Source organism: Capnocytophaga sp. (genome assembly GCF_030532915.1).
Lineage (GTDB): Bacteria > Bacteroidota > Bacteroidia > Flavobacteriales > Flavobacteriaceae > Capnocytophaga.
Genome location: NZ_JAUNKD010000006.1, coordinates 1 through 101180, shown reverse-complemented (window position 1 = coordinate 101180; position 101180 = coordinate 1). Strand labels below are relative to the sequence as shown.

The following is a 101180-nucleotide window of genomic DNA, read 5'->3' as shown; positions in this document are numbered from 1 at the left end:
ACCTGTACATCAACCGGATACTGCTGAGATTTAAGTGAAAAACTCACCAAAAAAAACAAGAAAACGTACAGGGTTTTGATGAGTTTCATAAAATTATTTTTGTTTAAAATCCGTGTGACAAAAATACGGTTTTTTTGGGGGATGACGTGTCCCTCATCAATTTAAAAGCATTTACTTTTGTCTTATAAAAGCCAAATCTGCTTAAACTTTTTTCTAAAAAAAATAAAAGTTTAAGCAGATTTGGTGTTATTTAAACTATTCGGTAACAGTTTCTTTTTCTTTAATTTCTTTGTCAAGAGCTTCAAAGATAGAGTTGTTACTTTTAAATTCGCGTACGATTTCTTTTAGGATACGCACCACACCTACTTTGTCTTTTAACTTGGCGGCAGCACTTATCTTGGCTGAAAGGGCGTCGATTTCGTTAAAAGGCATTGTTGGGTCTTTTGAAACCATTATCTTTTCGTGATGTGTGGGTAGGGTTTTGGTGTCGTCACTCAAAAGTTCTTCATAGAGTTTTTCACCCGGACGAAGCCCCGTGTACACGATTTTGATGTCTACATCGGGTTCGTAGCCCGAAAGTTTTATCATTCGTGTTGCCAAATTTAAAATTTTAACGGGTTCGCCCATATCAAAAACGAAAATCTCGCCCCCTTTGCCCATTGTTCCTGCTTGGAGTACCAATTCACAGGCTTCGGGTATGGTCATAAAATAACGAACAATATCCGGATGTGTGATGGTTACGGGACCTCCTTTGGCAATTTGTTTTCTGAAATGCGGAATTACCGAGCCGTTTGACCCCAATACGTTACCGAAACGCGTGGTAATGAACTTGGTGGTGTTTCCTTTTTCGTTTTGAAGCGCTTGTACAAAAAGCTCGGCTGCCCTTTTTGAAGCTCCCATAACGTTGGTCGGGTTCACGGCTTTGTCGGTAGAGACCATCACAAATCGATTGATTTTGAATTTGCTTGCCAATAGCGCCAGATTTTTGCTTCCTTGGATGTTTACCAAAATGGCTTCGTGCGGATTTTCTTCAATTAACGGTACGTGTTTGTAGGCAGCGGCGTGGTACACCATCGAGAAATTGTATTCTTCAAAAACGCTTTCCATACGCTCATAATTTGAAATGTCGGCTAAAACAAATTTAAAAGCAACGTGCGGAAATTTCTCTTTCATTTCAAGTTCAATGTCATAAAGCGGTGTTTCGGCTTGGTCTAAAACCACGACTAATGAAGGGCTGAAAGTAGCCACCTGCCGTACGATTTCACTTCCGATGGAACCGGCACCACCTGTTACCAGTACATTTTTTTGATAATGACGTTTTTTAACCTCTTCATTTCCAATGACAATGGGCTTTCTGTTAAGCAAATCTTCAATTTGCACTTTACGGATTTTGATATTATCATCCGGGCGCATTTTTTGTAATGAAGGTGTTTTTAATACCAATAATCGCTTTTCCAAGAAGATGTTTGTCCACTGGTTCAGTTCCTCTTTGGTTAAATTTTTCTTATTTACCAGCACTCCGTGTATGCCTAATTCTTCTTTTCGGTGTTTTAGAAGTTTTTCTTTGGTGTAAATTCGTTTTCCGAGCAGAACGGCATTGTTTGAATCTTCGCGTTGGGTTAAAAATCCAACCACGTCATAGGGCAAGTTCGGATTTCCCATAATGGCATTTGCTATTGAAACGGACTCTTCTTCCACGCCCAAAATCAAGATGCGCTTTTTTGATGAGCTTCGGCGTAATTCTTTGATTTTCTGGAATATTTCCTTTACGAATAATCGGAAAAACGAGAGCAGTACAAATGAAATTGTAAAGTACAGAAAAGCGGTGGTGTTCAAAATCAATTGATGTGCCGATGCAATGATGCTCCCGATGTTAATAAACCACAACATAAGCACCGTGCTTGTGTTTGCCAGCAATATTTTGAACAGGTCAAAAAAGGTGGAGTGCCGTATAATCCCCGAATAGGTTTTGAAAATAAGCATAAAACACAGATTTACACCGATTACCAACAAATATTTTTGATAAACCGGAATAATGTTATTTTCAATACCCAATCCGCTTAGCAAGAAAAAGGTTACGAACAGAGAAATTACACAGATGAGAAGGTCAATAGACAAGACAATCCATCGGGGTAGGTACCGAAAGTTTGAAAGTTCGATAATTCGTTGTTCGCTGTTAGTTTTTTTTACGTTCATTATTCAGTGTGATTAAACTATTCAAAAAGTGTATGTTAAAACCAATTTTTTATCGATTGAAAATTTTTGCGATTCGCTCTCGGTCGGCATCACTTAAATTAGAACCTGATGGTAAGCATAATCCCTCGTTAAACAGAGTTTCAGAAATAGTTCCGCCGTAGTAAGGTGCTTTTTCAAAAACAGGTTGCAGGTGCATTGGTTTCCAAAGCGGACGTGTTTCAATGTTGTCATCCAAGAATTTCAAGCGCAACGCTTCGCGGTCAAATCCTGTTTTTTTCTCATCGATGGTAATTGCTGAAAGCCAGTGATTTGAAAAATAATCGGCATTGGGTTCGGTAAATAGTGTTATTCCGTCAGCATTTTTGAATAATTCTTGATAGAAAAAGTGATTTTGACGGCGTTGTGTGATGCGTTCATCAAGCACTTCCATTTGTCCGCGCCCGATACCGGCAGCAATGTTGCTCATTCGGTAGTTGTATCCGATGTGTGAATGCTGATAATGAGGCGCATTGTCGCGAGCCTGTGTGGAAAGGAACACGATTTGTTCTTTCTGTTTTTCAGTTTTGCAAACCAAAGCACCTCCGCCTGAGGTGGTTATGATTTTATTTCCGTTAAAGCTAAGGATTGCCATTTCACCGAACGTTCCGCATTTTTGTCCTTTGAAAGCGCTTCCCAGAGCCTCTGCGGCGTCTTCCACAACGGGGATTTCATACTTGTTGGCAATTTGAAGGATTTCGTCCATTTTGGCGGGCATTCCGTAAAGGTGAACCACGATGATGGCTTTTGGTTTTTTTCCGCTGGCGATGCGGCTCTTTATGGCATCTTCCAATGCTTGCGGACAGATGTTCCAAGTTTCGGGTTCGCTATCCACGAAAATGGGCGTAGCCCCTTGATAAACAATTGGGTTTGCCGAAGCTGAAAACGTGAAACTTTGACAAATAACCTCGTCGCCGGCTTTGATGCCCAGTGCCACCAATGCCAAATGCAATGCGGCAGTTCCGGCAGAAAGAGCAGCTACTTTAACGTTTTGGTTTAAGTATCTCTCCAAATCCGCTTCAAAACCGTTTACGTTAGGTCCCAGCGGGGCAACCCAATTTTGGTCAAAGGCTTCGTGAATGTATTTCAACTCGTTGCCCCCCATATGAGGTGATGATAACCATACTTTTGAATTCATATTTTTCATTCTTTTATTTTTATAACTTTTCCGGGATTCCCTACCACCGTTGCAAAGTCAGGAATGTCTCTGATTATTACTGCGCCGGCTCCGATGGTAGCCCATTTTCCTATTTTTACTCCTTGAATAACGCAAGCTCCGATGCCTATGTGCGTTCCTTCGCCAATTTCAACATTTCCGGCTAAGGAAGCGTTGGGTGAAATATGTGCAAAGTTCGCGATTTTGCACTCGTGCTCCACAATGGCACCTGTGTTTATGATGCAGTGTTCACCTATTTCTGCTTCCGGATTTACCACGGCATTAGCCATTACAACGGTTCCTTTTCCTATTTTTGAGAACTTTGAAATTACCGCTGTTGGGTGAATGGCTGTTTGATAATCAAAGCGATGTCTTTCTGATATTTTTTTCCTTGCATCATTATTTCCGATTGAAATAATCACTTTTTCGTGTCGATTTTCTTTTTCAGAAAAAGTGGATTTCTCAATGGGGATGTTAAAAATTTTTGCGTTTTTTGGGGCGTCATCAACAATCTTACTGACTTCAATGTTATTTTTTTGTAGAATGTCAATAATTACCTTCGCGTGCCCGCTCGCACCATATAAAATCATCTCTGTTTAGTTTTTTTACGGTTTAATTTTTTGATTTGGTTATTTTATTAATTCGTAACTGTTTTTAACGTGTTATATTTACTTTTCCGGTAACGTTTAAAAGCCTATCACATTTTGAAAAGGCGATTCCGTCTTTGTAATTTGAAAATTTAGCAATGTCAGTCCCGCCTTTGAGCCATTCAACATAGGTTGCCACGGTATTGCTGCCGGCTTCGTGTGAAAAGGGATAACCGCCACCAAAACGCGGATTGAGTTCCAAAACATACAACTCTCCATTGCTTTCAAAGATGTCACAATCCAGATTGCCAATGTGTTTTAGGTTTTTACCGATAGCCTCACCAATGGCATTAAAACGGTTGTCAATCACTGAAATGGCTTTGTCGGTTTCACCTGCCCGCATCAATATTTTTTCGCGAACGAACGAATTTACGTAATTCCCATCAAAGTCATTCAGAACGTCCATTCCGTATTCGGTTCCTTTTATTTTTTCTTGTATTAAAAAAGCTTTTTCAAGGCAACTTTTGTTGGCGATTTCAGACAAAAATGTGCGTTTGAGGCGAATCATTTGCAATTCGTAAACCATATCCAACTCTTTGAAAGAATCAACGTACTCAATGCCTACCGAAGCGCTTCCGCAACGGGGTTTGACTACCAGCGGAAATTGAAGTTCGCCGGTTTTGAGAGCAGCCTTGGCATCTTCCAATGTGATGAATGTTTTGGGCGATTTAAGTCCGATATTTTCCAAAAATTTTACGGTTTCCCATTTGTCAAATGTTGTTTTTATTACATTTTCATCTGAAACGATAACTTTTGCCCCGAATTGTTCAATGTCTTTTTTCCAAACCGAAAGAATGGGTAGTTCCAAGTCATTGAGCGAAATAATCGCTTTGATGTTGTTTTTCTTGACAATGTCAATTATGGAAGGAATATAGTTTTTGTCGTATATGTTTGGCACTTGAATCGCCACATCGGCATCAGCCAGTGCGGGGGCACAAAGTTGTTTGTCAACGGCAAAAACTTTTCCCTGACCAGCTAAGGTCTCTTTGAAATAGTTAATGAGATAGTTTCTTCTTCCTGCACAGGTGAAAAGGATATTCATAATGATTATTCTTTAAGTATTGTCTTCTGTTTGCTTCTCACAACATCAAGGTCGTTGCTTTCACAACTTGCTACGACTATATCTTTTTGAGAAACAACATTTTGAATAGTTTTAAGTAGTATTTTTACGTCGTTGCTGAAAGAGAGTTCGTCCACATATTTTGCGTCCATTTCCAATTTGTCGTCCCAACTAACGTTGTTTCTGCCGTTGACTTGCGCAAGTCCGGTAATTCCGGGTCTTACGGTGTGTCGTAATTGCTCTCTTTTAGTGTAATACGGTAAATATTTCACCAGTAATGGTCTGGGACCTATTAGTGACATATCGCCTTTTAACACATTGATTAATTGCGGAATTTCATCAAGTGATGTTTTCCGCACAAATGCACCGATTTTGGTAAGCCGCTGGGCGTCGGGGAGTAGTTTCCCGCTTTTATCCCTTTTGTCATTCATCGTTTTGAATTTGATAATTTCAAAGATTTGGTTGTGCAAACCGGGTCTTTTCTGAAAGAAAAAAGGTTTTCCTTGATTGGCAAAAAACAAGCCAATCATTACCACGATGAAAATGGGCGATAGAAAAATCAGCCCAAAAAGTGCGGCAAAAAAATCGATTAACCGTTTTATGTAATTTTTGTACATTTTTTAGTTTATATTTTTGAAATAATAAATTTTCGTTTTCCTGTTTTTTCTGTCGGAATTTCTGAAACTTCCTCTATTTGTATGGTGGTTTGTTCACCAAAAACAGCCATTAATTTAGCTTCAATTTGCTTGAAAGTTTCGTTCTTGTTTTCAAACTGATGCATTAATTTCAGACGTACTAAATTTAGATTTTCTTGTGTTAATTGAAACTGTACGATGCCTTTAAAGTGCCACAAGGTGTAAATAATGAGGTATGGAGGCAATAGCTCGCCGTCATTATTTTTTAAAAGGTCGTTGGATCTGCCTTGCAGGGTTTTAATGTATTTTCGGTTGTTTTTAATTCCGAAGGTACATAAATCGCCTGTTTCATAACGAATAAGCGGCACTGCTCTGTTGAACAAGTCCGTAATTACGATGCGGGCGAGTTCGTCTTCCTGAGCCGGATCATCGCTGTCTAATTTCAGAAACTCAAAGTGATAGCTTGCTTCGTTGGTTAGGAAATAATCTTCGCCCGTGGCCGGTTGTTGGGCGAACATTCCCATTTCTTGGTTTGAATACCGCGAAACCACAGGGCATTTGAATATGTCAATGAGCTCCCGTTTGGTGTGCAGAAGCAGTTCTTCTGCCATTGAGATGATGGATTTTACGTTCCATTTTTTGCTTTCACTTCGGCTTTGTGTGTCCAAATGGCGCACTAACTCGGCAAAAGTAGAGGCATAGCCCGAGAGTACTTTTGTGTTACCGTCACGCTTTGCCATTTTTTCAAGTTGAAGCACACCTTCTTTGCTTAAACTTGAAGTGTCATACATTCTAAAATTTTCTTTTAGTTGCGTAAACCAACTTTTTCGGTTGATGTTCGTCCATATTCGTAGCGAATACATTCGGTCACCTATGTCGTAATTAGCAATATGATAAAAATACAGAATGTCCATTTTATTTCGCAACACTTTTTCAGGATTTTGATACACCCTGAATGTAGCACCTGTGGAACCGCTGGTTGTCATCATTCGCAATTTATTTTTCTTATTTACAAATTCTTTTGAGAAAAAATCGTCATAATTTTCATTAACCACCTTTTTGTTGATTATGGGGAAACTACTCAGATTATTGGGCTCAAAATTTTTATAAAAGGCAGTATTTTTGCAGGCATAGGTTAAAATATCATTAAGTCTTTTGGTTTTAATTGCTTTATAATCACCTTTTTGATGATAAATTTGTGCAATTTCATCATAGTGCTTTCTTTTTTTGCCACCAGTTAGTGTATCCAACGCCCAAAAGAGGTAATATCTGATATTTTTCATAGTGTTTATGCCTTGTTATAATGGTGTTTTGTGATATAACAAACGTTTTTCACTCAGCGGTTTGGCAAAGGTATAAAATTATTTAATACTGGGTAAATGAAACTGAAAAATTATGAAATTTTTCACACAATGAGATTTGATAACTCGTTAAGGTTGTGTATTTTATGGTTTGGAAGATTCTTTTTTTCGATGTCGAAGTTTTGTTTGTGAACGTTATTGCCTTTGTCGAGCAAACAAACGGTTTGCCAACCGAGTTCATTGGGTGCGGTAAAATCCTTTTTTGGGTTGTCGCCAATGTAGAAATAGCTGTTTATGTCGGGTTGGTGGAATACCAAAAAGTTTTGCTTGTTAGGTTTGGAGCTTCCGAATTCTTCCGAAATGATGATTTTGTCGAAAATTGACTCAATGCCAACGGCTTTTAGTTTGTTTCGTTGGGTGATTGAGCGCCCGTCGGTAATTAAACCTATTTTGTAATTATTTGATTTACAGAGATTGAATATGGGTTCTGCTCCGTCATTTAGCGTTAGGGTAGGGAAGTGGTTTCGGTAAATTGTCAGTAGTTCTTCTTTTGAAAAAACGGGAAATTCAGCTGTTAAAAAATCAAAAACATTTTCTCCTTGGGAGTATAAATCAAACATTTTTGCATACAGATTTGCATCGTTTCGGGAAACAAGCCGAGCAATTTCACGGTACGCCGATTTAAGAAAGTCAATTTCGTAAATCAGCGTATCATCCAAATCGAAAATAATGTATTTACGCTCCATAATTTCGTACTAAAATTTCATCGTCATAGCGGAGCATCAACAATTTATCTTCCCAATTGTCAAAGGGTTTAATTTCTTGATTTAGAATGTATTCGTCGATGAGGTATTTGGGGTAATTAGCTCCTGCCAAGTAACTCAACGGGTATCCGCCACCAAATCGGGGGTTGATTTCAATGCCGATAACTCGTTTTGTTTCAGGATGAAAGAAAAACTGCATTGTAAGGCATCCTACGGCACCGTCAATTTTTCCTAATCGGGATTTGATAAAGTCTACAAGTTCATTTTTTTGGGTGACACCCTTGTTAATTTCACCGGCGCGGACAAAAATTCGTTTGCGAGGCACGAGGCATTTTAAGGTGTTGTGTTTGTCATAGTAGGCATCAACGGTAAATTCTTCGTATGAATTATCAATGTATTCCATAAACATTAGTTTTGGGTTGTTGAGGTGATAATCAGTGATTTCAGAAGCGTCGTTGATTCGAAAAGAGCCTTTGCTTGCCGAGCCGTCATACGGTTTTATGAATAACGGAAATTCGAGATTGTCTTTTTGAAAAATGCGTGGAACATCAATGTTATTGTCTGTGAAAAATTGATTTGTTATTCGTTTGTTGCGACATTTTTTTATAAAATCGGGTGACGAAATCACAGGAATGATGCCGTTGTTGAAAAATAATTCTCTGTTTTGAGCAAGAATCAAAAGCTCGGTGTCAATGGTAGGAATAATGAGTTTGATGTTCCATATTTTACATATATTCAATAAGTTATGAATATAGTCAGGGTTTGTTACGTGACAAACTTTTTTGTAACCGTCAGCAATGATGCAAGCGGGAGCCAGTTCAGGGGAGGCATCGACGGTGTAAACCTTATTGTTTGAATTTAAGGATTTTATTTCTTTTTGAAAGTGTTTTACAAGTGAAACCCGCTGCCCTGCGGAAGTGATGAGTATGTTATTCATTAGTATTGTGTTATCTGCTAAAAGAAAATAAATGATTTAATTGAATGGTAATGTAAAGCAATGGTTTGTGATTAATTACTTTTTTGATTAGCCTGTCAATGAATCGGTTGGTTGTAAAATTTCGGATAGGGTAACTTGCATATTTTCCGTTTTTTAAAACGGAAAGCTGCTTGTTCACTTCGTTGAAATTTCTTTTTCCTCTGATGGCACGAATTATTGCAAAATATGCGTATGATTCTTGCCTTGCCCGTAATCGGTTGAAAGCCTTTGGGTAATCGTTTCTGTTTACACTGTCGATAATGCTGTTGAATCTGTCGGCTACGTAAAACATATCGTCATTTATTTTTCGTAGCCGTTTCGGGTTTTTGGTGCGTACGGTAGATTCATTATTGGTGAAATATGCATAAATTTGGTTGCTGTACACACGTCCTTTTTTGACTTTTAACAATAGTTGGGTTGTGAAAATGACATCTTCACACAGGCGTCCGTCTTCAAAGAACAAGTTTGGAGCGATGGAGCGCTCAAAAATAAACCAACACGAACCGTTGTAATAACTGTGTTCACTGATGATTTGCAGTCCGTTACCTTCAATTTCAATTTGCAGATTTTCTGTTTGGGTTGAAGGGGTGTATAGCTGCGAGGTGTGATAAAACCGAAAACCTAAAAAGTCAAGATTTTCATTTTCAATGATTTCTAATAATGTATTTAAATATCCTGATTTCAGATAATCATCAGAGTCGATAAAGTAAATATATTTTCCGCGTGCGTATTTTAACCCTACGTTTCGGGCAACGCTTTGCCCTTGATTTTCTTGGCTAAAAACTTTGATGTTTGTGTGTTTTTCAGCTAATTTACTGCAAATGAGCAAACTGTTATCGGTTGAGCCATCATTAACCAGTATAATTTCAAAATCAGCAGGCGAAAGCTGTTGCTCGAAAAGGCTTGACAGGCAACCGTCAAGATATTTTTCGGCATTGTATACGGGTATGATGATTGATAACTTCATAAGAATCAGGAAAACAAAGAAAAATTGTTATTTTTGGTTATAAGAAGCTATTTGCTTGTTGTATTCTTCCAAAAGAGCTTGCCAAACGACGGATTGTTCATAGCGTTCAGCAATCATTCTACGACAGTTTAGTTTCAATTTTTCAAAATAGGTAGCGTCATTGATGAATAGGTTCATTTTATTCTTCAATTCTTCTACATTTTTAACGGGAATAATAGTTCCGTTTTGCCCTTCTATAATAATTTCGTTGGAACCGTTAATGTTTGAAACGATGCTTGGTAAGCCCATCGCGCCGGCTTGCATCACCACGTTGGGGAAGCCTTCACGGTAACTTGGGAATGCTAAACAATGCGAAATTGCCAAATAGGGGCGTACATCTTTTTGAAAACCTACCGATATGATGTTTTTGTGGTTTTCGATGTTTTTGATGGTGTGGGGTTGCAGCGGGTCTAACTCCCGTTCTTGCGGACCTACAAGCAAAAGTTTGGTGTTAGGGTTATTAAGTTCAATAAATGCTTGAATAAGCTCGTTAATGCCCTTGTCGCCAACCAGCCTTCCTATGAAAATAAAAACAAAATCATCAGGTTGAATGTTGAGTTCTTGTTTTAGTTTAATTTGCTGTTCTGGGCTGATTTTGTTGGGATTGAAAAAGTCTAAATCAATTCCGTTTACATTGCCGTTTGCGATGATTTTTAGGGGTTTGGAAGTGATTTTGTGATTGACTAAATCGTTTTTTACACCTTGTCCTTCGGGGAAAATTTGTGTAGCTGCCCAACAAAGTAACCTATCCATTTGGATTAATATTTTTTGCATTATTCCGGTTTTTGTTGGAAAAATAAGTCCCGTAAAGGTGTGAATTCGGATGGGCACTCCGGCTAATTTTCCGGCCAACATAGTCAAAAGCCCTGCTTTGGGTGTTATGGAGTGAACGATTAGCGGTTTTTCTTTTTTGAAATATAGAAATAACTTTATTAGCGATACAAAATCTTTGATAGGAGAGATGTGTCGTTGCATCGTGATGGGATGGGTTTTTACGCCTTCACGATTTTTTACATTGTCTAAACCAATTCCGTTTCCTGAAATGGCTGTTACATTGAAATGTTGGTTTAAGAATTTCAATTGCCCTTTTAGGAGAACGTCAAGTGAAACAGGTACGGTAGATGTTCGGAAAAGTTTAATCATTGCTTATTTTTGTGGTAAAAGTATGAAAAAAAATAATTAAAAACACATTAAACTGATTTTAATCTGTCATATTGTAAATGTTGAGCAAAAATGTAGATGTTTTTTATCTTTCAACTATCTGAATAATTTCGATAATAACCTGATTCCATATTTAAACATTGAATAGGATGAAATGATAATTAACTTACAAACAGAAATACGATTCGTTTTTTTCAAGAAACAATAATTGTTCAATTCACCTTTTTCCATTTCCCATAATTTAGATGAGAGTCCACCACCTGAGAATGAGTATTTTCGATTTATTACGGGATGAGCATTGATACCGTTTATTGTGCAAGTCGGGTATTCATAACAAATTAGAAGCCATGTTCTGTAATCCTCTGAGTATTTTTGTTTTTCATTGAAAGGGTATTTTAATAAACATTCTTTTTTGACAATGGTACTTGAAGTTTGGAACGCATTTTTGAAAAGTAATTGATTGAAAGTTACTTCTGAAAAACTTTTTTGATTGCTTTTTTTTCCGATTAAGGAATAGCCTTTTTGGTCGTTTTCAATGAAGTTTTTCGCAATATTTAAATTATTATCTGTCCAAAAATCATCGGAATCAAGAAAGGCAATCCATTCAGAAGAAGCCTTTTTTACCCCGTTGTTTCTTGCTGTGGAAGGTCCTGAATTTTCTTGTGTAATTACCAAAAAGAGGACAGATTTTGGACACTCTTGTTGTAAATTTTTTAAAATTGATAGGGATTTATCGTGAGAGCCATCATCAATGACGATGATTTCTTTTGGTAGATAATGTTGTGAAAATACCGACCGAACGCAGGTTTCTATTGTTTTTTCACTGTTGTAACACGGAATAACCACTGAAAAGCTAATCATAATATTTTTAAAATTTGGTTTTTGTTATAAAAATTATTGTTAGTTTTTGACCAATGTTGTTTAATTAGGTCAACTTTGTATGGAGTTAAAATTATTTTTTGTATCTGAATTCAAGTAGTTTTTGATAACCAAATACAGAGTGGAATAGCACAATAAAGAGTGTTTTAAAAATATTCAACACTGTTTTTGTATATTTTTTATCTTTCAAAAGTCGCAAGGATTCGTAGGAATATTTTCGCAAAGTTGTTGATAGTTTTGCGTTTTGTTCATCCTGATTATATACGTAGCTATTTGTGTTCAACAACATTATTTTTCCATGATTATTGGAAGCGATGTGATTTAATAAGTACCTGTCTTCAGAATGTTTTAAGGATATGTCAAGTGAGATTTGGTTTAAAAAAAATGCTTTAATGATGGTAGAAGCAAAAGGGACTTCTTGGTAATCATTAGATTTGATATCAATGCATTTATCTTCATCAAAAGAAGAATAGTATACCTTGCCTTGATATACAATTTTCATTGTTTGGGTAACACCTATTAAATGCTTGTTTTTTAATAAAATGTTTACAGCATTTTCCAAAAAGTTTTTTTCATAGAAATCACCGGCATCCAAAAAAGCACAATATTCTCCTTGAATCATTTCGAGTGTTTTTTGACGAGCGATGGCTCGCCCTTGGTTCTTTTCAAATCTAAAAAAACGAATTCTGTTGTCGTTGATAGCATCAACAATGCTTTTATGATTTTCTAAGGAACCATCGTCCACAACAATTGCCTCCCAGTTTGGATATGTTTGTTCCACAACAGTTTGGAGAGAGTTTTTTAGTCCCTCTAAGTTATTATAAACGGGTATGGTAATTGATACTAACAAAAGATAGTTGTTTTATATGGGATAAATTTGTTTAATATTTTCGAATTGATTGGAATCAAGATAATTTTGTTGAATTAATAATCGCGCGTTTGAACTATGAGCTTTGTATAATTCTTGATGATCAGCATATCTCATAATGTAATCAACATATTGGTCAACAGCATTGAAATCCGTTACAAATCCAGTCAGGTTGTGTATGACCACGTCGGTAACCCCCCCCACTGGGTTTGCGATGACGGGTTTGCCAAAAGCCAAGGCTTCTAAACAAACTCGGGGCAACCCTTCGGTTGCTGAAGGGTGAATCAAAACATCATACTGTTTGAAATAGTCCATTATGTTTGGAGGGTTTAGAGCAATGTCAATACAATCTTTTAGGTCATTTTTAGCAATGAAATTTAAAATAGCTTGATGATATTTTTTTGAACCTTCACCCTTGTAAACAATTCCCGTTAAGCACATTTTGAAGGGGATTCCTATTTTTTTTAATTTTTTGGCAACTTCAACACACACGTGCTGCCCTTTTGTTTTTAAAAAACCTCCGGAGAATAATATTTTGATGGGATTTTCTTTATTGAAAGGCTTGTATATTGGTGTGTACTCATTAAAAACTTGGGTTTCGATGACACTTGTCAGAACTTTTATGTTTCTTAATTCAGCAAGTCCTCCCGTAAAGACGGCTTGGCGTGTAGCCTGTGATACGGTTAAAAAACGAATGTTGTGAAACCGTTTAAAAATTTGCTTGCTTAATCTGGGTAAGCTTCTGTAATCATTCCAACCTCGCGCAAAAAAGTCGATTTTATAATTTGCATTAGGGTCTGATAGGTTAAGTGCTTTTGTGTTGTGCGTGACCACTACATCGGGTTTAAACTCTCTGGTAACTTTTGCAAAAAGTGACCGGTATTTTTTTTCAAGAAAAAAATACGTAACAATATTCTTAAAATATTTTAATTTAGAACTATTAGCTATGATGAAAGGTTCTTTCCTTGGAGATAGTACAATCCATTGCAGATGAGCGGCATTTATAGCGTCAATAAAAGATTGAGAGCATCCCCAAAGATCCACAATTAAAACTTCGTGACCCAAAATTTTTAGGCGTTTGGCCAGCTCAAGGGTGCTTTTTTGCGCTCCACCAAGATTTTGAGTTACTTCTAAAAAAATGATTCTCATTAGTGATATACTACTTTTGTTTTGTTTAAAATTCTCATTACTGCAAAGGGCAAATATACAAAAATAAAGGTTCGGAAAATAGATGCCATCATTGAACCCAAATTTAGCATAAACACCATAGAGAGTGCAATAGCTAAACTATAGAAAGCATATTTGTACGGTAGATAAGCTTCACGCTTGGCTTTTTGTTCAAGTTGCATTGCTAAAAACAGACACAAAACGGCATAAAATCCCACGCCGTAAATGTTAAAATGAAACAGTCCGGAGATGTTTAATGGCACAATTTGGGTCTGCCATAATGAGTGTCCGAAAATTTCTTTATTAAATGCCATATTGGTTTTGTAGGTGTCATCGGTTATTTTTGACAACAACGGGATGTTCTGAAAAAGATCATTCACAAGAGACAGTACGTATGTTTTATTTTCTTGTTTTTCAAAGGTGTCAATGCCTACCGCTACGTTTCCTACACCCGCAAAGTAAGCATTTAAACTGCTGGTATTTAAAATACTATCTGTGGTAGCTACGGTATCTCCCCGTGTGAATTTAGCCAAAGAAGCAAATAATAATACTGGTATCATTAAACTGAGTAGTCCTATGCCAACAAACTTTCTTGATTGTTTGTCTAAAATTGTGTTAAGAGCCAAATAAAACGGCAATATAAACAAAAGAATACTCAGACGACTTGCTCCGATAATGAATGATGACATTGCACCCATCAAAATAATGAGCCCGATAAGTTTTTGAAAACGCCCTAATTTTTTAGCTCCTAAAATGAAACTGGCAAATATCAGTAAGATGATAATCCTAAAAGGACCGAAGAGAACTCCTCCAATACTATCAAATTCCACTTCTTCTCCGGTGCCTTCATATTTTTCAACATAGCTGGCAAAATTGCCTAAAAAATTTACTTTGTTAAGAAAACCCGAAGATGCTATTATCAAGAACATCGCTCCGGCAAACAAGTAAATCCAGTAGTTTTTTGAGATGAGAATTATGTTTGGAGATTCTTGACTTCCTTCCTTTGTGTTTTGGTATAGAAATAACATAAAAATTGCTAATAGTTCAATGCCCATTACAAAAATGGCAGTACTTCCGTTTAATGAATGCTGACCAACCCCTAACGGATTACCTAAAGCTATCCCTAACGGAATGAGGCAATATCTAATAATTGCCTGAAAATAAAAAGAGTAATACACAATACTTCTCTTTAATTTAGGAAAAGCCCAGTGTCCCAATATGTTGAAAATTAGTAAAAAAACAGGAAGAAACACAACATACGGATAGTTTCGATTTTCGTTAAACTCTAAACAAAAACCAATGGTAATTAAGCAAATAATTGATACAATAATTCTCATCGTGTTGATTTTATATTTTATGTCTTTTCACTTTCTGGATTATGAATTTTAATTCTTCAACGTTAAACAACAGGCATTGAACAATAACGATAACGAGTACTACACCAACATAGGTAAGTAGATTAATAAATTCGTGCTCAATATGTACCGTTTTTATCATTGTAAATGCTGCCACATTCGCCAACGAGGCAATGGTTAAAGGCTCTATGATGTCCTTAATTTGTTGTTTTGCATTATAGAGCGTTGTTTGATGTACATAGTATATTGCCATAAATGATGTTGTTAGGTTTGTAAAAATAATCCCGTATAATAATATCTCTATCGGGAAGGTTACGCTACACGCCAGCAGGGCAAGCCCGATAAGTGCTTTCGCTGTTCCTAAGTTTAGTAGTGTTTTTACTTGGCCAGATGACTTCAATACACTAAATGTAGCAACATTAATCAATAAGGCTATCACTCCGGCACTCAAAATGGTAAAAATATCACAGGCTTGGCTCCACTGCTTTCCCAATACAATATGAATAATTTTTTCCGAATTGAAAGGGATTGTTAATAACAAGGGGAATGCCAAAAAATAAACTCCCCGATTGATTCGTGAGCATATATTTTTGAATTCGGTTCGGTTTTTTGTCTTTGATAAAATAGGAAATGCCGCCGTATCAAACAATGAACGAAAAATATATGTTGGAAAACTTATCAATTTTTCAGACTGTGCATAAAATCCTGTTGTTTGTATGCTGTACACTTTGGCAATAACCGACGATATAATGTCATTGTGGGTTACCTGAATGGCAGATGATGCTATAACAGGCCCTCCAAAACTCAATAGTTCCTTAAACGCAGTCAATGAAAATTGCAGTTTGGGAATATATTTAATAACAAAAAAAATAATCACCGAAAACAAAACAGAGTACAACACCAATTGCACAACAATAGCCCAAACACCCCAACCATTGTAAGCCGCTAAAACAGCCAAAGAGGCAGAAATGCTAAGTGAGGCTATGGAAATGAACGATTGTTTTTTAAAAAGCAGTTTTTTAATTAATACAACCCTTTGAATGATGGTTAATGCATTAAAAAACAAAGTTATTGATAGCACACGAACTACATCTTTCAATATAGGTTTTCCAAAATAAGATGCGATGTATGGGGCTGCCAAGTATATAATTGCACACAATGATATACTCATAAGTAAATTAAAAGTGAACATTGTGTTATAATGCAATTGTGTTACATTTTTTTTGTTGATTAGAGCAGCTCCCATACCTGATTCCACAATCATATTGGCTATGGAAATGATGATGGTTACCGCACCGATTAAACCAAATTCATAGGGTGTTAAGAGTCTTGCCAAAACAAGAGTACAAAGCAGATTAATGCCGCTATACCCAAATTTTTCGACCAGTACCCATAAAAAACTTGAAAAAACCTTAGAACCTGAAATGTGTTGGCTGTCTTTCATTAAACTTCCTATCTCTTTGTGTTGCGGTGTGTTTCACCTGATATGAAAGCAGTTTGTGTGTTTTATTATTTGCTACAAACTGACTTTTTTGCGTCTTTCTACAAGAATGGTGTTTTTTCTTAGGTTGAAGAACGTAAATGTTCCTCAATGATATGCTCCATTACCAACTCGTGTATCCAGAACTTCCCCGGTTTAAATTCAAAATTATCCGTACTTGTGTCGTAATATCCTGCTGTTCCATTGATTACCAATTGTTCAGGCGTATCAACCTGATTAAACAATGAGGTTTCAATTATTTTGTACTGGTTGCTTTTATTGCAAAAAAGCAAGTCTACGCCCATTAATCTTGAATTGAGTTTGTTTTTAATTTCGAGAGCAATTTTCAAAGCCTCTTTTGGGATTTCTTTTTTCTCGTAAATGCCTGCGCCTGATGCCTTAAAATCATTCTTTTTTGGATATCGGTAATAACCGAAAGCCTTATTGCCAATCATCATAATTCGCAAGTCATATTGGGCGTCGGCAATAAACTCTTGAAAAAGTACCGTGTCTTTTTGTCTGAAATACGGATACACAGTTTCAAGTCCTTTGTGTGAGAAAATTTTACCAATAATTCTTTTTGATTGTGATAAACTATTTACTTTGGTAACTCCTTTTGAACTTGAACCGATATATGTTTTGTAAATCATTGGGTAGCTTGATTTTTCAGCAAGTGATAAAGCATCCGTCTTTGAGTTTGAAATAACGGTTGGGATTAAAGGCAAACCTAAGGCTTTGTACATATAGATAGCTCTGTTTTTATCCTCATATTGCCACACTTCGTGAAAAGAAGGGAAACAAGTTTTCTTCAAAATCTTCTCCAATACATAAATTTTTGATTCGGCAATGTACATATCAATGGGAGAAGAATAGGTATGCCACATAATGATATCAAGCTCAGTGGCTACTTCAAGCCAGTCGTGCTTGTATATGTCGTAAAATTGATAGTCAATCTGATTGTTTTTTAGGAATTTTTCATAAAAAATCCACGAACTATTACGATGTGCGTAGCCTTCAATATTCACGATACCATCTTTTACGATGCCTACTTTTATCTTTTTTGTTAAGGGGCTTTTCAAAAACAAGGCAGGAGCTTGATTTAGTCTTTCCTCTATTTTTTGGGCATCTAAAATAACTCCCCTTTTCAGATAGAAATTTTTGGCAAATTTCGATTGGAGGAATTTATGGTATAGTCCCGTTTGTTTAATTCGGTCAATAAGTTTCATTTATATTCTGTTTTGAAATTTGTTGATTCTTTGGTCTATAATCACTCCATTATCAACGATTAATGCTTCTTTTAATGTCTTGTTAGGTGTGTTTTCTATCAGTTGATCAATAGTTTTTGAAACCACTTCGCTCAAACTTTTTGAGATTGTTCTGTAGAAAATAGAAGGTGTATGATCTACGGCATAGTGTACAATACCGTCTACCTCGTAAGTAGGTTCGGTCATGGTTGTAGGTACGCAGGTTTCAATGCCTCCACTGCGATCGCAACTAACGTCGATTATTAAGGTTCCTTTTTTTAGTCGTTTTAAGTCTTCTTTGTATATAATATGGTCAGTACGAGAAGTGTCCCAAAGAATGCAGTTTACAATCACGTCATACTGATGAAGTTCTTTCTGAAAAAGTTTTTCGGTTTTTCGGTCGTAAACAGTTACGTCAGCTCCCATAAAGGTAAGGATTTTCAAGGCGCCTCTCCCGATATTTCCCTTTCCAATAAGCGCTACTTTGGTGTCATAGGGGAACAACCCGTGAAGTGTATATGCGTGAATTATAGCTGCTTCACCTGCAATTTCATTATTTCGCCAGAATGTATGACGCCCATCTTCAAACATATCTTCCCAAGCATAAGCTGTTAATTGATTGTTTATCAGTGTGTCTGTAACGTTTCTGTTTTGTACGGCGTGCACCCATCCGTATATGGTTTGCTCTCTTAATTGATTTAAATAAGCAGCATCACCTATTTTTCCGTCACATATAATATTTTTCAATAAAACCTCATTTTGAGGGACGATGTTTACGCCTTCATTTCTGTAATCATTGTCTGAATATCCCAAGACATCACCATATCCCTGTTCGATGAAAATTTGAGATTTGTGTTTTATATTTTTTATGTCAGAAGGGATTAAGCATCTTCGACGTTCATTCTTTTTTTGACTGATTGGGAAACCAACTGTTTTCATTCTGTTATGTTTTAAAGTTTAACTGTTTTTTAAAAAATGTCAAAACTGGGTTGTATTTAGTAAATGGCTATTTTAAAGCTCCCATAATTAGGTCTCTATGAGACTCACAGCGAATACAGTTGAGCAGAAAGTTTTTTTTACTCACGTTCCAGATGTTTGGTATTATTTTTCTTCTGTAGAGGGCATTTAAAATTCGATTGTTATATGGTTGTAGTGCAAAAAAATATTCACTTTTTCTTTCTGAAATTAGCTGGTCAAACTGTTTTTTTAATAAAGAATCGTCAAGGATTATTTTGTTAATCTCACTAATTTCATAAAAAAAGTTTTTCTTGTTTTCGTCATTTAATTTGTGTACACCCACGATATCATTGTTTTGCACGTAAGGTATGATTTCAAAGTTTTGATTTTGATTGTCAAAATTCAATCGAACGGCGTATCCATAATTCCATTTATTGTTTCTTAGGTTTTTCCAATCAAATACAAAATTACCTAAACCATAAAATATATGTTTGTTTTTATATGTTTCAAATCCGCTAAAACAATGAGTATGATGACTAATTACAACATCTACTCCTAAGTCAATGTAGTATCTGAATAATTCTTTCATTCTTGGAGTTGGATACTGAAATCCTTCACTCCCTCCGTGATATATTAGAATAATTTTATTGCAGTTTTCTTTGCATTTCTGAATGTCATAATAGTTTCTTACATTATCCAAAGGGTTTGCTCCTGGAAGTTCTCCTCTTGTTGTAGAAAATTCATTTTCGGCGATGTTTATAATCCCAATAGTGATGTTGTTTTTTGAAAAATAAAAGGGTTTTCTAGCTTCATAGAAATTATTACCTGCACCAACAAAATCTATTCCTCTATTTTTGATATGTTTTATTGTTGTATTTAGTCCAGATGCTCCATAATCCATAATATGATTATTAGCCAGAGTTAAAAGATTAAATCCTGCTTTTTTTAGAATCTCAATTGCCTTTGGGGTTGTAGAAAGAGAAGGGCCTATTTTTTTAATTTTTGTGTTGGAAATGTTATTATTGTCAATTACAGGGCACTCCAAGTTTGTAATGCTTAAATCAGAACTTCTTATATCATCAATGAAATCATTGAAAATAGAATGATGATCTAACGTTTCCACTAGATCTGTAACTCGTTCGTTTGGACAAAAGTCTGCTGTAATTAAGATGCTGACCATTTTATTCATTTTTATGTTTAATGTTCATTGTGTTTTTCTGTAGTTTGATTCTTCTAGCATAATAATATGTAATTATTCCTCTAATGCCCCATACAGAGGTGATAGATATTGCAGCTCCAATATGCTTATAGTTTACTACAAGGGCATAAGTTGCAAAAAAGCCAAAGAGTGAACATGCTGCAATAATGTTCCTAAGTATTCTTTCTTGTCCCTTGAGAACTAGATAATTGGTGCCATAAGCATTCATCATAAAGATAAATATTGGAGAAATAGCCATAATTTTTATAACTGTAGCCGCCTCTGAATATGCAGGACTATAAAAATTGTATACAATGAAATCTGCTCCAAAAAACAGAACTAATGATACCACTACACTGATAGAAAAACTCATTACTTCATAGAAGGAATGTTTGTCCATTCTTCTTGATAGAAAAGGGTAGAATGTCCTGGAAAGAACATTTGTTATCTGCTGACTTATGTTTATAAACCTATTCCCGGCGTCGAAAATACCAGTGCTAAACTTACCCCAAAATCTCTCCAAAAATATCGTTGACATATTGGTGTATAAGTTTGGTAGAATTAGAGAAATAAACATGTTCGTACTCCCCGAAATTGCATTAAAAATATCCTTGACGGAAACCCTGACAAATCTGTATTTGTACTTGATTATAATAAAATAAAAAGCTCCTATGCCAGCAACAAAAAAACCTAACCCATTGATTATAGGTATGTATATGTAATCCTCTCGTTCTCTGACAAAAATGAAAATAGAAGCGGTAAAAAGTATTTTTATAATGGTTGATATAACAGATGAGTACTTCATTTTTTCAATAGCTTGGAAAAACCACTCTGGGTATATGGCATATCCAGGTACTAGTAAAAAAGTACACAGTAACACTGTTGAATTTCTTTGAAATTGAGGAATAAATAAAATCATCAGTAGCAGTAGTAAGAAACTTGCTACTGTAAGAACCAACCGTGCAATCATAATCTTAGAAAATATGAATGAGGTTTGTTCTTTATTATCTTTTACTCTTGCAATATCTCGAACTCCTGTGTAATTAAATCCGTAATCAACAAGGGTTTGAAAAAAAACTATCACCGATGTGGCAAAAGCCAAAGTTCCAAAGTTTTCAACGCCAATGACTTTAGCTATGTACGGTAAAGTAAAAAAAGGCAGAACGTAACCTACTATTTGTAGTAGGCTTAATGATATAAAGTTTTCTAGTAAAACCTTGTGTTCTTTTGAATTGAAAATATTTTTGAATTTCTGTAACAATTCTATGTTTTATTAGTATAAGTTAGAGAATTACAACCTTCCGTCTGTGTTATCTAAAATTCCTTTTACGTCATATACAATGGCATTGTCTTTTTTCAAAGAATTTATGTCAAGGTTTTTAAATTCTTTGTGAGCCACACCAAGTACTACCGCGTCAAATTTGCAGGCAGGATTTTTCTGTGTACTTTCAACACCGTATTCGTGCTTCACTTCCTCCGGATTTGCCCAAGGGTCGAAGATGGTTACTTTCGTTCCGAAATCTTCCAAAGCGGCGATCACATCCACAATTTTTGTGTTGCGAACGTCAGGGCAGTTTTCTTTAAACGTAACTCCCAACATCAGCACTTCGGCTCCGTTTACGTTGATGTTTTTCTTAATCATCGCCTTTACAACTTGCTCGGCAACGTATTTACCCATTGAATCGTTAAGGCGACGTCCTGCCAGAATAATTTCAGGGTGATAGCCGTATTCTTGTGCTTTTTGAGCCAAATAGAACGGGTCTACCCCGATGCAGTGTCCGCCCACCAAGCCCGGTTTGAACGGCAAGAAGTTCCATTTTGTTCCGGCAGCAGCCAAAACTGCGTGGGTATCTATATCCATCAGGTTGAATATTTTAGCCAATTCGTTCACGAAAGCAATGTTGATGTCGCGTTGTGAATTTTCAATCACTTTGGCAGCTTCGGCAACTTTGATGGTTGGTGCCAAATGCGTTCCGGCAGTGATTACCGATTTATAAATTTCATCAACGATTTTCCCGATTTCAGGCGTAGAACCCGAAGTTACTTTCAAGATTTTCTCAACGGTATGCTCTTTATCTCCGGGGTTGATACGCTCGGGTGAATATCCCGCAAAGAAATCAACGTTGTACTTCATTCCTGATGTTTTTTCCACCACAGGAATACAGTCTTCTTCCGTAGCGCCTGGGTAAACGGTTGATTCATAAACTACTATATCGCCTTTTTTAAGGACTTTCCCTACGGTTTCGCTGGCTTTTACCAAAGGCGTCAGCACGGGACGATTATTTTTGTCCACCGGCGTAGGTACGGTAATTATGTAAATAGTAGCGTCTTCAATGTCTTTTAAATCGGCAGAACAAAGCAAGCCGTTAGTGTTGGTTTTGAATGGATTTCCTTTCACCAAAGCCGATTGAAGCAATTCGTCAGAAACCTCCAACGTGTCGTCGTGTCCGGCGTTTAGTTTTTCTACTCTTTCCTTGTTAATGTCAAATCCTACTACCGGATATTTCGTTGCGAAAAGTCGTGCCAAAGGAAGGCCTACATAGCCTAAACCGATGACTGCAATTTTGTGTTTCATCTTTAGCTTTTTTTATAATTATTTCAAATTTTTCCAATACCAAGCCACAGCTTCTTTTAAGCCTTCTGCAAATTTATGGGTAGGCTGATATCCCAGATTTTTTTGTGCTTTTTCAATAGATGCCAATGAATGCGGAACGTCTCCAAGTCGGTTAGGGCCATTTAATATTTCCACTTCGGCAATTTTCGGGTCATATTCCGCAAGGAATTTCCGTAGTAACTCAGCCATATCCTTAATGGTAGTTCGGTCACCCACTGCTGTGTTATACACTTGGTTTACGGCTTCTTCATTGGTTGAAGTAATCGCTAAGAGATTCATTTGCACTACGTTGTCAATGTAGGTGAAATCACGCGAGTACGTACCATCGCCATTGATTGTAGGTGATTGATGATTAACCAGTTGAATTACAAACTTCGGTATTACGGCGGCATAAGCTCCGTTGGGATCTTGTCTTCTTCCGAAAACGTTAAAATATCGCAATCCGATGGTGTCAAAGTTATAAGTTCGTTTGAAAACATCGGCGTAAAGTTCGTTCACGTACTTGGTAATGGCGTAAGGCGAAAGCGGTTTGCCGATAACGTCTTCCACTTTTGGAAGCGATTTTGAATCGCCATACGTTGATGAACTGGCGGCATACACCAAGCGTTTGACACCCGCATCGCGAGCGGCAACCAACATATTTAGGAATCCACCCACGTTTACATCGTTACTGGTGATGGGGTCGTTAATCGAACGCGGCACTGAACCCAAAGCAGCCTGATGCAATACAAAATCCTGTTTCTCACAGGCGTTACGACAGGTTTCCAAATCACGAATATCGCCTTCTATTAATGTGAAATTCTCATTGACAAGGAAAGGCGTTATGTTGTGTCTGTGCCCTGTTGCGAAATTGTCCAAAACTGTTACCACAGCACCCAATTCCAATAATTTCTCGGAAAGGTTAGAACCGATAAAGCCTGCTCCACCGGTAACCAAAACTTTTTTGTTTTTTAACTCGTTAAACGACATAATTGTAATACTTACAAAATTCCGTGCAAAAGTACGACGTTTTTTTGAACTGAAAAATATTTTTTGGATATTAACATTTTGTTCAGAAAAAAGAGCAGTAATGTTTCTCTTTTGTGTAGCAATTCTGTAAATGTACTTTTGATAGAAAGAAAAATGAGGTAAATTCAACTGTGAATTCACCTCATTGATGTGTGCTTATGAAGGGGTGTTAATGCCTTTTACATTGCTTGAAGCTTTGATAACTTCCCAATGTTGTATCCCGTCTTTGTCACGAAAGGTTTTCTTCATCTTGATGTAGCTTCCAAACGGAATTTCAATGCCGTTTATCCTTCGTGAGGGGTCAATTTTATTTATGTAGGCTTTTACGGGCTGTTTTTTTGTTCCGAAAAGAAGGGTCAACGCAGACTTGTCCTTTGCGTTATTTGCGTAAAAAAACTCGAAATTAGAGATGAGGATATCATCGCTAATATAGATTGTAGAATTTGTTTTGTCAGAAGTGTAGTTGAGTACACCTCCGTCAAAAGCCTTTGAAACCGTGTTTCCGTAAGCCAATGGTCGGCTTGGATATCCCCCTTTGTCACTAAAAGTCATAGAGAAACTATGGTGCAGGTTTGACATTGTTTTTGGGTCACCTGTATGATTATAGAAAGGAATCTTATATCCTTTTGTGGAGGCGTTGGAGATGGTTACATTCTTCAAATCTTCCTTGAAACTATTTGATGTGCTGTTTCGTATGGCAACAGCATTATATTTGGCGTTGTTGCTAGCTTCAACCGTTGGGTTTGTGATGGTAATGTTTCTGTTTCCAATGTTTTTATGGCTTAGGTGTTTGAAGCAAGTCATTACAATAGGTGCTAGATAGGCAGAGTGTTCATTGGCCGGAGTTGCAACACAATCAACAAATTTTGGATTAATAATTTCTGTTTTGAAAAAATCAGACTGATGATTGTTGATGTAAACAGCACTGTTTTTTGATCTGTAAAATACAGGGTTGTGAATTTTTATATAACCCTTTACGTAATCAGTCGGTGCCGAGATGAATAGAGCGTCTCCCTCAAAAATGGGGTCAAAAATTTCGATGTCATAATTAGCAGGAGCTAGTTTTTTATCGTCAGGGTGAAGAACATGTGACATATGTCCCCAAAAAGAAAGCCCTCCGGTGTAAGAAGAAATTCCTTTGCCGTTGTTTCTTAAAACGGGTTTGTAAATACGCAGTTTTGTGATATGGTCTCTATTCCAGTTAGGTTCTATGTCTATGCCATAGCCGGGGTCGTGACCACCTGTGTTTTCTGCGATTAAATTGTGGATTTCAATATCGTGCCCTGAGGTGATAGACATTCCTTGTCTTCGGTTGTCGGGTAAATGTGCGTTGTAAATCCGGATATTTTGGCAGTCTCTTAAGTAAATTCCATCTCCCCAAAATTTAGTCGCATACGCATTGTGGATGGTAATGTTCTTACAATCAACAATGTTTATGCCGTGTCCCCACTGCCCTGAGGTGCCAAGGTGGTTGTATTTGTCTCCCTCTAAGTTAGGGTTTTTGATAGTAATATCTTTCCGCCCCCTCAAATCTATTACCGAATAGAACGAAAGATTATTGGGTTTTACTTTTATTTTGGCATTTTTCTCAAAAGTGATAGTGCAACCATCTTTGGGTTTAACCCCCTCACTACTTGTTAGAACAATTTCATATGTGCCATCTTCAATCAAAACATTTGAATATCGATTCACAATGCCTTGAAAAAAAGTTTTAAAGTCACCCGTGACGTTTTGAGGCGTAATTATAAAGTCATATTTTCCTTTTTGAGGATCTTCTTTTGGGGTTTCATTTCCCTGTTCTTTATTGGGATCTTCGGTGGTGTGGTCAAGTACGTCTTCAAAGGTGCAAGCGCCAATTCCATATGTCAAAAATATAATTGCAAATAGTTCTTTCATTTTTCTACTTCATTTGTTAGTAATACTGAATTTCGGGCAAAAATATATAAAACTATTTAATATACAAAATAATAGCCTTTTTTATGATTTCTGTAACATTTTTTTATTACAACTCGTGATTGACCGATTTTTCTGTTTTTGTAAATCTGAAAAATCAAAAAAAACACCTCAAAAACATCCCAAATGTTAAAAAAAGGAATTGTGTTTGACGTGGTTAAAATATTTTTTACCTTTGTTGCAGCAAATTTTAACATTAAGCATTTATGAAGGCAAAAAAAACATTGTTTAGTATGTTGTTGCTGGTAGGATGTTTTCATTTTTTAACAGCACAAATTTCGGTAAAGGGAACTGTTACCGACGAAAGCAAAGCACCGCTGCTGGGAGTGGGTATTTCCATTAAGAATACGACTCGCGGGGTGAGTACTGATTTTGACGGAAAATACGAGATTAAAGCCCAAGAGGGTGATATTCTTGTATTTACTTCTCTTGGTTTTGTAACCCAAGAGAAAAAAGTGATGAGGGGGGGGTAAATCCCTTATAATCAATGTTTTACTAAAAGAAGATACGCAACAACTCGGTGAGGTGGTTGTTGTAGGCTTTGGTTCGCAGAAGAAAGAAAACTTAACGGGGTCGGTCGCGACTGTAAACGCCAAAGTGCTTGAAGCTCGTCCGGTTAACAGTGCCGTGCAAGCCTTGCAAGGAGCCGTTTCGGGTATGAACTTCAACCTTGGCAAAGGCGGTGGCGAATTAGATAACAACCTTTCGTTTGACATTCGCGGGGCAGGAACCATCGGGTCGGGCTCTACCGCCAAACCGCTGATTCTCATCGACGGAATGGAAGGCGACCTCAATACGCTCAATCCGCAAGATATTGAAAGTATTTCGGTTTTAAAAGATGCCGCCGCTGCTTCTATCTACGGGTCAAGAGCGCCGTTCGGGGTGGTGCTGGTAACAACCAAGTCCGGAAAAGAAGGCAGGGTAATTATCAATTACAACAACAACTTCCGGTTTAGTAACCCGACAAACATTCCGAAAATGCTTGATTCCGAAAACTTTACATATTACTGGAACGATGCAGACATCAACTCAGGGAGCGAGCCTACTTTTTCGCCCGACATCATTGAAAAGATAAAACTTTACAAAGCCGGGCAACTCACCGATGCCACCGATTGGAACAAAGACAACGCCGATTGGAACGTAGGCGCTAAAAGTTGGGCAAACGTAGATTGGTTTAAAGAAGCCTACCGCGAGTGGGCGCCGACAACCGAACACAATTTCAGTGTGCGGGGCGGAACCGAAAAGATTAATTACTACGTTTCAGCCGGTTTGCTTGACCAACAAGGTTTATTTCGCCATAATACCGATACGTTTGACCGCTATGCGTTTAACGCCAAAGTTTCGGCGCAAATCCTTCCGTACTTAAAACTTAATTACAATGGGCGCTTTACACGAACAGGTTATGAAAGGTCATCGTTTTTAATTGGTTACGACGGACTCTTTTTCCACAACATCGGGCGTAAATGGCCTACCATTCCGAAATATGACCCCAACGGGCATTATATCTACGGAAACGATTTGGCTAATTTTGAAAACGGGCGCGCCAAAGACCGAAACGATTTAATGGTACAGCAACTTGCCTTCGTTTTCACGCCTTTGAAAGATTGGACAACACATCTTGAACTGAATTACAGCCTGCAAAACGAACATAGTCATATCCCTTGGTTGCCCATTTATCGATATGACAAAGACGGCAATCCGGTTCCGGCGGCACTCATTGAAGGCGTGTTTAACAATCCGGGGGCTTCCAGAATTTACGAATCAACCAAAACAACTGATTTTTACAACGTTAATGCCTATACGTCGTATCAAAAGCAACTCGGCAATCACTTTGTGAAAGCAATGGCAGGATTCCAGTCCGAATTGCAAAAAACGCGTTTCCTTTCTGCTTCCCGCGAAGGCGTGTATACCCCCGATGTTTTAGTAATTGATGCTACGGGTGGTGAAAATGACAATGTTAGGGGCAATAACCAACACTGGGCAACTGCCGGGTTCTTCGGGCGGTTGAATTATGATTACAACGGAAAATATCTGTTTGAAGCCAATATCCGTTATGACGGAACAAGCCGCTTTTTAAAAGACCAACGCTGGAATGTTTTCACGTCAGCTTCTGTCGGTTGGAACATTGCCAAAGAAGGTTTTTGGGAGAAATTAGGCGGTTTCGGAAAGCAAGTGTCTGAATTTAAGCTAAAAGCATCATACGGTGAGTTAGGAAACCAAAACACTGATAATTGGTATCCGTTCTATGCAAAAATGAAATTAAAACCTTCAGGAGGCAGTTGGTTTTTGAACGGACAGAAGCCCAACGTGGCAGAAGCTCCCGACTTGATTTCAACCTTCCTGACGTGGGAAAAAGTAGCTTCGTGGAATGCGGGAATTGACGTTTCGGCATTTCAAAACCGATTGTCATTGTCGTTTGAAATCTTCAAAAGAATAACTTATAATATGGTAGGACCGGCTCCGCAATTGCCACCTACACTGGGCATAAAACCGCCACAAATCAACAATACCGATATGGAATCCGGCGGATTTGACGCACAAGTTTCGTGGCGAGACCGCATCGGCGATGATTTTTCGTACGGAATTGCCTTTAACCTCACCGATAGTCGCCAAAAAGTTACCAAATATCCCAACGAAATAGGAAGCCTTTCCGCTCCGTATTACACCGGAAAATACATCGGTGAAATTTGGGGATACACCACGCGTGGCATTGCCAAAACCGACCAAGAAATGAGCGAATGGATTGCCAAACACAACCAAAACCGATTGGGAACTGACTGGAAAGCAGGCGATGTTATGTGCGAAGACCTCAATGGCGACGGCGAAGTCAGCAACGGCGGAAATACCCTTTCCGACCACGGCGACCTGCGCATCATCGGTAACAGCACGCCCCGTTACAATTACGGATTGATGCTCGATATGAAGTATAAAAACATTGATTTCAGCCTGTTCTTGCAAGGTACGGCTAAGCGCGATTACTATATTAACACGCCGCATTTTAGAGGCGCTAACGGTTCTAACGGATATTACAGAGCGCAAGCCCACGCCTTTGAAGAACACTTGGATTATTTCCGCCCCGAAGGAACAGCCAGTCCGCTGGGGGCTAATACCGATGCGTATTACCCCAGACCTTCATTCACGCGAGGCTCCAAAAACTTCCACACGCAAACGCGCTGGTTGCAAGACGCCTCTTACTTGCGGGTGAAAAACATTCAGTTGGGATACACCTTCCCGCAAGAGATAATGAACACCATCGGGGTGGATAAATTACGCATTTTTGTATCGGTTGAAAACGCCTTTACGTTCACTAAATTGGCTACAATGTTTGACCCCGAAGCACTTGAAGCACGCTTGGGTGGCACGGGGAAAGTGTATCCGCTTTCACGAGTGTTTTCAACGGGGCTTAGTATAACTTTTTAAAAAATGAAATTATGAAACGCATATATAAATTAACATTTGCCGTGGCACTTTCAGCGGTGGTTTCGTGCAATGATTTTCTTGAAAGAGAACCGCTTTCCGATGTGTCGCCACAACAATTCTTTTCAACAGAAGCTGATTTGGCAGCCTATACCATCGGTTGCTACCATTTCCCGACACACGAAGGCTGGGGAGCAGGCACGTTTGTCAATGATAACGGAACGGACAACCAAGCCGGTGTAACCGCTTCCGAGCGCTGGAAGAAAGGCGAATGGCGCGTACCTGCCGCCAATACCAAAAACCGACAAGGACACGAAGAAGACAAGGAGGATGAGTTTTCATTCGTAAAAATCAGAAGCATTAACTATTTCCTTGCACAAGCCGAACCCAAAATAACAGCCGGAAAAGTGAAGGGAAATCCTGTTAATATTAATCACTATTTAGGGGAGGCTTACTTCCTGAGGGCTTACGAATACTTCAAAAAGCTCAAAAACTTCGGGGATTTCCCCATCATAACCGAAGTATTGTCCGACGACAAACAGGCACTTATTGCCGCCACCCGTCGCCGACCTCGTAATGAGGTAGCCCGTTTTATTCTCGGCGATTTGGATAAAGCTATCGAGCTGCTAAAACCAAGCCCCGTTGAAAATAAAAACCGAATTAGCAAGGAAGTGGCACAGCTGTTCCGTTCGCGGGTGGCTCTTTTTGAGGGTACGTGGCTCAAATACCACAAAGGAACGGCGAGAGTTCCCGGCGGCGCTAACTGGCCCGGCGCATCGGCTTCGTATCTTTCGGGCTTTACCATTGATATTGATGCCGAAATAAACTATTTCCTGACCGAAGCAATGGCTTCCGCTAAGGCAGTTGCCGAGGGAACGAGCCTAACGCCTAGCAATCACGTGGTGTCCGGAAAAGAAGTCTTCAATAATCCGTACTTTAAAATGTTTGGTGATGTGAATATGGCATCGTATTCCGATGTGCTTTTCTGGCGTGGCTACAATGCGGCACAAAACGGCGGACATCGGGTGATGAATTACATCAAATTGGGGGCTGGTTCGGGCTATACGCGTGGGTTTGTCGATTCGTTTCTGACTATAAACGGCTTACCGATTTATGCCGATGCAGGTTATCAGGGCGATGAAACGCTGGCAAAAGCCAAACAAAATCGTGATGAGCGTTTGCAACTCTTTATGCGTGCGCCGGGTGATTACATTGCGCTGTCGCCAACCGAAGTCGTTGCGGATTATCCCGATTTTTTGATTGTTTCAGAACAGAAATCCGTTACGGGCTACAACATCTCGAAGGGCTTGAACACCAATTCAAACTATCTTGAAACCACCAATTTAACCGAAACGGGCAGCATCGTTTTCCGCTTGTCGGAAGCCTATCTGAATTACATCGAAGCGTCGTACGAAAAGAACGGCTCGCTTGATGCAACGGCACTTGCCTACTGGGGGGCACTGCGCACAAGGGTCGGACTTCCGCAAGACCCCAACGTAACCATTGCCGCAACCGATTTAAGCAAAGAAAACGACTGGGCGAAATTCTCAGCCGGAGTCCTCATCAGCCCGACGCTCTACAACATCCGTCGCGAACGTCGTTGTGAGTTTATCGCCGAAGGAATGCGCTACGATGATTTAAGGCGTTGGCGTGCCTTAGACCAAGTGCAAGATTACCAAATTGAAGGAATGAACCTCTGGGCACAAATGCACAACGAACCTTTTTATAAAAACGCCGACGGAAGCAGCAAGCTCAAAACATTGCCCGACCCGCAACCTAATATGTCGGCTGCGGCGCTGAGTAATTATGTGCGTCCGTATCAGGTGGTAAAGGAAAGTAACGTGTATTACAACGGCTTTTCGTGGACACCAGCACACTATTTAGTACCGATTGCCTACGAGAATTTCCTGCTGACCTCATCAAACGGAAGTGCCGCATCGTCTGAAATTTACCAAAACCCGGGCTGGCCTATATCATCAAACGGAACGCCCGAATAAACCGATAAAAATTTAGGTTAGTATTTGTTTTTAAGAGGCAATGCGTGCCATTTTGCGCATTGCTTCTTTTCTTTTTGGGCATATTCAATCTTTATTCGTATTTTCGCACCGATTTTTCAAATACAAAACGATGAACATCCAATTCAACGCAAACGAAGATTTTAACAAATTACAACTAAGCGAATTGCGCAAACGCCTTGCCCGCGTGAAAATGGGCGGCGGAGACAAAGCCCTTGAAAAACTACGCAGTCAGGGGAAACTCTCGGCACGCGAACGCATTGCATATCTGCTGGATGCGGACAAAGATTTTGTGGAAATCGGAGCGTTTGCCGGTGAAGGAATGTACGCCGAACACGGCGGCTGTCCGTCAGGGGGCGTGGTCGTTGTGTTGGGCTATGTGTCGGGAAAACAATGCGTTGTGGTGGCAAACGACGCTACGGTAAAGGCCGGCGCTTGGTTTCCCATCACGGGGAAGAAAAACATCCGCGCCCAAGAAATCGCTCTTGAAAACCGCCTGCCCATCATCTACTTGGTGGACAGCGCCGGCGTGTACCTGCCGATGCAAGACGAGATTTTTCCCGATAAGGAACACTTCGGAAAGATATTTCGCAACAATGCGATGATGAGCAGTTTAAGCATTACGCAAATCGCCGTGGTGATGGGAAGTTGCGTTGCCGGAGGGGCGTATTTACCCATTATGAGCGACGAGGCGATGATAGTCGATAAAACCGGAAGTATCTTCTTGGCAGGGAGCTATTTAGTGAAAGCCGCCATCGGGGAAGATGTTGATAACGAAACACTTGGCGGGGCAACCACGCATTGCGAAATCAGCGGGGTTACCGATTACAAAGCCAAAGACGATAAGGATGCCCTTGACCGCGTCAAACGCACGATGGCAAAAATCGGGGCGTATGAAAAGGCGGGATTTAACCGCACCGAACCGAAAAATCCGCTAAAAAATCCGCAGGAAATCTACGGAATTCTGCCCCAATCACGAGCCGAACCCTTTGATATGATGGAAATCATCCTTCGGCTGGTGGACAATTCGGAGTTTGACGAGTACAAAGCCGGCTACGGGCAAACGCTCATTACCGGTTATGCCCGCATCGACGGTTGGGCGGTGGGTATCGTTGCCAATCAGCGTAAGGTGGTGAAAACCAAGAAGGGAGAAATGCAATTCGGCGGTGTGATTTATTCCGACAGTGCCGACAAAGCCACCCGATTTATCGCCAATTGCAACCAGAAGAAGATTCCGCTGGTGTTCCTGCAAGATGTTACGGGCTTTATGGTAGGTTCAAAATCCGAGCACGGGGGCATCATCAAAGACGGCGCGAAGATGGTCAATGCGGTGGCGAATTCCGTCGTTCCGAAATTTACCGTGGTGGTCGGCAACTCGTACGGAGCGGGCAATTACGCAATGTGCGGAAAGGCGTACGACCCGCGGTTGATTGTTTCGTGGCACAGCGGAAACATCGCCGTTATGGGCGGAGCGCAAGCCGCCAAGGTGTTGTTGCAAATCGAAACGGCTTCCTTAAAGAAGAAAGGCGAAACGATTTCGGCCGAGCAGGAGACCGAGCTTTTCAACCGCATCAAATCCAAGTACGACGAGCAGATTTCGCCCTATTACGCCGCCGCCCGCTTGTGGACAGATGCCATCATCGACCCGCTCGAAACCCGTAAATGGATATCCATCGGCATCGAAGCCGCCGACCACGCACCCATCGAAAAGCCTTTTAATTTAGGGGTGTTGCAGGTTTGATAAGTGTTGTGAATTAAGCTGTGAGATATTGAGTAGGTGAATCTGCCACAATAAGGATATTATAGCAGAAGAGACAGATTGTGTTGTTAATGGCACAATCTGTTTTTTTTTATGTTAAATTTCAAATTCAAAATTTAACATAAAAAAATATATTGTATGTTTTAAATTTTGTATTTTTGTGTCACATAATCCTAATTCGTAAAAAAATGGAAATAAAAATGTTTTTTACACTGCTGTTACTAGCGGTAATGGGGTGTAGTGGAAGTAGTCAGGTTGCTGATGTGTTGACTGTCAACGGAGAAATTATTTATGAAGGCACACCTGATTCAGGAGGTTGCGGATGGCTTGTTAAAACGACAAGGAATGAATTCTTTGCTATGGAGAATATACAAGAGAATTTTAAGGAGAAAGGTCTTCGGGTTAAGCTGACGTATACCAAAAAGAATGATTTTTTTGTTTGTTCATCGGATAAGAAGTATGAAATTATCATCATTATTAATGTTGAAAAGTTGTAAGGTGTCTACTTCACAAGCACAAATAAGTACAGGTGAAAAACCTTTTCGTTTTTTAAGAAGAAAATTAACTTAAAAATTTAGCAAAAAATTTTTCTTTTTGTTCGTGTTGTTTCGTGTCTTTATTATCTAATTTTAATTCGTGAAAAAAATGAAATCAAACATGTTTTTAGCATTGCTGTTACTGGTGGTAATGGGGTGTGGTAAAATGGAAAAAAAAGCAGAAAATTCGATGTTGTATGGAACTTGGAAGCTCGTTAAGGTTAAGTATAGTGATGGGAGGGTGAGAGAGATTGATACCTTTGTTAAAAAATGTTCTTCTTGTTATATTGTTACTTTTAAAAAAGACAACACTTTCAACGGTGTTACGTGTGCTAATTATATAGAAGGTAAATATTCTACCAATATAGCTCTAAATGAGGTAAAGGTTGAAAGTTTGGGTATAACCAAAATACACGAACCTTTTTGTCCGAATGAACCTTTTGTATTTGAAGGCAAATACACCAATAAAAGGGATACACTACTATTTGTAAATGATACAATAACTACTTATTATAAAAAAATCAAAGCTTTATGAAACGATATGCAATACTACCCGTACTCGTATTTTCTTGTATTGTGGGATATTCACAAATTTCTACAGAAGAGAACCCTGTGAGCTTTCAACGCTGAAAAAGGACTCGGATTGTCATATTCGCCTTATTTGAGTAATTTGGTGGGAGATATGTTTTTGGCGAATGTTTCGTTCTTTAAAAAATTAAAACAACGAAACAGCGCTTGGAGTGCGAGTTTTACATATTTCAATGCAGGAAATATTAATTTAAGTCGGTTTGATGATGAAATATACACCCCACAAGGAACGGAACGCCCACACGAATTTTTTGCTGATTTCGGTTATGCCTTGCGTCTTTCCGAACGCTTTTCGATGGCAGTAACAGCTCGTTATTTACGGTCGGAATTGAGTGTTTATACACAAAATCAACGTAATACGGCGTTTTCATTTGCTTCGGACATTGCCGGATTTTACACCTCTGACCTGATTCCATATATGCATTTTTATGGAAAATATCGTTTTGGTTTTCAAATTGCTAACATCGGGGCGAAAGTTAAATATGCCGATTTCAATAGAGAGTTTTTCTTACCTACAACATTGAAACTTGGTGGAAGTTATGATTTTGTTTTTGACTCCCAAAACACACTTACCCTTTCGGTGGAAGCTAAAAAGTTACTCGTTCCGACACCGCCCAAATACGGATTTACTGACAATAATAACAATGGTAAGCAAGATGCTAATGAACCGACTTTTATCATATCGGGATACGACCCAAACGTATCCTTTTTGAAAGGAATTTTTCAATCATTTTACGATGCTCCTGATGGATTTTTGGAAGAAATGGAAGAAGTCAGTTGGTCAGCCGGAATTACATATACATTTAACGATGTTTTGACCTTAAACTTGGGCTATTTTCGAGAAAATCCACGTAAAGGTTCTCGAAATTTTCTCGCGATAGGAACCGAATTTTTAGCTTTGCGATGTGATATTAGTCTTGCCTATCTGTTTTCGTTCGCAAAAGAAGCTCATCCGCTGGAAAAAGCCCTACGTATCTCAATTGGATTTTGATTCTGTTTTCAAAATTGATTTTTTTGTATTACTTTTGTCTTTTCGCAAGGGAAGTGTACGCACTTGTTTGTCGTGATGCCAACTCAAAAAATTAAACAGATGAAATCACATAAAAATAAAATCGTTACCATCACTACCGTTGGTTTTGCTTTGTTTGCAATGTTCTTTGGGGCAGGCAATCTTATTTTGCCGCCTTTTATCGGAGTAACTGCTGCCAATCAGTGGTTTGTTTCGTTGTTGGGTTTTTTTATCACGGCGATTATCGCTCCCTTTTTGGGTGTTTTGGTGGTAACCAAATCGGGGGTAACCTTTACCGACTTACGCCAGCGGGTACACCCTGTGGTGATTGACATTTTGGCGGTGCTTATCATTTTGTGTATCGGGCCTTTGGTGGCAATTCCGCGTACGGGAGCCACTACTTTTGAGGTGGGCGTTGTGCCTTTTTTTCCGAAACTTGACGGCGGTGTTTTTGCGGTTTTTTTCTTTGTTGCGGTTTTTTTACTGTCGTTTTCAAAAAATAAGACGGTTGAGATTATTGGCAAGTTTTTAACGCCGGTGCTGTTGGTGTCGCTTTTTGCGTTGATTTCTCTGGGAATTTTTTATCCGATAAAACCCGTTGATGCGTCTGAACTGTCGGCTGCTGAGGCTTTTACTTTTGGTTTTGTGGAAGGCTACCAAACGCTTGATGTATTGGCATCGGTGATTTTTGCCGGAATTATCATCTCGGCGGTTGTTAGCAGTGGTTACGTGTCGGTTAAAGAGCGTGTAAATGTAACTATTTCAGCCGGTTTGCTTTCAACCATAGCGTTATTGCTTATCTACGGCGGACTGATTTACTTGGGCGCTACTTCTGATTACGTAACGGCGAGCGGCAAAAGTGCTTCCGAGATTTCCCGAACCGATTTGTTGCTGCATATTTCAACTTCCATTTTGGGGAAATTCGGTACGTTTATAATGGCGGTGGCGATTGCTTTTGCGTGTTTAACCACGGCTATTGCGCTGACGTCGGCAACAGGCTCGATTTTCGAGAAAATGTCAAAAGGAAAGATTCCGTATTGGTTGGGGGTAAGTGTGTGTTCACTGATTTCGGCTTTTTTGTCCGTTCACGGGGTGGATAAAATAATCACCTATGCGGTGAATATTCTTCTGTTTATTTATCCGATTGTTTTTACGCTGATTCTGACCATTTTGCTTTTTGGGAAGTGGATAAAAACCCGATTGCCATTTGTGGGGGCTATTTTGGCAACTACTTTATTGTCAATTATTTCGGTTCTGGAAAATTTAAATGTCAGCGGTTTGAATTCCCTTTTCGAGCTTAAAAAATCGCTTCCGTTGGGCGGTTATCAGTTGGAGTGGCTTTTACCTTCACTCATCACATTTGTGGTTTTTGCTTTGTTTGAAAAGAAAAAACAATAGTCAAGTGCGCTTTTTTGTTATAACAGGCTGTGAAATAGCTGTTTTTTAGTATTTGCGTGCATTGTGACTGAAATTTGTTTTACGAAAAAAGTTTCGTTTCTGTTGGTAAAAATTATTTATTTGAAAGAACTTGTTTTTATTTGTTTTTTACGTAACTTTGCAAACAGAATAATCTTCCGCCGAATTCGGTTTGGCACATCACTTTGCATATAAAATCGGATTTTTTAACAACAACTAAATGACTGATGTTTCTCAAATATTGAATGCTTTAAACACTTCACCCAGTGTTGATTTGCTGCGCCTGCGCAGTAGGGAGCTGATAATCCGGTTTTTCATCACAACATTTGTGAATAAGCAAACGGCGGTGTCATCTGAAAATATTCACAATCAGTTAGTTGATTTTTTGGAAGAACACAACATAGAAACTGATGAAGAGCACGAGTCAAATTCCATTGAAACGTACGAACAAAAAGCCAAAAGAAACATTCTGTTTTGGACGAACAAAGGTTTTTTGACAAACTATTCCGATGAGCAGGGCGAAATTTTTTATGAGCTTTCCGTTCATTCAAGTAGGGTAATCGATTGGTTGTTAAGTTTAAAAAAAGAGGAGTTTGTCGGAACGGAATCTAAATTTAACACGATTCTCAACCAGCTTAAAGAACTGGTAGAGTTCACCAATGAAGATGTTGAAAAGCGGATTGAAATTCTGGAAGAGAGGAAGTTGGAGATTGAACAGCAAATTCAGCGTATAAAATCCGGAGATGACGTGAAGGTTTTCGAAGCGTTTGAAATTGTGCCCCGATTTAATCAACTCAATCAATCAGCAAAAGAATTATTGTCTGATTTTAAAGAAGTTGAAGATAATTTTAAAGAAATCACCAAGCATATTTACCAAAAACACGCCGATGAACAGTTGGCAAAGGGCGACATTCTTGAATTTACCTTTGATGCGCTTGATGCGCTGAAAGAGAGCCAACAGGGAAAAAGTTTTTATGCTTTTTGGTCGTTTTTGCTCAATCCGGAATTGCAAAACAAATGGGAAAGTTTAACCAAAGAGTTGTATAAAACGCTGGAAGATAGGGGGATTCCGGTGAATGATTCGTTCCTTAAAGGGATGAAAAGGCATTTGCATAATTCCGGACAAAAAGTGTACAGAGCCAATGATAAAATGGCTCAGAAGCTCAGCCGAATTATCCGTGAAAACGAAAATTCAAAATCGGAAGCCACCAAAAAAGTAATTCAAGACATCAAAAAACAGTTGGTTGAAATTGGGAAAACTAGCCAAAAACCGAATGTTTCACTTGAATTAGAGTCTGAAATTCAAATATATATCCCGTTTGACCGTAAGCTAACTACCCAACAAAATGAAGAAATCGTTTACACAAGCCAGCCCAAAATTGCCGATGCAAACATTGCCTCGTCCGCTCATTTGCAAAAATTGTTTTCAAGGGTAAGTGTCGATAGAGATGCACTGCGGAAAAATATTAAAAAAATATTGAAAGAAAAATCACAAGCCACTCTTTTAGAGGTGGTTGAAAGTAGTGGCGGACTTCAAAAAGGGCTTCCCGAATTGTTCGGATACATCGGAATTGTGAAAGAATTTAAGCATCTTATCCATTCCGAAAAAACACAAAATATCGTTTTTGACACCCAAAATAAAAAACACATAAAAATCCCCGAAATTATTTTAACCCGATGAATCATTTAGAAGAACATATCAAACCATACAGCAAGGCGATTGTGCGGTTGCTCAGGTCGCCCATTGAACGCAATTCAAACCTTTGGGACGATGTAATTAATTATCAGTCTGAAATTCAGAAATATATTAATCAAATAGGGCTGGAACTCATCGTTAAAAAAGAAGAAGGTTTTGCTTTTGTAAAACAACTTGAAGACAGTGAGGGCAATACGCTCGGTTTGGTGCAAAGGCGGCAAATCGGGTTTGAAACTTCAATTGTTTTGGTGGTTTTGCGCCAAAGTTTGGAAGATTTTGACAGCAATCCAACTCAACTTACCACCGAAAAATTTATAACCGATGTTGAAATTAAAGACGAGTTAATGCTCTTCTTGCAAGAAGGGTACAACAAACTGAAATTTCAGAAAGATTTGGATAAATACATTCGTAATGCGGTGGAACTGGGCTTTTTAAAAGAAGTCGGCAAAAAAGACGGCGAGACAAAATACCGCATTCATCGCATTATCAAAGAGAAGATAACACTGGATATATTACAGGATTTTAAAACAAAATTGCAAGCGTATGCTCAGTCTGTTTAGTACAAGTTCCGACACAGCCGGTTTTAGGCTGCAATATATGGAGGTTTTTAACTGGGGAACTTTTGATGAAAAAGTGTTCAGAATACAACCACAGGGCAATAATTCGCTTTTAACCGGTGCGAATGCCTCGGGCAAAAGTACGTTTATTGACGCACTGCTCACGCTGATGGTTCCGGCAAAGCGCGACCGTTTTTACAACCAATCGTCGGGTGTTGAAAAAAAAGGCGACCGTACCGAAGAAACCTATGTGTTAGGGCATTACGGAAATATTCAGGAAGAAGGAAAAACTTCAACTTCAACGCAAAAACTGCGCTCAACAAACACCTATTCCGTTATTTTGGCTTCGTTTGCAAACGCCAATCAAAAGCAAGTAACGCTCTTTCAGGTGCGCTGGTTTACGGGCAGTAACGAACTCCGCAGGCAATTTGGTATTGCTCATATTCCGTTGGAAATCAGCAATGATTTTAATAAGTTCGATTCCAAAGGAAATTGGAAAAAAATGCTCGACAAAAAATACAATTCCAATTCAAACAAAAAGAAAGTTGAATTTTTGGATGGTCCCAAGGCATACGCACAACGAATGGCAAACCTTTTCGGGATGCGTTCAGTGAAAGCGTTAAGTCTTTTCAATCAGGTAGTTGGTGTGAAAATGCTGGAAGATTTGGATGATTTTATCCGTATTAATATGCTGGAAGAATACACCGAAAACGGAAAAAATTCAGAAGAAGCCTTTATTGAACTTAAAGAGAGCTTTAACACGCTCATCGATGCCAAAACCAACATCGAGAAAGCCAAAGAGCAAATTAAACAACTCATTCCCATTGATGCAATTGCCACCAAACTTGCCCAAATTAATGCCGATTTGCAGCGTTTGGAAAAATCAAGGGAAACAGCCGTTTATTGGTTTGCACAAAAAGGCGTGGCATTGGCAGAAGCAGAGTTAGTGAAATCAAGTAATGAATTACAACGACTTAGAGATGAGTTGCAAGCACTTCGGCATAAAGAAGACGTTTTAAAACAGGAGGAACGAACCATATTCATCGCCATTGAAAAAGATGAGGTTGGCGGTAAGGTCAGAGAATTGGAAAAGGAAATTAAAAATCTTCAAATTTTAAAAAACGATAAAAGCCAAAAACTGGATCGTTACAACAAAATTGCACAACTTATCGGTTTGGATATCAATCCCGACCGGAAAAAATTTTATGCCAATCAGGAAAAAGCCCAAACATTAAAACAAAGCACGCAACAAAAAATGGACGCTGAAACCGAAGGGCTTCGAAGCCTGAAAAATAAAGGTGATGAGCTTGCGCAATTATCTGATAGTTTAGTAGATACCATTCAGACGCTTCGTAAAAATAAAAATAATATCACCGGACGTGAAGCCCAAATACGCGATGAAATTATTGCACACGTAGGGGCAACCCGTGATGAAATTCCGTTTATTGGTGAACTTATCAAAGTGAAGGAAACCGAGTTGGCGTGGGAAGCTTCCATTGAAAAAGTGCTGCACAATTTGGCGTTGCGGTTGGTGGTTCCTGAAAAGTATTATTTTGCAGTAAATCAGTATGTTAATTCAAATAACTTGAAGGGAAGGATTCGGTATGATAAACACGAAGCGCAGAATTATCTTAAAAATCTAAGAACCAGTGATGTAGGTGAGAAGTCGTTAGTCCGCAAAATTGAAATTAAAGCCCAAACAACTTATTACGATTGGATTGAAAATTATTTAGAAAACCAATTTGATTTTGTGTGTGTAGATGATTTACAGGAGTTTAACCGCTATCCTGAAATGGCAATTACGCAAAACGGATTGATAAAATTCAAAAAAGGACGACACGAAAAAGATGACCGCCCGCACATCAACCGAAAAGAAAATTATGTTTTGGGTTGGGACAACACCGAAAAATTAGCCGTTTTAAAAAAGGAATTAATCCATTTGCAAAATGAGCAAACCCAAAACCAAAAAGCAATTGCCCATAAAAATAGTCAATTGAAAGATTTAGAGGCGTTTAAAGATGAATGCCATAACTTATTTTCAATGTTTGATAAACACGAAGAAATTGATTGGCAAACGTATGCCTCTGAAATTCACGAAAAAACCGAAGCAAAAAAAGCGCTTGAAACAACCAATAATCGCTTGAAACAGTTGCAAGAGCAGTTGCTCAAAGTTCGAACGGATTTAAAACAACTTTCGGAAGTTGAACTTGAAAATAAAAATCGAGAAATTTTTCAAATTGAGGAAAATCAAAAAAATATTAAGGTTTCCATAGACCAAAATCAGCAAATTTGCCGGATGTTAGGCGTTGTTGATGTAACTGATTTTGAAGCGCAAAATGTTGATTTACACGAAATTTCATACACTGATTTTGAAGCGAAACGCAAAAGTTTTCAAGACGTGAACCAAAAAACCATTACAGAGCTTGAATATGAAAAGCGCAAAAATGAAGATGAAGTAAAAATTAAAATTAACGACTTTAAACAACCCTCAGAAACTATTTTAAATCAGTTTAAAGATTGGCGTTCCGATGTGCATTCGTTACCCAATTCCACAAATTTGGAACTGATTAGTGAGTACCAAGAAAAATTGCAAACCCTTCAAAAAGACGACCTTCCAAGGTTTGAAACACGATTTAATACCTATCTGCAAGAAACCATCACGCATAAAGTGGGTGATTTCAGAATGTTTTTTGAAAATTGGGCTGATTCCATCAAAGAAAATATCAGGCATTTGAATGATTCGCTCAAAGGAATTAACTTTAAGGAAGGGCAAAAAGGAACATACCTTCAACTCATTGTTCAAAATAAAATAGATGATGAGATAAAAGAATTTCGTAATTTGCTTGAAAAAGCCGTGCCCAATGAGCATCAGATGGATAAAACCCTTGAAGGGCGGGAGTATCACTTCACGTACCACATTTTGCCGTTTATTCAAAAATTGGATACGGAAGAGTGGCGTAAAAAAGTGATGGACGTGCGTTCGTGGTATAGTTATCAAGCCGAAGAATTCAATAAGGAAACGCATCAAAAAGAAAAAACGCATCAGGCAATGGGGCAACTTTCAGGAGGTGAAAAGGCACAACTCACTTACACGATTTTGGGTTCGGCAATTGCTTACCAGTTTGGGCTTACAAAAGAAGGCTTGCAAGCCAATTCATTCCGATTTATCGCCATAGACGAGGCGTTTAAATCACAAGACGAAGACAAAGCCCGTTACCTGATTAATCTTTGTAAACAACTTCATTTACAGTTACTTGTTGTTACGCCCAGTGACAATATCCACATTGTTGAAAACGATATTTCGTTTGTGCATTACGTAGAGCGCAAAGACGAAAAATATTCTTGGTTGTATGATATGCCTATTGAACAATTCAAAGAAGAAAAAAGCAAATATGTCGGTAAATGATTACACCTAAGGAGATTAGAGAAAAATCGGAACGGAAATATTACAACGGCTTTTTGCAGCTATTTATAATGGAAATCCCTTTCGAGCGGATTGTTATTCGCAGTAATAAAACCGCCACGAAGTGGTCATTGCCGGTCTTTGAAAAAGAAATTCAACAAATCGTCAGCCAATCCAAAGAGAAAAAAGGATTTGGTTATACGGTTGATTTTCAAGAACGAAAAGATAAATATTTGGGCAGGCAAGATTTTCCTACGGCAATTTATTTTGATAGCGAAAAAGATTTCCTGAAATTTTTGGGCAAAGAAAAAGAAGTGGCAGCATTTAAAGAAAATGTTACAAAAATTGCCAATGAATTTCCTGAATTGCAACAATGGATGCTTAAAAATCCTAAAAAAATTATTAAGTTTGAAACGAAGTGGAACGATATTTTGAAAGTCTGTCACTACTTTAAAGAAAATCCTCAGCCCAATCGTTACATTAGGGAATTGCCAATAAAAGTCCATACCAAGTTTGTTGAAGAACATAAAACGATAATTCAGGAATTGCTTGATATTCTGATTGAAAGGTACATAAACAAAGCAAGTAAAGATTTTGAAAAAAGGTTTCATCTCAAATGTAATGAGCCGCAAATTCGGTTTAAAATTCTTGATAAATCAATTGCACATACGCATTTTTCGGGTGTTGATGACCTTGCGTTGCTGCTTAATCAGTTTGAAATACTGTGCCTACCTGTTAAAAAAGTGCTGATAGTTGAGAATAAAACAACGCTTTACACCACCTTAACACTTCCTGAAATGAACGGCACGATTGCCATTTTTGGTTCCGGATACGGTGTTTTGAATCTCAAAAATGTGAAATGGTTTCACAATTCAGACTTGTGCTACTGGGGTGATATTGATGTGCAAGGATTTGATATTTTATCACAATTTCGGGCGTATTTTCCGCACACAAAAAGTGTTCTTATGGATAGCGAAACTTTCGATACATTCTTTGAAAATGATTTCGGAACGCCCGCCGATATGCCTGTTCAACTCAATTTAACATCCCAAGAACAGCTGCTTTACACCAAATTACGAAAAAATAATTGGTGTTTGGAACAGGAAAAAATCCCGTTTGATTATGTCAATGCCTATTTTGCCAAAATCGAATGATTTTTTTAGAGGGTTATGACGTTATCTGTTTCTATTTTTGAAATTAATTAATATTTTGATTTTCAGTATAATCAATAATTTTGGATAAAAAGTTTTTTTTTCAGAAAAATATACACTAATTTAGCCACCTTATAATTTATAGTTAAGATTTAATAAAATGGCGAAGAAAGATAGTAAAGAAACAAGTGCAGCCGAAGCAAAAGCAAATGCTCTGAAACTAACACTTGAAAAATTAGATAAAGCATACGGAAAAGGAACCGTGATGCAATTAGGAAATGCCACCGTTGAAGAAACCGAAACATTTTCAACAGGTTCCGTAGGGCTGGACGTAGCTTTGGGCGTTGGAGGATATCCAAAAGGGCGCATCATTGAAATATTCGGGCCCGAATCATCAGGGAAAACCACCCTCACCCTGCACGCCATCGCCGAAGTTCAAAAAGCAGGCGGAACAGCTGCGTTCATTGATGCCGAACACGCTTTTGACCGTATTTACGCTCAAAAACTGGGAGTAGACATCAACACGCTCTACGTTTCACAGCCCGACCACGGGGAGCAAGCCCTTGAAATTGCCGATGCGCTAATCCGTTCAAATGCAGTGGATTTGATTGTTATCGACTCGGTAGCGGCACTTACGCCCAAAAGTGAAATTGAAGGCGATATGGGTGACTCAAAAATGGGAGTACACGCCCGATTGATGTCGCAAGCATTGCGAAAAATAACCGGAAGCGTCAATAAAGCAAATTGTATTGTTATATTTATCAATCAATTGCGTGATAAAATCGGAATAACTTTTGGAAATCCGGAAACCACCACCGGTGGGAACGCTTTGAAATTTTACGCTTCCGTGCGTTTGGATATCCGCAAGGCAGGCGGCGGAACAATCAAAGATTCAGCTGGCGAAATCATCGGAAACCGAACCAAAGTAAAAGTGGTTAAAAATAAAGTAGCGCCTCCGTTTAAATCGGCTGAATTTGACATTATGTTTGGCGAAGGAATCTCTAAAATCGGTGAAATTATTGATATAGGTGTTGATGCCAATATCATTACCAAAAGTGGTTCGTGGTTCAGTTACCAAGACACTAAGCTCGGGCAAGGGCGCGACACCGTGAAAGCCTTGCTGAAAGACAATCCGGAATTAGCCGAAGAGCTTGAAAACAAAGTAAGGGAGTTTTTGAAAAATAACGACGGTGTGATAAAACCGGCTAAAAAAGGAAAGAAAACGGTTTCAAAAGTTGCCGAACAAGAGGCTGATGATGAATCGTATGACGATCATGAATATGATGATTCAGATGAATAAAACACAAAAATGGGCGATTGCATCGCTCATTTTTTTGTGATTTAATTGAATACCCATAGTTTTTTAGATTAGCGATTAATGTTCTGAAAATTAATAGTTTTTCGAATGGATGAAAAACCTCCTTTTAGTGTGCTTTCAAAAAATATTTCATTGTAAATTGATGCGTATTTGTAAAAAATTCGTACCTTTGCTCAAATATAAGTCAAAAAAGAAATCGACCGTATGGAATACTTGGATTTTGAATTACCTATCAAAGAGCTTGAAGAGCAGATGCAGAAATGTGCCTTGATTGGCGATGAGAGTGATGTGGATATGACCGATGCCTGCAAAAAAATTGAAAAAAAGCTCAACCAAACTAAAAAAGAGATTTACAGCAATTTAACGCCTTGGCAGCGCGTGCAAATATCACGGCACTTAGACCGCCCCTATACACTCGATTACATCAATGCCCTTTGTGGCGACACGTTTTTGGAACTGCACGGTGACCGCACTGTAAAAGACGACAAAGCGATGATTGGAGGCTTTGGAAAGATTGAAAATCAGAGTTTTCTGTTCATCGGGCAACAAAAAGGTGTGAATACCAAAATGCGCCAGTATCGCAACTTCGGTATGGCAAACCCCGAAGGATATCGCAAGGCGTTGCGATTGATGAAATCCGCTGAAAAATTCGGAATCCCGATTGTTTGTTTGGTAGATACACCCGGTGCATTCCCCGGCATTGAAGCCGAAGAACGCGGGCAAGGCGAGGCAATCGCCCGAAACATACTTGAAATGTCGCGACTGAAAGTGCCTGTTATTGTGTTTATTATTGGCGAAGGAGCTTCCGGAGGAGCTTTGGGAATCGGTATTGGTGACCGTGTTTATATGCTTGAAAATACGTGGTATTCCGTGATTTCGCCCGAGTCGTGTTCCTCTATCCTTTGGCGAAGCTGGGAATATAAAAAAGAAGCCGCCGAAGCACTAAAACTCACCGCCCCCGATATGAAAAAGTTAAAACTTGTTGATGAAATCATCAAAGAACCGCTCGGTGGGGCACATCGCGACCGAGAAACTACTTTCTTAACCGTTCGTAAAGTGATTTTAGATACCTATAATGAACTCAAAAAACTTCCTGCCGAAAAACTTATTCAAAAGCGAATGGATAAGTACCTAAATATGGGAGTTTTCAAAGAATAAATAGATTGTGTTTTTAAATTGGTTTTCAAAAAAAGAGGGCGGAAAAACTTCGTCCTCTTTTTTATCGACATACAATTTCGGTTTAAACTCATTCCGTATTGTATTTTCAAATGCAGCATTTCAAGGTTTTAACAAGGTGTGACGGGGTTATTAACAATTGTTCAACAGCTTATTAACAGCTTGTGTTTATAATCAATCTGTGAGTTTTATTTTTTTTTTCTAATTTCGCACTATGAAAGATACGCAAATTTATCCAGTGTTGCAAAGTAATGCCACTCCTGCAATGGTTAACTTGGAGCGAGGTAAAATACCTCCGCAAGATGTTAATATAGAACAAGTTGTGTTAGGGGCAATGATGATTGATAAGAAAGGTGTTGATGATGTGATTGATGTGTTGAGCCCTGAGGTATTTTACAAAAAACAGCATCAACTTATCTATCAGGCAATCGCCGAACTTTTTCAACAATCGCAACCCATTGATTTATTAACAGTAATGGAACAACTTCGCCGCAACGGAACGCTTGATGCGGTGGGGGGCGAGTTTTACCTGATTCAACTCACGCAACGGGTGTCGTCATCGGCGCATATTGAGTTTCACGCGCGTATCATTATGCAGAAGTTTATTCAACGCCGACTGATTCAGATTTCATCGGAAGTCATTGAAGAGGCATATGATGAAACCAAAGATGTTTTTGACCTTTTGGATTCAGCCGAATCGAAACTCTACGAGGTGGCACAAGGTAATTTGAAACGTTCCAGTGAGTCAGCCGGTGATTTGGTTATCAAGGCATTAAAGAAAATTCAAGACCTTTCAAACAAAACCGACGGGTTTAGCGGCATTCCTTCGGGTTTCACCAAGTTAGACCAGCTTACTTCGGGCTGGCAAGCCAGTGATTTAATCATCGTGGCGGCGCGTCCCGGTATGGGAAAAACGGCGCTGACCCTTTCAATGGCGCGAAATATTACAGTGGGACAAAATATTCCGGTAGCGTTTTTTTCGCTGGAAATGTCTTCCGTTCAGCTGATTACGCGTTTAATCTCGTCCGAAACGGGGCTTTCATCTGAAAAATTGCGTACCGGAAAATTAGAACCGCACGAATGGCACGTGCTTAGCACCAAGGTGAAAGACCTTGAAAAAGCGCCTCTGTACATTGACGATACACCTTCTATTTCCATTTTTGATTTAAGAGCGAAAGCGCGCAGACTTTCATCTCAATACGGAATAAAATTAATAATCATTGATTATCTGCAACTTATGACGGCAGGTGGAGCTAAAGGTGCCGGAAATCGGGAGCAGGAAATCTCGACCATTTCACGAAATTTAAAGGCTTTGGCAAAGGAATTGGACGTTCCGGTGATTGCCCTTTCACAGCTTTCGCGTAATGTGGAATCGCGCCCCGGACATAAACGCCCGCAACTATCTGATTTGAGGGAATCCGGTGCTATTGAGCAAGATGCTGATATTGTGTCGTTTATATATCGTCCTGAATATTACAAAATTATGGAGTGGGATGATGAAGCCGGCTCATCAACTGCCAATCAAGGGGAATTTATCGTTGCCAAACACCGAAACGGAGGGCTTGATAACATTCGTTTGAAGTTTTTGGGGCAATACGGAAAGTTTGATAATTTAGATGAATTTGATGGCTTTGGCGCAGCGTTTTCAGAGCCGCAAGAATTCGGCTCACGAATGAATGACGATTATGTAGCGCCTAAATTACCGTCACCCAATGATGCTTTCGGGGCTTCACCATTTCAAGCACCTAATACGGGGGCTGATGATGTACCTTATTGATTTTTAACAGATTAATAAGATTTTAAATTTTTTGTAAAAGAAAAATAATTTAGAATAGTTATAAAAAATCGGTTTTTGGTGAGAAATATGAAGTTTGTCATTTTTTTTACCGAACAAAATTATTAATTTAGCCAATTAAATTTACTAAAATATGATGACTCAAAACATTGCTCTTTATGATCACACGGCTGGTAGTATCATTATGTATTTTTTCGGGCTGGTTTGCCTGGGGTTTGTTGTGATGCTCGTGTTGTTTTTCCGTAGCGGAAAGAAGAAAAAATAGGTTAAAAAGCAGAAATTTACTCAAAAATTTCTGCTTTTTTTTTATGTGGATTATCCGAATAATTCTTGGATGGCATCTTCAATTTTAGCCACTTTGACGATGTTGATTTGCGTGTTTTTTAGCGCTATTTTGCTGTATTTTGAAATGAAAATAGTTTCAAAACCCAGTTTTTCGGCTTCGGTGATGCGCTGTTCCACGCGTTGTACGGGGCGTATTTCACCGCCCAGCCCCACTTCGCCTGCAAAACAGATGTTTTTTTCGATGGCGATATCTTCATTTGACGATAAAATCGCCATTGCCACGCCCAAATCGGTGGCGGGGTCGTCAATGGTGATTCCGCCGGTGATGTTTAAAAACACGTCTTTCGCCCCCAATCGGAAGCCGGCGCGTTTTTCCAATACGGCGAGCAACATATTGAGGCGTTTGGCGTTAAAACCCGTGGCGCTGCGTTGCGGTGTTCCGTAAACGGCAGTGCTTACAAGAGCTTGAATTTCAATCATTAATGGGCGCATTCCTTCCAAAGTAGCGGCTATGGTGGTGCCACTGATGGTTTCGTCGGTTTTTGAAATCAGAATTTCCGACGGGTTGTTCACTTCGCGTAATCCGTTGCTGAGCATTTCGTAAATGCCTAATTCAGCGGTAGAACCAAAACGATTTTTGAGCGAACGCAAGATGCGGTACACGTGGTTGCGGTCGCCTTCAAACTGCAAAACGGTATCCACCATATGTTCCAAAATTTTAGGTCCTGCAATTTGTCCGTCTTTGGTAATATGCCCGATGAGGATAACGGGTGTGTGGGTGGTTTTGGCAAATTTGATGAGTTCGGAGGTGCATTCCCGAATTTGCGAAATGCTTCCGGCTGATGCCTCGATATAATCAGATTGCAGAGTTTGAATGGAATCAATAATCACGATTTCGGGTTGTAACTCCTTGATTTGCTGGAATATGTTTTGTGTTTTTATTTCCGTTAAGATAAAACAATTGTTGAGTTTATGCTCAATGCGGTCGGCACGCATTTTGATTTGCTTTTCGCTTTCTTCTCCCGAAACGTATAGGGTTCGGTAGGGTAAATTTAAGGCGATTTGCAACAAAAGCGTACTTTTCCCAATACCGGGTTCACCACCCAACAAGGTTACCGAACCGGGAACGATACCGCCTCCTAAAACATTGTTAAGTTCTTGATTGTTAGTGTTTAGTCTGCTTTCGGATTGAGTGCTTATCTGTGAAATGGCAACGTATTTGGGCGCTTTTTTGCTTTTTGAGTCGGAGGTGTTTTGCCAAGCCTTTTTGTCTTCTTTTTGGAGGACTTCCTCGGCGATGGTGTTCCATTCCTTACAGGCATAGCACTGCCCCTGCCATTTGCTGTACTGCGTGCCGCAATTCTGACAGAAATAGGTTGTTTTTACCTTCATAAACGGGTGTTAATTTTGCGTTTCTTCGGTTGTTGGTGTTTGCTCGCTTTCTTCTTGTGCAGGTTCTTCCTCCTCCTCAGGTTTGCCCTTCGCTTTTTTCAAACTTTTCCGAAGTTTTGTAATACGCTCATTAATAAGGTCTTGTTTAATGAAATCAACAGCCGGCTCGCCATAAGCACGTTGATAGGCGCGAACGGCTCTTTTAAAGTCGTTGGTATTTTCGTAAAATTCACCCAAGAAGAAACTTGGCATAGCAGTTTCGTTGTATCCGTTAGCTCTCACGAAATCAGAAAGTTTCAAGAGTGAATTCCATTCTTCTTTTTCTTTAATAACGTCGTAAATTGCTAAAATGTCGTTTAACAGCGGTTTCTTTTTAACACCCAGTTCTTTGTGTATTCGGTTGTATTTGTTTTCGATATATTCAAAAATATTTTCTTGCAAAGGTTGAATTTTTTCTTTAAATTCTTTGGCAGAAATGGGTTTGTAGGCATCAAAAAGAATGTCGATTGCTTTTGAAACTCCCATTAAATCAGTTGTTTGTGGTGATGAACCTTCAAAAACATCGTGATGATAGCTTACATACTCGTTCGACTTCCCTTTGAGTTGGTTGTTTAAGGTTTTTATTTTTTCAAGCGAAGCCGCATTTTCCATATCGGTTGTGGCAGTGTAGAAAAAAGTAAACTTTTTGGCTTTTGTAAACTGCTCGGAAAGCGGCATATAAATGTAGGGTTGAACTTGCGGATTGAGGGCAATGACAGCATTGAATAACGGCTTGTCACTCAATAAGTAATGGCTTGCCAGATAGCCCGACTCGTCTGAGCCTATAACGGCTTTAAGGTTGCTGATAGGGTATTTTCCTTGAACGTAAGGGACTAACTCGGCAGCGACGAATTCAAAAAAACGTGCCGATTCATTCATCGGTCGCCCAACTTCGTGCGGAACGGTAACATCTTCTTCGGTGCTGAACACGCCCACAACGATGCACTTGGGCATATTGTGCGCATACTCGTAATAGCGGGTGGTTGCGATGACCGATTCCATCAATGAGGCAGCATCAAGCACGACCAACAGCGGGTATCCTTCTTTTTCTGAAAATTTTTCCGGAAGGTAAATGGCTATTTTGCGTTTTCCGTTTAGTCTGTTAGAATTAAATTCTTCGGAGATTACTTGTGTGAAGCCGTTTTGTAAAAATAACAGTGCAAAGAATAACAGTAGTTTTTTCATAAGAAAATTATTTAAAAGTTTGTAATTATTATTTAAGTATTTGAAATTCAGTGTTTGTTTTTTTGTTCTTTGATGCTTTCAAAAATGCGAACCACTTCGTTATGAGAGGGGGTTTTGTCTTTGAAATAATCTGTAATATATTGTTTTTGAGTGTCGTTTGCTCCTAATTGATTCAAAATGTTCATCAGGTGCATTTTCATATGTCCTTTTTGTATGCCGAGTGTAATGAGTGAACTCACGGCAGCAAAATTTTGTGCCAAGCCTACCGTAGCAGCGATTTGCATTAATTCTCTTGCCGAAGGTTTTTCCAGAATTTGCAAGGCGGTTTTCACTAGCGGATGCAGGTTTGTCAGTCCGCCAACGGTTCCTAATGCCAGCGGCACCTCAATGCCAAAGTGGAAAATCCCGTTTTCAATTTTTGCATTCGTCAAACTTTGGTACTTCCCGCTTCGGGCGGCGTAGGCGTGTACGCCGGCTTCAACGGCTCTGAAATCGTTTCCGGTTGCCAACACTACGGAGTCTATTCCGTTCATAATGCCTTTGTTATGCGTGGTGGCACGATGCACTTCGGCATTGGCGATGGTGATGGCTCTGACAAATTTCTCACAGAATTCAGTTCCGCTTAGGTTGGCAACTGCCATTTTTTCAACAGGGCACGACACTTTAGATTTCACCAAACATTCAGGGACATAGTTGGACAGAATCGACATCACAATTTCGTACTTTCCGTTAATTGCCGGAAAATTTTTGGCTTCATTGGCAAACGTTTCCGAAAACGATTCCAAGCACGAATTGATGAAGTTCGCCCCCATAGCGTCCAATGTTTCAAAAGTGGCGAAAAGTTGGTAGTAATGAGCAAGTTCGCTGCGTTTGTCAATGAGTTTCAGCGCTGTGATGCCTCCGCCACGTTTTTCCATATTGGTAGTGATGGCTTTTGCATTTTCAAACATTTTGGGTTTTATACTATTGAAAAAATGTTCTAAATCCGTTTTTTCGCCATAAAACATAAAGTGAACCTGTCCGTTTTTTTGGGTTGAAATCACTTCGGTGGTAAATCCGCCTCGTATTTCCCAAAATTTGGCGGCACGGCTAGCGGCTGCCACTACCGAACTCTCTTCAATGACCATCGGCACGGTGTAGGTACGTCCGTTAATGGTAAAGTTCGGTGCTATGGCAAAGGGTAAGTAGTAATTGGTGATGGCATTTTCAATAAACTCATCGTGAAGCTGTTGCAAAGCCTTGTCGCTGTTATGATATTTTTCAAAGTATGAAAATGCCTTGTTGTCGCCCGCAAAATAAGTTTGGCAAACCCAATCGATTTTTTGTTGTTTTGTCAGTTTTGAAAATCCGTCTATTTTTTTCATCAATGCAATGTGTTTTTATTTTTAGTCAAGTAAGTGCGTTGCAAATATACAACAGAAAATTAATAATTGCCTGATTGTTACCAAAAAAGATGTTTTTTAGTGCTGATTTTACCGAATTTTATTTTTTTTTGCCTACATTTGCCATCAAACTTGCGAAATTTATTTTTCTAATGAAACGATTATTTTTATGTGTCGGGCTGTTGGCTTTTATCGGTTGTCAAGACAAAAAAGAAAAGGAAATAGCCTCTATATCAGTGCCTTTTGAAACCGTTCGGTTCGATTCACTTTTCTTTGAAACGCCGGCTGATAAATTGCCCGAATTGCGAAAGGAATTTCCGTTTTTCTTTACATCAAACATTGATGATAAGGAATGGATTGATATACAGAAAGATACTCTGCGGCAAGAACTTTACCAAGAAGTGCGCAAGCACATTGGCAATTTTGCAAGCGAAAAAAAGGAAATTAAAAATTTGTTTCAACATATAAAGTACTATTTTCCGAATTTCAAAGCCCCGAAGGTAATTACGCTTACCTCAGAGGTGGATTATCAATCAAGGGTTATTTATGCTGATAGTCTGTTACTTATCGGGATTGACAACTATTTGGGCGAAAATCATTATTTTTATGAAAACATTCAAAAATACATTCGGTTTGAACTCAAAAAAGAATACATCGTCATTGACCTTGCTGAGGCTTTTGCCGAGAAATTAATTCCTCGTTATCAGTATCTTACTTTTTTGGATAATATTATTTATGAAGGAAAGAAATTGTATCTTATTGAGCGATTGTTACCCAAAAAATCACAAGCCGACATTTTAAAATATGAAACCCTAAAATGGAAATGGGCAACGGAAAACGAATCGCAAATTTGGCGGTATTTCATTGAAAATGACTTGCTGTACCAAACGGATAAACGCCTGCTGAATCGGTTTGTTTATCCGGCGCCGTTTTCAAAATTTTATTTGGAACTGGACAACGAATCACCCGGCGGCGTGGGGCGTTTTGTGGGCTTGCAAATTGTGCAATCATTTATGGAAAAAAATAGTCAAACGTCTCTTATTGAGATGCTTGCAATGAAGTCAGACGAGTTGTTTAAAAAATCATCTTATAAACCTAAAAAATAATGTCAAAAAAAACATCAAACATTCAGCTCTCCGTTACGTTGGATGAAAATCATATCCCCGAAAAATTATTTTGGAATGCCGAAGACGGTGGCGTTTACAACGAAGAAACCAAAGCTGTTTTGTTATCTGTCTGGGATTCAAAGAATAAAGAAGCCTTGCGCATCGACCTCTGGACCAAAGATATGCCCGTTGATGAAATGAAAATGTTTTTCTATCAAACCTTATCGGCAATGGCAGACACGTTTCACAGAGCCACCGATGATGAAAAAATGCGCGACACGATGCGCGATTTTTGTGAGTATTTTGCACAAAAAATGGAGTTGAAGCCGTAATGGCTGTTTTTCAAATTGTTAAATAATGAGTTATCTTATTAAACCCCAACACTATCGTCCGCTTTTGGATTTGCAACAAACCGAGTTGGGCATTCAAAAAATAAAAGATTTTTTTCAGGTAAATCTCTCTGCCGAGTTGCGTTTGCGGCGCGTTACGGCACCGCTTTTCGTTTTGCAAGGCACAGGGCTTAATGATGATTTGAGCGGTGTGGAACGGGCGGTGAATTTCCCCATTAAGGATATGAACGAAAAACGCGCCGAAGTGGTGCATTCGCTTGCCAAATGGAAGCGTGTGATGCTCGCTGATTATCACATTGAAAAAGGATACGGAATTTACACCGATATGAACGCCATTCGCGCTGATGAAGAACTCGGAAATTTGCATTCGCTTTACGTTGACCAGTGGGATTGGGAAATGGTAATTTCTGAAAATCAGCGTAATATTGATTTTCTGAAAAATATTGTACGTCGTATTTACGCTACACTTTTACGCACTGAATATTTGGTTTGCGAGAGTTTTTCAGCGATAAAACCCATATTGCCTCCCGAAATTTATTTTATCCATTCGGAAGAATTGTTGCAAAAATATCCGCACCTAACGCCCAAAGAGCGTGAAGCCGCCATTGCCAAAGAACATAAAGCGGTGTTTATCATCGGTATAGGCGGAAAACTTTCCAATGGCGAAAAACACGACACCAGAGCACCCGATTACGACGATTGGAGCGGCCGTTGTGATGAAAAATATGCAGGACTCAACGGCGACATCATTCTTTGGAATCCTATTTTGGAGCTTCCGTTCGAGATTTCCTCAATGGGAATTCGTGTGAATCAAGAAACGTTGTTGCGGCAATTGCAGTTGGAACAAAAAGAAGACAGGTTGCATCTCTACTTTCACAAACGCCTGATTGAGGGGGCGTTACCGCTTTCTATTGGAGGCGGTATCGGGCAGTCACGTTTGTGTATGTTTCTTTTGCATAAGGCTCATATTGGTGAAATTCAGGCAAGTATATGGCCTGATGAGATGCGCGCCACTTGCAACGAATGGCATATTCCGTTGATATAGTTCACATAAAATTTGCAGATAATCAAAAAAGTTGTATCTTAGCAACGTTAATTTAAAAAAAGATATATTATGAACGAATTTTTTCCGTTAATTCCCTTTATTTTTTTGGCGTTGGTTGTTTTCTTCGGAATGTTTTTTACCGTGAAACAACAAACCGCCGTGGCTATCGAGCGTTTTGGTAAATTTCAGAGCATTCGTCATTCGGGTTTGCAAATCAAAATTCCGATTATTGACAAAATTGCGGCACGCATCAGTTTGAAAATCCAGCAATTAGATGTAATTGTGGAGACCAAAACTCTTGATGATGTGTTCGTAAAAATCAAAGTTTCGGTGCAGTACGTCGTGATTAAAGACAAGGTGTACGATGCCATTTACCGATTGGAATATCCGCACGACCAAATTACCAGCTACGTGTTTGACGTGGTGCGTGCCGAAGTGCCGAAAATGCGTCTGGATGATGTTTTCGTAAAGAAAGACGATATCGCCATTGCCGTAAAACGCGAAGTGCAAGAAGCGATGGAAACTTACGGTTACGATATTATCAAAACTTTGGTTACTGACATCGACCCCGATTCGCAAGTGAAAGCCGCGATGAACCGTATCAACGCTGCTGAACGTGAGAAGGTTGCAGCTCAGTACGAAGGTGATGCACAGCGTATTTTAATCGTTGAAAAAGCCAAAGCTGAAGCCGAAAGCAAGCGTTTGCAAGGGCAGGGTATTGCCGACCAACGTCGTGAAATTGCCCGCGGATTGGTGGAAAGCGTTGATGTGCTTAACAAGGTGGGAATCAGCTCACAAGAAGCCTCCGCTTTGATTGTCGTAACCCAGCATTACGATACGTTGCAGGCAGTTGGACAACAAACCAGCAGTAATTTGATTTTGCTACCGAATTCACCCAATGCCGGAAGCGAAATGCTTAACAATATGATAACTTCATTTGCGGCATCGAATCAAATTGCTGAAAAAATGAAAGAAAATAACAAAGAAGCATAATGTTCAAGTTGTTAATACTCACGTAATTCGGTAGGAAACTTTGGTTTTTCTGCCGAATTATTTTTTGTCAGAATTTGCCAAAAACACATTTATTTACTACTTTTGTTTGCTTATCGAAACAGGTAATGGAACTATTTATTGAGTTCAATACTTAATCGCAATCTTTATTCAACGATTGGGGGCTGATTTTGGGTGCTTTTTTAGTACTTTTAACGGCATTCATTTGATTTTTAGCATAGTCTGCGAATACTTGGAGCAGGGTATGTCCAAATCCACAGCCTTGAATTTTTGGTACTTTTGTTTCAAGACAAAAGTACGAAGATAAAAATAAGTAATGAACTTAAATATTTATAAATTAATAAAATAAAAGATGAATCAATTTACCGCAGAAGATTTTGAAAGATTGCTAAAAGGTTGGATTACAGAGTTGGTTAATTTCGTTCCGATATTGATTGGGGCGATTATCGTTTTTGTCGTGGGGCGTTACGCCATACGCTTTTTGGTGAATTTGGTAAAAAAAATAATGGTGCGGCGTGAAGTTGATGTTACATTGCAAACTTTTCTTTTACAGCTAATTAAGTGGGTTTTACATATCGCTTTGTTTTTGATTATCATTCAGATGATTGGCATTCCGGCAACGCAATTTTTCGCCATTTTAGCCAGTGCGGGTATTGCGGTGGGTTTGGCATTGCAGGGGTCGCTTTCCAATTTTGCAGGCGGAATTATGATTCTGATTTTCAAGCCTTTCAAGGTTGGTGATGTTATCGAAGCAAAAGGCGAACGCGGTACGGTAAAACGCATCGGACTGGTTTCTACCACTTTGAATAAGTTTAATAATGAGGAAGTTATCATCCCTAACGGACCACTCTTTGGCGATAATATCATCAATTTCACTCGTGAAGACAAAAGACGCGTAAAAGTCTTGGTCGGCATCGGATACAGCTCTGACCTTCAAAAAGCAAAGGAAATTTTGTTGGACATTGCCCGAAACGAAAAACGAGCCTTTCAAGACCCCGCTCCCAATGTTTTTGTGGAAGAATTGGCGGATAATTCCGTAAATATTTCGGTGCGTTTCTGGTGTGATAATAATGATTATTGGGATTGTTATTTTGCTGCTATTGAGGAGATTAAATTACGATTTGATGCCGAAGGAATTGAAATTCCGTTCCCGCAACGTGTCGTTACGATGGCAGGGAACAACCCGAAATCTTAAAAAATAGAACAATAAACGTTTTTTGTAACCCATAAAAATATGAATGTAATACAAACTAACATATGTGAGGTGTTAATCATTGAACCTAAGGTGTTTGGCGACGAGCGTGGGTATTTTTTTGAGTCGTTTTCACATCAGCAGTTTGTCGAGGCAGTTTGCCAAACAACCTTTGTTCAAGATAATGAATCGAAATCCCGTTACGGTGTTTTACGGGGACTTCACTTTCAAAAACCGCCTTTTACGCAATCCAAACTGGTGCGTGTTGTGCAAGGGAAAGTGCTTGACGTGGCGGTTGATATCCGCAAGGGTTCGCCCACGTTTGGCAGGCACGTAGCGGCGGAACTTTCGGCGGAAAATAAACGCCAACTGTTTGTACCACGGGGTTTTGCACACGGGTTTGTGGTGTTGAGTGATGAGGCAATTTTTCAGTACAAATGCGATAATTACTATCATCCGCAAGAGGAAGGGAGCGTGCTTTGGAACGACCCCGTTTTGCAAATCGATTGGAAAATACCGCACAAAGATGTGATTTTGTCACAGAAAGATACCCAAAGTCCGCTTTTGCGTGATGCTTTTCTGTTTGATTATGCAACAAATTTGTATGAAAATCAATAAGATTCTGACGGCTTTGTTGCACATTATCAACCCCATAGCGCTTTTGATTATCATAAATCAAGTGCTGATGGTAACGCCCGATTATTGGGGAGCGACATCGGTAACGGTTGCTTTGCTTTTAGCAAGTGTGTCATTGGCAGTACTTTTCCTTTCAAAAAACTGGCTTATAATGAGTTATCATTTAGTGTATGCCGTTTTGTTTGCAGTGGGTTTTATCACGTTTCCGTTGGGGGTGGTTTTTGCTTTACCCGGAGGTGTCGGACTTACATTGATGGTGCTTTTTGGTGTGTATATGCCTTTGTTGCTGTTGGTTATATCTAATGCAGGCGTATTTTTGTCAATGCGTAAAAGCATCAAAACAACTATTTTTAAGCAGTAAGTAATAGAATGCTATGAAACTACTTTTAAGCTGGTTACTGGTTGTATTTGCCGTTCAATTCTCACAGGCACAATTCATTAAGCAGAAAGCCATTGAGGTGAAGGTGGGCAACGGGAGCAGTATGTCAACAGCAGGTAAGACCAATGTAGTGGTAAATGGTTTTGCCAGTGAAGGAACATTCGTTTTGAAAATAAAATCGTGGTTTGAATTACGCCCTTATATGGGTTTTATCACTGCAAAATCCATCGGAAAAGATTTTGACAACAACCCTACACCTGAAAAGACGCAAACAAAAGCTTTTTATTTGGGAGGAAAGGCACGAGTAAAAGCTCCAATTCGCTGGGTGGCGCCTTATCTTGAATTGGGTAGGGGGCTGTCGGTAGGGAGTTTCAAAAATGTTACCCTCAACCACAACGAAGAAGTGAAAGGACTGGCACCACACGCTATGTTTTCGTTGGGGCTTGCTTTGGGGCGAAATGGAAACGTAGATTTGTCATTTTCAACCTATTTGCTCCCGTCAGCGAACCAGATAATGGGCGGATTCTTCATCGGAATGGCATTTCCGATAAAATAAAACCTTGTTTTGTTGTGAAATTAGGCAATTTGGCGTACTTTTGTGGTGATTTAATCCGCTGAGAGCATTCTTTCTTTATGAATTAAAAAAATACTGAATATGAGTAAGATATATGTTTTTTGTTTGATGACATTGCTGGCATTTCCGGTTTTTTCACAATCGGTGGTGGAAGGTGTGGTGCTTGATAACCAAACCGGTAAAACCCTACCTAATGTCAAAGTAATGACAGAGGGGCTTTCGGACGAAATTTTCACCAATGCCGACGGGCGTTTTTCGCTTGAAATTCCGCAAGGAAAATATGTTTTGGTGTTTTCAAGAGCCGATTACATCGAAAAACGAGTGCCGTTGGAGGTTTTTCAACTGAAAACGGAATTGCCGGCGGTGGTGCTTGAACGCGATTTTGTGCGGGAGGCAGAGCAATTGGTAACCCTTTCGGAAAGCGAATTGGAAGATGATGAAAGCGGCGCCGATGTGGTTTCGGGCTTGTTGCACAGCTCGCAAGATGTGTTTATGCGCAGGGCGGCGTTTGATTTTAGTTCCGTGTTTTTCAAACCCCGCGGTTACGATTCAAAAGATGCTACCGTGCTTTTGAACGGAATCCCGATGAACCGCGTTGAAAACGGGCGTGCGCAATGGGCAAACTGGGGCGGGCTGAACGATGTTACCCGCAATCAGGAACTTAGCCACGGAATTGTAAAATCTGATTATACTTTTGGCGGTATATCGGGTTCAAATTACATCAATGTGCGTCCGTCGTTGAATCGTTCGGGGCTTCGCTTATCAACTTCGGCAGGCAATCGCAGTTATGTGGGGCGTGTGATGGCAACGTATAATTCGGGCATTGACAAAAACGGATTGGCATACACCTTGTCGGCATCACGTCGTTGGGCGGCTAACGGAAGCTGGGTTGATGGTACACTTTACAACGCTTACTCCTTTTTTGGGGCGTTGGAATATCAGCTCAATAAAAATCACAGTTTGAACCTCATCGGTATGTTTTCGCCCATTCGTCGCGGAAAAACATCGCCACTCACGCGTGAGGTACTTGATTTAGTTGGTTATCAGTATAATCCGTATTGGGGGAAACAAAATGGCGATGTGCGAAATTCACGCAACCGCATTGTTTCTGAGCCTATTTTTGTGCTTTCGTACAATTACAATCAAGATGACACACGTTTGAATATTGATTTCGGATACCAATTCGGGAAGATTGGAAACACGCGATTAAGTTATGCCAATGCGCAAAATCCCGAACCGAATTATTACAGAAATTTGCCGAGTTATTACATCAACCAAGAAGCCGGTCCTAATTGGGATTTGGCAAATCTGCAAAAAGAATACTTCTTGGCAAACCGGCAATTAAATTGGGCGTCACTCTATTACGCCAATAGCAATATTCCCGATAACCGAAGTGCGTTTATCATCAGTAATGACGTAAATGACGAGCGTACGCTCACGGCAAATATCAATTTCACTACGCCAATTCATTCCAATATCAAGTGGACATCGGGGGCGGTTTACCGCAATGTTTCTTCGGAAAATTATGCCGAAGTTGATGATTTGTTAGGCGGTGGTTTCTTTGCGAATTACGATTATTTTACAAACAAGCCTTATGACGAAAATGACACGAACTTGCAGAAGAAAGTAGGCGATAAATGGAATTATTTTTACGGACTTAAAAGCAACGTAGGCGAATTTTTTACTCAATTTGAGTTTACTTTCAAAAAGTTAGAGCTTTTTGTGGCAGGGCGCTACCATTACACGGATTATCAACGCAACGGAAAGTACAATTATTCGCTTTTTGCCGATTCGTATGGCGAAGGAAACAAACAGGTTTTCAGTGGGGTAAGTACAAAAGTAGGGCTTACGTATGCCATTACGGGGCGCCATATTTTGCAACTCAATTCCGGTTACTTCAACACGCCGCAATCGGTGCGCAATTCATTTGCTAACATCCGCTATTCCAACGGATTGCTCCCTAATTTGAAAAACGAAACCGTTTACACCGTTGATGGGAGTTACATCTTGCGAATGCCGTATTTTAAATCGCGCTTAACGGGATATTATTCGCATATTGAAAACACGTCCGAAACCAACTTTTTCTTTACGGAAATAGCACTAACGGACGAAATTTCGAGCGATTTTGTGTCGCAAACCGTCGATAACATTCAAAAAAGACACTTCGGACTTGAATTTGGTGCTGAGGCGCAAATCATTCCGACTGTGAAACTTACCGCCGCTGCCGCCATAGGGCAACACACCTACATAAACAACCCTAAAATGTACGTTTCATCGGGTGAAATCGGGGTGGTTGAAATTGATCAAGTGAACTTGAAAAACTACCACGTGCCAAGCGGTCCGCAACAGGCTTATTCATTGGGCATTGAGTACCGCGACCCTAAATATTGGTGGGTGGGGGCAACTGCTAATTTGCTTGCCAAGAATTACATTTCAATTTCGGCAATTAACCGTACGAAAAACTTTTTTATCGACCCCGATACGCGCAAAAACTTTACCAATATTGATAAAGACCTTGCCCGCGATTTGTTAAAACAAGAACGTTTAAACGAGGTTTTCTTGCTGAACCTTGTTGGCGGAAAGTCGTGGCGCGTTAAAAAAACATATATAAGCTTGATAGCCAGTGTTAGTAACGTGCTTAACACGAAGTTTGTTTCAGGTGGGTTTGAGCAGTCGCGCACGGCAAATTACGGCGATATGGTACGAGACAATGCTCATAATGTTCCGTCGTTTGGTCCGCGTTATTTTGTGGGTTACGGACGCACTTTTATGCTTAATTTAGCAGTAAGTTTATAAAAAAATGAAAGTTAAATTTTTAATTTACTAATTATGAAACTAAAACATCTAATTTCAATTTACAGTATTCTTTTATTTTGCGCTTTCGGGATTGCTTCGTGCGTGAAAGATACTGATTATGAGCTTCCTAATTTTGAGGAAAGCAAAAAGGACATTCCGCCGTTTGATGGAAAAATAATCACTTTTGCACAGGCTACGGCTTCATCAACTTCCGAAGTGACGAAATATACTGAAAATGATGCCATTGAGGGTTATGTGATTTCAAGTGATGAAGGGGGGAATTTCTACAAGAAGATTTATATCCAAAATGCCGAAAAAACAGCCGGAGTTTCCGTATCTATCAATAAAAGCGGACTTTACACCGAGTTTCCCGTTGGGTCAAAAGTGCAAATTCGTTTAAAAGGGCTTACCACGCAGATTAACAACGGCGGGTTGGAAATCGGTTATGACGTTTACACCAGCAACAGCGGGCGAAAAAGCGTGGGGCAAATGGCAGAGGCGCTCTACAAAAAACACATTTACAACCTGCAAGAAACGCTAAAACCACAAACGGATTTGGCAAAAGCCGATGCTTCGGTTGATGTTTTAAAAACGAATGCAAATGTAAATCAGCTTGTTACCTTTAAAAACGTTTCTTTTGAAAGTACGGCAATAGGTAAAACGTTTCATCAAGAAGCCAATAACGCGCAAAACGGCACAAATTACAATTTGATTGATGCCAACGGAAAAACAATCACGTTCAGAACCAGCCGATATGCCAAGTTTATCAACGAAACGGTTCCGTCAGGAACGCTCGACGTTACGGGAGTGCTTACCAAATACGGAAGTTCGTTCCAATTTATGGTAAACACCGTCAGCGATATTAAAGTGGTTGGAGCAGGCACTCACTCAGGAACAACTACCGTTACGGAGCTTGAAGCCGCTACGGCTACGGTTGCTGATTATGCCGACGGAAAATCCGTTAAACTACACGGAAAAATTACTATCGACAATAAAAAACCGTACTTTAAATTATCGGACGGAACACTTATCCAGATTTATGCACCGAATTCGGTTTTCAATGCCTTGTCAAAAGAAGCAAAAGATAAATTAAAGATTGATGGTCAGGAAATTACCGTAACCGGAACGTTTAAAGATTTTAAAAACAACAATACGGGCGTTACCATCAAAGAGATTGTTTACCAAAAAGAAGCCGATTTGGTTTTCGGAACTACACCACCCAATAACGGAGGCGGAAGTTCAGTTACCGAGCTCAAAGCCGAAACGGCTACGGCTAATGACTATGCCGACGGAAAATCCGTGAAACTGCAAGGAAAAATAACCATCAGCAGTAACAAACCGCACTTTAAATTATCGGACGGAACGCTTATCCAGATTTATGCGCCAACTTCGGTTTTCAATGCACTGTCACAAGCCACGAAAGATAAATTAAAAGTTGATGGTCAGGAAATTACCGTAACCGGAACGTTTAAAGATTATAAAAACAAATCAGGCGAGATTATCAAAGAAATCGTTTACGAAAAAGAAGCTGATTTGGCATTCGGAACTACACCGCCCAACACCGGAGGTGGAGACCAAGGCGGGAATCAAGGTGGAAACCAAGGAGGTTCTTCACAAGGAAATGTTTTTGATTTTGAAAATGTAACTTCAAATTCAACTGCTTACACGAATACCGAAACACTAACCAAAGGCAATGCCACCTTAACATACAAAGCCCGCACTGATTTGACCAATAGCGGAACGTCATACGCTATTAGCGGAAAAGGTTTGATGTTGCATAAAAACAATTCAAATCCGTACATAAAAATAATGTTCACAAATGGCGTAAAAGAATTGAAATTCAAATATAAAGGTGCTTTTTCAGGTGGAAATAACAGAACCTTAGTGGTTTATGACGGTGATGAAAACAGCACTACTCAAATTGGGCAATCAGTTACCTTTGGAAAGGCAGATTCAGGAACGGCTACCATTACGGTAAACAAAACCGGAAGCGTAACCATTACCATTAAATCAACCGCTTCACAAAGTGTTGTTGATGATATTGAATGGACGGAATAAATCTGTTTCTTTATAATGAAAAAGCAATGTAAATCAGTGGTTTACATTGCTTTTTTTATTTTGAGGTTACAACTCTTTCCGCAATCGGGCAACCGGAATTTCCAATTGCTCACGATATTTGGCGATAGTTCGGCGCGCTATCGGATATCCTTCATCTTTAAGCAGTTGTGCTAATTCATCGTCCGGATAGGGTCTGTTTTTATCTTCTTTGGCAATGATGCGTTGCAATATTTGCTTGATTTCGTAGGTAGAAACGTCTTCGCCTTGGTCGTTTTTCATCGCTTCGGAAAAGAACTCTTTGATAAGGCGCGTTCCGTAAGGGGTTGTTACGTATTTGCTGCTTGCCACGCGTGAAATGGTTGAAATATCCATCCCTATTTTGTCGGCTATGTCTTTCAAAATGAGTGGTTTCATTTTTAATTCATCACCCGTAAGAAAGTACTCACGTTGATGTTCCATAATGGCATTCATCGTTATCAAAAGGGTTTGCTGGCGTTGTTTAATGGCATCGATGAACCATTTGGCGGCGTCCAACTTTTGTTTGATAAAGAAAACGGCTTCTTTTTGAGAAGAAGATTTTTCGGCTGATTTTCGGTAAGTATCCAACATTTCAGAGTATTCGCGTGAAACGTGCAGTTCAGGCGCATTACGCCCGTTGAGGGTGAGTTCTAGTTCATTATCGTTAATGCGAATGGTGAAGTCGGGGATAACTTGCTCTGTTTGAACATTATTTTCAGAGTACGAACTGCCCGGTTTTGGGTTTAAACGCTCAATTTCTTGTATGGCATTTTTGAGTTCTTGCTCCGAAACTGAAAAACGCAATTGCAATTTGTCGTAATGTTTTTTAGAAAATTGCTCAAAGCCTTTTTCAATGATTTCAATAGCCAAGGCAATGGCGCTGTTTGCCCGTTTTCGTTTCAGCTGAATGAGCAAACATTCCTGTAAGTCAAAAGCTCCCACACCCGCCGGATCTAACTGAAAAATAACCTGTTCGCGAATTTGTTTTACTTTTTCTTCTTCAGTGTAAATGTTTTGCGTGAACGCCAAATCATCGGTCAGTTCTTGCACACTTCGGCGAATGTATCCGCTGTCGTCAATGCTCCCTACCAAAAATTCGGCTATGAGATAATCTTCGTCTGATAGTGAAAATGTATTAAGTTGATTTAGAAGTGATTGATGGAAAGAAATTTCGGCACTAAACGGAACCTCTTTCTCTTCATCGTCATCACTGTAATTATTAGCGTGCAATCGATATTCCGGAATTTCATCATCGCTCAAATATTGATCGATGTTAATGTCCTCCATATCAATTATTTCATTATCGTTGTATTCTTCGGTTGAGTTATCAAATTCATTGTCAAAATCATCATACTCACTTTCTTCGTTTCCCGTTTCCAAGGCGGGATTTTCTTCCAACTCTTGCTTAACACGCTGTTCAAAAGCCAACGTGGGCAACTGTACCAATTTCATTAACTGAATTTGCTGCGGAGAGAGTTTTTGTGAAAGTTTGAGCTGTAAATTTTGCTTTAACATACGGCTGAATATGAATTACATCGGCAAAAGTACGTAAAAAAGAAGAAAGAGACAAACAATTTTTTTGTTTACAGGAAATGATTTTACGAATGACTTAAAAAAAGAAAAGATTGCTCTTAGACAATCTCTTCTGTTATTAATCTATGATTGAAAAAGTAATTTTTTTACAATTAAAACTGATATACCACTTCAATTTTATGTCCTGCGAGTGTTTTTTTGGCTTTTTCCAAATCTTCTGTGAATCCAAGCATATAACCGCCGCCGCCTGAACCACAGAGTTTTAAGAAGTAATCGCCTGTGTCGATGCCTTTTTTCCAAAGGGCGTGAAACTCAGCCGGAATCATCGGTTTGAAGTTGTTAAGCACCACTTTTGATAGTTTTTTTACGTTGGAAAACAACGACTTAACATTTCCTTTGAGAAAATCATCAATGCAAGCATCGGTGTATTTGATGAATTGCGTTTTGAGCATACTCTGAAACGCCTCATTTTTCATATTTTCCATAAAAATACGCACCATCGGGGCGGTTTCCCCCACCACGCCGCTATCTAACAGAAAAACAGCACCTTTGCCATTCACCGCCTGTGACGGAATGCCCGTAGGCTCAATATGGTCTTTTGAATTTATCAGTATCGGCAGACTCAAATAACTGTTCAAAGGGTCTAATCCTGAGGAAGTTCCGTGAAAAAATGATTCCATTTTGCCGAAAATCGTTTTGAGTTTCAACAATTTTTCACGGGTCAGATTCTCCAACACCGTGATTTTATCGTGTGCGTATTGGTCGTAAATCGCCGCTACCAACGCCCCGCTACTGCCCACGCCGTACCCCTGCGGAATGCTGCTGTCAAAGTACATTCCGTTATCAATATCGGATTTAAGTTGCTTAATATCAAAGTAAACGATAGCATTGTCTTCTGCCGATAACGCCTCCAAATGCGTGGCAAATTTGCGTAATGCTTCGTTTGATTTTTTCGCCTCTTCTTGTTTGTGGCTTTCGGCTTGGTCAAACATTTTTAAAGCTCCGTTGTAAAAATTGTACGGAATAGCCAATCCTTTGGAATTTTTGATGATTCCGTATTCGCCAAAAAGCAATATTTTTGAGTAAAATAGCGGTCTTTTCATTAAACTTTTTAATTAACAGTTTTTCAATGAATAATGAACAATTTTTAAATTCAATTAAGTTTGTTCATTAAAACATTGTTATTTGTTCATTGACTTGACTTGGTCGCAAATGTATTGTTTATTTTCACAAAATGCAACTAATTCTTGCTGAATAAATTGCAAAACGTCATTTTTATACGAATTTGGGTACAAAACGTGTACGTTGGCTCCGGCATCCAGTGTGAAACAAACGGGAATTTGGGTTTCTTTTCGGAAAGTCCAAATGCGTTGAATAACTTCTAACGTATTGGGTTTCATTAGGATAAAGTAAGGAAGGCTGGTCTGCATCATTGCGTGAAGCGTTAAAGCCTCGCTTTCAACAACTTCGATGAATGTTTCCAAATTTCCGTCGGCAAAGGCTTTGATGAGTTTATCGATGTTCTCGTGAGCTTGCTTAAAACGTTGATTTGCAAACGGATGGTTGTGCATCAAATCGTGTCCCACCGAACTGCTTACTTGTTTTTGTCCTTTGTCGATGAGCAAAATCGTATCTTGATAATCGTTGAAAACTTCGTGAATTTTAAGTGGATACGAAATTCCGTACAAATCCGAACTATCGGGAACAGATGCGTGTTCGCCCCAAACCACTACACTTCCTTGTACGCTTCGGCAGGCACTCCCCGAACCCAAACGCGCTAAAAATGAGGCTTTTTGCCAAAAATCTTCCTCCGAAACTTCCGGATTGAGTTGTTTTTGAATTTGCATCAAACAAACCGAAAGAGCCGCCATTGCACTTGCCGATGAAGCAATACCGCTACTGTGTGGAAATGAGTTTCGCGATTCGATTTTAAACGAAAAATCTTTCAAAAACAGCAAATGCGGTTGAATTCGCTCGAAAAAAGTAACGATTTTCGGGTGAAATGCAGGCTTGTGCTGTCCTTCAAAAAAGAATTCAAACTGAAACTCATCAGAAGGCTTTTCCAATTTCGTGAATGTAACAGAAGTTTCTGTATAACAATTTGTTAGTGTAAAACTAACAGATGGATTAGCAGGGATTTGTCCTTTGTGTTTTCCCCAATATTTTACCAAAGCAATGTTGCTAGGTGCTTTCCAAGAAACAGTCATAGGCAAATGATTAGTGTTTAGTGTTCAGTTTTTAGTGATTAAGTGGACGTTGTTGCTTCCGAATCACTATTTGCCACACACTCTTTAACGTACGGGGCGATTCATTACCAAATCAATGTACAGATTAACTTTGTTTTTCAGGTCTTTACGATTTACGATAAAATCCAAAAATCCGTGTTCCAAAACAAATTCAGCGGTTTGGAATCCTTCGGGTAAATCCTGTCCTGTGGTGTCTCTCACTACGCGCGGCCCGGCAAATCCGATAAGCGCCCCGGGTTCAGCGATGTTAATGTCGCCCAACATTGCGTAAGATGCTGTAGTTCCGCCGGTTGTAGGGTCGGTGCAGAGTGAAATGTACGGAAGTTTAGCCTCGTCAAGTTGTGCCAATTTAACCGATGTTTTAGCCATTTGCATCAGTGAAAGAGCAGCTTCCATCATTCGGGCACCTCCTGATTTTGAAATCATTAGAAACGGAAGTTTGTGTTTGATGGCATAACCGATGGCTCGCGAAATTTTCTCGCCTACCACACTCCCCATTGAGCCTCCGATGAAGGCGAAATCCATACAAGCAATCACGATTTTTTCACCTTTTGAGTTGCCCACCGCCGTGCGTACGGCATCTTTCAAACCCGTTTTTTGCTCGGCTTCTTTCAGGCGGGTTGCGTATGTTTTGGTATCGACGAACTCCAACGGGTCTTTTGACGATAGGTTGGCGTCGAGTTCCTTAAATTCATTATTATCAAAAAGAATTTGAAAATATTCTTTGCTGCCGATGCGTACGTGGTATCCGTCCTCAGGGCTTACAAAATAGTTTGTTTCAAGCTCCTCATTATCAACAACTTTTCCACTCGGTGATTTATACCACAATCCCTTTGGAATGTCTTTTTTTTCTTCCGTTGGGGTCTGAATTCCTTTTTCTTTTCTCTTAAACCAAGACATAATCCTTCTTATTTTGTCGGACAAAAGTATGAAAAAAAAGTGAAACGAGAAAGATTTTCGGTCGCCCGAGTGATGAAACGAAATGTCTGAATTGTATTGTTTTGGTGTATTTTTTTGATAATTAGTGATTTGTAATTATTTTTTGGTTGTTTTGAAACGATGTTAATTTTTTGGATTTAGCCGTTTTTTTTTGCGCCGATTTGAAATCTTTACAAGAAGTTTTTTTATTTGCTTGATAATGTGTATTTTTGCCCGATTTTGGCGTGATAACGCCCTTTTTTATTTCGATGATGAGCAAAATACGAGTTTTTATACAAGCTGCCCGTTTACGAACCTTACCGCTTTCGGTTTCGGGCATTATTATGGGCAGTGCCTTGGCATTTCGTGTGGGGCATTTCAGATGGGATATTTTTGGCTTGGCACTTTGTACAACCATTCTTTTTCAGGTACTTTCAAACTTCGCGAATGATTACGGTGATGGTGTGAAAGGAACGGATAATGCAAATCGAATCGGTCCCGAAAGGGTTTTGCAAAGCGGAAAAGTTAGTCGCACCGAAATGAAAAAAGTTGTCGTTTTTACGGCTTTGTTATCGGTGGTTTCTTCATTGGTGCTTATTTACATTTCTTTCGGACAGGAAAATCTTTTTTATGTATTGATTTTCTTTTTGTTAGGGATTATTTGTGTGGTGGCTGCGATTAAATATACGGTTGGTAAATCGGCTTACGGTTACAGGGGTTTGGGCGATGTATTTGTTTTTATTTTCTTTGGATTGGTGAGTGTGTTGGGGTCGTATTTTTTGTATGTGCATCAACTTAATTGGAAGCTTTTTTTGCCAGCCACTGCGGTTGGTTTGCTTAGCGTTGCTGTTTTGAATCTCAATAATATGCGTGATTATCAGAATGATAAGGCAATGGGGAAGAATACTTTGGTGGTGAAAATGGGAAGCGAGTTGGCGAAATATTATCACTATTATTTGGTGGTGGTGGCTATGGTTTGTATGCTGGCTTTTTCGGTTCTGAATTTTCAAACGCGTTGGCAACTGCTTTACATATTGCTGTTTATTCCCTTAATAAGGCATTTGCTGTTTGTCAAACACAACACCAATTTAAAGAAACTGGACAATCAACTGAAAGTGGTTGCATTGAGCACTTTTTTGCTTTCAATATTATTTTTTGTCGGACAAATTTTATAATTTTGTCCCCAAATATGAACTAATTTCCTTTTAATATCAAAAACTATTCATTTTTAGTTTTTTAGCACATAAAACAAACCTTATGGATATAACATTCTACGGACACTCTTGTATAGGGCTGAAAACGAGCGGGCTGAGTTTGCTTGTCGACCCATTTATTTCGGGTAATCCGCTTGCTAAACACATTAATGTTGAGCAAATTAAAGCCGATTATATACTCATTACCAATGCTCATCAAGACCATACAATGGATGTGGAGGCAATTGCCAAACGTACGCAAGCCAAAATAATTTCAAACTTTGAAATTGTGGAACATTATTACAATTTGGGGTTTGACGGGCATCCGATGAATTTGGGCGGGTCGTGTAGTTTTCCGTTCGGGAGTTTAAAAATGGTTCAAGCATTGCATTCTTCTACTTTTCCTGACGGAAAATCAGGAGGTTGCGCCTGCGGTTTTGTGTTGCGAGCGCCTCAAAAAACCGTGTACATCTCGGGTAATACGGCGCTTCATTTTGATATGCAACTCATTCCGGTGCGTGATAAAATTGATTTGGCTATTTTGCCCATTGGTAGTAATTTTACGATGGATGTGGAAGATGCCATAATGGCTTCGGATTTTGTGAAATGTAACCGTATTTTAGGGGTTAATTACAACACATTCAGCTTTATAAAGATAGACCACGAGCAAGCCAAACGCAGTTTTAAAGCCAAAGGCAAAGAACTGTTGTTGCTTGAAATTGGCAGAACCATAACTATTTGATATTTTAGAATTTAACAGATAACCGATTCAAAATGAATTATTTTTCGTCAGATTTTACCTTAGGAATTTTAGGGGGCGGGCAATTGGGCAAAATGTTGCTTGCCGAAACACGTAAATATGACATAAAAACACGGGTTTTAGACCCCGCAGCCGATGCGCCGGGGCGTTTGGCGTGTAATGATTTCGTGCAAGGAAACTTGAATGATTTTCAAACCGTGTATGACTTCGGGAAGAAAGCCGATGTGCTTACCATTGAAATAGAAAACGTTAATGTACAGGCACTTGAAAAATTAGAGCAGGAAGGCGTGAAGGTTTATCCGTCGTCTAAAAGTTTGAAAATTATCCAGAATAAAGGTTTTCAGAAAGAATTTTACGCTAAAAATAATATCCCGATAGCCGGTTTTGAAATTTTTGCCTCAAAAGAAGCACTAAAACAAGCAGTTATCAGCGAAAAATTAGCGCTTCCGTTTGTTTGGAAAAGTACGCGTTTTGGCTATGACGGCAACGGTGTGAAAATTGTCAGAAATCTTTCAGATATAAATGAACTTGCTGATGGTGAGTGTATTGCTGAAAAGTTAATTCCGTTTAAAAATGAATTGGCGGTTATTGTGGCTCGAAATCCTAAGGGTGAAATCAAAACCTATCCCGTAGTGGAAATGGAATTTCACCCCGAAGCCAATCAGGTGGAGTATGTCATTTGTCCGGCGCGTATTTCTGATGAGGTGGCGCAAAAGGCGCAAAAAGTGGCTTTGCAAGTAGCCGAAGCCTTCGGCATTGTGGGGCTGTTGGCAGTAGAAATGTTTCAAACACACGATGATGCCATTTTAGTGAATGAGGTGGCGCCTCGCCCGCACAATTCGGGGCATTACAGCATTGAGGCAGCTTATACCAATCAGTTTGAGCAACATTTGCGTGCCATTTTAAATCTTCCGTTGGGCAAAACCGATAGTAAAACCGCCGCAGTGATGGTCAATTTGGTAGGTGCCGAGGGCTACAAAGGTGATGTAATCTACCAAAATATTGAAAAAATTATGGCGATGGACGGGGTAACGCCGCATATTTACGGGAAACGCGAAACACGCCCTTTACGAAAAATGGGACACGTTACCATTACTAACGAAAACAGTGTCGAAGCCCGTAAAACGGCTCAAAGCGTAAAAGAAAATATTCAAGTAATTAGTAAATAACAACTTACGATGCGAGTAATTGTAATGTTTTTAATGTCCGTTGCCTTGTGGGGGCAAAATCAAAAAACGGACTGGCAAAAAGATAACCTCAAAGGAAAAGTAAAATCAGTTGAAACGGCTACCTATCGCTATGTCGAAACCAACGGCAAAAAAGAAAAGGGAATGCCGCTTTCAAATTTTAATACCTTGGAAGAATATAATGCAAAGGGTTTCAAAGTTTTAGGGAAAAGAACCACTGCCGACGGAAAAGTAGCCACGAGTTGGAATTATGCTTACGATGCAAATAATTTTCTGACAAAGGTTGAAGTTCATAATGCCCAAAATAAGCCCGAAGAAACAATGAAGTACACCTATCAGCCTGATGTACAGCAAGGAGAGGTGCTTTCGTTTGACGCGGCAGGCAAACCCAACGGGAAGCAAATAGTGCGATATGATGCCAACGGAAACAAAATCAGTGAATTACTACTTGACCCGCAAGGAGCTTTTTTGATGAATACCGAAATTACCTACGATGCCAAACAAAATATTTCCGAGAAGAAATTTGAAGACAAACAAGGCAAAAGGGTGGTTCTCAAATATGTGTACGATGCCAAAAACAATATTTTAGAAGAGAATTATTTCGGGGAAGGCAATCAGCTTTACGGGCAGAAAAAATTCTCATACAAGTATGATAATCAAGGAAATTGGATAGAACGAACCGAACATATTTACGGTGTTGAGCGTGTCGTTACCGAACGCAAAATCGTTTATTTTTAAAAGTAACAATGCTATGAAAATGAATAAAAATACGGTGTTGGGGTATGCCACATTGATAATGATTATTGTAGGTTTGGGGCTTGTCGCTCTGGCCATTTTCAGATATGATGACATTGCCGGCTTTGGTTTTGCTGCCGTAGGAATCGGATTTTTTGCCATCGCTTGGGTGTTTAATGCTTTGAAAGGAAGGGTCTGATTTTCAGCTAAAAAAATAAAACTTCGAGTAGTAAACCGAAAAAAAAATAAAAAAATATTTTGCAGGTTTGGTCATAACTTCTTACCTTTATCAAAATTTTGATAACTTTTTAAATAAAATAACAATGATAATAGGTATTCCAAAAGAAATTAAAAACAACGAAAACCGTGTTGGCGCTACACCAAGCGGCGTTAGCGAGTTGGTCAAAAACGGGCATACGGTTTATGTGCAAAAAACGGCGGGAGAAGGAAGTGGTTTTTCCGATGAAGAATATCAAAAAGCAGGAGCTACCGTTCTGCCCACTATTGACGAGGTTTATGCCAAGGCTGAAATGATTTACAAAGTGAAAGAGCCAATCGCTTCCGAGTACAATTTGATACGTGAGAATCAGTTGGTTTTCACGTATTTTCATTTCGCATCGGAAGAAGAACTCACCCACGCAATGATTAAGCAAAAGGCGGTTTGTTTGGCTTACGAAACCGTTACGCAACACAATTCATTGCCATTATTAACCCCTATGTCAGAAGTGGCAGGGCGTATGGCAGCACAGCAAGGTGCGCGTTTTTTGGAAAAACCACAAGGCGGAAAAGGTATTTTAATGGGAGGCGTGCCCGGTGTGAAGCCCGCCAAAGTGTTGGTTATCGGCGGAGGCGTAGTGGGTTACAATGCTGCCATTACCGCTGCTGGATTGGGCGCTGACGTGATTATCGCCGATATTTCGCTGCCTAAATTACGTGTTTTAGATACCATATTGCCCAAAAACATCACAACGCTTTATGCTTCAACTTACAACATTCAAAAAGAGTTGCCTACTTGTGATTTGGTAATCGGGGCGGTGCTTGTGCCGGGTGCAAAAGCGCCTTATCTCATTACGCGTGAGATGCTTAAATTGATGACCAAAGGTTCTGTACTTGTTGATGTTGCCATCGACCAAGGAGGCTGTTTTGAAACCTCGAAGCCCACAACGCACAGCAATCCGGTGTATGAAGTGGACGGAATTGTACATTACTGCGTGGCAAACATTCCCGGAGCCGTGCCTTACACTTCCACCTTGGCACTGACCAACGCCACTTTGCCCTACGCCATTGCGTTGGCTAACAAAGGTTGGAAAAAAGCCTGTCAAGAAAATGACGGACTTGCACAAGGGCTAAACATCGTGCAAGGAAAAGTAACCTATCAGGCTGTGGCACAAACTTTTGGATTGGAATATGTTGATGTTTCAGCATTTCTGTCTTAATTTTATAAATAAGGTGATACATCAAGCGGAGTTGAAGTTGTTTGTGGCGACTTCAATTTCGCTTATTCTTTAAAATAGTGAAAATCAAATGAAAGTAGTTATACAACGTGTCACGAAGGCTTCCGTGTCGATTGACGCTAAGGTCGTTTCACAAATTGCAACGGGGTTGTTAATTTTGGTGGGATTTGAAAACGATGACAATCAAGAAGATATACAATGGCTTTCAGCTAAAATAGTGAATTTACGCATTTTTGATGATGAAAATGGCGTGATGAATCGTTCCGTGAAAGACGTAAATGCCGATATTTTGGCGGTGTCGCAATTTACTTTGCACGCTTCCACCAAAAAGGGTAATCGCCCGAGTTACATAAAAGCGGCGAAACCCGATATTTCTGTGCCTCTGTATGAGCAGTTTATAACTCAACTTGAAATCGATTTGGGCAAGCGAATCAGTACGGGGCAATTTGGCGCTGATATGAAGGTTGATTTGTGTAACGACGGTCCCGTAACCATTATCATCGATTCAAAAAATAAGGAATGATGTTTTTCGATATACATTCACATTCCGGAAAAAGTTTTGAAAATGAGCTTGTTATTCAAAATCAGTTTCCGCTTACAGCCAAGACGACCAATTGGTTTTCAGTAGGCATACATCCTTGGTATTTAGAAGATTGGCAAAAGCAGTGGGAAGTGCTTGAAAGTCTGGCACTTCACCCGAATTGTGTAGCGATTGGAGAATGTGGTTTGGATAAAAATATTTCAGAATCAATTGATAATCAAGTGAAAATATTTGAGAAACACATTGTTTTATCCGAAAAATTACAAATGCCGCTTGTGATTCATTGCGTAAAAGCATTTAGTGAACTTATTTCCGTAAAGAAAAAAATACAACCGCTACAAACTTGGATAGTACACGGCTTTAACAAAAATCAATCGGTTGCTAATTTGCTTATAAACAGTGGTTTAAAGCTGTCTTTTGGAAAATCCTTGCTTGTTAATGAAAATGTGCAAACCGTTTTTAAAAGCATTCCGGACGGAAGTTATTTTCTTGAAACAGACGATTCGGCTGTATCTATTGCTGAAATTTACAAAAAAGCATACGAATTGCGTGGCGATTTGAATATTTCAATAAAAATTTTTCAAAAAATAACAATCTGATTTTTAGGTGATTATTGTTATTTCTTGAAAAAAATAAAAAAAAAATAAGGCGTAAATTTTTGTAGGTTGTGAAAAAGTTTCTATATTTGCACCAGCAAAAGCAAAACAACTGGTACCTTAGCTCAGTTGGTAGAGCAAAGGACTGAAAATCCTTGTGTCCCTGGTTCGATTCCTGGAGGTACCACGAGATCTTCTTCATAGAGGAAATTTTTCATATTTTTAAGGATTAGGAATTGCAAAGACCACAGTGAAAACTGTGGTTTTTGTTTTTTATTTGTTTCCTAAATCGTAGGGTTTTCTCAAATAAAAGAATTATTTTTGCCGAAAAACAATTCTTTTTTATGGTTTTTCAAAAAATAGAACAATAAAAGGCTACAAAAATGAATTTACATTGGATACATAAAGAAAAACCACCCGTTGAACTTGTAAAAAAGCTACAAAAACAGCTCAATTTAAGTGTGATTCCTGCTGTTTTGCTGGCTCAACGGGGTATTTCGGACTTTGATACGGCAAAAAAGTTCTTCCGACCGGCACTTTCCGACCTTCACAATCCGTTTTTGATGAAAAATATGGAAAAAGCCGTGCAACGTGTGCTTCAAGCCATCGAAAAACAGGAAAAAATACTTATTTATGGCGATTATGACGTAGATGGAACCACTTCCGTATCGCTGATGTATCTCTATTTGAAGCGATTTACTCAAAATTTGGCTACGTACATTCCTGACCGCTATTCCGAAGGTTACGGCGTTTCTTTTCAAGGCGTGGATTATGCCGCCGAAAACGGATTTTCGCTCGTTATCGCCTTGGATTGTGGTATTAAAGACCACGAAAAAGTACAATACGCCCGTGAAAAAGGCATCGATTTTGTGATTTGCGACCACCATCGTCCGTCTGAAAAACTGCCCGAAGCCGTAGCCATATTAAACCCCAAACAAACCGATTGTGAGTATCCATACGACGAACTATGTGGCTGTGGTGTAGGCTTTAAGCTGGTGCAAGCACTGAGTCAGCGAATGAATCAACCGTTTGAAACCATACGTCCTTTGTTGGATTTGGTGGCGGTTGCCATTGCGGCGGATATTGTTCCCGTAACGGGCGAAAATCGGGTGTTGTTGCATTACGGTTTGCAGATTTTGAACGAAAATCCGTCGGTGGGGCTTGCGGCATTGCTCGGAGTGGAAAATCGCCCCGTGCAAATGGTGGACATCGTTTTCGGGTTAGCTCCGCGAATCAATTCCGCAGGAAGAATCGAACACGGGATGTTTGCCGTAGAACTCTTAACGGAAACATCTGTAAACGAAGCGATTGCCAAAGCCAAAGAAATCGAAAATTTTAATGACGAACGCAAAGACCTTGATGCAAATATTACGCAAGAGGCTCTAAATCAGATACAAACAAATCAAGAAGAAGACAGGGCTTCCACCGTGGTATATAACCCGAATTGGCATAAGGGCGTGATTGGCATTGTGGCTTCCCGATTGATTGAAACGCATTACCGACCGACCGTAGTTTTCACCCAGAGTGGGGAAAAATACGCCGCTTCGGTGCGTTCCGTTCACGGATTTGACGTTTATGAGGCGTTGGAGCGATGTAGTGAACACATTGAGCAGTTTGGCGGACATAAATACGCTGCCGGATTGACCATTTTGCCCGAAAAATATGCCTCTTTTAAGGAAAAATTCGAGCAAGTGGTGGCAGAAACTCTTCCGGAGGAATTAAAATCGCCCAAAATTGTGATTGACGCCGAGCTTCCGCTGGAAAAAATCAATCCGAAGATGTTTAACGTCATAAAGCAATTTGAGCCTTTTGGTCCGCAGAATATGAGTCCTGTGTTCTACGCCAAAAACGTGGTGGATACGGGTTTTGCCAAGCAAATCGGGAAGGATAACGCCCATCTTCGGCTGACTTTAAAAGACTTTGGCGGCGGGCAATTTTTCACTGCCGTGGGCTTTGGTTTGGGGCATAAATTACCGCTCATAAAATCGGGGAAACCCTTTGAAATTGCTTATTCCATTGAAGAAAATCACTGGAACGGAAGCGTTTCCCTGCAACTAAAAATTCGGGATATTCGGTAAAATGCTGATATTCTTTGCGGTCTGAATGTTTTTCGGCAGAAAAAATATCGGCAATGTTTGTGTGTTATTGCAAAAATTCGTACTTTTACCTCTTCAAACAGGCAATCTACAACGTTGTAGTGAAAAAATAAATATAAAGTATAGATATTCAGAATTTTAAAATAGAACAACATATACATTTAAATTATGTCAACAAAAAAAGGAACACTAAATCCTGATTATGTTTTTGAAACCAGTTGGGAAGTATGTAACAAAGTGGGCGGTATTCACACCGTTATTTCAACCAAGGCGTTGAGCATTACCAAAAAATTCAGAAATAAGTATATCCTTATTGGTCCGGATGTTTGGCAACACACTGAAAGTAAGGAGTTTGTTGAAAACAAAGATTTGTTTAAATCGTGGCGGGCAAAGGCTGAAAGTGAAGGTTTGCGCGTTCGTGTTGGTAACTGGAACATAGCCGGTAATCCGATTGTTATTTTGGTTGATTTCTCGCATTATGTGAGTAATAAAAACGAAATTTTGCGTTATTACTGGGATACTTACAAGTTGGATTCGCTTAACAGTTCGTGGGATTATATTGAGTCGGTGCTTTTCGGATATGCTTCTGCCAAAGTGATTGAAAGCTTTGTGAAATTTAACACGGCTTCACGTGAGAACGTGATTTGTCATTTCCACGAATGGATGACCGGTAGCGGGTTGCTTTATATTGAGGATAAAATGCCCAAAGTGGGGTCGGTTTTCACCACGCACGCCACCGTAGTCGGGCGTTCTATTGCCGGAAACGGTTATCCGCTTTACGACAATATGAAGGGGTACAATCCCGAAGAAATGGCGTATCGTTTTGGGGTGCAACATAAGCATTTTTTAGAAAAAGCCGCTGCCAAACGAGCCGATAATTTCACCACCGTGAGCGAATTAACCGCTCTGGAAGCACTTCATTTTTTAGGCAGAAAAACCGATATTATCACACCAAACGGTTTTGAAGACAGTTTTGTGCCAACAGCCAAAACCTTCGAAAAGAAACGAAAAGAAGCCAAAAAACAACTTCATAAAGTGGCGCAAGCCCTTGTGGGTCATTCTATTGATGAAGACGCCAAAGTGGTTTGCATCAGCGGAAGATATGAATTCAGAAACAAAGGAATTGACGCCTTTATTGATGCGTTGGGGGCACTGAACCGAAATCCGAAAAACAAAAAAGAATTGCTGGCTTTTGTGCTTATCCCAACCGCGCACGAAGGTGTTAATCAGGGCTTGTTGCATAATTTGAAAAATCCGCAACAGGCAAAAGAAAACGACCAAAAATACCTTACGCATTATCTGTCAGATATATATAACGACCAGGTTTTAAGGCGAATAGGCGAGCAACAGCTTTTCAATCGAAAAGAAGACAAGGTTAAAGTAATTTTCTGTCCGAGTTATCTAAACGGAAATGACGGCGTTTTTGACCTCTCGTATTATGATTTGCTCATCGGATTTGACAAAACCTTGTTCCCGTCATATTACGAGCCTTGGGGATATACACCTTTGGAAAGTTTGGCGTTCCACGTTCCGAGTATAACAACTTCATTATCAGGATTTGGTAAATGGGTGAAGGAATATTATCCTGAAAAACAGAAAGCCTTGGAAGTTATTGAACGAAACGATGGCAATTACGGAGACATCGTGGGCGAGCTTGCCAAAAGTTTGCTGGCGTTACAACAAATGAAAGCTGATGATTTTCAGACATTACGTGAAACGGCTGCAAAAGTTTCAGAAACGGCTCTTTGGAAAAACTTGGTGAAAAATTATTTTAAATGTTATGAATTAACATTGGAACATATTGAGGATAGGGTAGTTAATCTTCCGATTGTTGAAAATGAAACTTCGGCATATTTGGAGAAAAGCAAGATTGTAAACGCCCCAATTTGGCGAAACGTGATTGTGCATCGCTCAATTCCGCAGGCGTTGCAACCCCTTGAAGAACTTGCCAAAAACCTTTGGTGGTGCTGGAATGATGAGGCTTACGAATTGTTTAAAAGCATCGACCCGGTGCGTTGGCTTGATTCACGTAAAAACCCCATCGCACTTTTAGACAGTATTCCGCTTTCACGTTATCGCGAGCTTGAAAACGATGCGGCGTTTATGAAGCATCTGTCAAAAGTATATTCTGATTTTCAGAATTATATGGCGAAGAAAAATGAAATGATAAGTCCGTCAGTGGCTTATTTCAGTATGGAATACGGCTTGCATTCGTCTTTAAAAATTTATTCCGGCGGACTTGGTATTTTAGCGGGTGATTATCTGAAAGAGGCCAGCGATAAAGCCACCAAAATCACTGGCGTAGGATTGTTGTATCGTTATGGTTATTTCTCACAGAAATTATCGGCTGCCGGAAATCAAGAGGCTGATTATGAGGCACAAGACTTTACCAAAATTCCGGTAACTCCCGTAACAGATGCTGACGGCAAGTGGATGATTGTGGCAGTTGATTTACCACAACGCACACTCTACGCACGGGTTTGGCGTGTGGATGTAGGGCGTATTGAACTTTATTTGTTAGATACTGATTTTGAAGATAATAGGGAAGGTGACCGTTCCGTTACGCACCACTTGTACGGTGGAAATTGGGAAAACCGATTGAAACAAGAAATGTTACTTGGTTTAGGAGGTATAAAAATGCTTCGAAAATTGGGCATTGATACCGAAGTGTATCATTGCAATGAAGGGCACGCGGCTTTCATCGGACTGGAAAGGCTCAGTGAGTATATTCAAAATGATAAATTGTCGTTCTCCGAAGCAATGGAAGTGGTGCGGGCTTCGTCGCTTTTCACCACGCATACGCCTGTTCCGGCGGGGCACGATTTCTTTGAAGAAGGAATGTTACGCGCTCATATTGAGAATTATACCGAAAAATTACACGTTTCGTGGGAGCAAATCCTTTCATTGGGAAAAATCAATTTACACGACGCAAAGGAGAAATTTTCAATGAGCAACTTAGCGGCAAATCTTTCACAAGAAGTCAATGGTGTGAGCTGGTTGCACGGTGAGGTCAGCAAAGATATTTTCAAAGACCTTTGGCCAGGTTATATGCCTGAGGAACTGCATATTAGCTATGTAACTAACGGGGTGCATCAGCCTACGTGGACGGCAGGACTTTGGAAAGAAATTGAAAATGAAGTGTTTGGAAAAGATTTCAAAACACATACGTACGACCCGAAAAGTTTTGAAGGCATCTACAAAGTTTCGGATAAACGCATTTGGGAAGTAAAAACTGAATTGCGTGCCAAACTGTTACGACGTATCGAACAAAAATTGCGTTTTGAGCGAAATACGCCGTACTTCTCTCCAAAACAGCTTATTGAGATTAAAGAAAACTTGCGTAAAGATATTTTAACCATCGGTTTTGCCCGTCGTTTTGCAACGTACAAACGCGCGCATTTGTTGTTTACAAACATCGACCGATTGGACAAAATCGTGAACAATCCGGAGCGCCCCGTGCAGTTTATTTTTGCCGGAAAAGCACACCCTGCCGATAAAGCCGGACAAGATTTGATTAAAAACATTGTTGAAATATCGAAACTTCCGCAGTTTTTAGGGAAAATTCTTTTCATACCTAACTATGATATGGAATTGGCACGCCATATGGTACAAGGGGTTGATGTTTGGATGAATACACCTACACGCCCGCAAGAGGCTTCCGGAACCAGTGGCGAAAAAGCCGCAATGAACGGCGTGATGCATTTCAGTGTGCTTGACGGTTGGTGGGTGGAAGGCTACCGCGAAGATGCCGGCTGGGCATTGCCGATGGAGCGTGCTTACGAAAGCCAAGAGTATCAAAATGAGATGGATGCCGAAATGATTTATAACATTATTGAAGATGAAATAGCACCGGCTTTCTATGAAAAAGACCGCGATGGCATTTCACAACGTTGGTGTTCATTCATCAAAAATACCATTGCCAAAGTGGCTGTGAATTTCACCACTACGCGTATGCTTACCGACTATGAAAATCAATTCTATTACCCGATGAGCGAGCGTGCGGCAAGCCTGAAAAAAGATAATTACGCAACGGCGATTGAAATTTCAGATTGGAAACGAAAAGTGAGCCAAGAGTGGGATAACATCAAAGTGTTAGATGTGAAAACGCCTAATCGTCGTGAGCAGTTGATTTCTATCGGAAATCAATACAAAGGGCAAATTACGTTGGATATCGGAGATTTAAAAGCCGAAGATATTGGTGTTGAATTGGTTATCGCTCGTGATAAAGACGGAAAAATTAAAGTAGCTGACAAAAAAGAATTTTTACCCGTATCGCAAGAGGGCAGCAAAGCGGTTTATGAGCTTGAAGTGGTTACGGAGTATCCGGGTTCTTTACAGTTAGCCGTTCGGATTTTCCCTAAAAATGAATTATTGCCGCACCGCCAAGATTTTGCATTGGTGAAGTGGTTGTAATTATTTGAATATCAATTAAAAATCTCGGATAGTGTATTTCATTATCCGAGATTTTTTTGTAAAAATATTTATAAACTGATATTTTACTAAAACATAAGGAATTTAAAATCACTTGTTTTCTTCATCTTCACGGCGTTTTTTTCGTCTTTCGTCAAGTATTTTTTCAAAATTAATTTCAAAGGCGGGCGGTTGTTCTTCCAGTTCGTCGTTGGCAAAAGCCCTAAATAAGATGCTCTCAATGAGAAAATCTTCGTTGTTTTGGGCGGGGTCATATTCCGTTTTTAATGAAATGTCATAAAACCAAGCGGTACTGTTGTACATAAAAGCATTCCAACTGTTGCGTAAATCTTTAACTAATTGATAAGCAGTGCGTCCCGTTTGCCGATGAATGAGTTTTACCAAAATACGCCCCTGTGAACGTGAAAGTTTTTTAAGCTCATTGGTAAATCGGTTTTCGACGTATTTTTGCATCCGTTTGGTGTAGATTTTTTTGGCACGCTTGTTTTTCATCGTGTCCATTGTTTGTTCCATAATATGCAGTCGTTCAGCGGCAAGTTTGGCATACGGATACACTTTTTTAACCCGACTTTTCAGAATTAAATACCGTTTGCGCGCTTCTTCATTGGCAAATCTTGGTTCTTTTTCAAAGAGAAAAACCTCACCAAGCCGAATGGTGTCAATGAATTGAAAATGAGTTTCTTGTTGAACCGTGTCAGCCTGAGCAAGCACAGAAAAAGGAATCAAGTGTAGTAACAAAATCAAAAAAAGTAATTTCATTTTTTTAAAGATTTTCTATTTTTTTGAAACAAATATACAAACTAAACCGTTACCGAACAAAAAAAAGCAAAAATAGGGCTACTCGGGTGATGAAAACGGAATTTGCTGGTCAAAAATTTCAAGTAACAATTTTTCGGTGTATGTTTTATAAATTTCAATGATTTCGGGCGTGATTTCATACCATTTTTCTCTTCCTTCTTTGATGTGAAATTTTATTAATCCGTCATTTATCTTTTTAAAGGAAAAATTTCCGGCTATTATATTTTGTTGATAATCAAACTGTTGTTTAAAAATATAGGCGTATGACAACAGCTGAAATGCCTTACTGTACTTAAAATCAGTGATGAGTAAATCCCAATCGGAAATGCTAACGTTGCTGTTTTCAACTCTACCTGTCTTATAATCAATAATATGTAATGTTCCGTTGCGCATATCAATCCGATCAATAATTCCTTTTAAGTAAACAGGAAACGGCATTTTTTCACTACTAAACATCACGCTACTTTTTTGTTCAAGATGTAAAACTACAATTTCCGTTCCATTTTTAACTTCGATAGCTTCAAAATCCAAAAAACGATGAATGTATTCTTCAATAACGTTGAAAATCAGCAGGTTTTTTCCGATTTTAAATTCTGATTCTTGGTATTTTTTTGCAAAATGTTCTTCAATCAGTGGGCGTACTTTGGGGCGCATTTCCTTAAAGTTGGCTTCCGTAAGAGGTTGATTTAGTAGGGATTGGTATAGCGCTTCCAATGTTGCGTGCACGATGTCGCCAAAGGTGCGCGCCTCAACGGTTTCCTCAACGTCTCGTTCCTCGTAAATTTTTAATACGTACTGCTGATAGAACGTAATCGGATTTAAAATGTAAGTTGTTAAAGCAGAGGGTGATATTCCGTTTTCGGCAAGCTCTTTTAATCGGTTGATAACATCATCTGTTTTGTTGATGCTAATTTTCGGGAGCGTTACCGGATACACTTCCGGCGCTTTAACTTGATGCACAATGTGATGTGTCGGGATTTTTTCGGCTAATAATTGCAGTACAAACCGACTTTTTTCTTTGCTTTTCAAGCTGTTGGTTTCAGTGTCATAAAAAAGATGTATGTTGCTGGCACGCTGCAAAATACGATAAAAATTATAGCTGTACACGGCATCGCGTTCTTTGTAGGTAGGTAATTCCAGATAATATTTTACGTCGTACGGAATCAGTGAATTGCCGCTTTTGCCCAACGGAAGAACACCTTCGTTTACAGATGTTATTATAACGTTTTCAAAATCAAGGCTTCTGCTTTCCAAAACTCCCATAACTTGAAGTCCTTCAAGTGGTTCTCCCATAAAGTTTAATGAACTTTTTTGAAGCACTTCCAAATAAAAATGATACAACGATTTTACTGAATTGATGTAACCGAATTTTCGTTGTAATTGTTTTAACTGATTGAAAAGCAAGTAAAAACGATAGGCGTATTCCAACATAAGTACGTGCGATGCTTCCGTTTTGGCAGCATTTTCTTTGATGGAATAAATTATAGATAAAGCATTGTCAATCAGTTTATTTATGAAATTTTCATCTTTTTCGGGAAATAGCGTTTTGATGATTTCTTGTTGGGCTTGGGGCGTGGCTTTTAAAATTTTTTCACGGGTTAAGTAATTGATATTGTGTTCTTTGATGTAATCCGTGATGGCGTTTACACCTTTGTCAGTCAATAAATTACGCAAAAAAGGTTGTGTGATGAGGTTCAGCACGTCTTTGTAGTGAAAACTTTTGGCTAAATGCAATCTGAAAAAAGCCACAAACAAATCGTTTAGAGGCGTTTGTTGCAACGGATATCCCATTGTGATATTGACTGATTTTTCGGAGCTAACCGATTGTAAAACAGGAATTAATAGATTCTCGTCAGCAACAATCAACGCTGTATTTTCCCAGTTGTTATTGTCTTTTTTTAAAAGTTCAGCAACCGAGTGTGCTTGATTGACACTTCGTGGAACGCCCGTTATGTGAATGTTTTTTTGTTGTAAGTAATTGTTAGAGATTAATTTAGGTTCGTTATTGTCGTAATATTTCCAGTTTTTCAGATACTTACGGATAAAATAGCCGGCATCGTGTTCTTCCGATTGAATAAAATGCCGGTCGATGTCCCAATAAATTTCGGATTGTGAGTCCATCAAAATGGAGTGAATGATTTTTTGTTCAGCTTTTGATAAGGCGTTGAATCCCACAAAAATATGAATCTTGTGCGAATTATTTTGCAGGTAATGTGGCAATTTTTCAACCGCCTTTTTAGCGATAAATCCGGAATAACCTTTGTTTTGAGCTGAAAGTTTTTCGTTAAAAGCGAAGTAATAATCGCCAAGTGTGTTCCAAAATTCGAGGTGTTTTTTTTGCATTTCGGTCAGTTCGTCAGCACCTGACCAATGTTCGGCTTCTTTTAGGGCGTGAATATAGGGGAATATTTTTTCGGGGGGAACCAAGTATTGGTCAATTTCGCTAAAATCCTTTAAAAGGGTTTGTCCCCACCCGATAAAAGTCTCAAAATCATCAGGTTCTTTTTTGCAAACCGATAGATACGTTTCATAAAACTCAAACAAAAGTGGTAATCCGCTGAGGCTTTCCACGCCCGAAATTCGGCTGAATAAATCAGAAATACCAATAAATTCAGGAGCAATACCCGCCTTTTGGTTCAGTTGCGCAAAATATTTTTTCAAAAATAAAGCCGGACGCTTTCCGGAGGTTACAAACACTACGTTTTCAATGGAATCAGAAAAATTTTCCAGTACATCAGCAACTACTTCTTTTAGGTAACTCATTGTTTAACAGTTTATTATTTTTGTAACCAAACGGTTTGATGAAGTGTTTTTTTGTTAAAAATGCGCGTGATTATTTGGGGGTCGGCACAACACAATCGGCAGCCGGTTTTATCATCAAATTCATATTTGAAGGTGAAATATACGGAATTCCTAATGCTAATCCTCTTAAAATGAATAAGCTACCGATGATGATAATCGCAAACGGAATTGCTTTTTGAATGTGTTTTTTTGTTTTTTGGCTTAAAAAATTGCCCAAATAAATCGCAAGGGTCATCAGCGGAACAGTGCCCAACCCAAAAGCTACCATATACAGTGCCGATTGGGTTAAATCCGTTTGTGCTAAAGCCCCGAAAAGCGCCACATACACCAATCCGCAGGGCAGAAAACCGTTAAAAAATCCGATAAAAAATACGGAAAAAGCGTTTTTGTGTTTGAGTTGTTGCCCCAACGCATATTTTATTTTTCCTATCAGAAAGTATATCCATCGCGAAAAAAAATGTGTTTTGATGTTTAGTAGCGAAAAAAGCGCAATCAAAATCATTAAACCGCCAACAACAATCGAAAATGTTTGTTGATACTCTCTGATAAACAAGCCTTTACCAAGTAGCCCAAAAACCAACCCTAACAGCACGTACGTGAGTGCTTTGGCAAGGTGATACATCACAATCTGAAAGGCTTTTTTTACCGGTTTGTTGTGTTCCAACGGAAGCAATAACGTTAAAGGACCGCACATTCCCACGCAATGAAAACTCCCCAAAAAGCCTAGTATGAAAGCGGTGTAAAGCATTATTTTATGTTGATGTTTCTGATTGTCAGATAGTTGTTTTTGTTGAAGTCATATTCAACTTCAACATTCCAACGCCCTTTTGCCAATACATTGATGGGGACTAACATCGTTCCGTTTTTAATTTGCAACGGAATTTTAAAATCACGTTTTTTATCGGAAGGGCGGTAGAATGAAACCGTTCCGTCAATGATTTCGGTGTTTGTTTTTTCCGGAAAAAGCAACGTAATCCCCTCATCAGAAGCGGTAATCTGAACGTCCATTTTTTCCTGTTCCGTTTTTTGGGTTCTGTCAATTTTCCCTTGGTATTCCACTTCTTTTTTGTAATAATCTTGCGTGACAAAATCGTGGTCATATTTTTTATCAACAATCATATTAACAACAAAGTACATTATAAACGAAATGAAAAGGGCAAAAGCGATTACAATGCCCGTTCCCCAACTTATTTTCATAGCGAACAAAATTTTAGCCCACAAAGGTACGCCATAAAACACAAACTAAAAACAAAAAACGAAAAAACTTTTTGTACCGATTATTTTTCCCACTTAAACGGGAAAAGTGTTGATTTTGTATGGCTTTGCTCCATTATTTTAGCAATTTTTTTCACTATTTTGGGATGTTTTTCGGCAATATTGGTTGTTTCGGCAGGGTCGGTATTCAAATCATATAACTCGATAGGTGCGTTTTTATCGGCATCTACGTTCAGCCGAATCCCTTTCCAGTTTTTGTAACGCACGGCTTGTCGCCCGCCCAATTCGTGAAATTCCCAATAAAGATGTTTATGCGCTTTTTGTTTCTTGCCTAAAAGTGTTGGTAAGAAAGATACTTGATTTTTAGTAGGTTGGTATTTTACGCCGGCAATATCGGCAAAGGTGGGCATCAAATCCCAAAAAGCGCCTACGTGATGGCTTACGCCGGCGGGCGTAATTTTGTCGCCCCAATAAACGATAAAAGGCGTACGGATACCGCCTTCGTAAACGTCGCGTTTAAAGCCTCGTAATCCGCCGGTTGCGTTGAAAAATTCGGGATCGGCGCCTCCTTCGCGGTGTGCACCGTTGTCGCTTGCAAAAATGATTACGGTGTTGTTATCCATTCCTTTTTCTTTGAGCAGTGTGCGAATATCGCCTACGTATTTATCTAATCGTGAGACCATTGCGGCGTGTGTGGCGTGTGGATAAGGTTGCGACATATAACCTGAAAATCCGGGGAAATCGGGTGTTATTTTGTCGTAATCCTTCCCCTTGTAGGGTTTTTCAGCCAAATGCCGATATGACTCAAAAATGCTGTCTTTCGGCACTGCCAATTCGGCGTGTGGCAGGGTGTAGGTAAGCAATGTAAAAAACGGATTATCAGCCGATTGTTTTTTGATGAACTCCAATGCTTTTTGATGAATAAGGTCTTCGGCGTATATTTTTTGATGTTGATAATAGCCGTTTTCGGTAAGTTCAACTTTTTGATTGTTATCCCATAAAAAAGCCGGGTAGCGCCGATGCGCTCTAAATTGCGAATTATACCCGAAAAACGTATCAAATCCGTGTAGTAGCGGGTTTCCTTCTGAAATAACCGTTCCCAAAGCCCATTTTCCAAAAACGCCGGTGTTGTATCCCGCTTGTTTTAAGATTTTGGCGATGGAAGGCGAGTTGGCAAGGATGGGCGCTTGTCCGTCAATGGGTTCTGCAACTTCCTTATTTCCACGTATATGTGTTTCACCAGTGGTTTGTCCGGTAATGACCGAAGCTCTTGATGGCGCACAAACAGGCGCACCCGAATAGAAGTTGGTAAATTTCATTCCTTCATTGGCAAGTTGCAATAAATGAGGTGTTTTGATGATTTTTTGTCCGTACGGTTCAATATCGCCATAGCCCAAATCATCTGCCAAAATAAAAATGATATTAGGCGGTGTTTGTTGTGCAAAAATACTGTTACACAATAGCACGAAAAGAATTAAAAAGCGATTCATATCTTAAAGTTTTGATATTCAGTAAGTGGCGGTAGTGTATCATTGCTCGTAACTTTTTGCGGAGTCAGCTTGTTGAAATTGGTCGGAATGTTTAATTTCATTCAATAAATTTAAAATTTGGTCTAACTCACTGATTGTTACCAGCTTTTGGCGTGTTTCTTTAAAATGAGGAATGCCCCGGAAATAATTGGCGTAATGGCGTCGCATTTCCAATATGCCTTGGCGTTCGCCCTTCCATTCGGCAGACCAGATTAGGTGATTTTCAGCAGCTTGTACTCTGTCGGAAAGGGTAGGGGAAGGCAGTTTTTCGCCCGTTTTAAAAAAATGTTTTATTTCGTTAAAAATCCACGGATAGCCGATGGCGGCTCTGCCAATCATAATGCCGTCCACACCGTATTTGTTTCGGTATTCGAGGGCTTTTTCGGGTGAATCAATGTCTCCATTGCCAAAAATCGGGATTTTTATACGCGGATTTTCCTTAATGCGTGCGATGTGCGTCCAATCCGAATGCCCTTTGTAAAGTTGCGAACGGGTGCGTGCGTGAATGGATAATGCCTGAATACCAACGTCTTGCAATCGTTCGGCTACTTCGTCAATATTGATGGACGATTCGTCCCAGCCCAAACGCGTTTTTACGGTAACGGGTAGTTTGGTGCTGTTTACCACCGCTTTGGTAAGCCTAACCATCAGGTCAATATCTTTCAAAACACCGGCACCGGCACCTTTTGAAACTACTTTTTTTACCGGACAACCGAAGTTAATATCCAGTAAATCAGGTTTTACGGTTTCAACGATTTTGGCAGAAAGCGCCATTGCTTCTTCATCGCCTCCAAAAATTTGAATCCCGACAGGTCGTTCATAATCAAATATATCCAGTTTTTGTTTGCTTTTGATGGCATCGCGAATCAGCCCTTCCGATGAGATAAACTCACTGAAAAGCATATCTGCCCCGTGCATTTTACACAATCGGCGAAACGGCGGGTCGCTCACGTCTTCCATCGGAGCAAGCAATAGCGGAAACTCTCCTAAATCAATATTTCCTATTTTTGGCATTTGATTTGAATAACAGTGTTTTATGTGGGATTATAAAGCAAAGAAACCGAGAATAGGCTTCTCGATTTCTTCAATATTTTTATTTTGCGATGTTTACTGAACGGGTTTCGCGTATTACGGTGATTTTCACCTGCCCCGGATAGGTCATATCCGTTTGTATTTTTTGCGAAAGATTGAATGAAAGTTCGGCAGCTTTATCATCGCTTACTTTTTCACTTTCTACGATAACCCGCAATTCGCGTCCTGCCTGAATGGCGTAGGCTTTTTTCACGCCTTGGAAAGAGAATGCGGTGTCTTCCAAGTCTTTAAGCCGTTGAATGTAAGAGTCTAACACTTGTCGTCTCGCACCCGGTCTGGCTCCGCTGATGGCATCGCACACTTGCACGATGGGGGAGAGGAGTGAGGTCATTTCAATTTCGTCGTGGTGTGCCCCGATGGCATTGCAAACTTCGGGTTTTTCGCCGTACTTCTCAGCCCATTCCATTCCTAAAATGGCGTGAGGCACTTCGGTTTCCACTTGTGGCACTTTTCCGATGTCGTGAAGTAAGCCGGCACGTTTTGCTAATTTTGCGTTTAAGCCTAATTCCGAAGCCATTACGCCACACAATTTTGCCACTTCACGCGAGTGTTGCAACAGGTTTTGTCCGTATGACGAACGGTATTTCATTCGCCCTACGCATTTTACTAACTCGGGGTGCAATCCGTGGATTCCTAAATCGATAACGGTGCGTTTTCCAATTTCAACTATCTCATCTTCAATTTGTTTAGTTGTTTTTTCGACCACTTCTTCAATGCGTGCGGGGTGTATACGCCCGTCGGTTACCAATTTGTGTAATGAAAGTCGTGCAATTTCACGTCGGACGGCATCAAAGCACGATAAAATAATGGCTTCGGGCGTGTCATCAACAATGATTTCAACGCCTGTGGCAGCTTCTAACGCTCGGATATTGCGCCCTTCGCGCCCGATGATGCGCCCTTTTACGTCGTCAGATTCCAAGTTAAAAACCGATACGCAGTTATCAACAGCTTCCTCTGTACCAATGCGTTGAATGGTGTTTATGACGATTTTTCGAGCTTCTTGCCGTGCGGTTAATTTAGCTTCCTCAATGGTTGATTGAATATATGCCATTGCATCGGCTTGGGCTTCATTTTTCAGTGAATCAGTGAGTTGGGTTTTGGCTTCTTCGGCTGATAATCCGGAGATTAGTTCCAACTGTTTGATTTGACTTTTGTGAAGGCGTTCCACCTCTTCTTGTTTTTTATCAATGGTCAGAAGGCGGTGTTCAGCTTCTTTGTTTTTGTTTTCTAAATCGTCTTTAAGTCGTTTGTTTTGAGCCAATTCGTTTGAAACCTGTGATTCTTTGTCACGGATTCGTTTCTCGGCTTCTGCCATTTTTTTGTCCTTTCCGGCGATTACTTTTTCGTGTTCGGCTTTGAGTTCTAAAAATTTTTCTTTAGCCTGTAAAATTTTATCTTTTTTGATGTTTTCAGCTTCACTTTTAGCGTCTTTTAAAAGTGTAGTTGCTTCATTTTTAGCGTTTAAGATGATTTTTGAAGCGTTTTTCTTTTCTAATACTTTTGCGATGGAAAACCCGATTATGAGCCCGAAAATCACCGCAATTGAAATTCCTAATATAAGTGTCGTCATTTGTTAATAAAAAAATTATGTATAAAAAAACCTACATTGACAAAGAGTTTTGCGTAAACTCCAAAAACAGGTTTAGGGCTACTGAGCCGGTCAAGTATCCGTTCAATGACGGCGCGCTTTAACAACTCCTCTTACCCTTTTTTAATTTGTAGGTGTTGAGTTTACCAAAAAGTACAATCAATGTAGGCAGTAATGTTTATGTTTTTTGTAAAAGAACGTATCAAGTTAAATGATTGAATCAATCAACGAATGGATGTTTTCCAATTTCTCTTTAATTGCCAAATCGTGATGACTTTCATTGAGTTTTGTTTGTTCAATTTGTCTGGCAAGCACAATGGTACACATCGCCAAGGCATCTCGCTTGTCTTTAAGTTCATAATTTTGTTCAAAATTATGAATCATTTCGTTTATTTCTTTCGCAGCTTTTCGGAAACCTTCCTCTTGGTGCGGTTCAATTACCAACGGGTAAACCCTATCGGCAATGGAGAGTTTTATTTTCAAGGTGTTACTCATTGTGAACCATTATTTTGAAAGCTGAACAATGCAAGCGTCAATTTCGCGAATTAAAGCGTTTATTTTTAATTTTGCTTCTGTTTTTGTTTCATTACTGCCGAGAATACTGTTTGCAACTTTGATGGCATCGTTTTTTTCTTTCCATTTCAAAACTGCTTCTTCTAAATCCTTTTTTTGCTTTTCAAGCGTTTTAATGGTTTCTATAAGGTGCTGATTTTGAGTTTTTAAATCACTTATTCGTTCAGATAAGGAAAGCACCTTTTCTTCAAGTGATTCCACTAAGTTGCTTATATTGGTCATAGCCAACGTTGTTTGTATTCTCTGTTTGCAAAGTTAATGCAGAAATCTGTAAAAAGCAATTTTTTAATGAATTAATTTTTAAATTACTGAAAAACAGCTTGAATTTTGGTTATAAAGTAACGGTTTTGATGGCTGCGATGGCTGCTTCAACGCCTTTGTTGCCGTGCTTTCCGCCGCTTCGGTCGAGTGATTGTTGTAAGTTATTGTCGGTCAGTACGCAAAAAATCACAGGAATGTCCTCAGTGGCATTAAGATAAGCGATGCCTTGTGTAACACCCTGACATACAAAATCAAAATGGCGTGTTTCACCTTGAATAACACAACCGATGGCTATGACGGCATCCGGTTTTTGGGTTGTTATCATTTTTCGGCATCCGTGAACGAGTTCAAAACTTCCGGGAACTTCCCAACAGATGATATTTTCTGGCAGAGCACCGCAATCTTTCAGCGTGTTGATGGCGCCTTGTTTTAGCCCGGAGGTGACTTCTTCGTTCCATTCAGAGGTTACGATTCCGAAACGAAACGCTTGAACGTTAGGGATTTTGCTTTTGTCGTAATGTGATAAGTTTTTATTTTCTGTTGCCATAATTTTTAATTACAAAAAACCTGCCCGATTGCTGTGATTTATTAACCAGAACCGGACAGGCGAATATGATATAAAACTTTATATTTAGTTACTTATTTTTCCGATGAGGATGTCAATGGTTCGTGCTTCTTCTGAAGTAGGGAACTCATCTTTAATGCGTTGGAAATATTTATTTGCCTCTTGGTTGTTGTTTTGCAACATTGCAACAATTCCGGCTTTTTTCAGATAGATAGGCGTTGTAAACTCGTTTTTGCTGTGTTCAAACGCTTTTTTGTAGTAATTTAACGCTTCGGTATTGTTTTTTTGTTGTGAATAAGCATCGCCGATGTTTCCTAATGCCAAAGCTCCTAAAATTTCATCGGGTGATTTGAATTTTTTAAGATGTTCGATGGCTTTTGCGTAGTTGTTTTGGTTCATATACACCATTCCGGCAGAATAATTTGCCAGATTGGCGGCTTTTGTTCCGCTGTAACTTTCAATGATTTCCAAAAAGCCGTATTTTCCGTTTCCGCCTTTGAGCGAAACCGTGAAAAGCGAGTCTTTTACTTTATCGTCAGTGGCGTTTAGAGCGGCATCGAAAAATTCTTGCGCAAAAAACAATTCATTGGCACCTTCTTTTTCTTTCGGAGCCACTACAAACTGTTGGTAGAGCAAATATCCCAAACCAATCACGGCAACCGAAATAAGCACACCGATGATTGTTTTTTGGTTTTTCTGAACCCAAGCCTCTGTTTTTGATGCTTTTTCGTCAAGAGCGTCAAACACCTCGGCGGTGGTGCTCTCTTGGTGAAGTAATTCTTCTTCTTGAAGGTCGTCTAACTCGTCTGTTTTTTTCTTTCTATTAGGTCTGTCGTTTCTCTTTCTGTAAACTGCCATATTGTTTTTATTAAAAAGTTCGGCAAAAATAAAACTTTTATTTTTATTTGAAAGTAGTTTTTTGAAAAAAAATAGTTTTTTCGTTTTGAGGCGTATTTTTTATGCGGAAAAGCCAAAAACTAAAAAAGTGAAAATGTGCCGAAAAATGCTTTTTTTGCAAAAAAGACTCGATGAAATTTTAAATATCAGAATTAATGTCATACATTTGCGATTATTTTTTAATTTTTAAATAAAAACGAATGTCTAAAAACGAATTATCTTTTGATGTGCTTATCGAAATCCCCAAAGGGAGCCGCAATAAATATGAATACGATTTTGAATTGAAGAAAATCCGCTATGACCGAATGATTTTCTCTTCAATGATGTACCCCGCCGATTACGGGTTTATTCCTGAAACCTTAGCGCTTGATTCTGACCCGCTTGATGTATTGGTGCTGGTGTCAGAACCTACCTTCCCCGGCTGTGTGATGGAAGTAAAACCCATCGGGGTGTTTCATATGGCAGATGAAAAAGGACCGGACGAAAAAATGATTTGCGTGCCGGTTTCTGACCCCGTTTGGAACAAACTCAACGATTTGAACGACGTAAATCCGCACCTTATTATGGAAATTGAGCATTTCTTCCAAGTGTATAAAGATTTGGAAAAGAAGAAAGTAGCCGTAAACGGTTGGGGAAATCTGCAAGAAGCCGTCGCTATTTACCACGAATGTAAAAAACGTTACACCGAAAGCGAAAAGAATTTTTCAATAAAATAACCATACAAAATCAACGTATTATGAAAAACATACTTTTGAACGACGTTCACATCGCATTGGGGGCTAAAATGGTTCCGTTTGCAGGGTTTAATATGCCCGTACAATATGAAGGGGTAAATGCTGAACACGAAACCGTTCGCAATGGCGTGGGCGTTTTTGACGTAAGCCATATGGGCGAGTTTGTCCTCAAAGGAAAACACGCCTTGGATTTAATTCAAAAAGTAACCTCAAACGACGCTACGGCACTTTACGACGGAAGGGCACAATACAGCTGTTTGCCCAATGAAAACGGCGGAATTGTTGATGATTTGATTATTTACAAAATTGCCGATGAACATTACCTGCTGGTTGTCAATGCTTCCAATATTGAAAAAGATTGGGAGTGGATTAAAAAACACGATACGTGGGGCGTGGATATGGAAAACACTTCCGACCAGTATTCGTTGCTTGCCATTCAAGGACCAAAAGCCATTGAAGCGATGCAGTCCATCACGCCTGTTAATCTTTCCGACATAAAATATTATCATTTCGTGATTGGTGAATTTGCCGGTGTGAAAGACGTAATCATCTCAGCAACAGGATATACCGGAAGTGGTGGTTTTGAAATTTACGTTAAAAACGAACATATCAAGCACGTTTGGGACGAAGTTTTCAAAGCGGGAGCTTCTTTCGGAATAAAACCCATCGGATTGGCGGCTCGTGACACGCTTCGTTTGGAAATGGGCTTCTGCCTCTACGGAAACGACATTGACGACACCACCTCGCCCATCGAAGCCGGTTTGGGTTGGATTACCAAATTCACCAAAGATTTCGTGAACTGCGAAGCTATCAAAGCCCAGAAAGAAAACGGAGTGAGCCGTAAGTTAGTCGGTTTTGAAATGCAGGAAAAAGCCATTCCGCGTCACGATTACGAAATTGTCGATGCCGACGGAAACGTTATCGGTAAGGTAACCAGTGGAACAATGGCACCTTCATTGGGCAAAGGCATCGGTTTGGGCTACGTCCCCACCGAACTTTCTAAACCCGGAAGCGAGATTTTTATCCAAATCCGTAAGAATAAAGTGCCTGCCACCGTGGTGAAGTTGCCTTTTTATAAAGGATAGTTTTAAAAGTTAATAATGGAAAACTCAAAAATAGCCAATGCGTTTTTGAGTTTTTTCGTTATAATTCAGCTGAAAAACATATTTTTTTTAAACAAGGTTTGCGGTTGGTGTTTTGCTTTTTTTTGCAACCAGATAGGTATTTTCTACGTTTTTGCATCGAAACAAAATATTTTTTAAAACATTGATAAGAATTTGTTAAAAAAAGATGTTTTTTAGATTTGTTCAAAATAAGAAAAAAATGATATAAAGCGTTTTTTTTCTTGATGAAGATTGTGTACTTTTGTCGCGATTCTATAAAATCATTTTAGTATGAGCGTGATATATATGTTGATAACCATAAGTATTGTAGTAGCGTTGTTGTTTTTCTTTTTGTTTGTAACGGCGGTACGCAAAGGGCAATATGATGACAGTCACACTCCTGCGGTGCGAATGCTTTTTGAAGATGAATTGGTTGATGAGGCGCAGCAGTCTCAAAATCAAGAAAATAAAAACTAACTGAATAATTAATATAGATAATAATGGAGAAGCAACAATTTTACTATGACAACAAAATTGTACGGAAATTCCTCTTTGCAACCCTTCTTTGGGGTGTTGTAGGGATGTTGGTGGGCTTATGGTTGGCTTACCTGTTTCTTTTTCCGTCGATGTCTCTTGAAATTCCTTGGTTGAGTTTCGGGCGTCTTCGTCCGTTGCACACAAATGCGGTTATTTTTGCCTTTGTGGGGAACGCGATTTTTGCAGGGGTTTACTACTCGATGCAGCGGCTTTTGAAAGCCCGTATGTTTAGTGATTTTTTAAGTAACTTTAACTTTTGGGGCTGGCAGCTTATCATCGTTGCAGCGGCTATTACACTTCCGTTAGGATACACAACCTCAAAGGAATACGCCGAATTGGAGTGGCCTATTGATATTATGATTGCCCTTGTTTGGGTGGCTTTCGGTGTCAATATGATTGGGACTATTTTGCGCAGAAGACAGCGTCATATTTACGTGGCGATTTGGTTCTATCTGGCAACTTTTGTAACGGTGGCTGTGTTACACATTTTTAATAACTTAGAGCTTCCGGTAACGGCTCTTAAATCCTATTCGGTATATGCAGGGGTACAAGATGCCTTGGTACAATGGTGGTATGGGCACAATGCAGTTGCTTTCTTCTTGACCACGCCATTCTTAGGATTGATGTACTACTTTGTTCCGAAAGCGGCAAACCGCCCCGTGTACTCATACCGATTGTCAATCATTCACTTTTGGAGTTTGATTTTTATTTACATTTGGGCAGGACCTCACCACTTGTTGTACACGGCTTTGCCGGAATGGGTACAGCACTTGGGGGTTGTGTTCTCCGTAATGCTTATAGCACCGTCGTGGGGAGGTATGATTAACGGTCTGTTAACGCTTCGTGGCGCTTGGGATACGGTTCGCGAAAACGCAACGCTTAAATTTATGGTGGTGGCAATTACCGGTTATGGTATGGCTACTTTTGAAGGACCGATGCTTTCGCTTAAAAACGTAAATGCCATTGCCCACTTTACCGATTGGATTATCGCACACGTACACGTAGGAGCTTTGGCTTGGAACGGGTTCCTTGCCTTTGGTATGATTTACTATATTGTTCCTAAAATGTGGAAAACCAATTTGTACTCAATGAAATTGGCAAACTTCCACTTCTGGATAGGAACGTTGGGAATTGTGTTTTACGCACTTCCGCTTTACGTAGCCGGATTTACGCAGGCTTCACTTTGGAAGCAGTTTAACCCTGACGGAACATTGGTTTATGGAAACTTCTTGGAAACCGTAACTAACATTATGCCGATGTACGCAATGCGTGCCGTGGGTGGAACATTGTACTTGGTGGGTGTGCTTGCGGGAGTTTATAACGTAATTAAAACTTTACAAACGGCTCCGAAACTTGAAGATGAATTGGCACAAGCTCCGGCGTTGGCAACCATCAGCAATGGCAGATTGCAAGGTGAAACCTTCCATACTTGGTTGGAGCGCAGACCGGTTCAAATGACTATTTGGGCAACCGTAGCGATTTTGATAGGTGGTGTGGTTCAAATTGTACCGACCATTTTTGTGAAATCAAACGTGCCGACCATATCAAGCGTAAAACCGTATACACCGTTGGAGTTAGAAGGACGTGATTTGTACATTCGTGAAGGATGCGTATCGTGCCACAGCCAAATGGTGCGTCCGTTCCGTAGTGAAGTGGAGCGTTATGGTGAATATGCAAAGGCAGGCGAGTTTGTGTATGACCGTCCGTTCCTTTGGGGAAGTAAACGTACCGGTCCGGATTTGTTACGTTTAGGAGGCAAATATTCTGACAACTGGCATTTCAATCATATGTACGACCCTACCAGTACCTCACCGGGAAGTATTATGCCGGCATATCCGTGGCTAACTAGAAATAAACACAATCGAGGAGACATTCAAGCCAAAATGCGTACGTTGGCTACGTTGGGTGTACCTTATTCAGACCAAGACATTGCCAATGCTCACAAATCAATGGAAGAGCAAGCAATGAAGATTGAGAAAAACCTGTACAACGATCCTGACTTTGTAAAACAATACGAAGCCTCAAAAGCAAAAGCACAAAAAGAAGGACAAGAGTTTGTGCCGATGAAAGATCGTGAAATCGTGGCACTTATCGCTTATTTGCAACGATTGGGTACTGATATTAAAATTAAAACCGCAAACGCTGAATAACAACAATGATTAAGTCAATCAAGGAAATAATGGCATCATCTGATGGGTTTGAAATATTTCCCATCATATCGTTATTGATTTTTTTCCTCTTCTTTGTCGGGCTCTTTTGGTGGGTGCTGGGTTATAAGAAGGAAAGCATCAATGAGTTGAACAATATTCCTTTTGATGACGATGACGAAAATAATACTTTATTATGAAAAGAAATTTAATTCCATTTTTACGAGTAGTAACCATCGTTGGTGTTGTAGCTCTTGTTTTAGAACTTTTATACGGAACAAAAGAGGTTTCGGCAATTGCTAAGTATTCTCAAATTCAGGTACTTTTGCTGTTCTTGCTTTTTGTGTTGATTTTCACCGAAGTAGTTATTCGGGGGGTTGAAAACCTTACGTACGGAGCCAAGCACGAAGAAGGTTCGTTCTGGAAACGCTTCTATGCAAGTATGGTAAACCAAGTGCCTGTTGAGCGTGAAGAAGATATTATTTTGGAACACGAACACGACGGAATCAAAGAACTTGACAATACGTTACCAACTTGGTGGGTTTATTTGTTCTACGCAACAATCATTTTTGCCGTTATCTATTTCGTTCGTTTTGAAATGCTTGGGGCTGACGGGCAAACCCAAGAGTACGATAAAGATGTGGCACAGGCAAAAGTAGAAATTGCCGAATATCGCAAAAACAACCCAAATTTGCTCAATGCCGATAACGTAAAAATGCTTACGGGCGCTTCGGATCTTGAAGCCGGAAAACAGATATTCCAAACCAATTGCGTGGCCTGCCATATGGCAGACGGAGGAGGAGGTATCGGACCTAACCTAACGGATGATTATTGGATTTTGGGTGGAAGCATCAACAAAATATTCAATACCATTTCAGAAGGTGGTCGTGACGGAAAAGGTATGGTGGCTTGGAAAGCCTCATTAAAGCCCGAGCAAATTGCGCAGGTGGCAAGTTATATCAAAACATTGAAAGGAACCACACCTGCCAATCCAAAAGCACCGGAGGGTGACTTATACACAGAAGAATAATTTTTTCATAGGATTTTTTTTACACAAAGAGGTTAGGGATATGATTGGGGATATTGAAAGGGCGACAGCCTTGTTTGGTATCACCTCCCTAACCTCTTTTTAATTTTAAATGAATCAGTTATGGCTCAACAAGGAAAAGATGTATTCCGAGATTCCATCGGAACGATTGATGAACACGGAAAGCGGGCGTGGGTGTATCCTAAAAAACCTTCGGGGCGCTATTTCCGCTATCGAAAATATGTTAGTTATGCGCTTCTAATCTTTTTATTTGCAGCACCTATCATTAAAATAAACGGAAATCAGTTTCTGCTTTTCAACGTTTTAGAACGAAAATTTAATATTTTCGGATTGCCGTTTTGGCCACAAGATTTTTATCTGTTTGTAATTTCAATGATTATAGGCGTTGTTTTTTTGGCGCTTTTTACGGTGGTTTTCGGGCGTATTTTCTGCGGCTGGATTTGTCCGCAAACTATATTTATGGAAATGGTTTTCCGCCGAATTGAATATTGGATTGAAGGCGACAGAGGGGCGCAAATGCGTTTGGACAGGCAGGAATGGAATGCCGAAAAAATCAGAAAACGTGTACTTAAATGGATTGTTTTCTTTTTGATTTCGTTTCTAGTAGCCAATACGTTTTTGGCGTATCTTATCGGGACAGACAGGTTGGTGATGTACATTACCGACGGACCTTTTCAACATCTGAGTACGTTTGTGGCGCTGCTCATCTTTACGGGTGTTTTTTATTTTGTATTTGCTTGGTTTCGAGAGCAGGTTTGCATCATTGCCTGTCCGTACGGGCGTTTGCAAAGCGTGTTGCTTGACAATCGTTCCATCATCGTGGCGTATGATTACGAGCGGGGAGAAGCCCAAAACGGACGTAAAAAATTCCGTAAGAATGAAGACCGACAAGCGCTCGGGCACGGCGATTGTATCGATTGTTTTCAGTGTGTGCACGTTTGCCCCACCGGAATTGACATTCGTAACGGAACCCAACTTGAATGCGTGAATTGTACCGCCTGTATTGATGCTTGTGATGAGGTGATGGACAAAACCGGTATGAAGCGTGGATTGATACGTTTTGCCAGTGAAGAAAATATTAAGAAAAAAGCACCTTTCAAGTTTGATTTACGAATGAAAGGTTACACGGCGGTGCTGGTGATTTTAATCGGTATTTTGATAGGAATGCTTTTTGTTAGAAGCGATGTGCAAGCCGATGTGTTGCGTCTTTCGGGGCAACTTTATCAGCACGAAGCCGACGGAGTGATAAGCAATGTGTACACGTATAAAATCGTGAATAAAACCACGCAGGATTTTGATAATGTGGTTATTAAGGCTAAAAATCCGAATGTTCAGATTGTTTTGGTGGGCAAAGAAACTATTTTTATCCCCAAACAAGGGCTGACCGACGGAACGATGTTTGTCAAAATCAAAGAAGAAGATTTAGAAGAAGAAAAAACAAAAATCTTTTTGGAAGTGTACAGCAACGGAAAGAAAATCGAAACGACCCAAACCATCTTTTTAGGGCCGCGAGTTTTTAAATGATGTCAGCCATACATATATTGAAAGGCAGAGAGTTACAATCTTGTGACATCTTTGCCTTTTGTTTTTTATATTTGGCATATCATTTTTTGAATGGCATAGAAATTATTGTATAAGCCAAAAAACAGTGTTTTTATACGTAAAAAACTACTTTTTAGGACGAACATAATATCACGGAATATTAAAAACACCTTTTTTAACTGCAATTTCCACCTCATCACCTATCTGTAATTTCTGATACTCTTGCATTGACACGGAAATATCTTCCTTTTCATAGTGATTTCCCCAAGGTTTTACGGTAACATAATAGGTAGTTCCGCCGCGTCTTCTTCTTGACGTGTGTTTATCCAATACTTCATTCTTATAAATCTCCGGTTTGGAATAATCATACGTGCAATTAATGGCGTAAGTACCTGCGTAACTGTACAAAAAGACATTAAATATGATGGAAATATAAATCCACCATTTATTTTTGGTTGATTGAACAATAAGCCGATGTGTAAGAAGCAAAATAAGGAGCATCAGCACAAAAGCCACAGCCCCCGGAAGCAACAAACTATAAAAACTCTCAAATTCATAATCCAAAAGAACACGAATCAAGATAATCCAAGCCGCAATGTCAATAAAATCAGCTACATCATATTTATTGACGCCTTCTTTATCCTTAGTAACTTCCACAAGTGAGGCAATACTGGGTTTTTGTAAGCCATTGATAATGATACCCGCTATCGGAATGACCAGCAACACACCCATCAGAATATCATAAGGCTTCGGATAAATCAAAAACCAAATAGCAAGCACACAAGTCAGCTTCTCCAACCAATCTAATTTATGTAACGCAAAAGGATTTTTCTTTTTCATCGTGATTTTTCCAATTTTTATGCAAGTACATAACAATCATTCAAAAGAACTGCGTTTTTATATGGCTTAACTTCTAAAAATCACAATGATTGAGTTTATAATTATCCTTATAGAAGTAAATGGAAGTGATACAAAAACATAATGACTTAAAAAAACATCTTTTATCAGGCTGAGAGTAGTCGAATTTTTGTTTTTACAAGATTTCGACTACTCAGCCTAACAACCGGAATTATCATCATATTTTTTACAACATAATAATTAAGAAATCCACTGCCCCTCGCCAAAATCAGGCTTGCGCTTCTCTAAAAAGGCGTTGCGTCCTTCTTTGGCTTCGTCGGTCATATAGGCAAGGCGGGTGGCTTCCCCTGCGAATACCTGCTGACCTACCATTCCGTCGTCGGTGAGGTTCATCGCGAATTTCAGCATACGGATAGAAGTCGGCGACTTTGCCAAAATCTCCTGAGCCCACTGGTACGCCTCCGCCTCCAACTCGGCGTGTGGCACCACCTTATTGACCATTCCCATCTCGAAAGCCTCCTGTGCCGAGTAATTTCGCCCTAAAAAGAAAATCTCTCGGGCTTTTTTCTGTCCCACCATTTTTGCCAAATATGCCGACCCATAACCGCCGTCAAAACTGGTAACATCGGCATCGGTCTGTTTGAAAATGGCGTGTTCCTTACTGGCAAGGGTCAAATCGCACACCACGTGAAGCGAATGTCCGCCCCCAACAGCCCAGCCGTTCACCACCGCAATAACCACCTTGGGCATAAAACGAATGAGGCGTTGCACTTCCAAAATGTTCAGCCGATGTCTGCCATCGTCGCCCACATAACCTTGATGTCCGCGTGCTTTTTGGTCGCCGCCGCTACAAAATGCGTGTCCGCCGTCCTTTGGACTGGGTCCTTCGCCCGTGAGCAACACCACCCCGATACTTGAATCTTCGTACGCATCGTAAAAAGCATCGTACAGCTCCGAAGTGGTCTTCGGACGAAACGCATTGCGAACCTCCGGTCGGTTAAAAGCGATTCTCGCTACGCCATTGTGTTTTTTGTAAGTAATATCTTCGTATTGTTTTACGGTTTTCCAATTCATAAGTTATATAATTAATAATGAACAATTTTATAATTAACAATGAACAAATTGGCAATGAATAATCTTACAATTAATAATGAACAATTTTATAATTAACAATGAACAAATTGGCAATGAATAATCTTACAATTAATAATGAACAATTTTATAATTAACAATGAACAAATTGGCAATGAATAATC

At 39.6% G+C, this 101180-nt stretch carries 83 protein-coding genes, 1 tRNA gene, 1 other RNA gene and 1 pseudogene; 43 read left to right on the top strand and 43 right to left on the bottom strand.

The genetic code is table 11. The features are described 5' to 3' along the window. Positions 1 to 255: 255 nt before the first annotated feature. The 22 genes from Q4D72_RS03200 to Q4D72_RS03095 form a co-directional block, all read right to left on the bottom strand. Positions 256 to 2196, bottom strand: coding sequence for a nucleoside-diphosphate sugar epimerase/dehydratase (locus Q4D72_RS03200; RefSeq protein WP_303075974.1), 1941 nt, complete (start codon positions 2194 to 2196; stop codon positions 256 to 258). Between the two features lie 49 nt (positions 2197 to 2245). After that, positions 2246 to 3370 (bottom strand): DegT/DnrJ/EryC1/StrS aminotransferase family protein, encoded by a 1125-nt coding sequence (locus Q4D72_RS03195; RefSeq protein WP_303075973.1) that lies wholly within the window; start codon positions 3368 to 3370, stop codon positions 2246 to 2248. Between the two features lie 5 nt (positions 3371 to 3375). Then, the gene (locus Q4D72_RS03190) at positions 3376 to 3978 is read right to left on the bottom strand and encodes an acetyltransferase (RefSeq protein WP_303075972.1); all 603 of its coding nucleotides are present in this window, start codon (positions 3976 to 3978) and stop codon (positions 3376 to 3378) included. A gap of 64 nt (positions 3979 to 4042) precedes the next feature. Then, entirely contained in the window at positions 4043 to 5077 is a 1035-nt protein-coding gene (locus tag Q4D72_RS03185; protein WP_303075971.1) for an ATP-grasp domain-containing protein, read from the bottom strand. Between the two features lie 5 nt (positions 5078 to 5082). Continuing rightward, positions 5083 to 5712 (bottom strand): sugar transferase, encoded by a 630-nt coding sequence (locus tag Q4D72_RS03180; protein WP_303075970.1) that lies wholly within the window; start codon positions 5710 to 5712, stop codon positions 5083 to 5085. Between the two features lie 8 nt (positions 5713 to 5720). Continuing rightward, positions 5721 to 7013 carry a hypothetical protein gene (locus Q4D72_RS03175; protein WP_303075969.1) on the bottom strand — a complete coding sequence of 431 codons (1293 nt, stop codon included), beginning with the start codon at positions 7011 to 7013 and terminating at the stop codon, positions 5721 to 5723. Between the two features lie 122 nt (positions 7014 to 7135). Then, positions 7136 to 7777, bottom strand: a complete 642-nt coding sequence (locus tag Q4D72_RS03170; protein ID WP_303075968.1) for an HAD family hydrolase — start codon at positions 7775 to 7777, stop codon at positions 7136 to 7138. Further along, on the bottom strand, positions 7767 to 8732 hold the full coding sequence (locus Q4D72_RS03165; protein ID WP_303075967.1) for an ATP-grasp domain-containing protein: 966 nt from the start codon (positions 8730 to 8732) through the stop codon (positions 7767 to 7769). The genes Q4D72_RS03170 and Q4D72_RS03165 overlap by 11 nt, the downstream gene beginning before the upstream one ends. Before the next feature lie 10 nt (positions 8733 to 8742). Further along, complete coding sequence (locus Q4D72_RS03160) at positions 8743 to 9738, bottom strand: glycosyltransferase (protein ID WP_303075966.1); 996 nt, start codon at positions 9736 to 9738, stop codon at positions 8743 to 8745. A 27-nt stretch (positions 9739 to 9765) separates the two neighbouring features. Next, a complete protein-coding gene (locus Q4D72_RS03155; protein WP_303075965.1) occupies positions 9766 to 10920 on the bottom strand; it encodes a glycosyltransferase family 4 protein in 1155 nt (384 codons plus the stop codon). A 114-nt stretch (positions 10921 to 11034) separates the two neighbouring features. Continuing rightward, the gene (locus tag Q4D72_RS03150; RefSeq protein WP_303075964.1) at positions 11035 to 11799 is read right to left on the bottom strand and encodes a glycosyltransferase family 2 protein; all 765 of its coding nucleotides are present in this window, start codon (positions 11797 to 11799) and stop codon (positions 11035 to 11037) included. A 91-nt stretch (positions 11800 to 11890) separates the two neighbouring features. After that, complete coding sequence (locus Q4D72_RS03145) at positions 11891 to 12667, bottom strand: glycosyltransferase family A protein (RefSeq protein ID WP_303075963.1); 777 nt, start codon at positions 12665 to 12667, stop codon at positions 11891 to 11893. A 12-nt stretch (positions 12668 to 12679) separates the two neighbouring features. After that, on the bottom strand, positions 12680 to 13834 hold the full coding sequence (locus Q4D72_RS03140) for a glycosyltransferase family 4 protein (RefSeq protein WP_303075962.1): 1155 nt from the start codon (positions 13832 to 13834) through the stop codon (positions 12680 to 12682). Continuing rightward, entirely contained in the window at positions 13834 to 15189 is a 1356-nt protein-coding gene (locus Q4D72_RS03135) for a hypothetical protein (protein WP_303075961.1), read from the bottom strand. The genes Q4D72_RS03140 and Q4D72_RS03135 overlap by 1 nt, the downstream gene beginning before the upstream one ends. 10 nt (positions 15190 to 15199) lie before the next feature. After that, positions 15200 to 16651 carry a lipopolysaccharide biosynthesis protein gene (locus tag Q4D72_RS03130; RefSeq protein WP_303075960.1) on the bottom strand — a complete coding sequence of 484 codons (1452 nt, stop codon included), beginning with the start codon at positions 16649 to 16651 and terminating at the stop codon, positions 15200 to 15202. A gap of 119 nt (positions 16652 to 16770) precedes the next feature. Beyond that, positions 16771 to 17913, bottom strand: coding sequence for a RimK family alpha-L-glutamate ligase (locus tag Q4D72_RS03125; RefSeq protein ID WP_303075959.1), 1143 nt, complete (start codon positions 17911 to 17913; stop codon positions 16771 to 16773). After that, positions 17914 to 18870 carry a N(5)-(carboxyethyl)ornithine synthase gene (locus tag Q4D72_RS03120; protein ID WP_303075958.1) on the bottom strand — a complete coding sequence of 319 codons (957 nt, stop codon included), beginning with the start codon at positions 18868 to 18870 and terminating at the stop codon, positions 17914 to 17916. Positions 18871 to 18937: 67 nt separating this feature from the next. Further along, complete coding sequence (locus Q4D72_RS03115) at positions 18938 to 20077, bottom strand: CapA family protein (RefSeq protein WP_303075957.1); 1140 nt, start codon at positions 20075 to 20077, stop codon at positions 18938 to 18940. Beyond that, positions 20070 to 21347, bottom strand: a complete 1278-nt coding sequence (locus tag Q4D72_RS03110; protein WP_303075956.1) for an oligosaccharide flippase family protein — start codon at positions 21345 to 21347, stop codon at positions 20070 to 20072. Before Q4D72_RS03110 ends, Q4D72_RS03115 begins: the two co-directional genes overlap by 8 nt. Positions 21348 to 21377: 30 nt before the next feature. Further along, positions 21378 to 22661, bottom strand: coding sequence for a nucleotide sugar dehydrogenase (locus tag Q4D72_RS03105; RefSeq protein WP_303075955.1), 1284 nt, complete (start codon positions 22659 to 22661; stop codon positions 21378 to 21380). Between the two features lie 18 nt (positions 22662 to 22679). After that, entirely contained in the window at positions 22680 to 23669 is a 990-nt protein-coding gene (locus Q4D72_RS03100) for an SDR family oxidoreductase (RefSeq protein WP_303075954.1), read from the bottom strand. Between the two features lie 195 nt (positions 23670 to 23864). Then, the gene (locus Q4D72_RS03095; RefSeq protein ID WP_303075953.1) at positions 23865 to 25604 is read right to left on the bottom strand and encodes a right-handed parallel beta-helix repeat-containing protein; all 1740 of its coding nucleotides are present in this window, start codon (positions 25602 to 25604) and stop codon (positions 23865 to 23867) included. 263 nt (positions 25605 to 25867) lie between these two features. Here Q4D72_RS03095 and Q4D72_RS03090 point away from each other — a divergent pair, with 263 nt between their 5' ends. The 15 genes and pseudogenes from Q4D72_RS03090 (at position 25868) to dnaB (ending at position 47479) form a co-directional block, all read left to right on the top strand. Beyond that, the gene (locus Q4D72_RS03090) at positions 25868 to 26134 is read left to right on the top strand and encodes a carboxypeptidase-like regulatory domain-containing protein (protein WP_303075952.1); all 267 of its coding nucleotides are present in this window, start codon (positions 25868 to 25870) and stop codon (positions 26132 to 26134) included. Positions 26135 to 26186: 52 nt separating this feature from the next. Then, a complete protein-coding gene (locus Q4D72_RS03085) occupies positions 26187 to 29081 on the top strand; it encodes a TonB-dependent receptor (RefSeq protein WP_303075951.1) in 2895 nt (964 codons plus the stop codon). 11 nt (positions 29082 to 29092) lie between these two features. Then, complete coding sequence (locus Q4D72_RS03080; protein WP_303075950.1) at positions 29093 to 31075, top strand: RagB/SusD family nutrient uptake outer membrane protein; 1983 nt, start codon at positions 29093 to 29095, stop codon at positions 31073 to 31075. A 130-nt stretch (positions 31076 to 31205) separates the two neighbouring features. Next, positions 31206 to 32834 (top strand): acyl-CoA carboxylase subunit beta, encoded by a 1629-nt coding sequence (locus tag Q4D72_RS03075; protein WP_303075949.1) that lies wholly within the window; start codon positions 31206 to 31208, stop codon positions 32832 to 32834. A 206-nt stretch (positions 32835 to 33040) separates the two neighbouring features. Further along, the gene (locus Q4D72_RS03070; protein ID WP_303075948.1) at positions 33041 to 33349 is read left to right on the top strand and encodes a hypothetical protein; all 309 of its coding nucleotides are present in this window, start codon (positions 33041 to 33043) and stop codon (positions 33347 to 33349) included. A 148-nt stretch (positions 33350 to 33497) separates the two neighbouring features. Continuing rightward, positions 33498 to 33923 carry a hypothetical protein gene (locus Q4D72_RS03065; RefSeq protein ID WP_303075947.1) on the top strand — a complete coding sequence of 142 codons (426 nt, stop codon included), beginning with the start codon at positions 33498 to 33500 and terminating at the stop codon, positions 33921 to 33923. A gap of 96 nt (positions 33924 to 34019) precedes the next feature. Continuing rightward, positions 34020 to 34967, top strand: a pseudogene (gene porV, locus Q4D72_RS03060) (type IX secretion system outer membrane channel protein PorV); the annotation flags it as partial. Between the two features lie 99 nt (positions 34968 to 35066). Beyond that, positions 35067 to 36383, top strand: a complete 1317-nt coding sequence (gene brnQ / locus Q4D72_RS03055) for a branched-chain amino acid transport system II carrier protein (RefSeq protein ID WP_303075946.1) — start codon at positions 35067 to 35069, stop codon at positions 36381 to 36383. A 238-nt stretch (positions 36384 to 36621) separates the two neighbouring features. Further along, positions 36622 to 38082 carry a DUF3375 domain-containing protein gene (locus tag Q4D72_RS03050; protein ID WP_303075945.1) on the top strand — a complete coding sequence of 487 codons (1461 nt, stop codon included), beginning with the start codon at positions 36622 to 36624 and terminating at the stop codon, positions 38080 to 38082. Continuing rightward, complete coding sequence (locus Q4D72_RS03045; protein WP_303075944.1) at positions 38079 to 38657, top strand: DUF4194 domain-containing protein; 579 nt, start codon at positions 38079 to 38081, stop codon at positions 38655 to 38657. The genes Q4D72_RS03050 and Q4D72_RS03045 overlap by 4 nt, the downstream gene beginning before the upstream one ends. Then, the gene (locus Q4D72_RS03040) at positions 38641 to 42060 is read left to right on the top strand and encodes an ATP-binding protein (protein ID WP_303075943.1); all 3420 of its coding nucleotides are present in this window, start codon (positions 38641 to 38643) and stop codon (positions 42058 to 42060) included. The genes Q4D72_RS03045 and Q4D72_RS03040 overlap by 17 nt, the downstream gene beginning before the upstream one ends. After that, entirely contained in the window at positions 42057 to 43211 is a 1155-nt protein-coding gene (locus Q4D72_RS03035) for a Wadjet anti-phage system protein JetD domain-containing protein (RefSeq protein WP_303075942.1), read from the top strand. Before Q4D72_RS03040 ends, Q4D72_RS03035 begins: the two co-directional genes overlap by 4 nt. Positions 43212 to 43368: 157 nt before the next feature. Continuing rightward, the gene (gene recA / locus Q4D72_RS03030; RefSeq protein WP_303075941.1) at positions 43369 to 44508 is read left to right on the top strand and encodes a recombinase RecA; all 1140 of its coding nucleotides are present in this window, start codon (positions 43369 to 43371) and stop codon (positions 44506 to 44508) included. A 222-nt stretch (positions 44509 to 44730) separates the two neighbouring features. Then, a complete protein-coding gene (locus Q4D72_RS03025) occupies positions 44731 to 45684 on the top strand; it encodes an acetyl-CoA carboxylase carboxyltransferase subunit alpha (protein WP_303075940.1) in 954 nt (317 codons plus the stop codon). Between the two features lie 232 nt (positions 45685 to 45916). Next, positions 45917 to 47479 carry a replicative DNA helicase gene (dnaB, locus tag Q4D72_RS03020; protein ID WP_303075939.1) on the top strand — a complete coding sequence of 521 codons (1563 nt, stop codon included), beginning with the start codon at positions 45917 to 45919 and terminating at the stop codon, positions 47477 to 47479. Between the two features lie 333 nt (positions 47480 to 47812). Here the strand turns inward: dnaB and radA are convergent, their stop codons facing one another. Genes radA through Q4D72_RS03005 form a run of 3 tightly spaced genes read right to left on the bottom strand, consistent with a single transcriptional unit; the run spans position 47813 to position 51762 of the window. Continuing rightward, a complete protein-coding gene (gene radA / locus Q4D72_RS03015; protein WP_303075938.1) occupies positions 47813 to 49174 on the bottom strand; it encodes a DNA repair protein RadA in 1362 nt (453 codons plus the stop codon). Positions 49175 to 49183: 9 nt separating this feature from the next. Then, positions 49184 to 50398, bottom strand: a complete 1215-nt coding sequence (locus tag Q4D72_RS03010; RefSeq protein WP_303075937.1) for an alpha/beta hydrolase — start codon at positions 50396 to 50398, stop codon at positions 49184 to 49186. A gap of 47 nt (positions 50399 to 50445) precedes the next feature. Then, entirely contained in the window at positions 50446 to 51762 is a 1317-nt protein-coding gene (locus Q4D72_RS03005) for a hydroxymethylglutaryl-CoA reductase, degradative (protein ID WP_303075936.1), read from the bottom strand. A 170-nt stretch (positions 51763 to 51932) separates the two neighbouring features. On the opposite strand from Q4D72_RS03005, the gene gldB reads away from it, so the two are divergent. From gldB to Q4D72_RS02955, 10 genes are all read left to right on the top strand, one after another. Beyond that, the gene (gene gldB, locus Q4D72_RS03000) at positions 51933 to 52886 is read left to right on the top strand and encodes a gliding motility lipoprotein GldB (protein ID WP_303075935.1); all 954 of its coding nucleotides are present in this window, start codon (positions 51933 to 51935) and stop codon (positions 52884 to 52886) included. Further along, a complete protein-coding gene (gene gldC / locus Q4D72_RS02995) occupies positions 52886 to 53218 on the top strand; it encodes a gliding motility protein GldC (protein WP_303075934.1) in 333 nt (110 codons plus the stop codon). Before gldB ends, gldC begins: the two co-directional genes overlap by 1 nt. A 25-nt stretch (positions 53219 to 53243) precedes the next feature. Continuing rightward, a complete protein-coding gene (asnA, locus tag Q4D72_RS02990) occupies positions 53244 to 54281 on the top strand; it encodes an aspartate--ammonia ligase (protein ID WP_303075933.1) in 1038 nt (345 codons plus the stop codon). Positions 54282 to 54410: 129 nt separating this feature from the next. After that, the gene (locus Q4D72_RS02985) at positions 54411 to 55274 is read left to right on the top strand and encodes an SPFH domain-containing protein (RefSeq protein ID WP_303075978.1); all 864 of its coding nucleotides are present in this window, start codon (positions 54411 to 54413) and stop codon (positions 55272 to 55274) included. A gap of 370 nt (positions 55275 to 55644) precedes the next feature. Further along, the gene (locus tag Q4D72_RS02980; RefSeq protein WP_303075932.1) at positions 55645 to 56487 is read left to right on the top strand and encodes a mechanosensitive ion channel family protein; all 843 of its coding nucleotides are present in this window, start codon (positions 55645 to 55647) and stop codon (positions 56485 to 56487) included. 39 nt (positions 56488 to 56526) lie between these two features. After that, on the top strand, positions 56527 to 57102 hold the full coding sequence (gene rfbC / locus Q4D72_RS02975; protein ID WP_303075931.1) for a dTDP-4-dehydrorhamnose 3,5-epimerase: 576 nt from the start codon (positions 56527 to 56529) through the stop codon (positions 57100 to 57102). Next, the gene (locus Q4D72_RS02970; protein ID WP_303075930.1) at positions 57089 to 57481 is read left to right on the top strand and encodes a hypothetical protein; all 393 of its coding nucleotides are present in this window, start codon (positions 57089 to 57091) and stop codon (positions 57479 to 57481) included. The genes rfbC and Q4D72_RS02970 overlap by 14 nt, the downstream gene beginning before the upstream one ends. A gap of 13 nt (positions 57482 to 57494) precedes the next feature. Continuing rightward, positions 57495 to 58055, top strand: a complete 561-nt coding sequence (locus Q4D72_RS02965) for a hypothetical protein (protein ID WP_303075929.1) — start codon at positions 57495 to 57497, stop codon at positions 58053 to 58055. Between the two features lie 99 nt (positions 58056 to 58154). Next, the gene (locus Q4D72_RS02960; RefSeq protein ID WP_303075928.1) at positions 58155 to 60869 is read left to right on the top strand and encodes a TonB-dependent receptor; all 2715 of its coding nucleotides are present in this window, start codon (positions 58155 to 58157) and stop codon (positions 60867 to 60869) included. Positions 60870 to 60902: 33 nt separating this feature from the next. Then, positions 60903 to 62927: a DUF5689 domain-containing protein gene (locus Q4D72_RS02955; RefSeq protein WP_303075927.1), complete on the top strand. Its 2025-nt coding sequence runs from the start codon at positions 60903 to 60905 to the stop codon at positions 62925 to 62927. Between the two features lie 66 nt (positions 62928 to 62993). On the opposite strand, the gene rpoN is transcribed toward Q4D72_RS02955, so the two are convergent. The 4 genes from rpoN to accD all read right to left on the bottom strand — a co-directional run bounded on the left by rpoN (position 62994) and on the right by accD (position 67624). Further along, complete coding sequence (rpoN, locus tag Q4D72_RS02950; RefSeq protein ID WP_303075926.1) at positions 62994 to 64460, bottom strand: RNA polymerase factor sigma-54; 1467 nt, start codon at positions 64458 to 64460, stop codon at positions 62994 to 62996. 170 nt (positions 64461 to 64630) lie between these two features. Continuing rightward, a complete protein-coding gene (locus Q4D72_RS02945) occupies positions 64631 to 65581 on the bottom strand; it encodes a mevalonate kinase (protein WP_303075925.1) in 951 nt (316 codons plus the stop codon). 78 nt (positions 65582 to 65659) lie between these two features. Beyond that, positions 65660 to 66685 carry a diphosphomevalonate/mevalonate 3,5-bisphosphate decarboxylase family protein gene (locus Q4D72_RS02940; protein WP_303075924.1) on the bottom strand — a complete coding sequence of 342 codons (1026 nt, stop codon included), beginning with the start codon at positions 66683 to 66685 and terminating at the stop codon, positions 65660 to 65662. Between the two features lie 84 nt (positions 66686 to 66769). Beyond that, positions 66770 to 67624: an acetyl-CoA carboxylase, carboxyltransferase subunit beta gene (accD, locus tag Q4D72_RS02935; RefSeq protein WP_303075923.1), complete on the bottom strand. Its 855-nt coding sequence runs from the start codon at positions 67622 to 67624 to the stop codon at positions 66770 to 66772. Between the two features lie 290 nt (positions 67625 to 67914). On the opposite strand from accD, the gene Q4D72_RS02930 reads away from it, so the two are divergent. The 11 genes from Q4D72_RS02930 to glgP all read left to right on the top strand — a co-directional run bounded on the left by Q4D72_RS02930 (position 67915) and on the right by glgP (position 80617). Next, complete coding sequence (locus tag Q4D72_RS02930) at positions 67915 to 68817, top strand: 1,4-dihydroxy-2-naphthoate polyprenyltransferase (RefSeq protein ID WP_303075977.1); 903 nt, start codon at positions 67915 to 67917, stop codon at positions 68815 to 68817. An 82-nt stretch (positions 68818 to 68899) separates the two neighbouring features. Continuing rightward, entirely contained in the window at positions 68900 to 69577 is a 678-nt protein-coding gene (locus tag Q4D72_RS02925; protein ID WP_303075922.1) for a metal-dependent hydrolase, read from the top strand. A gap of 32 nt (positions 69578 to 69609) precedes the next feature. Then, positions 69610 to 70764 carry a 5-(carboxyamino)imidazole ribonucleotide synthase gene (gene purK / locus Q4D72_RS02920; protein ID WP_303075921.1) on the top strand — a complete coding sequence of 385 codons (1155 nt, stop codon included), beginning with the start codon at positions 69610 to 69612 and terminating at the stop codon, positions 70762 to 70764. A 9-nt stretch (positions 70765 to 70773) separates the two neighbouring features. After that, positions 70774 to 71520, top strand: coding sequence for a hypothetical protein (locus Q4D72_RS02915; RefSeq protein ID WP_303075920.1), 747 nt, complete (start codon positions 70774 to 70776; stop codon positions 71518 to 71520). Between the two features lie 19 nt (positions 71521 to 71539). Beyond that, on the top strand, positions 71540 to 71716 hold the full coding sequence (locus Q4D72_RS02910) for a CAL67264 family membrane protein (RefSeq protein ID WP_303075919.1): 177 nt from the start codon (positions 71540 to 71542) through the stop codon (positions 71714 to 71716). A 124-nt stretch (positions 71717 to 71840) separates the two neighbouring features. Then, the gene (gene ald / locus Q4D72_RS02905) at positions 71841 to 72953 is read left to right on the top strand and encodes an alanine dehydrogenase (RefSeq protein ID WP_303075918.1); all 1113 of its coding nucleotides are present in this window, start codon (positions 71841 to 71843) and stop codon (positions 72951 to 72953) included. 88 nt (positions 72954 to 73041) lie between these two features. Continuing rightward, positions 73042 to 73494: a D-aminoacyl-tRNA deacylase gene (dtd, locus tag Q4D72_RS02900; protein ID WP_303075917.1), complete on the top strand. Its 453-nt coding sequence runs from the start codon at positions 73042 to 73044 to the stop codon at positions 73492 to 73494. Beyond that, entirely contained in the window at positions 73491 to 74111 is a 621-nt protein-coding gene (locus Q4D72_RS02895) for a TatD family hydrolase (RefSeq protein ID WP_368502025.1), read from the top strand. Before dtd ends, Q4D72_RS02895 begins: the two co-directional genes overlap by 4 nt. 111 nt (positions 74112 to 74222) lie before the next feature. Then, positions 74223 to 74295, top strand: a tRNA-Phe gene (locus tag Q4D72_RS02890). Between the two features lie 196 nt (positions 74296 to 74491). Further along, positions 74492 to 76186 (top strand): single-stranded-DNA-specific exonuclease RecJ, encoded by a 1695-nt coding sequence (gene recJ / locus Q4D72_RS02885; RefSeq protein WP_303075916.1) that lies wholly within the window; start codon positions 74492 to 74494, stop codon positions 76184 to 76186. 183 nt (positions 76187 to 76369) lie between these two features. Next, the gene (gene glgP, locus Q4D72_RS02880) at positions 76370 to 80617 is read left to right on the top strand and encodes an alpha-glucan family phosphorylase (RefSeq protein ID WP_303075975.1); all 4248 of its coding nucleotides are present in this window, start codon (positions 76370 to 76372) and stop codon (positions 80615 to 80617) included. A 108-nt stretch (positions 80618 to 80725) separates the two neighbouring features. Here the strand turns inward: glgP and Q4D72_RS02875 are convergent, their stop codons facing one another. The 12 genes from Q4D72_RS02875 to Q4D72_RS02820 all read right to left on the bottom strand — a co-directional run bounded on the left by Q4D72_RS02875 (position 80726) and on the right by Q4D72_RS02820 (position 91916). Continuing rightward, complete coding sequence (locus Q4D72_RS02875; RefSeq protein ID WP_303075915.1) at positions 80726 to 81394, bottom strand: DUF4294 domain-containing protein; 669 nt, start codon at positions 81392 to 81394, stop codon at positions 80726 to 80728. 78 nt (positions 81395 to 81472) lie between these two features. Then, positions 81473 to 84196: a PD-(D/E)XK nuclease family protein gene (locus tag Q4D72_RS02870; protein WP_303075914.1), complete on the bottom strand. Its 2724-nt coding sequence runs from the start codon at positions 84194 to 84196 to the stop codon at positions 81473 to 81475. A 70-nt stretch (positions 84197 to 84266) separates the two neighbouring features. Continuing rightward, positions 84267 to 84983: a sulfite exporter TauE/SafE family protein gene (locus Q4D72_RS02865; protein ID WP_303075913.1), complete on the bottom strand. Its 717-nt coding sequence runs from the start codon at positions 84981 to 84983 to the stop codon at positions 84267 to 84269. After that, entirely contained in the window at positions 84983 to 85432 is a 450-nt protein-coding gene (locus Q4D72_RS02860; RefSeq protein WP_303075912.1) for a FixH family protein, read from the bottom strand. The genes Q4D72_RS02865 and Q4D72_RS02860 overlap by 1 nt, the downstream gene beginning before the upstream one ends. An 80-nt stretch (positions 85433 to 85512) precedes the next feature. Then, positions 85513 to 86940 (bottom strand): arylsulfatase, encoded by a 1428-nt coding sequence (locus tag Q4D72_RS02855; RefSeq protein WP_303075911.1) that lies wholly within the window; start codon positions 86938 to 86940, stop codon positions 85513 to 85515. Between the two features lie 39 nt (positions 86941 to 86979). Next, complete coding sequence (gene dusB / locus Q4D72_RS02850) at positions 86980 to 87993, bottom strand: tRNA dihydrouridine synthase DusB (protein WP_303075910.1); 1014 nt, start codon at positions 87991 to 87993, stop codon at positions 86980 to 86982. Between the two features lie 79 nt (positions 87994 to 88072). Next, positions 88073 to 89641, bottom strand: coding sequence for a ribonuclease Y (rny, locus tag Q4D72_RS02845; RefSeq protein WP_303075909.1), 1569 nt, complete (start codon positions 89639 to 89641; stop codon positions 88073 to 88075). A gap of 55 nt (positions 89642 to 89696) precedes the next feature. Then, a non-coding RNA gene (gene ssrS / locus Q4D72_RS02840) (6S RNA) lies at positions 89697 to 89802 on the bottom strand. A 64-nt stretch (positions 89803 to 89866) separates the two neighbouring features. Further along, entirely contained in the window at positions 89867 to 90154 is a 288-nt protein-coding gene (locus Q4D72_RS02835) for a cell division protein ZapA (RefSeq protein WP_303075908.1), read from the bottom strand. A 9-nt stretch (positions 90155 to 90163) separates the two neighbouring features. Continuing rightward, positions 90164 to 90454, bottom strand: a complete 291-nt coding sequence (locus tag Q4D72_RS02830; RefSeq protein ID WP_303075907.1) for a hypothetical protein — start codon at positions 90452 to 90454, stop codon at positions 90164 to 90166. 109 nt (positions 90455 to 90563) lie between these two features. After that, positions 90564 to 91040, bottom strand: a complete 477-nt coding sequence (ribH, locus tag Q4D72_RS02825; protein ID WP_303075906.1) for a 6,7-dimethyl-8-ribityllumazine synthase — start codon at positions 91038 to 91040, stop codon at positions 90564 to 90566. Positions 91041 to 91124: 84 nt separating this feature from the next. After that, positions 91125 to 91916, bottom strand: coding sequence for a tetratricopeptide repeat protein (locus Q4D72_RS02820; protein ID WP_303075905.1), 792 nt, complete (start codon positions 91914 to 91916; stop codon positions 91125 to 91127). Positions 91917 to 92155: 239 nt separating this feature from the next. Between Q4D72_RS02820 and Q4D72_RS02815 the strand changes: the two genes are divergently transcribed. The 7 genes from Q4D72_RS02815 to ccoG all read left to right on the top strand — a co-directional run bounded on the left by Q4D72_RS02815 (position 92156) and on the right by ccoG (position 99048). Further along, positions 92156 to 92671, top strand: a complete 516-nt coding sequence (locus tag Q4D72_RS02815; RefSeq protein WP_303075904.1) for an inorganic diphosphatase — start codon at positions 92156 to 92158, stop codon at positions 92669 to 92671. A 20-nt stretch (positions 92672 to 92691) separates the two neighbouring features. Next, on the top strand, positions 92692 to 93774 hold the full coding sequence (gcvT, locus tag Q4D72_RS02810; protein WP_303075903.1) for a glycine cleavage system aminomethyltransferase GcvT: 1083 nt from the start codon (positions 92692 to 92694) through the stop codon (positions 93772 to 93774). A gap of 309 nt (positions 93775 to 94083) precedes the next feature. After that, complete coding sequence (gene ccoS / locus Q4D72_RS02805) at positions 94084 to 94269, top strand: cbb3-type cytochrome oxidase assembly protein CcoS (RefSeq protein WP_303075902.1); 186 nt, start codon at positions 94084 to 94086, stop codon at positions 94267 to 94269. A gap of 23 nt (positions 94270 to 94292) precedes the next feature. Beyond that, complete coding sequence (ccoN, locus tag Q4D72_RS02800) at positions 94293 to 96479, top strand: cytochrome-c oxidase, cbb3-type subunit I (RefSeq protein ID WP_303075901.1); 2187 nt, start codon at positions 94293 to 94295, stop codon at positions 96477 to 96479. Between the two features lie 5 nt (positions 96480 to 96484). Then, on the top strand, positions 96485 to 96676 hold the full coding sequence (locus Q4D72_RS02795; RefSeq protein ID WP_303075900.1) for a CcoQ/FixQ family Cbb3-type cytochrome c oxidase assembly chaperone: 192 nt from the start codon (positions 96485 to 96487) through the stop codon (positions 96674 to 96676). After that, positions 96673 to 97506: a cbb3-type cytochrome c oxidase N-terminal domain-containing protein gene (locus tag Q4D72_RS02790; RefSeq protein ID WP_303075899.1), complete on the top strand. Its 834-nt coding sequence runs from the start codon at positions 96673 to 96675 to the stop codon at positions 97504 to 97506. Before Q4D72_RS02795 ends, Q4D72_RS02790 begins: the two co-directional genes overlap by 4 nt. Positions 97507 to 97626: 120 nt before the next feature. After that, positions 97627 to 99048 carry a cytochrome c oxidase accessory protein CcoG gene (gene ccoG / locus Q4D72_RS02785; RefSeq protein WP_303075898.1) on the top strand — a complete coding sequence of 474 codons (1422 nt, stop codon included), beginning with the start codon at positions 97627 to 97629 and terminating at the stop codon, positions 99046 to 99048. 168 nt (positions 99049 to 99216) lie between these two features. On the opposite strand, the gene Q4D72_RS02780 is transcribed toward ccoG, so the two are convergent. Together Q4D72_RS02780 and Q4D72_RS02775 are read right to left on the bottom strand one after the other, a co-directional pair. Then, positions 99217 to 99906, bottom strand: a complete 690-nt coding sequence (locus Q4D72_RS02780; protein WP_303075897.1) for a hypothetical protein — start codon at positions 99904 to 99906, stop codon at positions 99217 to 99219. Positions 99907 to 100164: 258 nt separating this feature from the next. Continuing rightward, positions 100165 to 100998 (bottom strand): 1,4-dihydroxy-2-naphthoyl-CoA synthase, encoded by an 834-nt coding sequence (locus Q4D72_RS02775; protein ID WP_303075896.1) that lies wholly within the window; start codon positions 100996 to 100998, stop codon positions 100165 to 100167. Between the last annotated feature and the right edge of the window lie 182 nt (positions 100999 to 101180).

What these genes read in the sequence shown, in the direction of transcription:
- dusB (WP_303075910.1), bottom strand. Translation starts at nt 87,993, where the DNA reads ATGCCAAAAATAGGAAATATTGATTTAGGAGAGTTTCCGCTATTGCTT.
- Q4D72_RS03065 (WP_303075947.1), top strand. Translation starts at nt 33,498, where the DNA reads ATGAAATCAAACATGTTTTTAGCATTGCTGTTACTGGTGGTAATGGGG.
- Q4D72_RS02915 (WP_303075920.1), top strand. Translation starts at nt 70,774, where the DNA reads ATGCGAGTAATTGTAATGTTTTTAATGTCCGTTGCCTTGTGGGGGCAA.
- Q4D72_RS02865 (WP_303075913.1), bottom strand. Translation starts at nt 84,983, where the DNA reads ATGCTTTACACCGCTTTCATACTAGGCTTTTTGGGGAGTTTTCATTGC.
- ald (WP_303075918.1), top strand. Translation starts at nt 71,841, where the DNA reads ATGATAATAGGTATTCCAAAAGAAATTAAAAACAACGAAAACCGTGTT.
- Q4D72_RS03185 (WP_303075971.1), bottom strand. Translation starts at nt 5,077, where the DNA reads ATGAATATCCTTTTCACCTGTGCAGGAAGAAGAAACTATCTCATTAAC.
- Q4D72_RS03170 (WP_303075968.1), bottom strand. Translation starts at nt 7,777, where the DNA reads ATGGAGCGTAAATACATTATTTTCGATTTGGATGATACGCTGATTTAC.
- Q4D72_RS03200 (WP_303075974.1), bottom strand. Translation starts at nt 2,196, where the DNA reads ATGAACGTAAAAAAAACTAACAGCGAACAACGAATTATCGAACTTTCA.
- Q4D72_RS02875 (WP_303075915.1), bottom strand. Translation starts at nt 81,394, where the DNA reads ATGAAATTACTTTTTTTGATTTTGTTACTACACTTGATTCCTTTTTCT.
- rpoN (WP_303075926.1), bottom strand. Translation starts at nt 64,460, where the DNA reads ATGTTAAAGCAAAATTTACAGCTCAAACTTTCACAAAAACTCTCTCCG.
- Q4D72_RS02870 (WP_303075914.1), bottom strand. Translation starts at nt 84,196, where the DNA reads ATGAGTTACCTAAAAGAAGTAGTTGCTGATGTACTGGAAAATTTTTCT.
- recJ (WP_303075916.1), top strand. Translation starts at nt 74,492, where the DNA reads ATGAATTTACATTGGATACATAAAGAAAAACCACCCGTTGAACTTGTA.
- Q4D72_RS03155 (WP_303075965.1), bottom strand. Translation starts at nt 10,920, where the DNA reads ATGATTAAACTTTTCCGAACATCTACCGTACCTGTTTCACTTGACGTT.
- Q4D72_RS03010 (WP_303075937.1), bottom strand. Translation starts at nt 50,398, where the DNA reads ATGAAAAAACTACTGTTATTCTTTGCACTGTTATTTTTACAAAACGGC.
- ribH (WP_303075906.1), bottom strand. Translation starts at nt 91,040, where the DNA reads ATGGCAACAGAAAATAAAAACTTATCACATTACGACAAAAGCAAAATC.
- Q4D72_RS03080 (WP_303075950.1), top strand. Translation starts at nt 29,093, where the DNA reads ATGAAACGCATATATAAATTAACATTTGCCGTGGCACTTTCAGCGGTG.
- ccoN (WP_303075901.1), top strand. Translation starts at nt 94,293, where the DNA reads ATGGAGAAGCAACAATTTTACTATGACAACAAAATTGTACGGAAATTC.
- Q4D72_RS03105 (WP_303075955.1), bottom strand. Translation starts at nt 22,661, where the DNA reads ATGAAACACAAAATTGCAGTCATCGGTTTAGGCTATGTAGGCCTTCCT.
- brnQ (WP_303075946.1), top strand. Translation starts at nt 35,067, where the DNA reads ATGAAATCACATAAAAATAAAATCGTTACCATCACTACCGTTGGTTTT.
- Q4D72_RS02775 (WP_303075896.1), bottom strand. Translation starts at nt 100,998, where the DNA reads ATGAATTGGAAAACCGTAAAACAATACGAAGATATTACTTACAAAAAA.
- Q4D72_RS02930 (WP_303075977.1), top strand. Translation starts at nt 67,915, where the DNA reads ATGAGCAAAATACGAGTTTTTATACAAGCTGCCCGTTTACGAACCTTA.
- Q4D72_RS03050 (WP_303075945.1), top strand. Translation starts at nt 36,622, where the DNA reads ATGACTGATGTTTCTCAAATATTGAATGCTTTAAACACTTCACCCAGT.
- Q4D72_RS02925 (WP_303075922.1), top strand. Translation starts at nt 68,900, where the DNA reads ATGGATATAACATTCTACGGACACTCTTGTATAGGGCTGAAAACGAGC.
- Q4D72_RS03160 (WP_303075966.1), bottom strand. Translation starts at nt 9,738, where the DNA reads ATGAAGTTATCAATCATCATACCCGTATACAATGCCGAAAAATATCTT.
- Q4D72_RS03165 (WP_303075967.1), bottom strand. Translation starts at nt 8,732, where the DNA reads ATGAATAACATACTCATCACTTCCGCAGGGCAGCGGGTTTCACTTGTA.
- Q4D72_RS03150 (WP_303075964.1), bottom strand. Translation starts at nt 11,799, where the DNA reads ATGATTAGCTTTTCAGTGGTTATTCCGTGTTACAACAGTGAAAAAACA.
- Q4D72_RS02835 (WP_303075908.1), bottom strand. Translation starts at nt 90,154, where the DNA reads ATGAGTAACACCTTGAAAATAAAACTCTCCATTGCCGATAGGGTTTAC.
- Q4D72_RS03090 (WP_303075952.1), top strand. Translation starts at nt 25,868, where the DNA reads ATGAAGGCAAAAAAAACATTGTTTAGTATGTTGTTGCTGGTAGGATGT.
- Q4D72_RS02795 (WP_303075900.1), top strand. Translation starts at nt 96,485, where the DNA reads ATGATTAAGTCAATCAAGGAAATAATGGCATCATCTGATGGGTTTGAA.
- Q4D72_RS03175 (WP_303075969.1), bottom strand. Translation starts at nt 7,013, where the DNA reads ATGAAAAATATCAGATATTACCTCTTTTGGGCGTTGGATACACTAACT.
- Q4D72_RS02820 (WP_303075905.1), bottom strand. Translation starts at nt 91,916, where the DNA reads ATGGCAGTTTACAGAAAGAGAAACGACAGACCTAATAGAAAGAAAAAA.
- Q4D72_RS03125 (WP_303075959.1), bottom strand. Translation starts at nt 17,913, where the DNA reads ATGAAACTTATTGACCGAATTAAACAAACGGGACTATACCATAAATTC.
- Q4D72_RS02790 (WP_303075899.1), top strand. Translation starts at nt 96,673, where the DNA reads ATGAAAAGAAATTTAATTCCATTTTTACGAGTAGTAACCATCGTTGGT.
- Q4D72_RS03195 (WP_303075973.1), bottom strand. Translation starts at nt 3,370, where the DNA reads ATGAATTCAAAAGTATGGTTATCATCACCTCATATGGGGGGCAACGAG.
- Q4D72_RS02945 (WP_303075925.1), bottom strand. Translation starts at nt 65,581, where the DNA reads ATGAAAAGACCGCTATTTTACTCAAAAATATTGCTTTTTGGCGAATAC.
- asnA (WP_303075933.1), top strand. Translation starts at nt 53,244, where the DNA reads ATGAGTTATCTTATTAAACCCCAACACTATCGTCCGCTTTTGGATTTG.
- Q4D72_RS02815 (WP_303075904.1), top strand. Translation starts at nt 92,156, where the DNA reads ATGTCTAAAAACGAATTATCTTTTGATGTGCTTATCGAAATCCCCAAA.
- Q4D72_RS02980 (WP_303075932.1), top strand. Translation starts at nt 55,645, where the DNA reads ATGAATCAATTTACCGCAGAAGATTTTGAAAGATTGCTAAAAGGTTGG.
- Q4D72_RS02780 (WP_303075897.1), bottom strand. Translation starts at nt 99,906, where the DNA reads ATGAAAAAGAAAAATCCTTTTGCGTTACATAAATTAGATTGGTTGGAG.
- ccoG (WP_303075898.1), top strand. Translation starts at nt 97,627, where the DNA reads ATGGCTCAACAAGGAAAAGATGTATTCCGAGATTCCATCGGAACGATT.
- gcvT (WP_303075903.1), top strand. Translation starts at nt 92,692, where the DNA reads ATGAAAAACATACTTTTGAACGACGTTCACATCGCATTGGGGGCTAAA.
- Q4D72_RS02860 (WP_303075912.1), bottom strand. Translation starts at nt 85,432, where the DNA reads ATGAAAATAAGTTGGGGAACGGGCATTGTAATCGCTTTTGCCCTTTTC.
- rny (WP_303075909.1), bottom strand. Translation starts at nt 89,641, where the DNA reads ATGACGACACTTATATTAGGAATTTCAATTGCGGTGATTTTCGGGCTC.
- Q4D72_RS03100 (WP_303075954.1), bottom strand. Translation starts at nt 23,669, where the DNA reads ATGTCGTTTAACGAGTTAAAAAACAAAAAAGTTTTGGTTACCGGTGGA.
- ccoS (WP_303075902.1), top strand. Translation starts at nt 94,084, where the DNA reads ATGAGCGTGATATATATGTTGATAACCATAAGTATTGTAGTAGCGTTG.
- Q4D72_RS03035 (WP_303075942.1), top strand. Translation starts at nt 42,057, where the DNA reads ATGATTACACCTAAGGAGATTAGAGAAAAATCGGAACGGAAATATTAC.
- Q4D72_RS02970 (WP_303075930.1), top strand. Translation starts at nt 57,089, where the DNA reads ATGAAAATCAATAAGATTCTGACGGCTTTGTTGCACATTATCAACCCC.
- Q4D72_RS03005 (WP_303075936.1), bottom strand. Translation starts at nt 51,762, where the DNA reads ATGAAAAAAATAGACGGATTTTCAAAACTGACAAAACAACAAAAAATC.
- Q4D72_RS03095 (WP_303075953.1), bottom strand. Translation starts at nt 25,604, where the DNA reads ATGAAAGAACTATTTGCAATTATATTTTTGACATATGGAATTGGCGCT.
- purK (WP_303075921.1), top strand. Translation starts at nt 69,610, where the DNA reads ATGAATTATTTTTCGTCAGATTTTACCTTAGGAATTTTAGGGGGCGGG.
- rfbC (WP_303075931.1), top strand. Translation starts at nt 56,527, where the DNA reads ATGAATGTAATACAAACTAACATATGTGAGGTGTTAATCATTGAACCT.
- Q4D72_RS03190 (WP_303075972.1), bottom strand. Translation starts at nt 3,978, where the DNA reads ATGATTTTATATGGTGCGAGCGGGCACGCGAAGGTAATTATTGACATT.
- Q4D72_RS02985 (WP_303075978.1), top strand. Translation starts at nt 54,411, where the DNA reads ATGTTTTTTACCGTGAAACAACAAACCGCCGTGGCTATCGAGCGTTTT.
- Q4D72_RS02895 (WP_368502025.1), top strand. Translation starts at nt 73,491, where the DNA reads ATGATGTTTTTCGATATACATTCACATTCCGGAAAAAGTTTTGAAAAT.
- Q4D72_RS03070 (WP_303075948.1), top strand. Translation starts at nt 33,041, where the DNA reads ATGGAAATAAAAATGTTTTTTACACTGCTGTTACTAGCGGTAATGGGG.
- Q4D72_RS03130 (WP_303075960.1), bottom strand. Translation starts at nt 16,651, where the DNA reads ATGAAAGACAGCCAACACATTTCAGGTTCTAAGGTTTTTTCAAGTTTT.
- Q4D72_RS03045 (WP_303075944.1), top strand. Translation starts at nt 38,079, where the DNA reads ATGAATCATTTAGAAGAACATATCAAACCATACAGCAAGGCGATTGTG.
- Q4D72_RS02955 (WP_303075927.1), top strand. Translation starts at nt 60,903, where the DNA reads ATGAAACTAAAACATCTAATTTCAATTTACAGTATTCTTTTATTTTGC.
- Q4D72_RS03025 (WP_303075940.1), top strand. Translation starts at nt 44,731, where the DNA reads ATGGAATACTTGGATTTTGAATTACCTATCAAAGAGCTTGAAGAGCAG.
- Q4D72_RS02940 (WP_303075924.1), bottom strand. Translation starts at nt 66,685, where the DNA reads ATGACTGTTTCTTGGAAAGCACCTAGCAACATTGCTTTGGTAAAATAT.
- Q4D72_RS03120 (WP_303075958.1), bottom strand. Translation starts at nt 18,870, where the DNA reads ATGAAAACAGTTGGTTTCCCAATCAGTCAAAAAAAGAATGAACGTCGA.
- dtd (WP_303075917.1), top strand. Translation starts at nt 73,042, where the DNA reads ATGAAAGTAGTTATACAACGTGTCACGAAGGCTTCCGTGTCGATTGAC.
- Q4D72_RS03135 (WP_303075961.1), bottom strand. Translation starts at nt 15,189, where the DNA reads ATGAGAATTATTGTATCAATTATTTGCTTAATTACCATTGGTTTTTGT.
- accD (WP_303075923.1), bottom strand. Translation starts at nt 67,624, where the DNA reads ATGTCTTGGTTTAAGAGAAAAGAAAAAGGAATTCAGACCCCAACGGAA.
- radA (WP_303075938.1), bottom strand. Translation starts at nt 49,174, where the DNA reads ATGAAGGTAAAAACAACCTATTTCTGTCAGAATTGCGGCACGCAGTAC.
- Q4D72_RS03075 (WP_303075949.1), top strand. Translation starts at nt 31,206, where the DNA reads ATGAACATCCAATTCAACGCAAACGAAGATTTTAACAAATTACAACTA.
- Q4D72_RS02910 (WP_303075919.1), top strand. Translation starts at nt 71,540, where the DNA reads ATGAATAAAAATACGGTGTTGGGGTATGCCACATTGATAATGATTATT.
- recA (WP_303075941.1), top strand. Translation starts at nt 43,369, where the DNA reads ATGGCGAAGAAAGATAGTAAAGAAACAAGTGCAGCCGAAGCAAAAGCA.
- Q4D72_RS03140 (WP_303075962.1), bottom strand. Translation starts at nt 13,834, where the DNA reads ATGAGAATCATTTTTTTAGAAGTAACTCAAAATCTTGGTGGAGCGCAA.
- dnaB (WP_303075939.1), top strand. Translation starts at nt 45,917, where the DNA reads ATGAAAGATACGCAAATTTATCCAGTGTTGCAAAGTAATGCCACTCCT.
- Q4D72_RS02830 (WP_303075907.1), bottom strand. Translation starts at nt 90,454, where the DNA reads ATGACCAATATAAGCAACTTAGTGGAATCACTTGAAGAAAAGGTGCTT.
- gldC (WP_303075934.1), top strand. Translation starts at nt 52,886, where the DNA reads ATGTCAAAAAAAACATCAAACATTCAGCTCTCCGTTACGTTGGATGAA.
- Q4D72_RS03115 (WP_303075957.1), bottom strand. Translation starts at nt 20,077, where the DNA reads ATGAATAAAATGGTCAGCATCTTAATTACAGCAGACTTTTGTCCAAAC.
- Q4D72_RS02965 (WP_303075929.1), top strand. Translation starts at nt 57,495, where the DNA reads ATGAAACTACTTTTAAGCTGGTTACTGGTTGTATTTGCCGTTCAATTC.
- gldB (WP_303075935.1), top strand. Translation starts at nt 51,933, where the DNA reads ATGAAACGATTATTTTTATGTGTCGGGCTGTTGGCTTTTATCGGTTGT.
- Q4D72_RS02855 (WP_303075911.1), bottom strand. Translation starts at nt 86,940, where the DNA reads ATGAATCGCTTTTTAATTCTTTTCGTGCTATTGTGTAACAGTATTTTT.
- Q4D72_RS02960 (WP_303075928.1), top strand. Translation starts at nt 58,155, where the DNA reads ATGAGTAAGATATATGTTTTTTGTTTGATGACATTGCTGGCATTTCCG.
- Q4D72_RS03040 (WP_303075943.1), top strand. Translation starts at nt 38,641, where the DNA reads ATGCTCAGTCTGTTTAGTACAAGTTCCGACACAGCCGGTTTTAGGCTG.
- Q4D72_RS03180 (WP_303075970.1), bottom strand. Translation starts at nt 5,712, where the DNA reads ATGTACAAAAATTACATAAAACGGTTAATCGATTTTTTTGCCGCACTT.